This window comes from Candidatus Krumholzibacteriia bacterium, from assembly GCA_030748535.1.
GTDB lineage: Bacteria > Krumholzibacteriota > Krumholzibacteriia > JACNKJ01 > JACNKJ01 > JASMLU01.
In genome coordinates this window covers 1-87,228 of the sequence record JASMLU010000005.1, presented here as the reverse complement: position 1 = coordinate 87,228, position 87,228 = coordinate 1, and the positions used below count along the sequence as shown (strand labels likewise).

The 87,228-nt window shown below is 57.3% G+C and carries 85 protein-coding genes and 1 tRNA gene; 69 read left to right on the top strand and 17 right to left on the bottom strand.

Annotated features, from left to right (window positions below; translation table 11 throughout):
• The 32 genes from tuf to QGH30_06815 form a co-directional block, all read left to right on the top strand.
• On the top strand, nt 1-364 hold a 364-nt coding region (gene tuf, locus QGH30_06970; protein ID MDP7022075.1), incomplete at its 5' end, for an elongation factor Tu.
• A gap of 86 nt (nt 365-450) precedes the next feature.
• Nucleotides 451-762 carry a 30S ribosomal protein S10 gene (gene rpsJ / locus QGH30_06965; protein MDP7022074.1) on the top strand — a complete coding sequence of 104 codons (312 nt, stop codon included), beginning with the start codon at nt 451-453 and terminating at the stop codon, nt 760-762.
• A gap of 27 nt (nt 763-789) precedes the next feature.
• The gene (rplD, locus tag QGH30_06960) at nt 790-1,419 is read left to right on the top strand and encodes a 50S ribosomal protein L4 (GenBank protein ID MDP7022073.1); all 630 of its coding nucleotides are present in this window, start codon (nt 790-792) and stop codon (nt 1,417-1,419) included.
• On the top strand, nt 1,416-1,703 hold the full coding sequence (gene rplW / locus QGH30_06955) for a 50S ribosomal protein L23 (protein MDP7022072.1): 288 nt from the start codon (nt 1,416-1,418) through the stop codon (nt 1,701-1,703). Before rplD ends, rplW begins: the two co-directional genes overlap by 4 nt.
• A gap of 20 nt (nt 1,704-1,723) precedes the next feature.
• Complete coding sequence (rplB, locus tag QGH30_06950) at nt 1,724-2,554, top strand: 50S ribosomal protein L2 (protein ID MDP7022071.1); 831 nt, start codon at nt 1,724-1,726, stop codon at nt 2,552-2,554.
• 15 nt (nt 2,555-2,569) lie between these two features.
• Nucleotides 2,570-2,836, top strand: a complete 267-nt coding sequence (gene rpsS / locus QGH30_06945; protein MDP7022070.1) for a 30S ribosomal protein S19 — start codon at nt 2,570-2,572, stop codon at nt 2,834-2,836.
• 41 nt (nt 2,837-2,877) lie between these two features.
• The gene (gene rplV, locus QGH30_06940) at nt 2,878-3,216 is read left to right on the top strand and encodes a 50S ribosomal protein L22 (protein ID MDP7022069.1); all 339 of its coding nucleotides are present in this window, start codon (nt 2,878-2,880) and stop codon (nt 3,214-3,216) included.
• Nucleotides 3,217-3,231: 15 nt separating this feature from the next.
• Nucleotides 3,232-3,903 carry a 30S ribosomal protein S3 gene (gene rpsC / locus QGH30_06935; GenBank protein ID MDP7022068.1) on the top strand — a complete coding sequence of 224 codons (672 nt, stop codon included), beginning with the start codon at nt 3,232-3,234 and terminating at the stop codon, nt 3,901-3,903.
• 3 nt (nt 3,904-3,906) lie between these two features.
• On the top strand, nt 3,907-4,311 hold the full coding sequence (rplP, locus tag QGH30_06930) for a 50S ribosomal protein L16 (GenBank protein ID MDP7022067.1): 405 nt from the start codon (nt 3,907-3,909) through the stop codon (nt 4,309-4,311).
• A gap of 11 nt (nt 4,312-4,322) precedes the next feature.
• Nucleotides 4,323-4,520, top strand: a complete 198-nt coding sequence (rpmC, locus tag QGH30_06925) for a 50S ribosomal protein L29 (GenBank protein ID MDP7022066.1) — start codon at nt 4,323-4,325, stop codon at nt 4,518-4,520.
• A 31-nt stretch (nt 4,521-4,551) separates the two neighbouring features.
• Nucleotides 4,552-4,806, top strand: a complete 255-nt coding sequence (gene rpsQ, locus QGH30_06920; protein ID MDP7022065.1) for a 30S ribosomal protein S17 — start codon at nt 4,552-4,554, stop codon at nt 4,804-4,806.
• Between the two features lie 17 nt (nt 4,807-4,823).
• Nucleotides 4,824-5,192 carry a 50S ribosomal protein L14 gene (gene rplN / locus QGH30_06915; GenBank protein MDP7022064.1) on the top strand — a complete coding sequence of 123 codons (369 nt, stop codon included), beginning with the start codon at nt 4,824-4,826 and terminating at the stop codon, nt 5,190-5,192.
• Between the two features lie 10 nt (nt 5,193-5,202).
• On the top strand, nt 5,203-5,436 hold the full coding sequence (locus tag QGH30_06910; protein MDP7022063.1) for a 50S ribosomal protein L24: 234 nt from the start codon (nt 5,203-5,205) through the stop codon (nt 5,434-5,436).
• A 10-nt stretch (nt 5,437-5,446) separates the two neighbouring features.
• Nucleotides 5,447-5,989 carry a 50S ribosomal protein L5 gene (gene rplE / locus QGH30_06905; GenBank protein MDP7022062.1) on the top strand — a complete coding sequence of 181 codons (543 nt, stop codon included), beginning with the start codon at nt 5,447-5,449 and terminating at the stop codon, nt 5,987-5,989.
• A gap of 19 nt (nt 5,990-6,008) precedes the next feature.
• The gene (locus tag QGH30_06900; protein MDP7022061.1) at nt 6,009-6,194 is read left to right on the top strand and encodes a type Z 30S ribosomal protein S14; all 186 of its coding nucleotides are present in this window, start codon (nt 6,009-6,011) and stop codon (nt 6,192-6,194) included.
• Nucleotides 6,195-6,236: 42 nt separating this feature from the next.
• Complete coding sequence (rpsH, locus tag QGH30_06895; GenBank protein MDP7022060.1) at nt 6,237-6,635, top strand: 30S ribosomal protein S8; 399 nt, start codon at nt 6,237-6,239, stop codon at nt 6,633-6,635.
• An 8-nt stretch (nt 6,636-6,643) separates the two neighbouring features.
• Nucleotides 6,644-7,189 (top strand): 50S ribosomal protein L6, encoded by a 546-nt coding sequence (gene rplF / locus QGH30_06890; protein ID MDP7022059.1) that lies wholly within the window; start codon nt 6,644-6,646, stop codon nt 7,187-7,189.
• A gap of 9 nt (nt 7,190-7,198) precedes the next feature.
• Nucleotides 7,199-7,570 carry a 50S ribosomal protein L18 gene (gene rplR, locus QGH30_06885; GenBank protein ID MDP7022058.1) on the top strand — a complete coding sequence of 124 codons (372 nt, stop codon included), beginning with the start codon at nt 7,199-7,201 and terminating at the stop codon, nt 7,568-7,570.
• A gap of 17 nt (nt 7,571-7,587) precedes the next feature.
• Nucleotides 7,588-8,223, top strand: a complete 636-nt coding sequence (gene rpsE / locus QGH30_06880; GenBank protein ID MDP7022057.1) for a 30S ribosomal protein S5 — start codon at nt 7,588-7,590, stop codon at nt 8,221-8,223.
• Nucleotides 8,223-8,411, top strand: a complete 189-nt coding sequence (gene rpmD / locus QGH30_06875; protein ID MDP7022056.1) for a 50S ribosomal protein L30 — start codon at nt 8,223-8,225, stop codon at nt 8,409-8,411. Before rpsE ends, rpmD begins: the two co-directional genes overlap by 1 nt.
• Nucleotides 8,412-8,415: 4 nt before the next feature.
• Nucleotides 8,416-8,865, top strand: a complete 450-nt coding sequence (gene rplO / locus QGH30_06870) for a 50S ribosomal protein L15 (GenBank protein MDP7022055.1) — start codon at nt 8,416-8,418, stop codon at nt 8,863-8,865.
• Nucleotides 8,866-8,878: 13 nt separating this feature from the next.
• On the top strand, nt 8,879-10,177 hold the full coding sequence (secY, locus tag QGH30_06865; protein MDP7022054.1) for a preprotein translocase subunit SecY: 1,299 nt from the start codon (nt 8,879-8,881) through the stop codon (nt 10,175-10,177).
• A gap of 1 nt (nt 10,178) precedes the next feature.
• The gene (locus tag QGH30_06860) at nt 10,179-10,856 is read left to right on the top strand and encodes an adenylate kinase (protein ID MDP7022053.1); all 678 of its coding nucleotides are present in this window, start codon (nt 10,179-10,181) and stop codon (nt 10,854-10,856) included.
• A gap of 1 nt (nt 10,857) precedes the next feature.
• Entirely contained in the window at nt 10,858-11,607 is a 750-nt protein-coding gene (map, locus tag QGH30_06855; GenBank protein ID MDP7022052.1) for a type I methionyl aminopeptidase, read from the top strand.
• 17 nt (nt 11,608-11,624) lie between these two features.
• Nucleotides 11,625-11,843, top strand: coding sequence for a translation initiation factor IF-1 (gene infA / locus QGH30_06850; GenBank protein ID MDP7022051.1), 219 nt, complete (start codon nt 11,625-11,627; stop codon nt 11,841-11,843).
• Between the two features lie 34 nt (nt 11,844-11,877).
• A complete protein-coding gene (gene rpmJ, locus QGH30_06845) occupies nt 11,878-11,994 on the top strand; it encodes a 50S ribosomal protein L36 (protein ID MDP7022050.1) in 117 nt (38 codons plus the stop codon).
• Between the two features lie 12 nt (nt 11,995-12,006).
• The gene (rpsM, locus tag QGH30_06840; GenBank protein MDP7022049.1) at nt 12,007-12,378 is read left to right on the top strand and encodes a 30S ribosomal protein S13; all 372 of its coding nucleotides are present in this window, start codon (nt 12,007-12,009) and stop codon (nt 12,376-12,378) included.
• Nucleotides 12,379-12,444: 66 nt separating this feature from the next.
• A complete protein-coding gene (rpsK, locus tag QGH30_06835; protein ID MDP7022048.1) occupies nt 12,445-12,828 on the top strand; it encodes a 30S ribosomal protein S11 in 384 nt (127 codons plus the stop codon).
• Nucleotides 12,829-12,870: 42 nt separating this feature from the next.
• Nucleotides 12,871-13,479, top strand: coding sequence for a 30S ribosomal protein S4 (gene rpsD, locus QGH30_06830; GenBank protein MDP7022047.1), 609 nt, complete (start codon nt 12,871-12,873; stop codon nt 13,477-13,479).
• Between the two features lie 34 nt (nt 13,480-13,513).
• Nucleotides 13,514-14,539 carry a DNA-directed RNA polymerase subunit alpha gene (locus QGH30_06825; GenBank protein MDP7022046.1) on the top strand — a complete coding sequence of 342 codons (1,026 nt, stop codon included), beginning with the start codon at nt 13,514-13,516 and terminating at the stop codon, nt 14,537-14,539.
• Nucleotides 14,540-14,566: 27 nt separating this feature from the next.
• A complete protein-coding gene (gene rplQ / locus QGH30_06820) occupies nt 14,567-15,040 on the top strand; it encodes a 50S ribosomal protein L17 (GenBank protein ID MDP7022045.1) in 474 nt (157 codons plus the stop codon).
• A gap of 118 nt (nt 15,041-15,158) precedes the next feature.
• Nucleotides 15,159-16,403, top strand: a complete 1,245-nt coding sequence (locus QGH30_06815) for an SO_0444 family Cu/Zn efflux transporter (protein ID MDP7022044.1) — start codon at nt 15,159-15,161, stop codon at nt 16,401-16,403.
• Nucleotides 16,404-16,439: 36 nt separating this feature from the next.
• Here QGH30_06815 and QGH30_06810 read toward each other — a convergent pair whose 3' ends face one another.
• Entirely contained in the window at nt 16,440-17,150 is a 711-nt protein-coding gene (locus QGH30_06810) for a hypothetical protein (protein MDP7022043.1), read from the bottom strand.
• A gap of 11 nt (nt 17,151-17,161) precedes the next feature.
• Nucleotides 17,162-19,252: an elongation factor G gene (fusA, locus tag QGH30_06805; protein MDP7022042.1), complete on the bottom strand. Its 2,091-nt coding sequence runs from the start codon at nt 19,250-19,252 to the stop codon at nt 17,162-17,164.
• Between the two features lie 183 nt (nt 19,253-19,435).
• On the opposite strand from fusA, the gene QGH30_06800 reads away from it, so the two are divergent.
• Both QGH30_06800 and QGH30_06795 read left to right on the top strand, forming a co-directional pair.
• Nucleotides 19,436-21,631 carry a FlgD immunoglobulin-like domain containing protein gene (locus QGH30_06800; GenBank protein MDP7022041.1) on the top strand — a complete coding sequence of 732 codons (2,196 nt, stop codon included), beginning with the start codon at nt 19,436-19,438 and terminating at the stop codon, nt 21,629-21,631.
• 103 nt (nt 21,632-21,734) lie between these two features.
• The gene (locus QGH30_06795; protein ID MDP7022040.1) at nt 21,735-22,076 is read left to right on the top strand and encodes a hypothetical protein; all 342 of its coding nucleotides are present in this window, start codon (nt 21,735-21,737) and stop codon (nt 22,074-22,076) included.
• A gap of 173 nt (nt 22,077-22,249) precedes the next feature.
• Here QGH30_06795 and nifJ read toward each other — a convergent pair whose 3' ends face one another.
• Complete coding sequence (nifJ, locus tag QGH30_06790; GenBank protein ID MDP7022039.1) at nt 22,250-25,870, bottom strand: pyruvate:ferredoxin (flavodoxin) oxidoreductase; 3,621 nt, start codon at nt 25,868-25,870, stop codon at nt 22,250-22,252.
• Between the two features lie 186 nt (nt 25,871-26,056).
• Between nifJ and QGH30_06785 the strand changes: the two genes are divergently transcribed.
• Nucleotides 26,057-28,552: a S8 family serine peptidase gene (locus QGH30_06785; GenBank protein MDP7022038.1), complete on the top strand. Its 2,496-nt coding sequence runs from the start codon at nt 26,057-26,059 to the stop codon at nt 28,550-28,552.
• A gap of 47 nt (nt 28,553-28,599) precedes the next feature.
• Here the strand turns inward: QGH30_06785 and QGH30_06780 are convergent, their stop codons facing one another.
• The 4 genes from QGH30_06780 to QGH30_06765 form a co-directional block, all read right to left on the bottom strand.
• On the bottom strand, nt 28,600-30,006 hold the full coding sequence (locus QGH30_06780; GenBank protein ID MDP7022037.1) for a saccharopine dehydrogenase C-terminal domain-containing protein: 1,407 nt from the start codon (nt 30,004-30,006) through the stop codon (nt 28,600-28,602).
• Entirely contained in the window at nt 29,951-31,255 is a 1,305-nt protein-coding gene (locus QGH30_06775) for a bifunctional lysine ketoglutarate reductase /saccharopine dehydrogenase family protein (protein MDP7022036.1), read from the bottom strand. The genes QGH30_06780 and QGH30_06775 overlap by 56 nt, the downstream gene beginning before the upstream one ends.
• A gap of 147 nt (nt 31,256-31,402) precedes the next feature.
• Nucleotides 31,403-32,110: a TetR/AcrR family transcriptional regulator gene (locus QGH30_06770; protein ID MDP7022035.1), complete on the bottom strand. Its 708-nt coding sequence runs from the start codon at nt 32,108-32,110 to the stop codon at nt 31,403-31,405.
• A 90-nt stretch (nt 32,111-32,200) separates the two neighbouring features.
• Nucleotides 32,201-32,827, bottom strand: coding sequence for a hypothetical protein (locus tag QGH30_06765; GenBank protein ID MDP7022034.1), 627 nt, complete (start codon nt 32,825-32,827; stop codon nt 32,201-32,203).
• Nucleotides 32,828-33,011: 184 nt separating this feature from the next.
• Here QGH30_06765 and QGH30_06760 point away from each other — a divergent pair, with 184 nt between their 5' ends.
• On the top strand, nt 33,012-33,392 hold the full coding sequence (locus tag QGH30_06760) for a cytochrome c3 family protein (GenBank protein MDP7022033.1): 381 nt from the start codon (nt 33,012-33,014) through the stop codon (nt 33,390-33,392).
• Entirely contained in the window at nt 33,389-34,081 is a 693-nt protein-coding gene (locus QGH30_06755) for a hypothetical protein (GenBank protein MDP7022032.1), read from the top strand. The genes QGH30_06760 and QGH30_06755 overlap by 4 nt, the downstream gene beginning before the upstream one ends.
• A gap of 101 nt (nt 34,082-34,182) precedes the next feature.
• Here QGH30_06755 and QGH30_06750 read toward each other — a convergent pair whose 3' ends face one another.
• The gene (locus QGH30_06750; GenBank protein ID MDP7022031.1) at nt 34,183-35,961 is read right to left on the bottom strand and encodes a DUF3857 domain-containing protein; all 1,779 of its coding nucleotides are present in this window, start codon (nt 35,959-35,961) and stop codon (nt 34,183-34,185) included.
• Nucleotides 35,958-37,940, bottom strand: coding sequence for a DUF3857 and transglutaminase domain-containing protein (locus QGH30_06745; GenBank protein ID MDP7022030.1), 1,983 nt, complete (start codon nt 37,938-37,940; stop codon nt 35,958-35,960). Before QGH30_06745 ends, QGH30_06750 begins: the two co-directional genes overlap by 4 nt.
• A gap of 323 nt (nt 37,941-38,263) precedes the next feature.
• Here QGH30_06745 and QGH30_06740 point away from each other — a divergent pair, with 323 nt between their 5' ends.
• The 5 genes from QGH30_06740 (at nt 38,264) to QGH30_06720 (ending at nt 41,375) form a co-directional block, all read left to right on the top strand.
• On the top strand, nt 38,264-38,668 hold the full coding sequence (locus tag QGH30_06740) for a serine acetyltransferase (protein ID MDP7022029.1): 405 nt from the start codon (nt 38,264-38,266) through the stop codon (nt 38,666-38,668).
• 4 nt (nt 38,669-38,672) lie between these two features.
• Nucleotides 38,673-39,407 (top strand): alpha/beta fold hydrolase, encoded by a 735-nt coding sequence (locus QGH30_06735; protein ID MDP7022028.1) that lies wholly within the window; start codon nt 38,673-38,675, stop codon nt 39,405-39,407.
• A gap of 31 nt (nt 39,408-39,438) precedes the next feature.
• Nucleotides 39,439-39,723 (top strand): hypothetical protein, encoded by a 285-nt coding sequence (locus QGH30_06730; protein MDP7022027.1) that lies wholly within the window; start codon nt 39,439-39,441, stop codon nt 39,721-39,723.
• Between the two features lie 285 nt (nt 39,724-40,008).
• The gene (locus tag QGH30_06725) at nt 40,009-40,611 is read left to right on the top strand and encodes a DUF899 family protein (protein ID MDP7022026.1); all 603 of its coding nucleotides are present in this window, start codon (nt 40,009-40,011) and stop codon (nt 40,609-40,611) included.
• A 29-nt stretch (nt 40,612-40,640) separates the two neighbouring features.
• Nucleotides 40,641-41,375 carry a radical SAM protein gene (locus tag QGH30_06720; GenBank protein MDP7022025.1) on the top strand — a complete coding sequence of 245 codons (735 nt, stop codon included), beginning with the start codon at nt 40,641-40,643 and terminating at the stop codon, nt 41,373-41,375.
• Here the strand turns inward: QGH30_06720 and serC are convergent.
• The 3 genes from serC to QGH30_06705 are packed head-to-tail and all read right to left on the bottom strand — an operon-like array spanning nt 41,372 to nt 44,590.
• Nucleotides 41,372-42,457, bottom strand: a complete 1,086-nt coding sequence (gene serC, locus QGH30_06715) for a 3-phosphoserine/phosphohydroxythreonine transaminase (protein ID MDP7022024.1) — start codon at nt 42,455-42,457, stop codon at nt 41,372-41,374. The two genes, QGH30_06720 and serC, sit on opposite strands and share 4 nt — an antisense overlap.
• On the bottom strand, nt 42,454-43,338 hold the full coding sequence (locus tag QGH30_06710; protein ID MDP7022023.1) for an NAD(P)-dependent oxidoreductase: 885 nt from the start codon (nt 43,336-43,338) through the stop codon (nt 42,454-42,456). Before QGH30_06710 ends, serC begins: the two co-directional genes overlap by 4 nt.
• A gap of 13 nt (nt 43,339-43,351) precedes the next feature.
• Nucleotides 43,352-44,590, bottom strand: coding sequence for a DUF1015 domain-containing protein (locus tag QGH30_06705; GenBank protein ID MDP7022022.1), 1,239 nt, complete (start codon nt 44,588-44,590; stop codon nt 43,352-43,354).
• Between the two features lie 140 nt (nt 44,591-44,730).
• On the opposite strand from QGH30_06705, the gene QGH30_06700 reads away from it, so the two are divergent.
• From QGH30_06700 to QGH30_06690, 3 genes are read left to right on the top strand one after another with little or no spacing between them, the layout of a single operon-like run.
• Nucleotides 44,731-46,044: an efflux RND transporter periplasmic adaptor subunit gene (locus QGH30_06700; protein MDP7022021.1), complete on the top strand. Its 1,314-nt coding sequence runs from the start codon at nt 44,731-44,733 to the stop codon at nt 46,042-46,044.
• A complete protein-coding gene (locus QGH30_06695; GenBank protein MDP7022020.1) occupies nt 46,041-47,249 on the top strand; it encodes an ABC transporter permease in 1,209 nt (402 codons plus the stop codon). The genes QGH30_06700 and QGH30_06695 overlap by 4 nt, the downstream gene beginning before the upstream one ends.
• Nucleotides 47,242-48,093, top strand: a complete 852-nt coding sequence (locus tag QGH30_06690; GenBank protein ID MDP7022019.1) for a YwiC-like family protein — start codon at nt 47,242-47,244, stop codon at nt 48,091-48,093. Before QGH30_06695 ends, QGH30_06690 begins: the two co-directional genes overlap by 8 nt.
• Nucleotides 48,094-48,139: 46 nt before the next feature.
• Here QGH30_06690 and QGH30_06685 read toward each other — a convergent pair whose 3' ends face one another.
• A complete protein-coding gene (locus tag QGH30_06685; GenBank protein MDP7022018.1) occupies nt 48,140-49,942 on the bottom strand; it encodes a M3 family oligoendopeptidase in 1,803 nt (600 codons plus the stop codon).
• 311 nt (nt 49,943-50,253) lie between these two features.
• Here QGH30_06685 and QGH30_06680 point away from each other — a divergent pair.
• From QGH30_06680 to QGH30_06665, 4 genes are all read left to right on the top strand, one after another.
• A tRNA-Asn gene (locus QGH30_06680) sits at nt 50,254-50,329 on the top strand.
• 261 nt (nt 50,330-50,590) lie between these two features.
• Nucleotides 50,591-50,872, top strand: coding sequence for an RNA-binding protein (locus tag QGH30_06675; protein MDP7022017.1), 282 nt, complete (start codon nt 50,591-50,593; stop codon nt 50,870-50,872).
• A gap of 300 nt (nt 50,873-51,172) precedes the next feature.
• A complete protein-coding gene (locus tag QGH30_06670; GenBank protein MDP7022016.1) occupies nt 51,173-51,649 on the top strand; it encodes a hypothetical protein in 477 nt (158 codons plus the stop codon).
• 169 nt (nt 51,650-51,818) lie between these two features.
• Nucleotides 51,819-55,328, top strand: a complete 3,510-nt coding sequence (locus tag QGH30_06665) for a C25 family cysteine peptidase (GenBank protein MDP7022015.1) — start codon at nt 51,819-51,821, stop codon at nt 55,326-55,328.
• A gap of 13 nt (nt 55,329-55,341) precedes the next feature.
• Here QGH30_06665 and QGH30_06660 read toward each other — a convergent pair whose 3' ends face one another.
• On the bottom strand, nt 55,342-56,064 hold the full coding sequence (locus tag QGH30_06660) for a DNA alkylation repair protein (GenBank protein MDP7022014.1): 723 nt from the start codon (nt 56,062-56,064) through the stop codon (nt 55,342-55,344).
• A 45-nt stretch (nt 56,065-56,109) separates the two neighbouring features.
• Between QGH30_06660 and QGH30_06655 the strand changes: the two genes are divergently transcribed.
• Both QGH30_06655 and QGH30_06650 read left to right on the top strand, forming a co-directional pair.
• Entirely contained in the window at nt 56,110-57,051 is a 942-nt protein-coding gene (locus tag QGH30_06655) for an RsmB/NOP family class I SAM-dependent RNA methyltransferase (protein MDP7022013.1), read from the top strand.
• Nucleotides 57,048-58,304 (top strand): M20 family metallopeptidase, encoded by a 1,257-nt coding sequence (locus QGH30_06650; GenBank protein MDP7022012.1) that lies wholly within the window; start codon nt 57,048-57,050, stop codon nt 58,302-58,304. Before QGH30_06655 ends, QGH30_06650 begins: the two co-directional genes overlap by 4 nt.
• On the opposite strand, the gene QGH30_06645 is transcribed toward QGH30_06650, so the two are convergent.
• The gene (locus QGH30_06645; GenBank protein ID MDP7022011.1) at nt 58,301-59,440 is read right to left on the bottom strand and encodes a right-handed parallel beta-helix repeat-containing protein; all 1,140 of its coding nucleotides are present in this window, start codon (nt 59,438-59,440) and stop codon (nt 58,301-58,303) included. The two genes, QGH30_06650 and QGH30_06645, sit on opposite strands and share 4 nt — an antisense overlap.
• 313 nt (nt 59,441-59,753) lie before the next feature.
• Here QGH30_06645 and QGH30_06640 point away from each other — a divergent pair, with 313 nt between their 5' ends.
• From QGH30_06640 to QGH30_06595, 10 genes are all read left to right on the top strand, one after another.
• Complete coding sequence (locus QGH30_06640) at nt 59,754-60,392, top strand: TVP38/TMEM64 family protein (GenBank protein ID MDP7022010.1); 639 nt, start codon at nt 59,754-59,756, stop codon at nt 60,390-60,392.
• Between the two features lie 57 nt (nt 60,393-60,449).
• Complete coding sequence (locus QGH30_06635; protein ID MDP7022009.1) at nt 60,450-61,517, top strand: Mrp/NBP35 family ATP-binding protein; 1,068 nt, start codon at nt 60,450-60,452, stop codon at nt 61,515-61,517.
• 1 nt (nt 61,518) lies between these two features.
• Nucleotides 61,519-61,827, top strand: coding sequence for a DUF971 domain-containing protein (locus tag QGH30_06630; GenBank protein ID MDP7022008.1), 309 nt, complete (start codon nt 61,519-61,521; stop codon nt 61,825-61,827).
• 213 nt (nt 61,828-62,040) lie between these two features.
• The gene (locus QGH30_06625) at nt 62,041-63,879 is read left to right on the top strand and encodes a FlgD immunoglobulin-like domain containing protein (protein ID MDP7022007.1); all 1,839 of its coding nucleotides are present in this window, start codon (nt 62,041-62,043) and stop codon (nt 63,877-63,879) included.
• Nucleotides 63,880-64,017: 138 nt separating this feature from the next.
• Nucleotides 64,018-64,989: an NAD-dependent epimerase/dehydratase family protein gene (locus tag QGH30_06620; GenBank protein ID MDP7022006.1), complete on the top strand. Its 972-nt coding sequence runs from the start codon at nt 64,018-64,020 to the stop codon at nt 64,987-64,989.
• A gap of 9 nt (nt 64,990-64,998) precedes the next feature.
• Nucleotides 64,999-66,210, top strand: a complete 1,212-nt coding sequence (kbl, locus tag QGH30_06615) for a glycine C-acetyltransferase (protein ID MDP7022005.1) — start codon at nt 64,999-65,001, stop codon at nt 66,208-66,210.
• Nucleotides 66,211-66,409: 199 nt separating this feature from the next.
• Nucleotides 66,410-67,015 carry a hypothetical protein gene (locus tag QGH30_06610; GenBank protein MDP7022004.1) on the top strand — a complete coding sequence of 202 codons (606 nt, stop codon included), beginning with the start codon at nt 66,410-66,412 and terminating at the stop codon, nt 67,013-67,015.
• A 140-nt stretch (nt 67,016-67,155) separates the two neighbouring features.
• Nucleotides 67,156-68,946 (top strand): ABC transporter ATP-binding protein, encoded by a 1,791-nt coding sequence (locus QGH30_06605; GenBank protein MDP7022003.1) that lies wholly within the window; start codon nt 67,156-67,158, stop codon nt 68,944-68,946.
• Nucleotides 68,943-70,658, top strand: a complete 1,716-nt coding sequence (locus tag QGH30_06600) for an ABC transporter ATP-binding protein (protein MDP7022002.1) — start codon at nt 68,943-68,945, stop codon at nt 70,656-70,658. The genes QGH30_06605 and QGH30_06600 overlap by 4 nt, the downstream gene beginning before the upstream one ends.
• 71 nt (nt 70,659-70,729) lie before the next feature.
• Nucleotides 70,730-71,353: a hypothetical protein gene (locus QGH30_06595; protein MDP7022001.1), complete on the top strand. Its 624-nt coding sequence runs from the start codon at nt 70,730-70,732 to the stop codon at nt 71,351-71,353.
• 12 nt (nt 71,354-71,365) lie between these two features.
• Here the strand turns inward: QGH30_06595 and pruA are convergent, their stop codons facing one another.
• On the bottom strand, nt 71,366-73,000 hold the full coding sequence (gene pruA, locus QGH30_06590) for an L-glutamate gamma-semialdehyde dehydrogenase (protein ID MDP7022000.1): 1,635 nt from the start codon (nt 72,998-73,000) through the stop codon (nt 71,366-71,368).
• Between the two features lie 53 nt (nt 73,001-73,053).
• Entirely contained in the window at nt 73,054-74,052 is a 999-nt protein-coding gene (locus QGH30_06585) for a ThiF family adenylyltransferase (protein ID MDP7021999.1), read from the bottom strand.
• A 102-nt stretch (nt 74,053-74,154) separates the two neighbouring features.
• Here QGH30_06585 and QGH30_06580 point away from each other — a divergent pair, with 102 nt between their 5' ends.
• From QGH30_06580 to QGH30_06545, 8 genes are all read left to right on the top strand, one after another.
• A complete protein-coding gene (locus QGH30_06580; GenBank protein ID MDP7021998.1) occupies nt 74,155-75,195 on the top strand; it encodes a putative manganese transporter in 1,041 nt (346 codons plus the stop codon).
• 1 nt (nt 75,196) lies between these two features.
• Entirely contained in the window at nt 75,197-76,948 is a 1,752-nt protein-coding gene (locus tag QGH30_06575; protein ID MDP7021997.1) for a sensor histidine kinase, read from the top strand.
• A complete protein-coding gene (locus QGH30_06570; GenBank protein MDP7021996.1) occupies nt 76,945-78,462 on the top strand; it encodes a GAF domain-containing protein in 1,518 nt (505 codons plus the stop codon). The genes QGH30_06575 and QGH30_06570 overlap by 4 nt, the downstream gene beginning before the upstream one ends.
• Nucleotides 78,463-78,525: 63 nt before the next feature.
• On the top strand, nt 78,526-79,857 hold the full coding sequence (locus QGH30_06565; protein ID MDP7021995.1) for a sigma-54 dependent transcriptional regulator: 1,332 nt from the start codon (nt 78,526-78,528) through the stop codon (nt 79,855-79,857).
• Between the two features lie 143 nt (nt 79,858-80,000).
• Nucleotides 80,001-80,444: a hypothetical protein gene (locus QGH30_06560; GenBank protein ID MDP7021994.1), complete on the top strand. Its 444-nt coding sequence runs from the start codon at nt 80,001-80,003 to the stop codon at nt 80,442-80,444.
• Entirely contained in the window at nt 80,441-81,694 is a 1,254-nt protein-coding gene (locus QGH30_06555; GenBank protein ID MDP7021993.1) for a TolC family protein, read from the top strand. The genes QGH30_06560 and QGH30_06555 overlap by 4 nt, the downstream gene beginning before the upstream one ends.
• A complete protein-coding gene (locus tag QGH30_06550) occupies nt 81,691-83,289 on the top strand; it encodes an efflux RND transporter periplasmic adaptor subunit (protein MDP7021992.1) in 1,599 nt (532 codons plus the stop codon). The genes QGH30_06555 and QGH30_06550 overlap by 4 nt, the downstream gene beginning before the upstream one ends.
• Complete coding sequence (locus QGH30_06545; protein MDP7021991.1) at nt 83,290-86,907, top strand: efflux RND transporter permease subunit; 3,618 nt, start codon at nt 83,290-83,292, stop codon at nt 86,905-86,907.
• Nucleotides 86,908-87,228 lie beyond the last annotated feature (321 nt).

Sequence of the window (87,228 nt, the reverse complement as noted above, 5' to 3'; positions counted from 1 at the left end):
TGTGGGTCTTCTTCTTCGCGGCGTAGAGAAGAAGGATCTGGAGCGCGGGATGGTTCTCGCAGCTCCGGGCAGTGTGACCCCTCACACGAAGTTTACCTGCGAGGTTTATGTACTGACGAAGGAAGAAGGCGGTCGTCACACTCCTTTCTTTAATGGTTACCGTCCCCAGTTCTACTTCCGTACGACGGATGTGACGGGTGTGGCGGATCTTCCCGAGGGCACGGAGATGGTCATGCCCGGGGACAATGTGAAACTGACGGTAGAGTTGATCACTCCGATCGCGATGGAAGAGAACCTTCGTTTCGCGATTCGTGAGGGTGGCCGCACGGTGGGCGCCGGAGTGGTTACCGAGATTTCTGAATAGCAAACGGTCGGGTAAGCGACCGTCGACCGGCGAGCAGGCACCCTGCCGAGGGTGAAGCTGGAGTAGCCGACTGACAGGAGAAAAGAATGTACAAGGGACAGAAGATCAAGATCAGGCTCCAGGCCTACGAGAGTGCGACTCTCGACAGCTCGGCGCGTCAGATCGTGGAAACGGCCAAGCGGACGGGTGCCGAAATCTCGGGACCCATCCCCCTGCCTACGCGCAGGTGCCTTTACACGGTGCTTCGCTCTCCTCATGTGAACAAGAAGAGCCGCGAGCAGTTTGAGATGCGTACTCACAAGAGACTGATCGAAATCACCAAGTCCTCGCCCCAGACCCTTGAAGCTCTATCCAAGCTGGACCTTCCGGCCGGCGTGGACATCGAGATCAAGGCTTAGGGCTTCTTCCCGTGAGAGGGTTTTGATATGGCAAATGCAGCACTGTATGACGAAAGCGGCAAGAGCAAGGGAAGCGTGGATCTCCCGGTCGAGATTTTCGGCCAGGAAGTCAACGAGCACCTGCTCTATGAGTCGGTTCGCAATTACCTGGCGAATCAGCGCTCGGGAACGGCCCACACCAAGGACCGTTCCGAGGTCGAAGGCTCAACCAGAAAGCTCTTTCGCCAGAAGGGAACGGGTCGCGCCCGTGCAGGGTCGGTCAAGAGTCCGATTCGTCGTGGTGGAGGAACCGCCTTCGGTCCCAAGACCCGGGACTTTCGTTACAAGTTGCCTGTGAAGGCTCGTCGCCGGGCTCTCTACTCTGCCCTGAGCGACCGTGCCTCTGAAGAGAGCATTCTGGTCATCGACGGACTGGCCATGGAGGAGCCGAAGACTTCCCGCTTTGTGGAGCTTCTGGCGGCCATGGGTTTGCAGGATCGTAAGGTCCTTCTGGTTCTCGATGAATATGAACCCAATGTTTGCAAGTCCGCCCGGAACATTCGCAACCTCGATTTTATCGTGGGACGCGAGTTGAACGCCTATCAGGTGCTCTGGGCTGACAAGGTTGTCATGACCTCCTCCGCGTTGGAGCAGGTTCAGGAGGTGTTCGGATCGTGAAGGATCTTCACAGGATTGTACGCCGCGTCCTCCAGACCGAGAAGAGCTCCCAGCTGATAGCTGAGAACAAGTATGTCTTTGAGGTGGATTCCCGGGCTGGAAAGCCGGAGGTGAAGAAAGCCGTCGAGACACTCTTCGGAGTTACGGTTGAGGAAGTTCGCACGATGAATGTCCGTGGAAAGGTCAAGCGTATGGGTCGTTTCAGTGGAAAGCGTCCCGACTGGAAGAAAGCCGTGGTCACTCTGGCCGAGGGCAATACCATCGACCTTGTGGGCGAGATCTAGGATCGCGGAGGAGAACGGAAATGGGAATCAAGAAGTTCAGACCGCTGACTCCGAGCCAACGCTACCGGACGGTTTCCGATTTTGCGGAGATCACGACGGACAAGCCGGAAAAGTCGCTGATGGAACCGATCAAGCGCACCGGTGGACGGAATAACAAGGGTCGGATCACAGCCAGGCATCGTGGGGGCGGACACAAGCGCCAGTACCGTCGGATTGACTTTCGTCGTCGCGACAAGGCCGGGATTCCGGCTGAGGTGAAGACCGTCGAGTACGATCCCAATCGCTCGGCTCGAATCGCCCTCCTGCAGTATGCGGACGGAGAGAAGCGCTACATTATTGCGCCCCACGGCATCAAGGTCGGCGACAAGCTGATGAGCGGCCCGGAGGCGGAGATTCGCACGGGGAATGCAATTCCCTTGAAGAGTATTCCCCTGGGAACTCTGGTTCACAACATTGAGCTGAAAATCGGCAGGGGCGGGCAGTTGGCTCGCGGAGCCGGTTCCTACGCTCAGTTGATGGCCAAGGACGGGAATTATGCTCACATGAAACTGCCCAGCGGAGAAGTTCGTCTGGTGCACATTGAGTGTTATGCGACGCTTGGCCAGGTTGGCAATCTCGATCACGAGAATGTGGTTTCCGGTAAGGCCGGACGCAGCCGCTGGCTTGGTCGTCGCCCCAAGGTTCGTGGTGTTGCCATGAACCCGGTGGATCACCCCATGGGTGGTGGAGAAGGTAAGTCATCGGGCGGTCGCCACCCGGTTTCCCCCTGGGGGCAGCCGGCCAAGGGCTTCCGCACTCGCAGAAACCGGTCGACGGGCAAGTTTATCGTTCGTCGCCGTTACGGCAAGTAAACAGGAGGAAGGGCATTGTCTCGTTCCCTCAAAAAGGGTCCCTACATTGATGAGAGGCTTCTTGCGAAGCTCGAGGGCATGAACACTTCCGGCAGCAAGACCGTCGTTAAGACCTGGTCTCGCCGGTGTACGATCTCGCCTGAGTTTGTGGGGCATACAGTTGCGATTCATAACGGGAACAAATTCATCCCCGTTTATGTCACGGAAAACATGGTGGGTCACAAGCTGGGTGAATTTGCCCCGACCCGCACCTTCCGGGGACACCGGAGAAAAATAGACTAGTTCAGGGCGCGGCGCGTTCCGCGGATCCGGAGGTTCGATTCATGGCTGCGAAAGCCTGTGTAAAATACGTTCGCATCTCTCCCTCGAAGGCCCGTCAGGTGATCAACCTGGTGAGGGGCCAGAATGTCATCGAGGCCATTGAGATGCTGAAGCACATGAACAAGAAGGCGGCTCGCCCCGTCAGGAAGTTGCTTCAGGCTGCTGCAGCCAACGCTGTTCATCTTTCCGACGAGGAGAATCCTGTGGATGTGGATTCCCTTGTGGTTTCTGATATTTACGCGAATGAGGGGCCCACGATGAAGCGTCTCCGCGAAAGAGCGCTGGGACGGGCCAATGTGATTCGCAAACGCACAACTCACCTGCACGTGGAAGTCTCTTAGTTAAGGAGGACCGTTTTGGGTCAGAAGACTCACCCGACAGGTTTCAGGCTCGGAATCATCAGGACCTGGAATTCCCGCTGGTTCGGGGGCAAGCAATATGCGGACTGGCTGAACGAGGACATCTCGATTCGCCGTTTCATTGAGCGTCGCCTCGCGCGCGCCGGAATCGCCGGTGTTGATATCGAGCGCCAAAAGGGCAAGGTCATTGTGAATATCAACACGGCCCGCCCCGGCATGGTCATTGGCCGCAAGGGTGCGGAAGTGGATCTTCTCAGGGATCAGCTCAAGCACCTTACCGGCAAAGATGTGAAACTGAACATCAAGGAAGTGAAGAAGCCGGAAATGGATGCCCGCCTGGTCGCCGAGCACATCGCCAATCAGTTGGTCAACCGGATCAACTTCAAGCGAGCCATGAAAAAGTCGCTGACTTCGGCCATCCGTATGGGCGCCAAGGGAATCAAGATCCAGTGTTCCGGTCGCCTCAACGGCGCAGAGATTGCCCGGACCGAGCACTACCATGAGGGAGAGGTTCCTCTTCACACCCTTCGTGCGAACATCGACTACAACACGGCCACTGCTGTGACGACCTTTGGAACCGTTGGCGTGAAGGTCTGGATCAACCACGGAGAGATCTTCCCCAAGGAATTCAGGAAGCTCCAGGGCAAACAGGTACAGGAGGCCCTCTAGATCATGTTGATGCCAAAGAGAGTCAAGCGCCGTAAGGTTCAGAAGGGTAAGCGTCGGGGTTTCGCCTATCGCGGTTCCACGATCTCCTTCGGACGTTTTGCCATGCAGAGCCAGGAGGCCTGCTGGATCACGAGTCGTCAGATTGAGGCGGCGCGTGTTGCGATTACCCGCTACATGAAACGTAGCGGAAAGCTCTGGATCCGGATTTTCCCGGACAAGCCCATTACCATCAAGCCCGCGGAAACCCGCATGGGGAAGGGTAAGGGAAATCCCGAGTATTGGGTTGCTGTCGTCAAGCCCGGCCGAATCCTCTTTGAGGTTGAAGGCGTGGATGAAGAGACGGCCAAGGAAGCCATGCGCCTGGGAGCTGCCAAGCTGCCGGCGAAAGTCAAGTTTCTGAGTCGATAGAAGGAGAGGCCATGAAGGCAAGTGACTTGAGAGACCTCAACCTTCACGAGTTGGAGGACAAGGAAAAGGAACTGACGGAGGAACTCTTCAAACTGAAGATCCGCCATTCTCTGAACCAGCTCGACAACCCGATCGAGATTCGCCACAAGCGTCGTCACCTCGCAAGAGTGAAGACTCTCGTGTCCGAAACACGCTCGAAACAGGCCTAGTGAATTGAGGACAGGAGAAAAGATGGAAGAAATGAGCCGGAATCTCCGGAAGACCCTCCTGGGCACCGTCGTGAGCGACAAGATGGATAAGTCTGTGGTGGTTGCGGTCGAACGCCGCATCCCCCATCCGCGCTACAAGCGCTATTACAAGCAGACGACCCGTGTGATCGCGCACGATGCCGAGAATACCTGCAATGCGGGGGACACCGTTCGCGTGATGTCCACCCGTCCCACAAGCAAGACCAAGCGCTGGCGTGTTTCTGAAATCGTCAAGCGTGCGGATTAGGGAACAGGGGTGTTGAGATGATTCAGCAGGAAAGCATGCTTGTGATCGCGGACAACTCGGGTGCGAAAAAGGCCCAGTGCATCAAGGTCCTTGGTGGCACTCGCAGGAAGTACGCCTCGCTCGGTGACGTTGTTACGGTTGCAGTCAAGCAGGCGCTTCCCAATGGAACCGTGAAGAAGGGCGAGGTCGCCCGGGCGGTTGTTGTGAGGACTCGCAAGGAAGTCCGCAGGAAGGACGGAACCTACATTCGTTTCGACCAGAACGCGGCCGTGATTATCAACCCGCAGAACGAGCCCGTAGGTACGCGTATCTTCGGTCCCGTTGCTCGCGAGCTGCGAGAGAAACGTTTCATGAAGATCGTTTCCCTCGCGCCCGAAGTACTTTGAGAGGTGAATCGTGAAGATCGCCAAGAATGACATTGTTGAAGTGACCAGCGGCGCCAACAAGGGCCGCAAGGGCAGGGTTCTGAAGGTTCACCCCGGGGACAATCGGGTGACGGTGGAGGGCGTGAACCTCCAGAAGCGTCATCAGAAGCCCCGGAGCCAGCAGGATCCCGGCGGAATTATCGAGAAAGAGGGGCCAATTCACGCCTCGAACGTGAAACTGGTCGAAAAGGGCACGAGGCCATAGGAAGGAAATCATGGCAAGGCTCAGAGGATTTTACAAAGAGAATGTTTTCCCGGCGATGAAGGACAAGTTCTCCTATGGGAACCCCATGAAGGTTCCTCGCGTGGTGAAGATTGTCGTGAACATGGGGCTGGGTGAGGGAAGCCGGAACAGTTCGATTCTGGAAGCGGCTACCAAGGACCTGGCGACCATCACCGGTCAGAAGCCGAAGATCACGAAGGCCCGAATCTCCGTTGCGAACTTCAAGCTTCGTGCGGGAATGGATGTGGGCAGCAAGGTGACTCTTCGCGGCAATCAGATGTGGGAATTCATGGACCGTCTGGTCAATGTGGCTCTTCCCCGTGTCCGCGACTTCCGCGGCGTGTCGGAAAAGGGCTTCGATGGCCGCGGTAACTACAACCTCGGCATCAAGGAGCAGATCATCTTTCCGGAAATCGACTATGACAAGATTAGTCGGATTCAGGGAATGGATGTCAGCATCGTAACGACGGCCGAGACTGACGAGGAAGCGATGGAGTTGCTTCGTCTCCTGAACATGCCGTTCAGGCGCAACTAGTCGCAGAAAGAGGTATTGCGTGGCCAAGAAATGTCTGATCGCCAAGCAGAGCCGCAAGCCGAAGTTCAAGGTTCGCGAGTATTCCCGGTGCCGCCGTTGCGGTCGGCCCCGCGGCTATATTCGCAAGTTCGGTATTTGCAGGATTTGCTTCCGTGAATTGGCCCTCCGCGGGGAAATCCCCGGAGTTGTGAAGGCCAGCTGGTAAATGGACCCGATGATTTTTGGATCGACACAAGGGGTAGATTAAATGTCGATGACCGATCCGATTGCAGATCTGCTGACAAGAATCCGGAACGCTTCTCGCGCGCGACACAATCGCGTCGAGATCCCGGCTTCCCGTGTTAAAGGCGAGATCGTGAGAATTCTGAAAGACCAGGGCTATGTTAACGACGTCAAACTCGTGGACGACATGCGCCAGGGGCTCCTCCGTGTGTACCTGAAGTATGACATGGAGAACAATTCCGCGATTGAAGGACTTTCCCGGGTCAGCAAACCAGGATGTAGAGTCTATGTGAAGCGTGACGAGATTCCCAAGGTGATGGGCGGCTATGGAATAACCGTCCTGTCGACCAGCAGGGGAATCCTCACCGGTACAGAGGCTCGCGAACAAGGTGTTGGTGGAGAACTTCTCTGCCAGGTTTGGTAGGGGGAATAATGTCTCGAGTAGGACTATTGCCGATCCCATTGCCCCAGGGCGTGCAGATCGACATCAATGAAGACGGACTGCTTACGGTGAAAGGGCCCAAGGGCGAGCTTTCCCGCGAGATCAATCCCGAAATGGCCCTGACCGTCGGCGAGACCGAGATTACCGTGGCTCGCCCCTCGGACAGCAAGCTGCACAAGAGTCAGCACGGTCTGGCGCGTGCGCTGGTGGCCAATATGGTGGAGGGTGTTTCCACTGGCTTCTCCAAGGAGCTGGAAATCGAGGGCGTGGGCTACCGCGCCGAATTGAAGGGCAAGAACCTTCAGTTGGCACTCGGCTTCTCGCATCCTGTGATCGTGGAGCCTTTTGAGGGAATCACTTTTGAGGTTTCCGCACCCACGCAGATCAAGGTCTCTGGCTACGACAAGGAAAAGGTCGGCCAGATGGCCGCGAACATCCGGGGCTGGCGCCCTCCGGAGCCCTACAAGGGCAAGGGTGTTCGCTACAAGGGAGAACACATCATCCGTAAGGCGGGTAAAGCCGCCGCGAAGGAATAGGGAGCAAGCATGGCGATCAAGCCCAGTAACCGCAAAGCTCAAAGGGCACGGCGTCACAAGAGGATTCGCAAGCATCTGTCGGGAACGGAAGCCCGTCCCCGACTCGCAGTCTATCGTAGCCTGTCCAACATATATGCACAGGTCATTGATGATGATGCACGGACGACTCTTGCCAGCGCAAACAGCCTCAAGCTGGAGTTTTCTCCAGCAGAGGGCGAGGGTCGCAAGGTGGCCCAGGCCCGTGCAGTTGGACGTGTCATTGCAGAGAAAGCGATGGCTAGGGGAGTCACCGAAGTGGCCTTTGACCGTGGAGGCTTTCTTTTCCATGGCCGCGTGAAAGCGCTGGCCGATGCCGCCCGCGAAGCGGGACTCAAGTTCTAGAGCAACAGGGGGAAGATTTGTTCACAGGAGATGGCAGAGGAAACCGGCCCGGCGGCAATCGCCCGGGTGGAAATCGTCCTGGCGGAAATCGCCCTGGAGGCGACCGCAGAGGTGGACGCGGACGCCGTGACCGCCAGCAGGCCGAAGAAGAGCGCTCGAACCTGATCGAGAAGCTGGTCTATATCAATCGTGTCGCCAATGTGAAAAAGGGAGGTAAGAACTTCCAGTTCACCGCCCTGATGGCCGTTGGAGATGGAAACGGGACCGTGGGCACCGGACTGGGCAAGGCCCGGGAAATTGCCGATGCTATTCGCAAGGGCACCGAGGCCGCTCGCCGCAATATGGTGAAGGTCAACCGCTTCCAGGGAAGAACAGTTGCCTACCGCGTGGTGGGACGCCATGGCGCCGGCCGAGTCCTTCTCAAACCCGCCGCTCCCGGTGCCGGAGTGATCGCCGGTGGGCCGGTTCGTGCGGTCCTGGAGGCAGTCGGGATTTCCGACATTCTGACGAAGTCTCTCGGTTCGAACAATCCCCACAACATGGTTCGTGCAACCATGAAGGGCCTCCAGAGTCTCCAGACTTCTGAAGAGGTTGCCAAGCGTCGCGGGATTTCGATCCGCAAGATGTATGGCCTCAAGGAAGGGGACGAGTAATGGCGGGCAGGCTGAAGATTACGCAGGTCCGTTCCCTGATCGGCTACAAGGTGAAGGCAAAGAGGACCGTCGAGGCTCTCGGTCTCAAGCGGATGCATCACACCGTGATCCACGATGACACGCCCCAGATCCGGGGGATGGCCTTCAAGGTTCGTCACATCGTGAAGGTCGAGGAAGTGGAGGAATAGGAAAATGAAGCTCAATGAATTGAAGCCGGCTCCCGGAGCGACTCATTCGACCAAGCGTCTTGGGCGTGGTCGTGCGAGCGGAACGGGCAAGACTTCTGGCCGCGGGCACGGGGGCTACGGGTCTCGCTCCGGTTCCAAGAAGCGCGCCTGGTTCGAGGGTGGGCAGATGCCGATCCAGCGACGAGTGCCGAAGCGCGGGTTCACGAACATTTTCCGCGTGGAATTCCAGATTGTCAATGTCAGCCAGCTGGCAAGGCTTTCCGAGGACATCACGGAAGTGAATCCCGATGTCCTTTTCGCAAATGGAATGGTCAGCAAGCGAAACCAGCCCGTGAAACTTCTTGGGGAGGGTACTGTCGAGCGCTCTTTCCAGATTCATGTGGATAAATGCAGTGCCAAGGCCCGGGAGCTGATTGAATCGGCGGGCGGATCCGTTACGACGGTCGAGGGTTAGAGGAGGAGATCGCTTGATCAAGAACCTTCAGAGCATGTTCAAGATTCCCGACCTCCGTACGAGGATCGGGTTTACCGCCATGATGTTGGTGGTCTATCGCCTCGGTGGTCACGTGACCATTCCGGGCGTGAACCGTCTTGCGATCCTGGAGTTCTTCCAGGGCCAGGGTGGAGGAATCCTGCAGCTCTATGATCTCTTTGCCGGTGGAAACCTCTCCAAGGCCACGATCTTTGCGCTGGGGATCATGCCCTACATCTCTGCGTCGATCATCATGCAGCTCTTGCAGGCGGTGGTTCCCTACTTCGAGAAACTGGCCAAGGAAGGCGATGAGGGAAGAAAGAAGATCAACCAGATCACTCGCTATGGGACGGTCTTGCTAGCGTCCATGCAGTCGATTGGTGTGGCTTTCTTCCTTCAGTCCATGGGCCCCCAGGTTGTCAGCAGCCCGGGAATCCCCTTTATCCTGGTGACGATCCTGACCCTGACAACGGGCACCATCTTTGTCATGTGGCTGGGAGAGCAGATTACCGAACAGGGAATCGGAAACGGGATCAGTCTGATCATTACGATCGGGATTATCGCCCGTTATCCGGCGGACCTGCTCAACACGATCAAGGCTCTTCAGACCAAGCAGATGAGCTACATGGGTGGCATCGTCCTTGTGATTGTAATGGTGGGGATTATTGCCTCGATCATTCTGATCACCCAGGGCCAGCGCCGGATTCCGGTGCAGTACCCCAAGCGGGTGGTGGGAAGAAAAGTCTACGGTGGGCAGAACACCCACATTCCTCTTCGCGTGAACACGGCCGGCGTGATTCCTATCATCTTCGCCCAGGCCTTTGTCATGTTCCCCGCAACGATTTCCAGCATGGTTCCGGGGAATGTGTTCATGGACACGATTACTCGAGCCCTCTCGCCGGGGACACCAATCTATGTCATCATCTACTCGTTGATCATTATCTTCTTCGCCTACTTCTACACGGCCATTGTTCTCAACCCGGTTGACATGGCGGAAAACATGAAGAAGTTCGGCGGCTTTATCCCCGGGATTCGTCCCGGAAAGAACACGGCGGCCTTTATCGACCGCTCCCTGAGTCGCATTACCCTTCCCGGCGCGATCTTTTTGGCCTTCATCGCCGTCCTGCCGGACATCATGATCAGCAAGTTCAAGGTGCCTTTCTACTTTGGTGGCACGGGACTGCTGATTGTCGTGGGTGTGATGCTTGACACTCTCCAGCAGGTGGAAAGCCACCTCTTCATGCGCCACTACGATGGATTCATGAAGAAGGGCAAGCTGAGGAGCAGGAGATAGAATGAATCTGGTTTTTCTTGGAGCGCCGGGTTCAGGAAAAGGAACACAGGCTCAACTCGTCAGGGATCGCCTCGAGTTGGCCCATATTTCGACCGGGGACATCCTCCGTTCGGAAATTGATGAAGGCTCCGAGTTGGGGCTTGCTGCCAGGAAAGTAATGGAGGCGGGAAAGCTTCTGAGCGATGAGATCATCCTGCAGATGATGCGCCAGAGGCTGATGAAGGAAGACTGTCAGGGCGGATGGATCCTGGATGGTTTTCCGAGAACTCTCGCCCAGGCGGAGGGACTTGACGGGATTCTTGAGGAGGCCGGACTGGCCATGGATCTCGGAATCCTGATACAGGTTCGTCCCGAAGAAGTGATTCAGAGATTGTCGGAAAGAAGAACCTGCAGGGACTGCGGGAAGATCTTTTGCGGCGGAGATCTGGTCTCTGAGGGTGAGGAAGTGTCGGAGGAAGGAAGTTGTCCGGTTTGTGAAGGCACCTTCTACCTGCGGGATGATGACCGCCCTGAGACGGTTCGGCAGCGCCTGGAGGTTTTTGAAGCCGAGACGGCGCCCGTTATCGATTACTTCCGGGACAGGGACAAGGTGGTGGAAATCGATGGTTCCCAGCCTGCGGACCTGGTGAGCGATGCCATCCTGTCGATTCTTCGGGATCGTTTCGCAGCGCAGTCTTGATGTGATAATACGCAAGACGCCAGAGCAGATCGAAAAGATGAACGTTGCGGGAACAGTCCTGCGGCGCTCCCTGAATGCCGCAGGCGAGGCCATGGCGGCTGGTGTCCGGACCAGGGAGTTGGATGAACTGATTCGCGGAGTGATTGAAGCCGCGGGCGCGCGCCCGGCCTTCAAGGGTTACATGGGTTTTCCCGCGAACAGTTGCATCTCCGTCAATGAGGCGGTGGTGCATGGGATCCCCGACGATCGCAAGCTCCGGGACGGGGATCTGGTAAGTATCGATGTCGGGGTTGAACTGGACGGATTCATGGCCGATTCAGCCCGGACCTTTCTCCTGGGGGACGTAAGCCCGGAGAATCGCCGTTTGGTCGAAGTGACCCGCCGAAGTCTGGAGAAAGGCCTTGAACAGTGCCATCCGGGTCGGCGAGTGGGAGACATCTCTCACGCAGTTCAGATCACCGTGGAAGCTCATGGCTTTTCCGTGGTTAGAGAACTGGTGGGGCACGGGATCGGGGAGAACCTTCATGAGGACCCCCAGATTCCGAACTTCGGGCCTCCGGGTCGCGGCCCGGTTCTGGAAGCCGGGATGGTCTTTGCCATTGAACCGATGGTCAATGCCGGGACCGACCGGGTTCGCACCCTGAAGGACGAGTGGACGGTGGTAACTGCTGACGGGAAGTTCTCTGCTCATGAGGAGCACACAGTTGCCATCACAGAGAAGGGCCCGAAAATACTGACGCTTCTGGATTAGTCCAGGGCGGGAGGACAATGGTAAAACAGGGAGCAATTTCGGTAGAGGGAACCGTGCTGGAAGCCTTGAGCAATGCGATGTTTCGTGTAGAGCTTGAGAACAACCATACGGTCCTTGCCCACGTGGCTGGCAAGATGCGGATGCACCTGATTCGTATTCTTCCCGGTGACAAGGTCACGGTCGAGCTTTCGCCCTATGACCTGACTCGTGGGAGAATTGTCTACCGTTACAAGTAGAGCACCGGATCTCCGGTGAACAACGGGGTAAATGATGAAAGTACGTGCCTCAGTGAAACCGATTTGTGACAGCTGCAAGGTGATTCGCCGCAAGGGGATTGTGCGTATCATCTGCAAGAAAAATCCGCGGCACAAGCAACGCCAAGGTTGATGGAGGAATAAGTTGGCTCGAATTCAAGGTGTAGACCTGCCCGCTCAGAAACGGATCGTGGTTGCCCTGACCTACATTTTCGGGGTTGGACGCTCGACCAGTGAGTCGATTCTGTCGGCGACGGGAATCGACGAGAGCATCCGGGTGAAGGATCTGACCGAGGAACAGAATGCCCTGCTCCGCGATGAGATCAACAAGCCCGAATACAAGACGGAGGGAACTCTTCGGACCGAGAACTCCATGAGCATCAAGCGACTGATGGACATCGGTTGCTATCGTGGCCTTCGGCACCGCAAGGGACTTCCGGCGCGCGGGCAGCGCACCAAAACAAATGCACGCACGCGCAAGGGCCCCAAGGCTCGCCCGGGCGGCAAAAAGAAGTAGTTTCGTTTTCCTGAGGGGAAGCAGGGTTTAGGGCAATTGCCCGTTTGAAATTCTGAGGAGGAAGAAATGGCTGGACCTAACAGGTCTTCCAAAAAACTGAAGATTGATCCGGTGGGCGTGGTTCACATCAAGTCCAGTTTCAACAACACCATCATTACGGTGACAAACCGCAAGGGAGAAGTGCAGGCCTGGGCCAGTTCTGGAACCGCAGGTTTCAAGGGAAGTCGCAAGAGTACTCCCTTTGCCGCACAGCTCGCTGCCGAGAAAGTGGTTCGCGAAGCGATGAACGCAGGGCTTCGCAGTTGCGAGATTCATCTGAAGGGCCCCGGGCCAGGCAGGGAAGCCGCGATTCGCTCGGTTCACGCGACCGGGATTGAGGTCACCGGAATCCGGGACAAGACCAGTATGCCGCACAACGGTTGCCGCCCCACGAAGCGGCGCAGGAACTAATTTAGCCGCCAAGAGGCAAGGAATCCAAGAGGAGGACGATCGATGGCCCGTTACCACGGTCCGAGATGGAAATTGAGCCGACGCTTCGGAGAGAGCATCTTCGATGATTACAAGGCTCTGGAACGCAGACCCTATCCGCCGGGACAGCACGGGCGGGGTCGCCGCAGGAAGGTCTCCGAGTACGGTATCCAGCTTACGGAGAAACAGAAGCTCCGCTACCTCTACGGTGTGCTGGAAAAGCCCTTCCGTAACTATTTTGCGAAGGCTGCGAGCATGAAGGGCGTGACCGGCACGAACCTGCTTCAGTTGCTCGAAGCTCGCCTGGACAACATGGTCTACCGCATGGGATTCGCTCCGACGCGACGCATGGCCCGGCAGTTGGTCGGTCATCGTCATTTTCTGGTCAACGGCAAGCTCGTCGATATTCCGAGCTATCGTTGTAAGCCCGGAGATGTGGTCTCTCTGCGCGAGAAGAGCCGCAAGAATGCTCATATTCTTGAGGCAATCAAGAATTCGACGGGACGCGGAAGGGTTTCTTTCGTGAGTCTGGATGAGGGCGCCTTTGAAGGCACCTTTGTCAATGTGCCGGAGCGCACGGACATTCCGACCAATGTCCAGGAGCAACTGGTCGTCGAACTCTACTCCAAGTAGGATTTTAAACGAGTCTTTACGAAGGGAATTCAGAATGAAGTGGAAGAACGTTCTGATGCCGAAGAACATCGAGATCCAGAAGGAAGAGGAATCTCCGAATTTCACCCGGTTCACCATTGAACCGCTGGAGCGTGGATTCGGACAGACTCTCGGGATCTCACTACGCAGAACCCTGCTCAGCAGCCTGCAGGGCGCGGCAGTGGTTGCAGTCAAGTTCGAAAATGCTCTTCACGAGTTCACGAACATCCCCGGTGTTCTTGAAGACGTGACGGACATTGTGGTGAACCTGAAGCAACTGGTGGTTCGTCTCAATACGGACACCTGGCACAAGCTTTACCTGGACATCAACAAGGCCGGCCCTGTGACGGCGGCTGACATTACTCAGGATCCAACGGTGGACATCGTCAACCCGGATCTTGTTCTCTGCCACCTGAATAAAGGCGCGAGCCTGAAGGCGGAGATTCTGATCGGAGACGGGCGGGGCTTCGTTCTTGCGGAAAACCACGATCTCACGGACTCCTCCTTGGGAGTGGTTCCCGTCGACTCGATCTTCTGCCCCGTTCGCAAGGTGAACTTCAAGGTGGAAGACACCCGCGTTGGCCAGCGAACCGACTATGATCGCCTGATCATGGAAATCACGACCAATGGTGCGCTGCGCCCGGAAGAGGCCCTTGGCTTCTCTTCGAAGATTATCAAGGATCACCTTTATCTCTTTATCAACTTCGATGAAGAGCCTCTTGACGAGGTTGAGGAAGAGGTGGATGAGGAGTTGGAGCGTATCAAGGAGACTCTGGCCCGTGGCGTCGACGAACTGGAACTCAGTGTCAGGAGTGGAAACTGCCTGAAGGCTGCGAACATTCGCACGATTGAGGAACTGGTTGTCAAGACGGAGCAGGAGATGCTCCAGTATCGCAATTTCGGCCGCAAGAGCCTGAGAGAAATCACGGAAATCCTCGAAGGCATGGGCCTTCACTGGGGAATGGATCTGGACGTTCTTCTCGGCGGCGGTGAAACCGGCAGCCTGAAGGATCAGCTGGAGAAGGACCTGACCCTGACCTAGAGTTCAAGAGACTGGAAGAGAGAAGTCATGCGACATCGTCATAGAGGAAATCGCCTGAACCGTCCCGCCGATTCCCGTCGGGCACTGCTCAGGAACATGGTAACGAGCCTCTTCAGCGAAGAGAGAATCACCACTACGGCCACAAAGGCCCGGGAAGCACGCCGGTATGCCGAGAAGATGATCACTTTCGCCAAGCGGGGGGATCTGAACTCAAGGCGGCAGGCTGCACGCTTTGTGAACGACCCGAAGGTGCTGCAAAAGCTCTTTGCTGAAATCGGTCCACGTTATGCGGATCGTCCCGGGGGTTACACCCGTATCATGAAGCTGGGAAAACGCCGTGGCGATGATGCCATGACGGCGATCCTGGAACTGGTGGAGCCGGACTTCAAACCCCGGCCCAAGCGCGAGAAGACTCTCCTGAAGGCTCGTGACACCGAGCCGGTGGCGGAGGAAGCTCTGGCACCTGCCGAGGAAACTCCCCCGGAGACTGAAGAAGACTAGTCTGTTTCTTTCCGCTCCCCTTTGGGGGAGCTTTTTTTTGTCTGGCACTCGCCCTTGAGCCCTCCTTTTCTCTGGCAATCCCGTCTTCTGAAATCTACCTTGCACCATGGAGGTTTTCATGGAGATTCTGCTGGATGTGCTTCGCGAGTTCTGGTTTCTGCTGGAAGAGATGTCGATCTACCTTCTCTTCGGATTTCTTGTCGCCGGCTTCCTTTCGGTGTGGATTTCCTCAGAGCAGATTGAAAGACACCTTGGAAAACCCGGGATGGGACCAATCTGGAAGGCCTCCCTCTTCGGGATTCCTCTGCCCCTGTGTTCCTGCGGAGTGATTCCGGTAGGAGCCTCCCTTCGCCAGCATGGAGCAAGCAAGGGTGCCACCGCATCTTTTCTGCTCTCCACGCCCCAGACCGGGGTGGACAGTATTCTGGCAACCTGGAGTCTTCTCGGGCCGGTCTTTGCGGTCTTTCGCCCACTGGCTGCCCTGGTGACCGGGGTGGTCGGGGGAGGCCTGATTGCTGCGAGGGACCGGGGTGAGAGTGTCGAAACGACGGAGGTGGAGGCTTGCAGTGACGGCTGCGGTTCCACGCCTGTAGAGGGAAGCACCCTCAGTCGTGCCCTTCGTTACGGCTTTCTCACTCTTCCCCGCGACATCGCCCGTGCCCTGATTCTCGGCCTGCTGATTGCGGCCGTGATTTCCGCGCTTCTCCCCGAGGACTTCTTTGGAGCTTCCCTGGGCTCAGGACCTTTGGCACTGATCGTCATGATGCTCGTGGGAATCCCGATCTATGTCTGTGCTACCGGGTCGATTCCACTGGCTCTGGCCATGATGCATCTGGGAATGTCACCGGGCGCAGCTCTGGTATTCCTGATCACGGGCCCCGCAACCAATTCTGCGGCGATCACCACCATCTGGAAGATTCTGGGTCGAAGTTCTGCGCTGATTTATTTGGCGACCGTTGCGACTCTGGCACTTCTCAGCGGTTTTACCCTCGACTTCCTTTTTTCCCGTGACTGGATTCTGGGTAACTGGAAGCCGGAAATGGCGCATCACTCGATGCTCCCTCACTGGGCGTCTCTCCTTGGCGCCTTGTTGCTTGTCGCTCTGCTGCTGGTCGCCCTGCTTCCGCGACGCAGGACCTCTGAAAGTGATTTAACTCGTGATGATTTCCAGATCCTGAAGGTGAAAGGGATGAACTGCGGGCACTGTGTGGAGTCCGTCACTCGGGCTCTGCAGGAGTGCGTGGGAGTGGAGAGCGCAGAGGTGAGCCTTGAGGAAGGTCTTGCCAGGATCCGGGGACCGGTGAAGGACTTTGCTCCCCTGATTTCTGCCGTGGAGGCTCTCGGCTTTCAGGCGAGTCGTTAGAAAACCGGGGCCGAAGCCCCGGCCTTCAGAAGCTTCTTATCCCCACTTCAAGAGCAGGGTGGAAGGGTCGAGTTCGAGGTGCAGGTCTGCAAGTTCCTCGTTCTCATGATCCTTTACAATGCGAAGAGCCACATGATCCGAACGGGGCTCGAGACGGATGATCACGGAGAGGAACTCGTCAAAACGGGCGACTTCCATGGGGACATCCCGTTCGTCCCGCTTCTGGCCCTCACGATGTCTCAGGGCGGAAACCCACAGTTCCACCTTCTTCTCCACCGCAAGGTTCTTCAGGGTAAGCAGATCATCTTTTGAGGCAGACTCAAAGTCAGGCCAGCCGTCAATGATCAGGGCTTCGGGCACAAAATCCGCATGGCGCTCCAGAAACTCCAGAGACTCGCGAATCCGTCCGATCGTAAACTCATGATCCCGATAGCTGAGGAGGTGGCGATGACGCTCCATGGTCAGGCGCGAGTCTGCGGCATCTTCCAGTTTCTTCGAACGGCAGAGTTCGGCGAAGATCTCATCATAGAAGTCGATGAGGTGTGCAAAGCCGTCACCAATCGTGACATGGAGAACCTTGCGCTCCCCAAGGGCTGCATCCAGCGCGATACCAATCAGCATGGCGGTCTTACCGACTCCCTTGCGGCTGGTCACCACTCCGATGTTTCCCTTGCCCAGCCCTCCGTGGATCGAGCGTTCAAAGACCCTCAGGGGACTTCTCTTGTTCAATTCACTGCGTAATACCATCGCAGAACCCCCTATTTCCCTTCCTTGCGCTTCTCAAGATACTCCTTGTGGAGATCTTCAGCCACCTGAGCCGGGGCCGGCGAATAGCGCTTGAATTCCATGGTGAAACTGGCCTTGCCCTGCGTCACTGAGCGAAGAACCGTAGCATAACCGAACATCTCGGCAAGAGGAACCTCTGCATCCATACGAATGAAGCCCTCGTCTTCCGTGGTTCCGAGAACAATCGCTCGCCGTTGCATGAGAGTACCCATCGCATCGCCCTGGAACTCCCGGGGCGTCTCGACAGAAACGAGCATCAGCGGCTCCAGAACCCGGGGCTTTCCCTTCTGGTAATACTCGCGGAAGGCATTGCGGGCGGCCGTCATGAAGGCCATGTCCGAAGAATCCACCGCATGCGAGTTTCCGTCCTGCAGAATGACCCGGATTCCCGTGACGGGAGCACCAATGGTCATTCCCTTTTCCAAAGCGCTCTTGAAGCCCTTTTCCACGGCCGAGATGTACTCGGTGGGAATGTTGCCTCCGGTTACATCATTGACGAACTCGAAGTCAGTGTCTTCGCTGGGCTCAATCCGGCCCACCACCTTACCGTACTGGCCGGAGCCACCGGTCTGCTTCTTGTGCGTATAGTCGAAGTCGATCGAGCGGCTGATAGTTTCCCGGTAGGCAACCTGCGGCGGGCTGACTTCTACCGTGGCCTTGTATTCGCGCTTCATGCGTTCGATATAGACTTCCAGGTGAAGCTCGCCCATGCCTTGAATGATCGTGTCACCGGTCTCTTCGTTTGTGCCCACGCGGAAGGTGGGGTCTTCCTTGGTGAAGCGCTGAAGGGCCTTGGACATATTGTCCTGGGACTTCTTGTCTTCGGGTTTTACCGAGAGACTGATTACCGGCTCGGGAACAAACATCGAAGCCATACTGGCTTCGAGACCCGGAGCGCAGAAGCTGTCGCCGGAGGCACAGTCCACGCCGAAGAGAGCGATAATGTCTCCCGCTTCGGCCTTATCGATGTCTTCCATCTTGTCTGCGTGCATACGGACGAGGCGGCCGATCTTGACCTTCTGTCCGCTTCGGCTGTTGATTACCGTGTCACCCTTGATCAGGGAACCCTGATAGATGCGGATGTAGGTCAACTGACCGTATTGCCCGTCTTCCAGTTTGAAAGCCAGGGACAGCAGGGGATCGCCCGGATCGTTGCTGACCCGGAAGCTGTCTCCCTCTTTCCCTTTTTCAAGGTGAATCGCCTCGTTCACGACTTCCGTGGGGTTGGGAAGGTAGCGCAGGACAGCGTTCATCAGCTTTTGAACTCCCTTGTTCTTGTAGGCCGAGCCGAGAAGAACAGGAGTGAGTTCCTGATCGAGAGTCCCCTTACGGATTGCCTCGTGAATCATCTCTTCACTGGGACTGCCTTCGAGCATCGCTTCCATCATCTCTTCACTGAACATGGAAGCTGCATCAAGCAGCATCTCTCTGCGGGTTTCCGCTTCGGGAAGCAGGTTCGCAGGGATTTCTTCCTCGCGAAGAACTTCCCCGTTTTCGCCATCGAAGTAGACGGCCTTCATGGTGACCAGATCCACGATGCCATCGTGATCTGCTTCCAGTCCAATGGGAATCTGGATCATAACGGCATTGTGACCGAGCTTTTCAGAGAGCTGCTCGGTGACACGGAAGGGATTGGCGCCCGAGCGATCGCATTTGTTGACGAAGGCGATGCGGGGAACCTTGTAACGCTTCATCTGCCGATCCACGGTGATCGACTGGCTTTGCACGCCGGCCACGGAGCAGAGAATCAGGACGGCTCCGTCAAGAACCCTCAGACTGCGTTCCACCTCAATGGTGAAGTCCACATGTCCGGGCGTGTCGATGATGTTGATGTGGTGCCCTTCCCAATCGACATGGGTGGCGGCGCTGGCAATCGTGATGCCTCGCTCCCGCTCCAGTTCCATGGAGTCCATGGTGGCGCCCACGCCGTCCTTGCCCCGGACCTCGTGGATCGCATGGATCCTGTTGGAATAAAACAAGATACGCTCGGTTAACGTGGTCTTTCCCGAGTCGATATGTGCACTGATCCCGATGTTGCGGACCATTCCCAGGTCGAAACTCATCCCTGTCTCCTGAATGTCGTGGATTGCCGCCGGAGGGGCGGATTGGAACTGAAGGCGCAAGATACTATCAAATGATCACTTGGCAAGGGTCTATCTCTGTTTTTCGCCCACATTTGGTATCGGCATTTCTGGAATACCGAAGGGAGATCGGATATACTCGAAACCTCAAAAAGGGAGAAAGCAATGAAACGGATTTCGATACATCTCGCCTGTTCCTTTCTGGTTCTTGTCTCTCTGACCGTCAGCGCTCACGCTCCCATTCACAGTCCCTGGCCCTGGGACGATGGGGAGCGCTACGACAACACCTGGTTCAAGGACTTTATGATGGATGCTCCCTGGAGGGTCATCGACGAGGACACGCCCATTCCCCTGACCGTGATTCTCAAGGATTGCGACATGGACGACATCCGGGAGCTTCACTGGATTGAATGCATCGATACTTCCACGGGCGCGAGGATCTGGTTCCACGACTTCAATGATGAGAGAATCGGCAACAACGCTTCCGAAGACAACTACTGGACCTGGATCACCACGGTTACGGAAAACCATGACTGGCTCCCCAACGGTACTCTCCTGACACCAGCCAATCTCGGCTATGGCACAGGAGACCGCATTCCCCTGCGCGTGGAGATCTATTACAAGGACGACTGGTTCAACTACTCGGAGACTCGCCATCTTCGCATTGAAGTAGGCAGTGGACCTTTCCCCTGGCCCGCCAACTGGTTCGGTGGAGATGTTCACTACCACACGATGTACACGAACAACATCGCCGAATACGGAGCCCCGATTCCCGCAGTGAAGCGGGCCGCAAAGGCGGCCGGAGTGCACTGGCTCTGTGTGACCGACCATTCCTGTGATCTGGATGAAACTGGTGACGGCAGTTTTTCCTACGGAACGGATGAGTGGGAGTACACCATCCAGGATGAGAACGGGATCCACGAACACTATCGGGATGTCAGTTCGCTGGGAGGAAGCTGGGAGTCTATCCAGTTTGATATTGACCAGGAAATGGATCCCGGGTTTCGGCTCTACCGAGGAGTGGAAATCAATCTTGCCTCCGTCGACGAGTCCTCTTGGGACAAGACCATGCATACCCTGTTCTACAATCCCTCCTACATTCATTCACCCAACAGTGGGGCCTTCGGCGAAAGGCCCGTCTATCCCAACCTGCCCGACGGACTTGCAGCTCTTGACCCGGGGGGCTTCGCCTATGCAGCTCACCCGAAGAGCTCTCTCTCTGCCGAGTGGGGGGGCACGGACTGGGGCGTAAATGGAACCGAATGGGGGCTTGTCAACCTTGGAACGGCTCTCGGCTATGAGGGCTTCCGGGGAATTCAGGCCTTCAATACCCGGAACCTCTACGAGTCCTACGACCAGTACAATCCCTGGGGAGATTTCAATGCGGGCAATGCTGCCGACAATCCCTACCCCAATGAACTGAATCAGGGTCTGGATCTTTGGGACACCCTTCTGCAGAGCCATCTCTCCCAGGATCCGCCAAGGAAGGTCTTTTTTGCGGGCGGCAGCGATGCCCACGGAGATTTCAACTACTCCACCCACATTGGAATCGACAACTACGCCACGGACTCTGCCATTGGAAAAGTGCAGACCGTTGCCTATTGCCCCGGCAGCTGGGGCCCCGGCAATCTTCCCCCGGTGGAGGAAATCATGGAGGCCTACCGGGCCGGGCGCACGGTATCCACGGATGGCCCCTTTCTCGAAATCGGACTGGATCGGGATGACGATGGAGACTGGTACGAAGAGGGCGACCTCATGATCGGTGACTCGGGAAGCGTGAACAATGGTCTTCCCCTTCCCCTGAAAATCCGCTGGAGCAGCCTCCCCGAGTTTGGAGAGGTGGATCGGGTGACTGTTTATGCAGGCGACAGCGGCGGTCTGCAGGAGATCCTTCAGCTATATCCCTCAGCGGGAGAAGCCTATGCGGGATCCTCTTCTCTGGATCTCAACGGCTTCAGTTTCGAGGGATGGCACTATCTGCGTGCTGAACTCCTGACGGAAGATGGAGAAGCCGGGCATCGTGCCTATACAAACCCGATCTGGATGTTCTTCGACAGCGCAACAGACGTGGCCAATTCACTTCCCGGCTTCCGCCTGGAGCAGAACTGGCCGAATCCCTTCAACCCATCCACCGAAATCGTCTTCCATCTGTCGAAGGAGAGCATTGCGAGTCTGGAGATTCTGGATGCCAGCGGCCTTCTTGTCCGGTCTCTGGTCCAGGAGTTACTGCCCCAGGGCGAGTATCGCTATCGCTGGGACGGGCGCGATTTCCGCGGAAGAGCCGTCAGTTCGGGAATCTATTTCTCCCGGCTTCGATTGGGAGATCGGGAACTGAGCAGAAAAATGTTGCTCCTGAAGTGACAAACCGGTTTCACTGGCCACTTTCTCAATTGATGTTGGTGGCACGGTCTACGATGTTGCCAGGATTCCCGACTATGACTTTGCCGTTGCGGTCAACGGAGATTTGAGTATCGAGTGGGTGGGAGTCAGCAATCCCTGTGTGATTCCAGGTTCTCTGGTCACGCCCAGTGTGGACACCTGCGTGGAAGTGCAGGAGTATATCGCCTACACGGGAGCCGTCGATGGGGTTTACTCCTATGGCGTGTACTATCCGGACAATCCCACCTCTCCACTGCGAGGAGACTTCTGTAGACCCCGGTACTCCATCGGCCATTACCCCGACACTCTCCGCTTGGCCCAATCCCTTCAACCCCAGAGTCTCTCTGGAAGTTGGGGCGGAGGTTTCAGGGGAATTCCGACTTGCTGTTTTCGATCTGTCAGGAAGGGAAGTGGCTTGCCTGCATGAAGGCACCTGGGACGGAAGCACTCTGCATTGGAACGGTAGAGACCGATGGGGGAGGGAACTTCCCAGTGGAATCTACTTCGCCGACTCAAAACGAGCCGGGCGAGCGTAAGCCGCAAGATGGTTCTTCTGAGATGAAATGCAGGGGCTTGTCGGAGGACAGAGCCCCTGCAAGCTTAGACAGTAGTTTCTCTGGCGGTTCTGGAATCCTGTTTCTTGTCTTCCTCGCAGGACTCCTTCTCCGTGCTGAAGTCCATCTCCGCAAGTCTCTTGTACTGCCGATACCGGGCTTCCGCCTCTTTCTGGCCGTCTGCAAGCAGAGCATCACTGAGTTTTGGGTCGCTCTTTGAGAGCATGCTGAAGCGGGTTTCCATCATGGCAAAGTCCTTCAAGGGAATCGAAGGTTCTTTTGAGTCCAGACTCATGGGACTCTTGCCCTCCCGGATCAGGTCCGGGTTATAGCGATAGAGGGGCCAGTGCCCGGAACTGACAGCGGCCTTCTGGTTGTCCGTCATCTTGCCCATGTCGATGCCGTGTGCAATGCAGGGGCTGTAGGCCAGGATCAGGCTGGGGCCCTCGAACTGTTCCGCCTCAATCAATGTTCTTACGGTGTGAGTGTCATTGGATCCCATGGCCACCTGTGCCACGTAGACATTGCCATAGCGCATGGCCATCATGCCGAGGTCCTTCTTGCGGGAGGGACGACCGCTGGCCGCAAACTTGGCGACAGCACCACGGGGCGTGGCCTTGCTCATCTGGCCGCCCGTGTTGGAGTAGACCTCGGTGTCCAGCACCAGGATGTTGACATTACTTCCGGAAGCCAGAACATGGTCCAATCCTCCGTAACCGATGTCATAGGCCCATCCGTCTCCTCCCATGATCCAGACGCTCTTGCGCACCAGGTTCTCGGAAAGATCGAGAAGCCTGCGTGCCGAGCGACCCTCCATGTTCCGGAGCTTGTTGCAGAGATTCTCCACACGCTTTCTTTGCGCATGGATCTCGGTCTCCTCATTCTGGTCTGACTCCAGGATCTCGCGAGCGAGATCGGTTCCAATCTCACCCTGAAGCTCCATCAGCAGCTCGCGGGCCATGGTGTCCTGCTTGTCGATAGCAAGGCGGAAGCCCATGCCGAACTCGGCATTGTCCTCAAAGAGGCTGTTGCTCCAGGCAGGGCCTCGCCCCTCGGCATTGACAGCCCAGGGAGTGGTCGGAAGATTTCCCCCGTAGATTGAGGAACAGCCGGTAGCATTCGCTACGACCATCCTGTCTCCAAAGAGCTGGGTGGCCAGCTTGACATAGGGCGTTTCTCCGCAACCGGGGCAGGCACCGCTGAACTCAAAGAGAGGTTCCAGGAACTGGCTTCCCTTGACCTGTGCGTGCTTGACCTTATCGCGACCGATTTCCGGAATATTCAGGAAGAAGTCCCAGTTCTCTGCCTCCTGCTCGCGCAGGGGAAGTTGTGGCTCCATGTTGATGGCCTTGAGTCCTTCAACCTTCTTGTTCGGAGCAGGGCAGACATGGACACAGACCTGGCAGCCTGTGCAGTCTTCGGCAGCAACCTGAAGGCTGTACTTCAAGCCTGCAAACTCCTTGCCCCGGGCATCACAGGATTTGAAGTGTTCCGGCGCACCCTCCAGAATCGAAGCTTCATAGATCTTGGGACGAATGGCTGCATGAGGGCAAATGATCGCGCACTTGTTGCACTGGATGCAGGTCTCCATGTCCCAAACAGGGACCTCAAAAGCAGTGTTTCGTTTCTCCCAGCGGGCCGTGTCCGTGGGAAAGGTGCCATCGACAGGCATGGCGGAGACAGGCAGCTCGTTGCCGCGCCCCGCAATGATCTCGGCCGTGACTTTCTGCACGAAGTCCGGGGCTCCTTCCGGGACCGGCGGACGAATGGTGGAGGAAGATGTCACCGAGTCGGGGATGGCAAGTTCGTGAAGGCCTTCCAGGCTCCGATCGACCGCCTCGTAGTTCTTCTTTACTACTTCTGCTCCCTGCTTGCCGTAGGTCTTTTCGATGGAGTTCTTGATGGCTTCTATGGCTTCTTCTCTCGGCAATACTCCGCTGATGGCAAAGAAGCAGGTCTGCATGATCGTGTTTATGCGACGCCCCATCCCGGCATCCCGTGCCGCCTGATAGGCATCGATCACGAAGAGCTTCAGCTTTTTCTCGATGATGTCGCGCTGGGCTTTCTCCGGCAGAGTCTCCCAAACCTCTTCGGCTGCGACCTGGGAGTTGAGCAGGAAGATCCCACCTTCCTTGCAGATCTCGGTCATGTCGAACTGGTCGATGAAGACGCTCTGGTGGCAGGCAGCAAAGTCCGCCTTGCTCACCAGATAAGTGCTTCGGATCGGTTTCTTGCCGAAACGCAGGTGGCTGGTAGTCGTGGATCCGGACTTCTTGGAGTCATAGACAAAGTAGCCCTGGGCCCAGTTGTCCGTACCTTCCCCGATGATCTTGATGGAGTTCTTGTTGGCTCCCACCGTTCCATCGCTTCCGAGGCCAAAGAAAACTGCCTGGAATGTGTCCCCGCCCTCCAGAGTCCAGTTCGGGTCGTAGTCGATGGACTTCCCGCTGACATCGTCCTTGATCCCAAGAACAAAGTGGTTCTTCGCTGCGTCTTTCGACATTTCCTCGAAGAGACCTATGACCATGGCGGGAGTGAACTCCTTGCTGCTCAGCCCGTATCGCCCGCCGATAATGCGGGGCATTTCGGGGAAAGGAAGCCGGCCTTCGACGGCGGCTTCTGCAAGGGATGTGACGACATCGGAGTAGAGCGGTTCGCCCAGACTTCCCGGCTCCTTGCAGCGATCAAGGACGGCCAGGGTGCGTGCACTGCCGGGGATTGCGGCGAGCAGATGCTCGGTAGAAAAGGGGCGATAGAGCCGCACCTTGACGAGGCCGACTTTCTCGCCGGCAGAAACGAGTTGATCAACCGTCTCTTGAGCGGCTTCTGCACCCGAGCCCATCATGACGATGACTCTTTCGGCCTCCGGGTCACCGTAGTAGTCGAAGAGCCGGTACTGCCGCCCGGTCAGTTTGGCAAAGTCCTGCATACACTCTTCCATGATGGCGGGGACAGCATCATGGAAAGGATTGGCGCGCTCGCGAGCCTGGAAAAAGACATCGGGGTTTTGCGCGGAGCCCCGCAGGACAGGGTTGTCGGGACTCAGGGCGCGGGCCCGGTGTTCGGCAATCAGTTCATCGTCGAGCATGGCGAGGATGTCTTCGTCCTCCAGCATTTCCACTTTGAGGACTTCGTGGGAGGTTCGGAAGCCATCAAAGAAGTGCAGGACGGGGAGCCGACTTTTCAGGGAGGCAGCGTAGGAGATGAGGGCGTGATCCATGGTTTCCTGGACATTGCCGCTGGCCAGCTGGGTCCACCCGGTCTGCCGGACACTCATGACATCGCTGTGGTCGCCGAAAATGGACAGGGCGTGGGTGGCGATGGTTCGGGCAGAAACATGGAAGACGGTCGATGTCAACTCACCGGCAATCTTGTACATGTTCGGAATCATGAGCAATAGGCCCTGCGAAGCGGTGAAGGTGCAGGTCAGGGCACCCGTCTGGATGGCTCCGTGAACGGCCCCGGAAGCTCCCCCCTCACTTTGCATTTCCACAACATCCGGGACAGTTCCCCAGACATTTTTCTGCCCTTTTGACGACCATTCGTCGGAGAGTTCTCCCATGGAAGATGAAGGGGTGATCGGGTAAATTGCGATCACTTCATTGATTCGATGGGCAATGGAAGCGGCAGCTTCGTTACCGTCGATGGTCACCATTTTGCGGCTCATCACGTTCCTCCCTGTCTTTCTGCCTCTAATGTAAAGCGATTGAGCCCCTTTGCCATAGGCATTTTCACTCTTTTGAAACCCAATATGCGGACCTGAGGCTTCTTCCTTGAAACCGCACCCCCGACTGCCTTAAAATAGACGCTCGTGTCGTTTCGCCCCATTGAATCAGGTTTTGGGAGGATGTCCATGCGCTGGTTTCTTCTGACGGTCTGCCTCAGTTTGCTTTTGACTCCCCTTTGGGTCTCTTCCTCTGAAGTGCATCTGAGGGCGGGTACAATGTCCCCCGAGAGCGGATCCCTTCCCATTCTTGTCGAGAGCGACACTTCCCTGTGGGTTCTCTGTTTTCTGGAGACTCCCGGCCGCCAGCATCGACAGGAGTTGGAGAGCCGGGGTGCGGAAGTCCTGGGCTACCTTCCCGAGAATGCCTATCTCCTTCGTTGTGAGTCTCCGGAGAACCTTGACGACATTCCCGGCCTGGCTTTCCGGGCCGCCTACCTCTCCCAGTGGAAGATGCCTCCCGGCCTGCAAGTGTCGGGAGGTATGCTGGAGCTTTCACTGGATCTCTTGCCCGATGTCTCCGTCTCCGATTTTGCGAATCGCGCCTCTGCCCTCGGCGCAGAAGTGCTTCGGCTCATCCAGACGGAATCCCTTTCCCGCGTGCAGCTTCGAAGTCCCGGTTTTCTGCTGGAGGATCTTTGCAGACTGGAAGGGCTGCGCTGGATGGAGCCCCTTGCACAAAGGGAAGAGCGCCTGAATGATGTCTGCTGGGTGGTGCAGGCGGCGACCAAGGACTCCCTGCCCGTGTGGGACGCAGGAGTCATGGGGGAGAACCAGGTTCTCGGGCACATCGACTCGGGTCTGCAGTACGACAACTGTTTCTTTGCCGATCCGGACGGCAATCCCATTGGCCCGGATCACCGGAAGATCGTCTACCTCGGCGATTCCAATACGATCTCCAGCCACGGGACCCACACGGCGGGGATCCTGGCCGGTGATCTCGAAGCCATGGACTGGGGTTGGGAGCCACAGACACGCGGCATGGCTCCGAAGGCTCGCTTTGCCCACTCGGCCTATAGTGCCTGGGGTTTTGATCTTTTTGAAACTCTGGAAGCCCACCACAGTCACGGAGCCCGCATCCACAGTAACTCCTGGGGTGATGACAGTAGCACCGACTACACTCAGGACTGCCGGGACATTGATGCCTTCAGCTGGCAGTACGAGAGTGACCTCGTGGTCTTTGCAGAAACCAACCAGAGCGATCTTCGCACGCCGGAAAACGCGAAAAACGTACTGGCTGTTGCCGGAAGCCACAATGGGCTGGGAATGATCTATCACGGACGCGGGGGGACCGGTCCCACGACGGACGGTCGCCGCAAGCCGGAGATCTATGCCCCCGGAGTCAGCATCCAGTCTGCCTATCCCTCCTCCAGTGGCCCGGAAAACCCCAGCGGCTACTGCCGAACGATCTACACTTCCGGAACCTCGATGGCCTGTCCGGCCGTGGCTGGCAGCGGTGCCCTGATCCGCCAGTATTTCGAAGAGGGATGGTATCCTTCCGGCAGCCCCCAGGCCTCCGATTCCCTGAATCCCTCCGGCTCTCTCGTAAAGGCCATGCTTCTCAACTCCACGCGGGACATGACCGGAATCGACGGCTACCCCGGAGATCTGGAAGGCTGGGGCCGCCTGCAACTGGACTGGGGGATCTTTTTTGGAGAAGACCCCCGTCGTCTCTATGCGGAAGATGTCCTTCACGCAGAAGGTCTGGAAACGGGAGAAGAGAGCACTTACAGCTTTGAGGTTTTTGATTCCGAAGAGCCTCTGTCCGCTACCCTGGTCTTCCATGACTATCCCGGTGAGCTCAGTGCTGCTTACCCCGTGGTGAACAATCTCGATCTGGAAGTGGAGAGCCCCTCGGGTCTGGTCTATCCGGGGAACTCTTTCAAGGCGGGGTACTCCTCTTCCGATGGCGAGGCGGATTCCCTGAACACGGTTGAACGCGTGCTTCTGCCGGATCCGGAACTCGGCCTCTGGACCCTTCGTGTAATTGGCAGGGAAGTACCCATGGGTCCGCAAGGTTATGCCTTGGCCGTCAGTGGTCCTCTGAGCGACAACACTCCCGTTGCACTGGGCAGCTTCCAGGCGGAGGTTCTGGAGTCTTCAGTTCGCCTTCGCTGGCAGCTTCTTCCCGGGGCCGCCTCTCCGGAGTTCCGGGTGGAGGTCGAGGGCGCTGGCCTGCAGCGGACTCTGGAAGTGGGCCATTCAGACAATGGACTCTATGTGCTTATGGATGATCATGCCATTCTCGCCCGGGGTGGCGTGTTCCGGTATGAGCTTTTCAGCCGCGAGGGGGAGAGCGATTGGCAATTCCAGCGGGGGGAGAGCCTGTATCTGGAACCGGCGGATTTGGCCAGCCGGCTTCTCGGAGCCTGGCCCAACCCCTTCAATCCCCGTACCCTGATTCAGCTGGAAATGAAGGCCGCCGGGCAGGCCAGGCTTGCGGTCTACGACCTGTCCGGCCGCCTGCTTCGGCTACTGCTGGATGAATCGGTGGAGGCGGGTCGCCTGGATGTCACATGGGACGGGCGGGATGAAGCCGGGCAGGATCTTTCCAGCGGGGTCTACTTTCTCCGCTTTGAAAGCCGCGGAGTTTCCGAGGGGCGCAAGCTGGTTCTGATTCAATAGAAAAAACCCTCCCTCTTTCGAGGGAGGGTGATTGAGCAATAAGCCGGCTAGATGCTTTCGCGGGTTTCCTTGAAGGCGATTCCCAGTTCAGCAAGCTCTGCGAGAACCGGCTGGTAGATGCCCGGAAGAACCGGCACATGCACGCCTTTCTCCGTGATCTCGCCCTGGAGAATCATCCGGGTCGCAATGGCCGCCGGCAGGCTGACGGTGCGGGCCATGGAGGAATCCCCGCCCTCCTGTCCGAAGTCCACGAGCGTTGCGACGATTCTCTCCTTCGCAGCATCGGGATACTCGGCTTCGAAGGTGTGCTGAAGGATGATCATGTCGAGTTCCCCCTCGGCGTAGGGCAGCTTCACCAGAAGGCGATCGGCCAGAACGTCGAGCTTCGTGGTCTTTGATCCCGGAATGATCTCTTCACTGAGCAATCCCAGCCACTCCATGCGGGAGATGAGATCTGCGTCGGTGCCGACATCGAGGAACTTCGCAAGGTCTTCTTTCAGGTCGCCCTCGGACTTGATCAGTTCGGCGAAGAGCTTGCGGTAGGTCTTGCCCTCGACCTCAACCTCGTCCAACTCGAACCAGCCACAGTCAGAGAGAGCTTTCCAGGTCGCACAGTGCCCCAGATTGCGGATGGTTCCACGGAAGAGCACCTTCGTGTCATTGAGTCCGTAGATCTCCTGATAGCCCATGGAGTCGCGGTTCGGGTAGACCTCATAGGCACCGAGTCCGTCCACATCAATGTGACGCACATCGCCGAAGAGGTCCTTGCCCTCGGTAGCAACGACACTTCCGTCCATGAGATAGCGGGCGGAGTTTCGGGCCGCCAGAACCACGCCACGTGGGCTCCATGAGAACTTGTAGCCCCAGGGAGTGGTGGTGGCCTCCGGAGAGGGCAGTCCACCGCAGTTGGACATGAAGCTCGTGACCTTGCCGCCCTTGCCTTCCACATCGTGAATGACCTCCATGGCCGACATGTGGTCGATGCCGGGATCAAGGCCGATCTCATTGAGGATGATGATGCCCGCATCACGCGCCTGCGTGTCGAGGGCTTTCATCTCGGGGCTGACATAGGAAGTCGTGACCATCTGCTTCTTCAGCGAGATGGCGAGTTTTGCAACGGTCAGGTGATGAATCCAGGGGACGAGGCTGATTACCAGATCGCAGTCGGCAATGAGACTGCCGAGAGCTTCCTCGTCCTCAATGTTGAAGGAGATAGCCTTGCCGCGGGGATGGTCTCCGACCATGGCTTCGGCCTTGCTTACCGTGCGGGTAGCCACGGTCACTTCGAACTCGGGGACATTCAGCAGGTACTGGACGAGAGGGTTGGTAACCAGACCCGCTCCAAGGACCAGAATCTTCTTGCTTTCCGACATGTTCACTCCTTTGCTCGCCCTAGGGCTACTTCTGTTCCAGAAACTCCGAAAGATACTGATAGTCCGGTGTGAGTTGGCCACGATGCGTGATGATGGCCCGCTTCAGATCCGGTGACAGTTCCAGTTTGTCCAGAGGCTGGCGGAAGTCGGCCAGCGAAAGCTCCGGAAGATAGTTCTTCAGCGTTCTGCTGAAATGCTCCGAGGAGTCCTTCGGGATTTCGCTCGGAAGAATGTCGACGGCCATGACCGCGATGCCGGTCTTCTGCACACCGTCATCCCATTGATCCTGAAGGGCATCGTAGGTGAAGCAGGGGACATCCGGCTCGGTGGCCTTGGAGGTGAACTCGATCGAGCCCTCGATGTCACAGCTGATGTCGCCGATCACGCGAAGAGGTGCCCCCGATTTCTGAAGGCGAAGTGCATCTTCACGGCTGGCCAGGCGGGGGTAGTCCGGGGTCCAGAAGATGCAGTTTACCAGCGCGGTGAGCCTGGGCAGGTAGCGGGAGAAAACGCCCCGGTACTTCTCGGGGTGCTGGTAGTAGTCCTGGAGTTCGAAGTCATGGTCTCCTGCGGGCTCCACCATGTCTTCTTCGCGAAAGACCACCTTGTAGACACAGTCTCTTCGGGCTTTTCCCTCAAAGAGAGATTCCAGTTGACCGGGGGAGATTTCTTTATGGGGCAGGGTGTCGAATACATCCTGGGCTCCCAGGCTGACATTGCCATAACCCGCAAAGCCCATGACCAGGGGGCAGAGTTCTTCGGGGAGTCCTTCCCGGATCCTGTCCCCGAGGTCGGAGATCCGCTTCATGGCATCGTCCAGCCCGTCGTACTGATAGGCTTGGCGGACTTCCGCAAAGGGAGTGTTCCTTCTCTCCAGTTCGAATCGCTGTCCGAGAGCGTGGAGAGTTTCGATCATGCCGGCCTGGCCTGCCTGCCGCCCGAAAAAGACCAGTCGGCGGCCTTGTTCGTCCTCGATTTTTTCGTAGTCGATGAGCGTGATCTTCTTGTCGAGCAGGGCCTGCAGGAGGGGCATGTTGTAGCTCTGCCCCTTCACGACATGTGCGAAGAAGAGGTAGGCGCGGTCGGGCAAGAGCAATTCGGCGGGAACTTCCTTGACCGCAAGAATGACATCGGCTTCGGAAAGGTCTTCGGTGAGAAGGGCACCGGCAGCAACGAATTCCTCGTCCGCATAGGTCCGGATGGAGGAGGGCTGGACAAGAAAAGACATGCGGTGACGCTGGATCAGGCGTTCCATGTCAGGAGGGACCAGGGGAACCCGACGCTCCCAGATGTTCTTGTCCTCGATCCTGATGCCGATGCGGTGCTTCATGGTTCTCCCGATTCTGAATGAGGGGATGGACATAGTACACAGGCATGCCCTTGCTTTCCAGATCTTGTAGAGAGGAAAAAGGAGGGCGGAGCCGGGTTTATCCGGTCTCCGCCCAAATCCCTTCCCGATCCCCGCGACGCGGTTTTCTCACTCACCCTCCGGCGAGCGGGGATCCCCGATCTCTCCCGGTTCAGGCGGTGTGGAGCCTGTTCCGGGGTCTGCAAGAAAGCAGCGCTGGATGAGATGGTCGAGGAAGGGGGCCATCTTCCCGTGAGGAAGAGGGCCTTGATCGTCCGGGCCGGATTCCGTGCCCCGGGAGTCTGTGAGTCTCTCCTGAAGGGGGAGAGAGAGCTGGCTGAGGATAATTCCCCCAAGCAACAGCAGGTGAAGCTGAAAGGGGTCGGTCTTCGGCATTTCCTTCCCCGGTGAACTGCCGCGAAGAGACTCCTCGAGAAGAGACAGACTCTGCTTTGTGCTGCCGAGTGCCTCCTCGCCCAGGTGCTGACCCCCGGCCAGCAGTTCCCGCAAGAAGAGGGAAGAGAACTCCGGCTTCCCTGCGAGAATCTCTGCGAGAGAGCTTCCCCAGCCTCGAAGCCGCTCCTCCGGACTTGGACGGGAACTGAGATTCTTGGCCATTTCCTCCGCCACGGTCCGGAAACTGTCCTTGAGAACCGCCCGATACAGCCCTTCCTTGCCGCGGAAGTGGTAGCTGATCAGGGCGCGGTTTACCTGGGCCTTCTCGGCCAGATGGTCAATGCGTGCCCCCTCGAGACCCTTCTCGGCAAAGAGCTGCTTTCCGGCATCGAGAAGTCTCTTCCGGGTCGCTTCGCTACTGGTCTTGAGGATCGGGCTCATGTTCTCTCTTGAATGTATGTTTTATTTGAATGTTTAGATAATACAGATGTTCAATGAAAAGGTCAAGGGAAAAGCGGGAAAAAAAGGAGATCAGGGTCGGGGAGTTTTATCTTTCCGGAGTTGAAGAATCGCATCTCTCAGGGGGAAATCCAGAGAATCCCGGGCCATTACCCGGCATTCGAGCTGAAGAAGTTCCTCATAGGAGGGACCGGCCATCAGGTCGGGACTGTTCCCCAGTCGGGCCAGAAGGCTGGCACCCTTCTTTGGTTCCGCAATCCTTGCTGCCTGGGAACACTGGTGGAGACCCGCCCGCGCCCAATGTCTGCTGCGATCATCAAGAAGAGAATCCTGACTTCCGAAGAGCCAGGGGCGGAGAGAGGTAGCTGCCTGTCGCAAGAGCTCCCGGTGCATGTCCCAGGCCTGCTGGTCCCGGCTCAGGAGAAAGTGACGGGAGAGGGCACAGAGGGCAATCCCCCGATGGAGGACTTTCTCCCGGTCCTGGACTCTTCCTTTCAGGGCATAGCTGTGATGGCGAAAGAGAAAAGGAGTGGCCGCTTCGATCTCCCCTTCCCGGAGAAGAGCTTCTACAATCAGGAGCGCAGGAAGAGGATCCTCTTTGCTTCGGGGGCCCACCTTTTCCCGGGCGTACTCCGCAAGAGGAGTCGCCATGGCGGGAAGCGAGGCGAGAAGAACAAGAATGCAAAGGAGAGTTCTCATGCCTCTATGCTAGGGCTTTTTCCCGGGAATCTCAAGCCGAAGCTGTTTCAGGAGAACCAGTTTCCCCCTCCGGATTTCCCCGTTCGTGCTGAGTCTTGCGAGATAAACCCCGCTGGGCAAGTCCCGTCCCTTTTCATCCCGTCCATCCCATTCGCAGGGCGGTAGCTGTCACACCTCCGGCTGGGTGGCCGATGAAGATGCCGCCGATGATGGCGACCTCAGCGACAATCAGGATGGCCTGCCAGGAATGCACGGCACCTTCCGTCGCGGTGGAGTGGACTGTGAAGAATGTCATGGTATGGGAGCCCAGCACGCCTTTGTGCCGGGTAGCTACACCATGACGGTGGACGACAGCAATGATCTCTGCGGACGTTGCCACACCGATGCAGACGGAGTGGGTGGCGAGTACAGTGCAAAGACCCTGGAAGAACTCTCTGCCTTTGCTGCAGGGATTCATACCGAGGTCTTGCCCTGGTTTCGGTCTGAATCAGAATCGTTGTCGCGGGGGAAACCCCGCGGGTTTTTATGCGTAAAGGTCTGGATACGACCCATAGGAGACCGATGAAGAATCTCATTCCTGTTTCCCTTTTGCTGATCCTGTCCCTGTCCGCCCTTGCCGAAGCTTCGGATCCAGTCCTGCAGCGAGCCTTTGAACGCGCCGACCGGGAAGAGATCTTTCTGCCCTACTCCTGTTCCATGGAGAGCCATGTCTTGATTCACAAGGGAAGGAACAAGAAGCAGAGAGAGGAAATCAATCGAGCGAATTGGGAGGTTTGGAGTCCAGACTCCATCAAGGTGAGTGGAGAGGAAAGGGAGATTCTATTCCAGAAGGAAGAGGAAGAGGAAAAAAGGGTGGAGATGGGAAAGGGGGGTGGGGAGTCCCGGAGTTTCGATGTTCTCGATGAGGGCAGACGCTCCCTTTACCGGTTCGAGGCCAAGGGGCTGGAACTGTTCAATGAAAGGGAACTACACCGCTATGACTTTGAGCCTCTGAAAAAGGCGAAAGATCTCTGGGAGGGAAGCCTCTGGATCGATTCGGAGACAGGTCTTCTTGCCTCTGTGGATGCCGGTCTTTCAAAGAAGAGTTTTGGGCTGAAGGCCTTTTCCATGAACATGGACTTCATCGACTGGGAGGGCATGAGTCTGGCCCGTCAACTCACTATGGAGATCCATGTCAAGGTGCCACTGCTTGCGAATATGCGGATCCGCACGGAGAGCAAGTTTCGGGACTTCCAGAGGATTCCGGTGCCATAAAAAAGGGGAGCCTTTCGGCTCCCCTTCCCCTTATTGACTCAATACCAGAGTTTTACACTTCGACCGTTTCCTTTTTAAATTCCGGAATGCTGACATGGGCTTTAGTCAGAGGTCAGGGCAAGAGTTCGCCATCGGGAATCAAGAAGACGGAGCATCAATCTCCGCCATTCCGGATATTCCTCCTGAGAGATGGGGCCCTCTTGCAACAGAGCTTGGCAGTGTAGCTGGATCCGGTCTTCCACCCGACTGCAGCGGAGGCGGAGGAGGTCGCCTCTCAATGTTGTAAGCTCTTCGTTTTCAGGGCATTGAATCGACCAAGCCTCCGGAATCAGAAGCTCCCAGAGCAGATTCAATTCAAGAGACTGGCTCATCCGAAGGGGCGCGTCGCGGTGACTACGGTGCAGACTTGTGTCCCGGGGGAGAAGGTCTTCAAGTTTCAAAGGGGGAGCGAGAAGCTCCAGAAAACGAAGTCCGTGTTCGTCCTCTTCGGGAAGCTTCGAATCACTGGACACTTCGCAATGAAAGCGCTGGCGACTGCTTTCCAGAATCCTGATCCCGGGATCTTCGCCACCAATCCATTGATTCACCCGAGTCTCCGGCTTGAAATCGGAATTGTCTATCCCCTCCAGATGAACCCGGGCCTGCAGGGTGTCTTCGCTCCAGAAGAACTCTCCCAGTATCTTGCGAGGCAAGGCCGGGAGGAGGGTCCAGCCATCTTCATCAAGAAGCAGGGGACTGGCGAGCGAGGAAGCCGGAACGATGCGGGCCGTGGCTGCGTCCAGCCATACAGGGCCTTCGGGCAGGCGGACTTCCAGCAAAGGACGCAAAGAGGCGGTAATCATGGGTGCATTCTGAAAGGAAAGGGCGGGAAGCCCGAAGACAAGCCGGGAGTCCATCTTCTGTTTTGGCAAGAGCGCCATCAGGAGTGCCGTTCGCTCCCAATCCGTGGCGGTGGAGGTCTGAAGAATCTCCGCCACGCTTCGGGGGGAGCGATTGAGGGCAGCATGCAGAACCCGCCTCGTGCGGTCTTGGGCAAACTTGCAGGCGGCTTCCAGCTTTGCGCGATCGCCGAAGGACTCGTCCTCGAAGAGCTGCCCAAGAATCTCTCCCTTCTCATTTGCGGAAGCACGCAGGGCGTCCTGAAGGTGGTGAAAGAGTGACTCTTCGCTGGAGACAGCCAGCCAGGGCATGCAATCCTCCTCCCGAAGCATCGAGTCATGGGGCCTTGTCGGCAGGTTCAGGGCGCGAAAGCTCGTGACACCCTTGTTGCTCACGGGTTCCGGCAGTTGCCAGAGTGCGGCGGGCGGATTGATGGTGTGAACGCGGAGGCCCCGTACTTTCAATTCCCATTCGCGAAGAGGGAACTCGCCGGAGGGAAAGAAACTCCGGCTGAAGGGAATCCAGCTTTCCCTGTGGTCAATGATCTGATAGTCCAGCCAGACCGTCGCTCCCCGCAGGAGCCCGGTTCTCGTGACCACCATTTCCCGCAGATCGAGAAATGCGGCGTTGAGGTCCATGCCGTCGGGAGTAACCGGATTGAAGGCATTGTCCGGGGCGGGAAGCACGCTGCCGTCCGGCAAAAAGCTCCGACAATCCAGCACTTCCAGATCCTGTCGGGAACGATCCCAGGCAATTCTAGGATCTCCCAGATGCTCGATCGCATACTCGCTGTACAGACGAATCAGTTCCTGCTTGCGGTAGACGAGTCGGCCATCCCGGTAGTCCAGGCTGTGCCCTTCAAAGAGAACCAGTGCGTCGAGAGTTCCCGCCTCCTTCAGCGTTGGCGAATCGGCAATGCGCTGCAGGATCGCGCTCTCATCGAGGGGACTTGCCATCAGGGGAAGTACGGAAATCAGGAGTCCTGCGAGGATCGTTTTCATTTCGCACCTCCCTTGCGGGCGTAGATTTCTTTGCTGGTCTTCTCTTTCCAGGCCTTTGCCAGATCGCGAAGAGCGGGGTAGTCCTCTGAGGATACCATTCTCTGCGTCAGGCTCAGTTCTGCCTGCAACTCCAGTTTCCTCTTGTCGACATTCCAGTCGATGTTCGCATTGGCAGCCGCCGACTGGAGGCTGGTATCCGGAGGGGCTTCCACTTCCAGCCCGCGGGGAAGGCGGATTTCCTCCTCGATTTGCAGTTTTTGGGGAGCCCACATGAAGAGATCGTGAGTGCGTTCCTCGCTCTCGGGAACCGAGGCCATTCGGGTCATGACCCAGAACTTGGACGCAAGTTCGAGAGAAGGTGAAGCGAAGAGCCAGGCATCTTCGCTCAAGCTTGCATAGGATGGTAAGCGGTATTCGATGTCGAGTCTCGTGTCCTGAGAGAAGTCCCGGTGATCGCTGAATTCATAGCTCAGCAACTCAGCCGAAGATGAAATGCGCCCGAGCCAGTCTTCCAGATAGCCTCTCAGTTCTGCCCGGGGCCGGTCTGCCACGGCAGAACGAAGCCTTCCGTCGGAGATGCCGCTTCCTGTAACAGTAAACCGGCCTTCAATGGAGCCGTCTTCGGAGAACTGCGCATGGTTTTCGACATGCATGAGATTGTCCTCGGCCTCGAAGGAGGGGATGCTCATGAGGGTTTCTCCCTCTTCCGTTCCGATGACATAGTGTTGCTCGCCTTCCCAGCGGCTCCAGAGGGGACGGTTCCAGGGCGCCCAGGTGGGGTCAAGCATCAGAAAGCCGCCGTCTTTTTCTTTCAGGGCGACAACGCAGTGGTTGAACTGATCGGCGGGAACTGCCTCCACGCGGCTGCCGGCCATGGTCATGGCCGGATAGGTTTCAAAGCCTGCGCTGCGGAGCATGGTTACCAGCATGCCGGCAATGTCCTTGCAGACTCCGCATCGGTCCCGGAAGGTCATTTCACTCGGGTGAATCGTGTAACCCTCCCCCTTTCCCATGCTCAGACCACTGTAGCGGATGTTCTGGGCAACCCAGTGCAGAAGAGCGGCGATCTTGTCTTCCTTCTTGCGAAGAGGCTCTGTGATTTCACGAACCATTGCATCGATCTCCGGATTGCTCTCGAAAACCCATTCATTGGTTTCGAAAAACCAGCGGCTCTTTTCCTCCCAGTCTGCGACCGTGGCCATGACGACCTTGGGGGCGATGTCCGTGAGGTCGGGCATGCGGGCTTCGGTAGCCAGCGCCGGCACATCCCTTTTCCAGAAGTGGTAGAGGAAGGCGTCCTCGTCAAACTCCAGACTGGAGTAGACCTCTCCATTGTAGACCGTGTACTGAAGAGGCTGTTCTCGTGAGAGCCGGACGATGTAGTCGATCTCAAGGGCCGGCAAGGTCTCCTGGAAGGTGACGACATCGTAGAAGTGTCCGCGCATCGGAGGGATGAAACGCTCCTCATCGGAGTCGGTACCGTTTGCACCCTCTCCCCCGAGATAGGCGATCAGAAAACCTTTCGTGTAACTGATGAACTCGACAGCATCGCCAACTTTCAGGGCGGGCAGTCCCTGCACCAGCATGCGCGCACCCCAGTAGATGCCGCCGGCAGGAGCCGTGATATCGCTGGCCTGTGAGGTGTCGATATCCACGAAACTGGAATCGGCACGATGGACCCGCAGGCCCAGAATCTCGACATGGTTGCTGGCAGGATCGAAATCGAAACGCAGGGCACGAAGGGCCTTTGCCCCGGAATCCTTCAACACCTTTACCATTCGATGCTGGTAGCGGTGGCTGAGACCGGTGGACTCCACATCGACCTTCGTGCGATCGAAGATCACAACGCGCTCGCTTTGATATGAGTTTTTATCCAGAGCCAGAAGCTCAAGAGCTTCCTCTGCACTGACGAGTTCGGGAACATCCAGCGCGGCCCAGGCGGGGAGTGAAAGGAGCAGGCAGATCAGGATGGCTTTCATGTTTCCTCCGGAATGAGACCGCCGGAGCATACCTGTTCGGCACTCCAGATGGAAGGGGGAGATCGTCCAAAGAAATGCCATGCTTGAACAGGATCCCCGGTCCTGTATAGTCAGGCCCTGAAGAGGTGATTCTTCAGCCGCTTCGTTTTCGAATGGAAGGGAACATGACTTTCAAAGAGTATCGGTACCTGCTTAAGTCGGACCTGTATCGTCTTAGCGATGATACCAGCACAGGCTCTCTCTTGCGCTATGCATGGAAGGGAGAAGCCTTCCGGTACAATTTCTGGATGCGTAGCTGAGCCTACATGAATGGGCGCAGGTTTTTGAAGTACACCCTGTATCCCATTGCGAAATTCGCCCTTGGCCGCACGAAGTACCGGATGGGAATCTCGATTCCTCCCAGCACGAAGATCGGGAGCGGGTTCTATATCGGACATTTCGGGGGAATTGTTGTCAGCCCGCACAGCGTTATCGGGAAGAATTGCAACATTTCCCATGGAGTTACTCTGGGAAAAGGAAACTGCGGAAAGAACCAGGGTTTCCCGGTTCTGGGAGACAATGTCTACATCGGACCCGGGGCAAAAATCGTGGGCGGAGTGAAAATCGGGAGCCATGTTGCCATTGGTGCGAATTGCGTGGTGACTCGTGATGTGCCGGGGAAGGTGATCTCTCAGGCTGGCTCCGAAGGCTATGTCAATCGAACGGATTATGAAGACAAGATCCGCTGAGGGCATGATCCACCTCATCCGGGGACTGATTCTGATTTTGCTCATCAGTCTGCCCTCCGGTTCTGCACCGCTTCCCGGAGCCGAAGAGACCGTGATTCTGGTACATGGCCTTGGGAGAACCCCGGCTTCGATGCTCCTGCTTGCGGCCCGTCTTGAGAAGTCGGGATTCCGGGTTCACCGTTACGGCTACCCTTCGAGAACAGAAACGATGGAAGTGCTGGTCGACTCTCTTCAGGCGGATCTGGGGAAGCGCTACGGGATCAGATCGAGTCAACTTCACTTTGTCACCCACTCCATGGGCGGCATTCTTGTCCAAAGCTATCTTGCCCGACAAACCGGCCCCCATCAGGGACGCGTCGTGATGCTGAGTCCACCTAGCCGGGGAAGCGAAATTGTCGATGTGTTTTCCGGCTCGCATCTTTTGCGGAAACTTCTGGGTCCCTCGGGATCAAGGCTGGGAACCGGTCCCGGCAGCATCCCCGACTCCCTTCCCCCGATCCGCTTCCGTCTTGGGATCATTACCGGCAAGAGGAGCCTCAATCCCCTGGGGTCATGGCTCATTCCGGGGCCAGATGACGGAAAGGTGAGCGTGGACCGGGCAGAACTGCCGGGAGCGTCCGACTTCCTGGTTCTTCCGGCAAGCCACACCTTTATCATGAACCGGAAGGATGTGGCCGATGAGGTGGTGAACTTTCTGCGACACGGGCGCTTTCGGGATCCGGTTTCGCAGGTCAAATAGACAGAGGTCAAACTGAACCCGGGAGCTAATCATGAAAGCCACCCTTCTCTCTCTTCTTTTGATTCTCTCTTCCGCAAACGCAGATCCCTGGCTCCTTCTCAGTTTCCCTGGGGATCTGCAGTGGTGCGCCCTTCTTTCGGTGCCGGAGGGAGGGAGCGGGCCCAGTTTCGCAATGATCTGTGATGGAGAAATCTGGCTCGCCAGTGATCCCCCCGTCTACGCAGGGGAATTCACTCCTGCCGTTTCTGCAGATCAAACTTCCTTTTCTCATTTGAAAATTCGCTACAGCGGGAACATAGAGCAGCCGTCTCCCTGAAGCCTTTGCAGTGGACAAGCAAGCTGCACTATGCGATTCTCCAGAGTGAACTCAATCTTGCAGAGAGAGGGAAGCCATGGAAATACTCATAATACTGGGGCAGTTCTTCTAATACTGGGGCAGTTCTTCGTAGGGCTTGGAGTTCTTTTTCTGGGCTTTGCCGCCCTCTGGTTTGTCAACGAAACAGCAAACAGGAAGTAGCGCGCCGTATCGGGGTCATTCATTCCACGGAAGGGCTTCCTTCTGAATTCAGAATCCCTGCTCCCAATAGCAGGAGGGCGTTTTATGTCTCTGGAGAAGATCAGGGAAATTGAGCAGGAGATCGTCGGCCTTACGGAGAGGTTGAACGCCCTGCAAAAGGAGCACCGGGGAGGGGAAGTCCCCAACTATCAATTTTCCACTTCCTACGGAGAAATCAAGCTGCTGGATCTCTTTGGAGAGAAAAAGCATCTACTCGTGATTCACAACATGGGCCAGGGCTGTCGCTATTGCACTGTCTGGGCCGATGGATTCAACGGTTTCCTCCCGCATCTCGAGCAGGCCATGTCCGTGGTTCTTGTCTCACGCGATGACCCGGAAACCCAAAGACGCTTTGCCAATGAACGCAAGTGGCGTTTCCGAATGGCCTCTCACGGCGGAGGAGACTACATCCGGGAACAGACGACCATGGAAGGCTCGGACAATATGCCGGGAGCCGTGCTCTACGAGCGCGAGGGAGATCTCATCTACCGGAAGAACGATGGTGTCTTCGGCCCCGGCGACCAGTACTGCTCCCTTTGGAATCTTCTGGCCCTTGCCGGACAGGGCACCGAAGAGTTTACGCCACAGTTCTCCTACTGGAAGCGTCCCGAGAAGATGGATGACGGCGGCGCCAATCTCCCGGATTAGGCAGAACAGGAGAGAAGGATAGCTCAACGATGCTCACCGGCCTGCACATTCTTTTGAGCTATCGTTGCAATCTGAATTGCTCTCACTGTTTTCTCTACTGTAGTCCGCTGGCCAGGGGAACCTTCCCACAATCGGAGCTTCGGGACATTCTGGAACAGGCAAATGAGATTGACACCCTTGAATGGATCTTCTTCGAGGGAGGGGAACCTCTCCTCTATCCGGACTTGCTGAAAGAGGGCATTCGACTCGCAGTCGACCGGGGCTATCAGGTGGGCGTGGTCAGCAATGCCTGTTCAGTGGGTTCAAAAGAGGAGGCGCTCGCCATGCTTCGTCCTCTTGCGGAACTGGGAATCGCGGAACTGAGCCTTAGTGAAGATGCCTTTCATTTCGGGAAATCCTCCGATACTCCCGCAAGCTATGCCCTCAGTGCAGCCCGGGAACTGGACAGCTGTCCCCACGAAGACCTGATCAAGCCGGAGAGGGTTCATGTAGATGCCTACGGAAATGTGCAGGTTTGTCAGGGCTTGAGCCTGGGGAACTGGAAAGCCAATCGACTGGAGAAGATCCTGAGGCAGAACCTGCGGAAACACCCGCTCTGCGGGCCACTCTCACGAGGAGGCCCCGCGGCTCTCGCAGAAGAACTCGCCCTGGCTCACGAAAGCGACTTTGTCGACGAGTGCCACTTCTGCTTCCTTCTCCGACGCTCCCTCGTTCAGCGGTTTCCCGAAGAAGTGGCACCTCGGCAGGTCTACGGTCTGGACTAGCCTTTCTTCCTGGCAAACTCTCCCATGAAGTCGGCCAGAGCCCGTGCTCCCTCAAGAGGCATGGCATTGTAGATCGACGCACGGCAACCGCCCACGCTGCGGTGTCCCTTCAATCCGCTCATGCCTTCAGCGAGCGCTTCTGCGACGAATTCCTTTTCCAGATCCTCGCTCGGAAGGCGCCAGACCAGGTTCATGTTGGAGCGAGCAGCCTCGGGAACCGGGCAGGAATAGAAACCGGAGTCTTTTTCCATCGCACCATACACGAGAGCCGCTCTTTCATCGGCGCGCGCTTTTGCGGCAGGCAGGCCTCCCTGCTCCTTCAGCCATTGGAGTGTCAGGCCGAGCATGTAGATGGCAAAGACCGGGGGAGTGTTGAAAAGCGAGTTCTTGTCCGCATGGATGCGGTAATCAAGATAGGCAATCAGGCCATCAGGGACCCGCTCGAGCAGATCCTCCCGGACAATGGAAATCGTAGCACCCGCGGGCCCGACGTTCTTCTGGGCGCCCGCATAGATCAGGCCGAAGCGGCTGACATCCATGGGGCGGCTCATGAAGTCGGAACTCGCATCGCAGAAGAGCGGCACATTCCCGGTCTCCGGGAAGTCCTGCCACTGAATTCCTCCGATGGTCTCATTGCTGGTGATGTGCAGGTAGGCGGCATCGGGATCCACTTTCAGGCTGGCGGGATCCGGCAGGTCCAGGTAGTTCGCATCCTTGCCATCCCAGAGGACGCGCACCTTTCCCACCTTCTGCGTGTCCTGCAGAGCCTTCTTTGCCCAGGCTCCGGTCTGCGTGAAGTCGCAACTCATGCCTTCGGACAGAAAGTTCATCGGGATCATGCCGAACTGGAGAGTAGCCCCTCCACCAAGAACGACAATGCGATAGTTGTCGGGGACATCCAGCAGTTCCCGAACCAGACCCAGAGCCTCCTGATGTACCTGATCGTAGGTCTTCGAACGATGACTCATCTCGATCAGGCTCATGCCTTCGCCCCGGAAATCGACAAATTCCTCCTGCGCCTTTTCCAGAACCGCTAGCGGGAGTGTGCAGGGTCCTGCGCTGAAATTGAAAATACGGCTCATGACTGGCCTCCCTTGAATTCGCTGACAATCGAGAGAACTTCCTCGCCGATGCGAAGCAGGTTTTCCTTGCTACTTGCACCGAGGTGGGGGGTCATGGTGACATTCGGAGCGTGAAGAAGCGGGTAGTCTTCGGCGGGAGGATCGCTGGGCCAGACATCGGTGGCGTAGGCCCGCACCTTTCCGCTTTCCAGAGCCGACTTCATGGCCTCGGCATCCACGCAGGCAGCACGCCCTGTGTTGACAATCGTCACACCGTCCTTCATGGCAGCGATGAGGTCTCCGGAAATCATCCCGCGGGTTTCATCGGTGAGAGGCAGATGAAGGGAAATGTAGTCCGCCTCTTTTGCCATTGCTTCCATGCTGTCCTTCATCTCGGCAGCATCCGACTCGGAGACATACTTGTCGTAGGCAATCACCTTCATGCCGAAGGCGGATGCGCGGAGGGCGACCTCACGGGCAATGTTCCCGATCCCCGCAAGCCCGATCGTCTTTCCGTGAAGCTCGCTTCTCTTGAGTTCCTTCTTGATCCACTGTCCTTCCTTCATGCTCTGATGCCCTTCGATCAGGCGGTTCGGAACGGAGAGAAGGAGGGCGAAGGCGAGCTCGGCAACAGCAATGCCCGAAGCCTTCGGGGTGTTGTGAACCGTGATCCCCTTTTCGGCGGCATAAGCGGAGTCGATGTTGTCGATTCCCACGCCACCTCGGATGACCAGTTTCATGTTCGGAGCAGAGTCGATGTACTCGCGAGTGACCTTTGTTTTCCCGCGAACCAGAACGACCTCGGCCTCGGGCAGGCGGTCCTTGTCATCGGTGACTTCTCCGAGGGGAGCGAGTTTGTCGGCCAGGGAAGCGTCAAAGGCATCAGAAATCAGGATCAGCATAATGATCCTCCTTTCAGTCTTTCAGGCTACGAACCACGACTCCGCTGCGAAGTTTGGGTTCAAACCAGGTACTCTTGGGAGGCATGACTTCGCCGCTGTCGGCGATCGTCATCAACTGCTCCACGCTTACGGGGTGGCAGACGAAGGCGATCTTCATGTCTTCGCTACATCGTCTTTCCAGTTCCGCTATGCCCCGAATGCCACCGACAAAGTCGATTCGGGAGTCGCTGCGGGGATCTCCAATACCGAGAATGGGTGCCAGCAGGTTCTCCTGCAGGATGGCCACATCCAGACTTCTGACCGGATCCTCAGCGGGGAAGCTCCCTTCGAGGGCTTCCAGGTGATACCACTGTCCATCCAGAAACATGCGAAAGCAGAGCGCAGAACCCGGCTCCCCGGCTTCACAGGGGGACAGACGGAACTTCTCCCCGATTTTGCCAAGCAGATCGTCGGGGGAAAGCCCGTTCAGGTCGCGGATTACCCGGTGATAACCGAGGATCTGAAGCTCATCATCCGGGAAGATGACGGCGAGGAAGTGATTGTAGGCTTCCTCACCCGTATGCTCGGGATTGCGATCCCGGAACAGGTCGCGTACGCGATGGGCTGAAGCGCTTCGATGGTGTCCGTCGGCAACATACAGTGCGGGAACCTGCTCGAAGGCAGCGCGGATGCCGAGGATCGTGCCCGGGTCGGATACTTTCCAGAGGCGGTGGCCCACTCCGTCATCGGCAGAGAAATCAAAGCAAGGTTCTGCGGAGCAGATATCGTCAATGATCGCACGAATGCCGGTCTGTGCCCGATAGGTGAAGAGAACTGGTCCCGCATTGGCCTCCAGCACTTCCATGTGTCGTGCGCGATCATCCTCTTTCTCACGCCGGGTGTGCTCGTGCTTCCTGATCGTACCGTTCGCGTATTCCTCCGCACTGGCTCCGGCCACGAGACCGCGCTGACGGTGACCGCCCATCTGAAGCTCGTAAACATAGAAACACTCTCGCTCATCCCGGGCGAGAACGCCGTTTTCGATCATGGACAGGAGGTTCTCGCGACTTTTCTCGTAGACTTCCTCGCCGTAGAGGCTGGCACCTTCGGGCAGATCAATTTCTGCCTTCACCACATGAAGGAAGCTGTGGGGATTCTCCGCAGCCATCTTTCGCGCCTCTTTGGAATTGAGAACATCGTAGGGCGGGCTGGCCACTTGCTCGACCAAGTCTCTGCGGGGGCGGAATCCCCGGAAGGGGCGGATCTCACTCATTGAATACTCCTGTAGAAGAGGCCGCAAACACCATTCCTGAGTGTCCAGATAAACAGGATTCTCCTCTTGGCGCAAGACCCCCTGGTCACTTGTATCCTCAGAGGGAACGTACTAAGATTCCTCCCACGACAGGAGATTCCATGATTCGCTATTTTTTCGTATTTACCCTGCTGGCACTGGCGGCCTGTACCCCCAAGGAGGCGACCAGGGATGATCAGCCCTTCCAGGTCATTCCTCTCAGCCGGCAGGACATCGTCGTCACGGTTAGTGCCTCCGGCGCTCTTGAACCCCTCCGCAGCCTGGAGATCAAGAGCAAGGCTTCCGGGGAGATTCTCGCAATGCCCGTGGAACTCGGGGACGATGTAAAAGAGAACAGCCTTCTGGTTCGCGTCGACCCCAGGACGGTGAAGAATCAGGTGGAACAGGCAGAGGCAAGTCTAGAGGTGGCCCGCTTGCGTCTTTCCATTGCCGAAAGACAGAAGGATCGAAGCAAGACCCTTCTGGAAGAAGGTCATGTGAGCGAACAGTCCCACGAAAGCAGTCTTCTTGAGTTTGCCAGCGCAAGAAGTGCCGAGGTGAGCGCGCGAACCAGCCTTGATCAGGCTCGCGAGCGTCTGGAAGACACGGAAATTCGTGCCCCGATGACGGGAACGGTGATCGCGCGCATGGTGGAGGCCGGGCAGATTATCTCGAGTGCTACCAGCCAGGTGACCGGCGGTACGACCCTGCTCACGATGGCAAAACTCGACACTCTTCAGGTTCGTGCCATGGTGGATGAAACCGACATCGGCAAGATCCGCTCCGGCATGTTGGCCGAGGTCACGGTCGATGCCCATCCCCGGGAGCTCTTCTCCGGCACGGTGATCAAGGTGGAACCCCGTGCGGTTACTACCCAGAATGTAACGACCTTTCCCGTTCTGGTGCGGGTACTCAACGACCGCGATCTTCTTTTGCCCGGAATGAATGTCGAGGTGGAAATCCGAACGGGCTCTCGCGAGAATGTGCTGGCATTGCCTCTTGAGGCCATTCGAAGTCGCCGCGACTATCTCGTTGCCGCCGGTGCCATGGGCCTCGATGCCGAGGAGGCCGCAAGTCTTCTTGAAGCGGCGCAGGCAAAATCGCCGACGCGAGGAAAACCCAGCATTGCGTTTCTTGCACGTGATGGCGCGCCGAGCCCGGTGCCGGTGGGCCTCGGACTTGCCAACTGGGACTTCGCGGAGATTCTCTGGGGGCTGGAAGAAGGGGATTCCGTGGCCGTCACCCTGTCGAGTGGCCTGCTCATGCAGCAGGATCGCTGGAAGAATCGTATGAAGAGCTGGTCGAGTATGGGCAGTTTCAAAAAGGGTGAAGACTCAAAGGGCAAAAAGCCGGAAGCCCGGAATGGAAGTTCCGCCCGTGGCAAGCGCCCTGATTCCTCGAAACGGCCGAAGGGAAAACCCGGAGGCGGACATTGATCCTGCGCGAACTCTTCCGGATGGGCATGCAGGCAATTCTGGCCAACAAGGTGAGGGGTTTCCTCACCGCCCTGGGGATTATCATCGGCGTAGCCGCCGTGATCGCCATGCTCTCTCTTGGCGAAGGCGCACAGAAGGCCATCCAGGACCGCATTCAGGCAATGGGCACCGATGTCTACACGGTCAGCCCCGGATGGCGACGCCACAGTGGGGTGTCAAGAAGCTCCAACCGCCTGGTCATTGACGATGCAGAAGCCATTGCCGCTCAATGCAGCACGGTGCTTGCGGTGTCTGCGGGCATGAGCATGAACAGCCAGGTGGAGTTTTCCGGGAGAAACACATCCACCAATGTGCTGGCCACCACACCGGAAGCTGTGCAGGTGGATCGCTACGCAGTTTCCCACGGGCGCTTTATTGATGCCCGCGATCAGGCCAGTCGATCCCGGGTAGCTGTCGTGGGAACCGTGGTGCTGGAGAACCTTGAAACGGCACCCGAGAACCTGCTGGGGCGAGACATCATTCTTCGCGACCTCCGCTTTGAAGTCGTGGGCGTTCTGGAATCCAAGGGACAACAGGGCTGGAGAAACCCCGACGACCAGGTCATCATTCCACTCTCCACCGGGCAGTATCGGGTCTTCGGAACAGACAAACTGAGAACCATCTCCTGTCAGGTAGTGCCCGGCACCAGCGAAATAGCGGCCATGATGGACATCGAAAAGGTCTTGCGCAGACAGCATCACCTTCGTCCCGATCAGGACAATGACTTCATGATTCGAAACTGGTCGGAGATGCTCAGTACCTTTGAGGAAACCCAGAAGGCTTTCAACTTTCTTCTGGCCGGCATTGCGGCGATCAGCCTCCTTGTCGGGGGAATCGGAATCATGAACATCATGCTGGTTTCGGTCACCGAGCGAACTCGCGAGATTGGAATCCGCAAGGCCCTGGGGGCAACGCGCGCCAATGTGATGGCGCAATTCCTGGTGGAGAGCATGGCGCTATGTCTTGCGGGAGGTCTGGCCGGTGTCCTCCTCGGAGTGGGTGGCTCCTTTGCGCTTAGTCGACTTGCCGGCTGGAACACTCTCGTCAATTTGCAGGCCGTGGCGCTGGCTTTTCTTTTCAGCGCGGCCGTGGGCCTGTTCTTCGGACTCTATCCAGCGGCCCGGGCCTCGCGCCTTGACCCCATCGAAGCCCTGAGACATGAATAGGCCACCCCTCCCGAAAGAACACGGTGCCTGGGCCATGCTGGGCTATCCGCTTCTTGCCACCCTGATCCTTCGCTCCCGTGACCGCTGGCTGAACCCTGGAGGAAGCACCCTTGACATTCTTCTTCTCGTTCTGGCGGCGACTTTTGCCTATTCGTCCTTTCATGCGCTGAGGGCTGCGATGAGACAGGCGCGAGCAGGCTCACCGGCCCCGGGACTTGCACCTCGCACCTGGCTTCCCCGGAAGTTTTTTCAGCACGGGAATCTGCCCTGGGGTCTTCTCTTTGGACTCTTGTCCCTGATCCTTGCCTGGCCACTGATGCTTCGCCCGGAACTTCGCCCTCTCTGCTGGCTGGCCAGTGCGGGAGCGGCAGCTGTTCTATTGAATCTGGTCTTCGTGCGAGCTCGCAGTGAAAAGGGAGTGTTTTCCGAACTCTTCGCCACGCTGACGCTCAGTCTTTCCTTTCCCGCATTTCTGGTGCTTGCCTTTGGGGGCTGGCGTAGCGGGTTCCGGGAGCTCTGGCTTCTTAGCTGGCTCTTCAATTCAAGCAGCGTCTTTTATGTGAAGATGTGCCGGGAAGCGATTCTACCTAATGCAAGCGCAGAGAATCTGATCCGGAGCCGGAAACAGCTGGCCCTGTTCATGATGGCGAGCATTGCCCTTCTCGGCAGTCTCTGGTTCCGGGGCCAGATTTCCGGCCCGCCCCTGCTTTCCCTTCTGCCTCTCTGGCTGATGCTTCGCTCGGGGATGAAGAGACCTTCCCTGCACCCAAGCGTTCGCCATCTTGGCTTTTCCCTTTTGGCCCAGTCGATTCTCTTCGGGCTGATTCTTGGAGCGGGATTCTAGGCATGAAAAAACCCCCGGATGATTCCGGGGGCTGAGTCAGAAGACTCTAGAGAAGCTTCAGCTCTCGAGCCGTGGACTCGAACTGGTCTACATAGCCTTCGAGAACTTCGAGACCACCCTTCCAGAATCCGGGATCGCTCCAGTCGACGCCCAGTTCTCCGAGCAACTCTTCCGGGCTCTTGCTCCCGCCCGCCGCCAACATCTTTTCATAGGCTCCGAGAAACTTCGGGCCCACTTCCTGATAGCGACGGTAAAGGGCCAGCACAACCAGATAGCTTGCGCAGTAGGCGTAGACATAGCCGGGCACATTCACGAAGTGCGTGATGTACATCCAGGAGGCTTCGCTGCCCTTGTGCGGGGTCATGCTTTTGCCGAAGAACTGTGTCTGCGCATCGAGGAAGAGTTCGCTGACCTTGCCTGTTGCCAACTCTCCCTTTTCACGGCGATAGTTGTGCACGAGATCCTCAAAGCGGTTGAACTGTAATTGCCGGAAAGTCGTGGCAAAGCCATCCTCGATCACCTGACGAAGGAGAGACAGCCTTTCCCGAGCTGACTTTGTCTGTCCGAGAAGCTTCTGGTAGAGGATCGTTTCCATGAAGACCGAGGCCACCTCTGCCATGACCAGACTCTGCACGTCACTAAGAGGCCCGCGCTTGCGGCTCAGTTCCATGTGGACGGCATGGCCGAACTCATGGGCGAGCGTGGCCACATCGCGCATCTTGCCCGTCCAGTTCAGGAGGACATAGGGCAGGCCGCCCATGTTCGGCATGCAGAAGGCTCCGCCTCGCTTGCCCTTGTAGGGGGGCACATCCACATGAATCTGATCGAACATCTGGTCTGCGATCTTGCCGAAGCTCTTGCGGGTTTCCTGAAACACCTCTTGCACCATCTCGACGGCGTCCTCGTACTTGATCCGTCCGGCCTTTTCCGTAGGCAGGGGAGCGAAGGTGTCGTAGCTCATGATGCTCGGTACGCCGAGAAGCTTCTTTTTGAGGCGGTAGTAGCGCTGCAGGATGTCCTTGCGATCCAGCATGGAACTGACCAGGGCATCGACTACCTCATCCGGGATCTCATTGGACTTGTTCCTGCCCTGTACCCAGTGTTCGTAGTTGCGAGCCTCATCGCTGATCATCTCGCCTGCGAGAATCATGTTGAAGGCAAAGGTCAGGGGCTTGGCCTGTGTCTTGAGGGCCTTGATGCGTGCAGTGCTGGCATCTCGCCTCTTGCTGCGATCCGGATCCGAGAAGAGTGCGGTCAGTTCGCTCTCGGTGATTGCCTTGCTGCGGAAGCGGTACTCGATGTCTGACAGGACGGTGCCGTAGTAACGGCTCCAGGCACTTTGCCCAATCTGCTCGTACTTGCTGGAGAGGATTTCTTCCTTTTCACTCAGCGTGTGCTTGCGGAAGCTCATCGAGTGTTCCAGGAAGTGACGGTAGCGTGCGACTTGAGGATCTGATGCGATCTTCTTCGCCCTGGCGGCCGGCACGCGGGTCCATTCAACCTGCAGGAATGCCAGTTGGGAACTGGCGCGGGTGAAACGTTCCTGCACCATCTGCATGAAGGCACCCCATTCAGGGTCGTTGCTCTTCGTTGCGAACTCCAGATGGGCATAAATCATCAGACCCCAAACCGACATCTGAATCTTTTCGTATTTCTTGAGGAGTCCGACCATTCCGGCAAGGTCGAGTTTCCCGACCTTGCCCCGGTATTCGCCGGCAAACCGCTCGGCCGCACGCTCATAGGTGCGGAAATCCTTCTCGATTTTCGGGTCATCCTTGCCAGAATAGAGCTCGGAAAGATCCCAGTTGATTTTCCGGAAGTCTGCCTTTTTCTTCTTTGCGACTGCCATGAGCTTCCTTTCGCTGAAGGTTGTGCCTCTGAGAATGTATCTCCTGGAGGTCCTCCCCTGAAACTGGGTATAGACCCCTATTTCTTGAAAAGCCAGAGATCCTGCAAGTGCTGATGGTAGCGGCACTTGGGGTTCAAACATATGGACGGCTGCAAGAGGGAATCCTGTATCGAGAGCTTCTCCATACACTCCAGAGGGCAGGAAGAAGGCCAGATACATTCTCAGAGGCACAAGCTAAGCATTTCAAGGGGGAAGGCAAGGGTCGGGGATTGACAGTAAGAAGGGCCTGTTCTATCTTTTCCGCCTGATATTCCTCGGTAGCTCAGTTGGCAGAGCAAGCGGCTGTTAACCGCTGGGTCGTAGGTTCAAGTCCTACCCGGGGAGCCATAGAGCCTGCGCAATAGCGCGGGCTTTTTCATTTTCTGTAAATGAGGCAGAGTGTGTTACTCGCCTTCAATTAAGACTGTCAGAAGTGATTATACCCCAAGGCATTGACATTCCTGCTGGAATTGACTAAGTCTAGAGGGTTAGGGAAGTGTGCCTCAGTGCATCTTTCCGTTTAGGATGAGTGCGAAGCGAGCCGGACATGCCGGGTGCTTTCAGCACTCGCGATGAATCGGCGAATCCGATTCTTGGAGAAGAGAGTCCGTGAAGAAACTCTACGTTGGTAACCTGCCTTTCACCGCGACCGAAGATGAGGTCCGCGATCTGTTTTCCCAGCATGGCGCGGTTCACTCCGTTGCCCTGATCAATGACCGTGACACGGGTCGTCCCCGTGGATTCGGCTTCGTCGAGATGGACGATGAAGCGGCCACGGCAGCCATGGGCAAGCTCGATGGCTATGACATGAATGGACGTGCCCTTCGCGTTAACGAAGCGCAGGAGCGTGCCCCGCGCCGTGGTGGCGGCGGTGGCGGTGGTCGCTGGTAGTTCGTACCGACCATTTGAAATCGAAACCCCGCTCTTCGGAGCGGGGTTTTTTTTGTGGGGTAGTCAGCTCTCCTCCCTTGCCGACTGACGGCGGCTTCAGATACTCGCCTTTGATCTCATTCGTCCCCTTCGGCTCCAGAATCCCGGGAAACCGGCTGATTTGCCAGGATTTACGGGTTTTTGCCCATATCCCCTGACAGACAAGGGAATCGAGTCTCTCTATAATTAGCACTCATGAGTCCCGAATTGTGGGATTCTACACCAAAAGCGATTTGCTTAGCATAAGCGAGGAGATTTACTATGCGCTTTGTACTTGCCTTCTTAGTTTTTGCCAGCTTTGCGGCGGCCCAGACCTTCGACTTCCCCCTCGCCTCAGATACCTGGAGCAGTGGAAGTAACTGGTGGTGGTCCGAAGGAAACACTGTCTATGGAGATCGTGATGTCACGGGACCGGTTACCCAGGCTGAGGTCGTTCTTTATCTCTCAGGTAACGGTTTGACTGAGGGGAATACTGCAGATCTCGACTTTCGACTTGATGGGGTGACTGTGGGGACTCTGCATATTACGGCAGAAGATGGCCTGGGACCCATTACCGGATCTTTCAGTTTTGATGAGATCGATTCCCCCTCCGAGCTTCGCTACACGATGGCTAGTGACATCTGTGGTGGCTGTGGGGCTATAAATCTCAAAGATGCTCTCGAGGTTTCCACGGTGACCCTTTCGACGGGCACAGCAACCGATGAATCGAACTGGAGTTTCCTGAAGTCGTCTTACTAGGGATACTATCAACAGAGAACCTCCGGGACCATCCCGGAGGTTTTTTTGTGCCCCTACCGAATTCTTGATTTCAAGGTCATAAACAGGCTATACTGGGCATGTCCGGGATTGTCTGGACTCCTCCGAATGCCAGGCAAAGGCTCCCGGATCCACCAAAACGGGAGATACCATGTCCAAATTTGCCATCGTCTGCCTGGCAATACTTAGCATTTCCTTGCTTACCCTGCCTGCCTTCGCCGAATGGATGGATTTCGGGGGAGAGGCCCTGCAGGTTCAACTCCTGGAATCCGATGCGAGCCGGAGTGTTTTCGAAATCCGGATCGGGGGCCTGGAGTATGAGCCGGTTTCCATTCAGGGAGAAACCTGGAACCGGCTTACCCTGGAAGGGGAAGGCCGAATTGAAGTAGCCGGCCTGCCTTCACTGCCGACAGTTCGCCGGGCTCTGCTCATCCCGGATGACCGGGCCATGCAGCTTCGGGTTCTGGAATCCGAGTTCATTGAGATCGCGGATTTCCCGGTTCTGCCTTCCAAGGGGCACCTGCCCCGATCGGTGGATCCTGCGAGCGTTCCCTACGAATTTGATTCCTTCTATTCCGGAAACGGAGTTTGGCCCGTGGCAGGTGTTCGGGCAGAGGATCCTCATATTCTCCGCGACTTTCGCGGCATGGTCGTGGAAGCCAATCCCTTCCGGGTGTTTCCTGCGGAACGCAAGCTGAAGGTGGCTACCCGTCTGCTCATCGAGCTTCGCGATGCGGGACCGGGCAGGATCAATGTCCTCGAAAGGGATGCTTCACTCGAAGTCATGGATTCCCAGTTTCAAAAGCTCTATGCAAGCCACTTCCTGAACTTTTCCCCCGATCGTTACCCTGCGGTTCTCGAAGAGGGTGGTCTGCTGATCATTTCCTACGATGCTTTCCTTCCGAACATGCAGGTCTTCCTCGAATGGAAGCTGCAAAAGGGCTTCGATGCCCGAATGGTGGGGCTTTCCGAGACGGGGTCCAGTTACTCGCAGATCGACTCCTATATCGCGGCGGCCTACAACGACTGGCATCCCGCCTATGTACTTCTTGTAGGAGACAATGAACAGCTTCCCCGCCACTCCAGCGGTTCGGATCCCTGCTACTCCCTCATTGCAGGAGGGGACAGCTATCCCGATCTCTTCGTGGGAAGATTCTCTGCAGAAAACGCCAGCCATGTGAACACCCAGGTGGAGCGGAGCATCACCTATGAACGAGACACTCCCGCAGGGGCTGTCTGGCCGCAGTATGGCATGGGCGTGGCTTCAAACCAGGGCCCCGGCGATGACGATGAGTACGACAATGAACACGAGGATGTAATTCGACAGAAACTGCTCAACTACGGCTACTTCGGCGTAGACCAGATCTACGACCCCAGCGGCACAGCCACCATGGTGACCAATGGACTGAACGAGGGTCGCGGCATTGTCAACTACACGGGCCACGGTTCGGTGACATCCTGGGGAAGCACGGGCTTCTCCAACAGCAATGTCAACGCTCTTGTCAACGACAACATGCTGCCCTTCATTAGTAGCGTTGCCTGCAACAATGGAACTTTCAGCGGAGGCACCTGCTTTGGGGAAGCCTGGTTGCGTGCCACGCACAACGGCGCGCCCACCGGGGCGATTGCCGCCTACATGTCCTATATCAGCCAGTCCTGGAGTCCTCCCATGTGCGCGCAGGACGAGTCGATCGACCTATTGGTCAACGATGAGATGCGGACCATTGGCGGACTCTGGTTCAACGGGTCCTGCCAGATGATCGACGAATACGGTTCTTCCGGGGAGAACGAGTTTGAAAACTGGATGATCTTCGGCGATCCATCGCTGGCCGTAAGAAGCAAGGCCGCCAGCACGATGACTCTCAGCCACAGTGGAGTGCTGCTCATCGGGATGAACGAGTATTCCCTGAGTACGGGAGAAGCCGGCGCTCTCTGCGCCCTTTACGCCAACGGGTTTCTCTACGGTTCCGCTCTGGCTGACGGAAGCGGCAACGCTCTCATTTCCATTGCCGATCCGCCCCAGGATCCGATGACACTCACTCTCACCGTCACGGCCTACAACCGGGTGACGGCGATTGAGGATGTGACCGTTCTTCCTCCCGACGGGGCCTATCTTGTCTTTTCCTCGGTCGAGGTTCTCGATGCCGCAGGAGACAATGATGGAGAACTGGATGAGGGAGAAACGGCCGGCCTTCGCCTGAGTATTGAAAATGTGGGCGTGGATTCTGCAAGCGGAGTAGAGGGAACTCTCTCCTCTACGGATCCCTATGTCACTCTTTTGGGGGATACGAGTACCTGGCCGCTCATTCCCTCCGGTGCGAGCAGTCCCTGTGTGGATCCCTTTGAGGTCCTGGTTTCCGGAGAAGTACCCAATGGCCACATGATCGCTTTCCAGCTTCAGGTCAGTTCCAATGAAGGCGACTGGGACATGCTATTCCATCTCTCCGCCCAGGCTCCCCTTCTTTCGACCGGCACTCTGACCGTTCTCGATGGAGTGGGCGGGGATGCCTCCGGCGGAGCAGACGCCGGGGAGACTTTCTATCTGCAGGTGGAACTGGGCAATTCGGGCTTGTCCGATGCCACGGGCCTCAGTGCCACCCTGCTCTGTTCGGATCCTGACGCCACAGTGCTCGATGCTCTCGGGGAATGTCTCCTGGTTCCCAGCGGTGGTTCTTCCCCGATTGGTGACTTCCAGTTGAGTGTGAGTTCCGGGTTCCCCGAGCCTGCGGATCTCGCCCTTCAACTGGAAATCCAGGGCGACGGAGGGTTCGCCTGCACCCTCGATTTTGGGCTTCCTGTCGGTGGCTGGTTTGATGACTTCGAAGAAGACAAGGGCTGGACCGTGGGATCGCCCGGGGACGACGCGCCAAGCGGGATCTGGACCCGGGTCGATCCCATCGGCACGAGCTATGGAGGCCACGATATTCAGCCTGAAGACGATCACTCGGCCGATGGCAGTCTTTGCTTCGTCACCGGACAGGGAAGCGTGGGGGGAAGCGCCGGAGAAAATGATGTCGATGGAGGCAAGACCACGCTCCTCAGCCCGGTCTTTGATCTGGAAGGAGCCAGCTCTGCCACCTTCAGTTACTGGCGTTGGTACACGAACGCCTGGGGCAACAATCCGTCCGAGGACTGGTGGACTGTGGAAGTAAGTTCCGATGGAAACTCCTGGCTGGCTCTCGAGCACACCCAGGACGATGCGAACAGCTGGAACTACTTCGAGTTCGAACTGGCCGATCTGGTCCCGATGACTGCTACCGTGCAGGTTCGTTTCATCGCAGACGACCAGTCTCCGGGTTCGCTGATCGAAGCGGCCGTGGATGATGTCTTCCTGAAGGTCTTCCGTTTCGATGCAACCAGCAGCGAAGAGGCTGCCAGTCCCAAGGCGCTTGCCCTGGGGTACAACTGGCCGAACCCCTTCAATCCGAATACCCGGATTTCCTTCGAGCTTCCCGCTTCGGCGGAAGTGGAACTTTCCGTCTTCGATGTTCGGGGTCGCAGGGTTGCCACGCTGATTCGCGGTGACCTGGAAGAGGGAATCCATGAAGTCGACTGGCTTGGCTGTGATGATGCGGGTCGCGAAGTGCCCAGCGGAATCTACTTCAGTCGACTGCAATCGGAGGGGCAGACTCGAAGCAGGAAGATGGTCTTGATGAAATAGTCTGTTCTATGGATCAGGCTTTGGACCCGCGCCTCTTTGGGGGTGCGGGTTTTTTCATGAGACCGTCGCGGATCAGCTTCCTGGCTCCCTCCCGATAGCTGAGTCCGGAGAGCAGCTCGCGGTTCTCAAGGAGGAAGCCCTTGACCCTCTCTGGCCTGGCATAGGAATACTCGCGAAGTGCCCAGCCGATGGCCTTTCGAATGAAGAACTCCTTTTCGCCCGCCGAGCGAAGGCAGTAGTCGAAGAGTTGGTCCTCATCCGTGTCGCTTCTGTATCGCGCCTGAAAGAGGATCGCCGTTCGTCGAATCCAGAAATCCTCATCCTCGATCCAGCGGTCCATACTTTTCCAGAGCTTCCGGTTTTCCCGAAGTGCGACGCCCACCAGACTGATGGCAATGCTGTCCACGAAATCCCACCAGGCGCCTTCGCGAATCAGTTTCTCATAAAGAGGAAGGGAGGCGGGCTGGATGAAATCACTCTTGCGAATGGCAAAGTTGATGGCGAGGTACTTTTCCTCCCGGTGGGGGAGTGACCAGAGAGAGAGAACCACTTTCTCGTAGTCCTGAAGCGAGTTGGGATGATAGTCGGCAAAAGCTTGCGCGATTTCGTCCCGCCCCTTCTTCTGCACGCCGTAAAAGGGCATCCGGGTCTTCATGTAGGCAGCCATGGGACCGGCCTTCTCAGGGTCGGCTCGCTTTTCCAGTTCCCCTTGGACGAATTGCACAAGATCTTTCATGGAAGAAGGCTAGTCGAAGCGGGCAATTCCTGCTAGGGGTTCCTCATGCCCTTGCCCGAGCTATTTATCGAAAGACTGAGTGAGATCTTCTCTGGGGAAGATCTCGCCCGGGTTCTTGACAGCTATCAGTCAGCGCGACAAACGGTCTTTCGCGCGAACCCCCGAAAGTGTCAGGGCGATGCGCTGGTCCGGGAACTGCAGTCCGCGGGGCTGCATCCTGAAGCCCTCGACTGGCCCCCTGCTGCCTATCGAGTTCCTGCAGAAGAGCGCCGCGCGCTGACCGAGACGGCCGCCTTTGCAGAAGGAAAGCTCTGGGTGCAAAATCCGTCGAGCATGATCCCTCCGCTGGTTCTCGCTGCCCGGGAGGGGGAGGAAGTTCTCGACCTGGCTGCCGCTCCCGGGAGCAAGACCCTGCAACTGGCTCAAAGCGGGGCAAGGGTGACCGCGGTGGAGAAGGTTCGAGGCCGCTTCTTTCGCCTGAAACACAACCTGAAGAACCAGGGCGAGCTGGAAGTGGAAACACGGCTGGATGACGGGATCCGCTTTGCGAAAAGGCATCCGGAGCATTTCGACCGGATCCTTCTGGACGCGCCCTGCTCAAGCGAGGGCAGATTTCACGAGAGTGAACCGGAGAGCACTCGCTACTGGAGTAACCGGAAGATTCGGGAGATGGTCTCTCTTCAGAAAAGGCTGATTCGGTCGGCCTTTCACGCGCTGAAGCCGGGAGGAGTTCTGGTTTACTCCACCTGCACCTATGCGCCGGAGGAGAACGAACTGGTTCTCCAGTACTTGCTGAAGTGGGAAAAGAACGCAGAGATCGAGAGCCTGGAGCTCCCGCTGGACTCCCGGCGACCGGGACTGCTACACTGGCGCGAACGCGAACTGGATCCACGGATCTCAAAAGCCTGCCGCATTGTCCCCGACGATTTATGGGAAGGCTTTTTTCTTGCAAGGATCCGAAAAACCAAGGACTCGGGAGAATCATGACACGTCGATTATTGCTACTTCTCTGTCTGCCTCTTCTTGCCTCGGCCACTCCCGATTTCGAAGGGATCATGGAAGAGTTCCGACCTTCTGCGGTTCTCGAGCGAAGGAAGCTTCACCGCAATCCGGAGCTTTCCCTGAGGGAGTTTGCCACGCAGGAGTTTCTGAAAGTTCGCCTGGAGAAGATCCCGGGAGTGGAATTGATCGAAGGGGATTGGGGTACTGGTCTCGTGGCAATCCTCCACGGTGGAAAGCCCGGTCCGCTGGTGGCCTGGCGCACGGACATGGATGCCCTTCCGGTCACCGAGAACACCGGTCTCGCCTTCGCCAGCACCCGAGTGGATACGCTGTCTGGTGGACGAAGCGCCGGAGTGATGCACGCCTGTGGGCACGACTTGCACATGACAATCGCTCTTGGAATGATGCGCGCACTTTCGATAGTGCGCGACGAGATGCCCGGCTCGGTGATGCTGATCTGCCAGCCTGCGGAGGAAATCGGAGCGGGTGCGTTGCAGCTTCTGGAGGCAGGTCTCTTTGAAGAAGGACGCTTGCCCAAGTGTGCCCTGGCTCTTCATGTTCATCCGACCATTCCTCTTGGAAGTGTGGGTTCCTGCCCGGGGCCTTCGTCTGCGAATGTGGATGGATTTCAGCTCACCGTAAAAGGGCGGGGAGGCCACGGAGCCTACCCTCACAAGGCCATTGACCCGGTGAGCCTGGCAGCGAAAATGGTTCTGTCCTTCGAGTCAATCGTTGCAAGAGAAGTCAGCGTGAATCATCCCTGTGTGATTTCAGTGGGGCGTATTGAAGGTGGCAGGAAGAGCAATGTGATCCCCGACGAAGTTGTCCTGGAGGCGACGGTAAGAAGCCGGGATGAGGAAACCAGAAAGGCGCTCAGCGAGATGATCGAGCGCAGGGTGATGGCACTTGCCGAGGCGGCGGGTGCACCGGAACCGGAACTGCTCTACTACTTCGGAACGGCGGCCGGCTACAACAATCCGGAACTGGTGGATCAGTGTCGCGAGGTCTTTCGGAAGGTTCTGGGCCCGGAGAGGGAGACTCTCTACGAGCCGGCCATGGGGGGCGAGGATTTTTCCTATTATGGAAAACGGGTTCCCGGTTTCCAGTTCCGGCTTGGCATTGGCAGGGATGACCGGGAGATGACCCTGCACCGCGCCGATCTGGATCCCCCGGAAGAGGCCATCGGTACGGGCATTCAGTTGGCATGTGAACTGATTTGGGATCAACTGCATCGCTAAAAAAGCGACTTCAGCACACTCCAGTTCATTGGCTCTACTGCGGGATCCGGGCAACCCTCTCCGCGCGCGCCGATCAGCACACCGCTCCAGTTGTTCGGCGGCAGGCAGGGCGAATTGCCTTGCACGGTCCAGTCACCGGAGTCGCAGAACCAGGGATCCAGATTGAGATTCCCTCCGAAGTCGACCATGGTTCCGTCGATACGGGTGCCGAGTGGATTCCAGTCGCAGGTGTCGAAGTAGATCACGCTGAAAACCCCCACGCGAACATCATTCATTCCAAAGTCGCTCTGGTTCCCCCAGATCAGACACCGTTCCAGATGCAGTTGTGACTCGATGCCATCAAACCCGCCGACATCATTGGGAGCCGAGTTCCCTGCGATAGTACATCCGACCAGCGTGGGGCTGGACTGACAGGCCGCAAGACCTCCCACCCGATCTCCGCAGTGGTTGTCGGCGATGAGGCAATCCGTGAAATCGGGAGAGGACCAGTCCATGCGCACTCCGCCGCCGGAACCGTTGACTCCGGATTGCAGGTAATAGGCTTCGTTTCCGATAATGTCGCAGGAACTGAGACTCGGGTAGGACTGGAAGATGTAGACGCCGCCCCCGTATTCGGCCGTGTTGTTTCGAATGATACAGTTCGAGATGGTGGGCGCAGAAAACTCCCGACATGCAATGCCGCCGCCAGAGCCATCGCCTGCGTGATTGTCTTCGATGATGCAGTTCTGGATCGTGGGTCTTGCTCCATAGGCAAGGTAGATTCCCGCACCGTAGCCATAGCCATTGCGGATCGTGATGCCGCGAATCAGACAGCCGGCTCCCTCATTGGTGTGAAGCCAGAAACCCCGGTGCGGCTCGGCGGGGCTGCCACCGCAGTCAATGATGCAGTTCTCCGGATTGCCGCTGGCCGACTCGATGCTGAGTAGTTTCCCGCCGAAATCCAGATCGCAGTTCATCGGTCCCGTAAAAGTGCCATCGCCAAGCAGGATGAGATCTCCGTGCCAGGTGTTCTGGATGGCCGTCTTGATGTCCGGGAAGAAGCCGCTTCCGTCAGGAAGCACCATGTAGGTAGTGGCCAGAACCGGAATGGCCAGGAAGAAGATCAGGATGAGTGCAACTTGAAATGCAGTACGCATGGACGCCTTTCTGCACGACGAAGACCTGAAAACAAGTATAGCACGCAGTAGATTCGCATTCCAGTTGCGGAGCAGTTCCCCGGTTTCTGTCGAATGGGCGAAGCGAAACGATGAAGACTCTTCGGGTGCAGGATGGAAGGAGGAGGCTCGATCGGAAACTCTGTGCCGTTTTCTTTTTATTACTGTCTAATGGGGAAGTTATGCATTCCGGCTTTCCCGCACTGTGATCTCTTGCTAGATTCCTCTTATGGATTCAAGAACCGCAGTTCAATGGAGAAGGCGCTGGCGCAGAATTCGGCTCCTTCTCTTTCCCTTGTTGATCATTACTCTCACCCTGCTCGCCCGGCATCTGGGTCTTGGGGGAGACCTGCTGGAATTTAAACTCTGGATCCTCGACCGCGGGCTACAGGGCATGCTGGTCTATGTTCTCGCCTTTGCCCTAGCCGGTGCCGCGGCTCTGCCGGGAGTTCCCTTCCCCCTGTTGGCCGGTGCTGTTTACGGACCAGTTCTCGGTTTTATTCTCGCAACGATCGGCTCTGCCCTTGCGGCTTCGATTTCCTTCCTTCTGGCAAGAACCCTGGCTCGAGATGCCGTAAGCAGGAGGCTGTCGGGGCGCGAGATTTTCCGCAGTCTGGAACGAGCCACAGAACGCAATGGTCCCCTGGTAGTGATCCTGACCCGGCTCTTTCCTGTCATTCCTTTCGCCCTTTTGAACTTCGGTTTCGGACTGACCCGACTGCGCTTTCGCACCTACCTTCTCTGGACCGTCCTCAGCATGATGCCCGGCACGGTCTTCTATGTGGTGGGCGCCGATGCGCTGACGCGAGGCCTGCAGGATGGTTTCCATTGGCGGGATTGGTGGCTTCCTGTGCTGGTAATGCTGATTCTTCTGGCTCTTCTACCCTGGGCGCGCCGTCACCTGCGCGTGTTCCGAAAGCACTCCGACTCCTGAAAGACCTTGCCGGAATTGCGATGAGTCCTTTTCTTGCAAGCCACCGAAAGGAATACCATGCCCTCCAAAGACCAGATTCTGGAAGCACTCTCCTCCGTGATGGACCCCGACTTGGGTCGCGACATCGTTTCCCTGGGATTCATCAAGAACCTGAACATGGACGGTGGAAAGGTGAGCTTCGATCTGGAGCTGACCACACCGGCCTGCCCGGTGAAAGACCAGATGAAAGAGCAGTCGGAAAACGCGGTAAGGGCGGTCGAGGGCGTGGAAAGCGTGGAGCTAACCCTGACGGCCCAGGTTCGACAGGCTCAGGGCCTGCCCGAAATGAAGCCCTTGCCCGGAGTGAAGCATCTTGTCCCCGTAGCCAGTGGCAAGGGTGGTGTGGGCAAGAGCACTGTCAGCGCTAACCTGGCGGTAGCCCTTGCAAAGAGCGGCGCAAAGGTCGGGCTGATGGATCTGGATATCTACGGGCCCAGCATCCCCACGATCATGGGAATTACAAGCCCGCCACAGATTGATGGAGAGAGGATTCATCCTCCCGAGCGGCACGGCGTGAAAGTCATGTCCATGGGCTTCTTCCTCGACGATGACCAGGCCGTCATCTGGCGTGGCCCCATGCTGGTGAAAATGATCGACGAGTTTCTCGGCAATGTCGAGTGGGGGGAACTGGACTACATGATCATCGACCTTCCACCCGGCACGGGCGACATCCAACTCAGTCTTTGCCAGAAACTTCCCCTGACCGGTGCCGTGATCGTTTCCACGCCCCAGGATGTGGCTCTCAAGGTGGCAAAGAAGGCAATCAGTCTCTTTGGCACCCTGAAAACCCCTGTGCTCGGAATGGTGGAGAACATGAGCTACCATCATTGCTCTCACTGTGGCGAGAGAGAGGAAATCTTCGGCAATTCAGGTGCAAGAGATGCAGCCGAGAAGCTGAACTTTCCTTTCCTCGGGGAACTTCCTTTGGCTACCGCCATCCGTGAGCAGTCGGATTCCGGTGTGCCGATTCTGATCAGTGAACCGGAGAGTCCCCATTCGAAGTCTTTTGAAGCGATCGCTTCCCAGGTTGCAGCTCAGGCCAGCATTCGTGCGATGGATGAGCAGTCCCTGAAGATCAGTTTCTGATATGAACGAAGAAAAGATCACGCCCACAGAGATCACTCGCTCCGGCGAACACGATGTTTCCATCACCTGGAAAGACGGAGTCACCGTGGTCTACGGGGCGCGACAACTGCGCCTGGCCTGCGCCTGCGCTTCCTGCGTGGAGGAGATGACCGGGGCAGCCCTTCTTGCCCCGGAATCAGTTCCGGAGAATGTCCATCCCCTTCAGATCACTGCAGTCGGGCGATATGCCATCCAGATCGCGTTCAGTGACGGGCATAATACCGGCATTTACAGCTTTGACCGACTGAGAGAACTCGCCGACAGACAGTGATTTCATGGCTTTCCGGGGTTCTGCGTGCTATAATTCACGGAACCCCATTTACAGGAGGAAAGCATGAAACCCCTGCGCTTCTTGCTGGGTCTTGCCCTGCTCTTTGTCTTCATCCCCGCCCATGCAGCCCCGGTTCCCCGCGCAGCACTCGCGGAACTGGGTGCTGCCACCTGGTGAACCTACTGCCCTCAAGCGTACCAGGGACTGGAAGTCATGAAGTCCCGGTACGACCGTGTCGAGTTCGATGCGGTTCGACTGATGCAGACCAGCGGCGGTCTTGGAAGTCCGGACGCTGATGACCGTTGCAACTACTATGGCATGGGCGGCATCCCCGACTGTGTCTTTGGCGGCGTGGATCATGTCGTGGGCGGTGGCACAACGACAGCCACGGGCGCTACCTACGACCCTCTGGTTCTGGGAATCCTGGATGACTCCAGTCCCATTGCGCTGAAGATCACGAACTTCAATTTCTCCGGCTCTCCTTCGGTCAGCATCCAGGTGGATGTTGTTGATGACATTGCCGACATCTCGAACACCTTTGTGCGTCTCTATGTTGTCGAGAACAATCTGGTGTATGGAAGCACTACCTACACGGATGTGCTTCGGGACATGCTTCAGGACACGGCCCTGACCGTTTCCCAGGATGGCGAAAGCCAAACTTTCACACAGGATTTTGCCGTGAATCCCGACTGGAAGCTCGACGACCTTCGCATTGTGGCCTTTGTGCAACGCGACTCTGACGGCTACATCTACCAGTCCACGACGAGTTACCCCCAGCCCGATTACTCGTTCCGGTTCTACACCCTCGGCGATCGTGTGGTGGTGGGCCAGAGTGGTTCCTGGAGCAGCGGGGACTTTGCCGTTTTCAATACGGGGACCCTGCAGGACGATTACCATATCGAGTTTGACACTTCGTCTCTTCCTGTCGGCTGGTCCGGCTGGTTTACGGACGGGGAAAACCAGTTCGCAAGCCTCGACATCACCCTTCCTCCGGGAGCTTCCGCCAGTTTCCATGTGGTACTGGATGTAGTGGACCTGGGCTTCGGCTCGGCCACCATGTCGATCACATCGGCAACAGGAGGAACGACTCGCGACTTCTCCTACACTTACCTTACGGAGGGTCTGGATGTCCTTGTCGTCGACGACGACGGTTCCGAGAGCTATGAGGACTACTTCACGGCGGCTCTGGAAACCACGGTGCGCAGCTACGGTGTCTGGGATCGCAATTCCACTCCGGTGAGTGCGGAAATCCTGTCGCACTTCGATGCAGTCATCTGGAATGTGGGCTGGGCCTTCCCGACCTTCACTCCGGAAGATCGGGAAGCTCTTACGGGTTACCTGGAATCGGGAGGTGCGCTCTTTGCTTCCGGGCAGGACATCGGCTGGGAACTCCATGACCAGGGTGGTGCTGCCTATACCTGGTATCGGGAGACTCTGCACGCTACCTATGTCGCCGATGACACGAACGACTACACCTTGCAAGGTGTAGCCGGGGACGAGATCAGCGACGGCATAGACTTGACCATCATTGGCGGTGACGGTGCGAACAACCAGCAGTACCCCAGCGACATTGATCCCTATGGCAATGGTTCGTCCGCGATCTTCACCTACAACAGCTATCGCAATGCAGCCGTCAAGGCAGACGATGGCTACCGTGTTGTGTACTTTGCCTTCGGTTACGAAGCGATCAACAACGCAACCGACCGTGCTCAGGTGATGCAGAGGATCATCAACTGGCTGATCCCCGACATGACCTCGACTCCGGATGTTCCGCTTGCTGTGAAGCTCCACCAGAATCACCCCAACCCCTTCAATCCGAAGACGGAGATTCGCTTCTCGCTCTCCGATCCTGTGGCGGCCAGCCTTGTGGTCTATGATGTCGAAGGCCGTGAGATTCGGGTGCTTCGAAACGGACAACAGGAAGCCGGTCAGCAGATCGTAAGCTGGGACGGGCGCGATGAATCCGGCCAGAGAGTCAGTTCCGGCCTCTATTTTTACCGACTGCAGACAGCAGATCGAAACGAAACTCGGAAAATGCTCCTTCTCAAGTAGGAACATGACTTTCCTTCTCCGCCTCCCCCTTTCGGGGAGGCTTTTTCATGCCCTACAGATTCTTGATTCCGCAGTCTGATTTGAGTACTTTCGAGGGGTCATCGAAACCCTTTCGGAGAGGTGAGCATGTCCGGGGAAATGAAGAAGATCCTTGTCACCGGGGCAGTGGGACAGATCGGCAGCGAGCTGATCATGGCCCTGAGAGAGAAGTATGGCGCGGAAAACGTACTGGCCACCGGGCGCAAGACTGCGCCAAGCAAGGAGCTCCTGGAGTCCGGTCCTTTCGAGTACATCGATGTGGTGGATAAGGAATCGGTCGAAGGGGTCATGGACAAGTACGGAATCGACACCATCTACCACATGGCGGCGATCCTGTCAGCTGTTGGCGAGGAGAAGCCCTGGCTCTGCTGGTCTGTGAACATGGATGGCCTGAAGAATATTCTGGACATCGGGGTGGAGCGGGAACTGACGCGCGTCTTTGTTCCCAGTTCCATCGCGGCCTTCGGCCCGGAAACGCCGCTTCTTGACACTCCGAATGACACCATTCTCAAGCCCAAGACCATGTATGGAGTGACGAAGGTGGCCGGCGAACTGCTCGCAGACTACTACTTCAAACGTTTTGGACTGGACTGTCGCGGTGTTCGCTATCCCGGCATCATCAGCCACGAGACACTTCCTGGCGGGGGCACCACGGACTATGCCGTGGCTATCTATTACGACGCGGTTCTCAAGGGAAGCTATGAGTGTTTCGTGCGCGAGGACACGGTGCTTCCTATGATGTACATGCCCGATGCCATCAAGGCGACGATCGACCTGATGGAAGCGCCTTTGGAGAATCTGGAACATCACAATGACTTCAATGTGGCTGCGATGAGTTTTTCCGTCGGGGAACTGGCGGAGAGTATTCGCAAGCACATTCCCGAGTTCAGTTGTACATATGAACCGGATTTCCGCCAGGCCATTGCCGACAGTTGGCCCGACTCGATTGATGACAGTGTTGCACGCAAGGAATGGGGCTGGAAACCCGGCTACGATCTGGATGCAATGACCGAGGACATGCTGACCGCTCTTCGCAGAAAGCACGAACAAGGACTGTTGGCGAACGCCTAGGAGGATGCGATGTTCGACAAGGTACGTGAGGAACTGAAAAACACCCTGGCCGAGATCGAGGAAGCGGGGCTTTACAAGCGCGAACGCATCATCGTCAGCGATCAGAAGGCGGAAATCCAACTGGACTCCGGTGCAGAAGTGCTGAACTTCTGCGCGAACAACTATCTGGGACTGGCAAATGATGATCGCATCATCCAGGCCGCCAAGGATGGCATGGACTCCCACGGCTTTGGTCTTTCGTCGGTGCGTTTTATTTGCGGAACCCAGGATATCCACAAGCAGCTGGAGGGGAAGATTGCCGAGTTCTTCGGTAGCGAGGATACCATTCTCTACAGTTCCTGCTTCGATGCCAATGCCGGGCTCTTTGAAGTCCTGCTGGACAAGGAAGATGCCATCATCAGCGACTCCCTGAACCACGCTTCGATTATCGATGGAGTTCGCCTCTGCAAGGCCGTGCGCTACCGCTACGCCAACAACGACATGGAAGACCTGCGCAAGCAGCTCGAACAGGCCAAAGCTGATGGTGCAAAACGCATCATGATCGCCACCGATGGCGTGTTCTCCATGGACGGCATTGTCGCGCAGGTGGACAAGGTCTGTGACCTTGCCGATGAGTTCGGTGCCATGGTCATGGTGGACGATTCCCATGCTACCGGCTTCTTTGGCGCCACAGGACGCGGGAGTGTCGAGCACTGTGAAGCTCTGGGCAGGGTCGATGTGATTACGTCCACACTGGGCAAGGCGATGGGAGGAGCTTCCGGTGGCTTCACCACCGGTCGCCAGGAAATCATCGACCTCTTGCGCCAACGCAGTCGTCCCTACCTTTTCAGCAACACGCTTGCTCCTGCCATGGTGGCCGCTGCGATGAAGACCGTGGAAATCCTCATGGAAAGCACGGAACTCAGGGACCGCACCGAGGAGAACACCAAGTACTTCCGCGAAAAGATGACGGCCGCTGGCTTTGACATCATTCCCGGCGTGCATCCCATCGTTCCCATCATGCTGGGTGATGCAAAACTCAGTCAGGACTTTGCGAACAGGATGCTTGAAGAGGGCATCTATGTGATCGGTTTCTTCTTCCCCGTGGTTCCCCGCGAACAGGCGAGGATCCGGGTGCAGATCTCCGCTGCTCACGATCGCGAGCAACTGAACAAGGCCATTGCCGCCTTCACCAAGGTGGGCCTTGAGCTGGGAGTTCTCAAACAGGGTGCCAGCGCCTAGGCAATTCGATCCCCCGGCTCCCGAAACGGAGCTGGGGTTTTTGTACCTGCCTTGGCGTAACAACTTGCGCGCCTCGCGAGAATTGACACGCTTTCCATTCTGTGATATTATCTAATAGTCCGATGGGGCCATTTTGTGCGCACAGGTCTTTCCGGGCAAACAGGATCAGACATCACGTTATGCAAACAGGAGTGTCCTTATGAAGAAAGTGCTCTTCGCCTCTCTGATGCTCGTGGCTGTCACCGCTTGGGGAGCCGTATTCACCTACGGTTTCGAAGATGGCGGGCTGCCTTTGGGCTACTATGGTAATGGCGAACCTCCAATCATCGCGGAAGTGGTTGGCGCCCCGGATCCCGTTCACTCGGGAGACTACAGCCTTCGCTGCATCGACAATGCTTCCAGTTCCACTCCGCAGGCCTACCTGATCTGGGTCCAGGGCCTGCAGGACGGGGACTCTGTCTTTGCGTCATTCTTCCGTTATGATACGACTCCGGGTGCGGCACCTTCCTGCCGCATTTGGGCGAACTGGAACGACAATCCCGATGACATTACCGGCTATAACGGATCTGCCAGCGGGCAGTCCGACTATGGTCCGGGAGAAGGCTGGGATGAGGCGAACAAAACATGGTCCGTCTCTGGTCACACCGGAATTGTGATTCACGTTCGCACCTACTCCAGTGCTGGCGACACGGTCTGGGTCGATGACATCACTGTCGACGCTCCCGATCACGCCACGGTCATTCTTCCTGAAGGCGATACCGCCACGGAGAATGCGACCTGGAGTTCATTGAAGGCGATCTTCTAGTTAGATACTGTCAAGCATCGAAGCCCCCGCTCTTGGGCGGGGGCTTTTTATTGTGCGGCTTCGTGGGCTCTCAGCACCAATTCTTGACTTCCCGGGCCACCTTGTGTAGCCCTGAGTTCTTCCGAACAGGGGCTTGAGCAATGTGGTGGCACGACAGTCACGGACTCGATGACAAGGAACTGCAGGGCAGGCTGCCCACCTGGGATATGCTTCGCAGAGTGGCTCCCTATGTCCGTGAACACCGCCTGGCCTTTGGAGTCTCCTTCCTGCTTTCCCTGGTCGCGGTTGCCATGACTCTTGGCCAGCCCCTGCTCTTCAAGCATATCATTGACGTGGATGTTCCTTCCGGCGATCTGTCTTCGCTGTTCCGCACGGCGCTGGCCTATCTCGGCCTGATGATCGGTTCCGGTCTTGCCACAATGTCTGCGACCGTCCTGCTCGGGCATGCTGGCGTAGAGGCTGTCAACGGGATCAAGCGCGATCTCTTTCGCCGCTTTCTGGATCTGGGTCTTCTCTGGCTGACGAAACTGCCGACGGGGACTCTTGTCAGTCGCATCGAATCAGATTCCCAGCGGCTTGTTGCCCTGACCAGCACGATGATGATGCGCATCCTGAGTGCGCTCGGAGTTCTGCTCGGCGCGATGACCGTTTTGGCAAGTGTGGACCTGAGGCTCTTTCTGGTGGCTGTCATGGTGGTTCCGGTCATGGTGGGGGGAACCCTGTTTCTCTTTCGTTGGATGCGCCCCCGCTTTCGGAAGGAGCGCTCTCTCTACGCAAAACTGACGGGTGTGATTGCCGAGATGGTTCCCTCTGCCCGTTTCCTTCAGGCAGCCGGTCAAGTGGGCTGGGCAGAAGAGAAGATCCGTCGGGAGAACCTGGGCTACAACCGCTTCATCATTCGTTTGGGCTACATCGAGTACGGGTTTTTTCATGGACTCGGTTTTCTGGAAGTGGTGATGACGGTCATCGCCCTTTGGATGGGAAGCCGCTGGATCGGCGAAGGCACGATCACCGTGGGTGCACTGGTTCTCTTTGCCCAGTACATCGCGCAAATCTACTGGCCCATCATTGCCCTCAGTGAGCAGTTGGCGGAGATACAGCGCGCCGGCGGTGCCGCGGATCGCATTTTTGCGGCACTGGAACGCAGCCCCGATGTCCCGTCTCCCCGGGATCCTGTTCCTGTGCCCCGTGACGCGGGAGAGATTCGATTTGAAAAGGTGGACTTTTCCTACGAGGAAGATACACCGGTTCTTCGTGACATCAGCTTCCAGTTGAAGGCCGGCGAAACTCTGGCACTGGTGGGTCCAACGGGCGGTGGAAAGAGCAGTGTCGTGAATCTGGCCTGTCGATTCATGGATCCGGATCGGGGCCGTGTGCTGTTGGATGGACAGGATCTCCGGCACTTTGACCCGATTGAACTGCGACGGCTTTTCGGCATGGTCTTTCAGGATCTGTTTCTCTTTCCCGTCAGTGTGACTGAAAACCTGCGCGCCTTTCGGGAGGATATTCCCCGCGAGCGCGTGGTAGAGGCTGCACAGACGGCAGGCCTTGATGATCTGATCTCCGGACTGGAGAAGGGATACGACACGGTCATGGTCGGGCGGGGTGAGGAACTCAGCTACGGGCAGCGCCAGTTGATGGCCTTCGCAAGAGCCTTGGCAGTGGATCCTAAGATACTGGTTCTTGATGAGGCCACCAGCAGTGTGGATCCAGGGACGGAACGAAAGATCCAGAAGACCCTGGAAACACTGACCGAGGGAAGAACGACCCTGGTGGTTGCCCACAGGCTTTCAACAATTCGAAGGGCGAACCGGATACTGGTCATTGAGGATGGACGGATTTGCGAGTCCGGACGGCATGAAGAGCTGATGGAAGCGGGAGGGCATTATGCCGACCTTGTGCGGCTCCAGACCGGGGAGGATCCGCAATGATACGCTTTGTCCTCAGCTGGCTCTTGCCCTACTGGAAACAGGTCCGCGGCCTCATGGCGGGTCTCTTCGCTTTGACCACTCTGGGAATCCTGACGCGCACGCTCTACCCGGTGATATTCAAGTTCATCATCGATGCCCTGACCGAGGACTTCAACATTGAGGTAGCGCGGAACTGGGTGCTGGCCTTGCTGGGCCTCGGCCTTCTTCGGGAGCTTACCCAGGCCGTTCTTCCTTCGACCCGGGCCTGGTTGAACTTCACGAACTCCCTGAATGTTCGCATGAAGCATGCGGCGACAATTCTGCGAAAACCTCAGGGATTCTACATGAAGTATCCCGCGGGTGATCTGGTGACCCGGCTGACCGACGACATTGACCAGTTCGAGAAGATCGGTTGGTACAGCGGCTCCGGGATCTTTCGACCCATTGAGGCGATCCTGACTCTGGTCTTTTCCCTGTCCATCATGTTTGCTCTGGACTGGCGACTGAGCCTTGCTTCGGCTCTGCCGCTTCCGATCATCGTCCGGCTTCTCGCCAAGACCGAGGGCATGCAACAGAAGCGTTACGCTGAGAGACAGAAGGCCACCAGTGAGACGGTCGAACAACTGGAGAGCAGTTTCTCCGGATCGCGCATCATCCTCGGTTTTGGAATGGAGCAGGCGCAGTCAACACTGCTCGATCGGGTTTTGCTGCGAAGAAAGCAGGCGGAAAAGCGGGTCATCAGCTTGCAGGCCATTCTGGAGGGGATTTTCTCACTGATGAATCAGGCGGGCCTGATCGTGGTTCTTTTCCTCGGTGGCTACTTCGTGGTGAAGGATCCGGAGTTCACTCTGGGAGATTTCTATGCTTTTGTGGCCTACCTCTCCGGGCTGACCATGCCGCTTTGGACGATCTCCTGGTTCTTTGTTTCTACCAATGTGACGAAGACTTCCATTGAGAGACTGCTGGAGGTGGAGAAGGAGAAAGAAAGCCCTCGCGGAGAACGATCTCTTCGCGATCGTCATCCGGTGCTTCACCTTTCGGATCTTCGTTTCCGCCACCAGAAAGACACGAAGCTTCTGGAGGGAATCTCGCTGGACCTCCGCCCCGGGGAAACCGTGGCTCTTGTGGGTTCGGTTGGATGTGGTAAGACCACGCTTCTGGAGTGCGCGATGGGGATTCAGGAGGCGGATTCAGGGACGGTGAAGCTCGCAGATCTTCCCCTGCGTGAACTGAATGACGATAGCCGGGCCCGTCATCTTGCCTATGCTCCCCAGGAGCCCCGTCTCTTTACGGGAACGGTTCGGGAGAATGTTCGCTTTGGCAGGGAGTTCCTGACAGAGGATTCCCTGGAGCGCGCCATGGCAACGGCTTCCATAGAAGGAGAGCTTTCGCCCGAGAGGAAACTGCAGCAGGGGGGCAGCGACCTGTCTGGCGGACAGAGGGGGAGGGTCAGCCTTGCCCGAGCTCTGGCAGGCGATCCAAAGGTGCTGGTTCTCGATGATGTGACAAGTGCGCTGGATGCAGCCACAGAGCGCCGTTTCTGGGACCGGATGCGTCCCCTGATCCCTGATGCAGCGGTTCTTGTTTCCACGCATCGTGATGCAACGGCCAAGCGGGCAGACCGGGTGTTATGGATAGAAGATGGAGTGATTCTGCATGAAGGCCGGCACGAGGATCTGCTACGGGATCATCGGGGCTATCAGGAACTCTTTGCGATGGATGCAGAGGCGTAATAGCAGAGCAACATTCGATTGATCAGGAAGGGAGATTAGGCATGAACATTCTACGACATAGGACACTTTTCGTGAGCCTGTTTGCATTCCTGCTGATCTGTGGAAGCGGGGCACAGGCTCTTACGGAGGTGCCTCGAGTGCAGCCCCCGGCCGGGGGCTGGGTAATCGGCATGGACTTCGGAGCCGCCACCCTCTCCTTCGACCTCTTGCCGATGGAGGCAGACCTCATGGTTGGCGGGAAGCTCGGCTACCGACTTAGCAAGAGGCTCACGCTCTATGCCGCTGCCTATGAGTCGGACTTCAAAGTCCGGGGGTTTCCCGAGTTCGACAAGGTGACCTTCGGGCATGTCGATTTCGGCGCTCGCATCCGCCTGCCCTATGGAGGAAGGCGCTGGAAGCTCTACGGTGACCTGAGTTTCTCATTCTGGAGCATGACGGATATTCTTCTCGATGGAGAGCAAAGCACCACAGACATTGTAGCCGTTCCTCACAGTGATCTTGGGGGAGGAATCGAGATCAGCCTGAGCAAGTCCTGGGTTCTGGATCTTCGCTTCAAATCAGGTTTCAGCACCTTCAAGGATGCGCCCCTGGGGAATGTTCTTCAGGCAGGAAACGGGAACCACAGCCATGCTTACCGGGACATCAATGCAGAGTCATCACGATTCAGTCTTGGAATCGTCTGGTCACCCGAGTGATGCCCTGAATCCCTAGTCCTCTTCAAGGAAGGGATAGCGGTAGTCCTTTGGTGGCAGGAAGTTTTCCTTCACCGTTCTCGGACTCACCCAGCGAAGAAGGTTCAGTGCGCTTCCCGCCTTGTCATTGGTTCCACTGGCTCGCGAACCTCCGAAGGGCTGCTGGCCGACCACGGCTCCTGTGGGCTTGTCATTGATGTAGAAGTTCCCGGCCGAATGAAGCAGCGCTTCCCGTGCTTCCAGAACCGCTTGACGATTCTTCGCAAACACTGCGCCGGTCAATGCATAAGGACTGGTCGTGTCGACCAGTTCCAGAGCCTGCTTCCACTGTCCCGTCGGATAGACATAGACCGTGAGGACGGGGCCGAAGATCTCTTCTTCCATCAACTTGAAATGGGGATCCGTGGTCTCGACCAGAGTGGGCTCGATGAAGAAGCCCCTGGAATCGTCACAGCCGCCGCCGGCCAGGATTTTCGCCTTTCTCGATCGTCGGGCGTAGTCGATATAGCTACTGATATCCCGGAAGGCCGACCGGTCAATCACCGCATTGATGAAGTTCCCGAAGTCGGCGGGATCGCCCATCTGCAGTTCTCCCATTTCGCGAAGCAGTTTCTTCTTCACGCGAGGCCAGAGGTTCTTCGGAATGTAGGCCCGGCTAGCAGCAGAACATTTTTGACCCTGGTACTCAAAGGCTCCCCGAAGGAGTCCGGTAGCCAGTTCATCGGGATCCGCGCTTGAGTGGGCGATGACAAAGTCCTTGCCTCCGGTCTCTCCGACAATGCGAGGATAGGTCTTGTACTTGGCAATGTTCTCGCCGACGGTCTTCCACATTCCCTGAAACACGGCCGTCGAGCCGGTGAAGTGAATGCCCGCAAGATCCGGGTGGTCCATGACCATGGGGCCGACCAGACTTCCGGGCCCGGGGATGAAGTTGATGACACCGTCGGGAAGTCCGGCCTCCCGGAAGAGTTCCATCAGGAACCAGCCGCTGTAAACGGCACTGGATGCGGGTTTCCAGAGAGCCACGTTGCCCATAAGTGCGGGAGCACTGGGCAGGTTGCCGGCAATGCTGGTGAAATTGAAGGGCGTAACGGCAAAGACAAATCCCTCGAGCGGGCGTTGCTCCAACTGGTTCCAGATTCCCTGGGGGCTGATGGGGGGTTGCTCCGTGTAGATCGTTTCCATGTACTTCGTGTTGAAGTTCCAGAAGTCGATCAACTCACAGGCCGCATCGATTTCCGCCTGGAAGGCGTTCTTGCTCTGCGAGAGCATGGTGGCCGCATTGAGAGTCTGCCGATGGCTGCTGGCAAGCAGGTCTGCCGCGCGACGGAAGATAGCGGCTCGATCCTGCCAGGGCATCTGGCTCCAGGTCTTACAGGCTTCTCCTGCAGCGGCCACGGCAGCGGCCACTTCCTTCTTTCCGGCCAGGTGATAGCGAGCCAGAACATGGCCATGATTGTGGGGCATGACACAGTTTGCGGTCTTGCCGGTACGGATTTCCTTGCCGCCGATCACAAGAGGAATGTCGAGAGTATTCGAAGCAAGTTCAGCAAGCTTGTCCTTCAGCTCAGCTCTTTCCGGGCTTCCGGGAGCGTAGGCCAGGATCGTTTCATTGACTGCTTCGGGGAGTTTGAAGATACCGTGCGCCATCACTGCCTCCTGTGATTGAACCACCGGCAAGTATGTAAGTCGGCGGGCGGATTTCAAGCGTTTAGAATCCTGCGGTACAACTGCTTTGCGCGCCCTCGTTCGCCACAGTTTTCCACGATGGCTTGCCCGTCAGGAAAGAGGAAGATGTGAGACTCCTCGACGGGAACTTCGAGGGCCCAGGGGCCTTTGCTGGCCTTGGGGAAGCGCTGGAGAATGCTGTTGAAATCCGGGGGGCTTGAACCGGGGGCGGGGCTGATCTGGCAACTCCTGCTACAACGCGCCGAGGCATAAAGGGTGTCCGGGTCGGAGACATCCAATGCGGGTTCTCCCGCACAGGCCGGGCAGTCTCCCCGCAACTTGTCCGTGGCGAGCTTTCCCAGTTTCCCCTTCCAGACATCAAGGGTCCACATTTCAAGGCGAAGCTTCTCCTTTTGCCCGGACAGGATCTTCAACGCTTCTGTTCCACTGAGAGCCGCTGCCGCACTGACGGCAGGGTAGAGAACCCCTTCGGTATCACAGCTTCCGCCCTCCTGGGGCTGTTCCGGGAAGAGGCATCGGAGGCAGGCGCTTTCCCCCGGAAGAACGGGCATGGAAACGGCCAGTGAGCCGATAGCTGCCGTGTAGATCCAGGGAATATTGCATCTCAACGAAATCACGTTGAGCAGAAACCTGGCAGCGAAGTTGTCACTGCCATCGAGCAGGAGGTCACATCCGTCGGCGATGTCCTCCAGAACCCCGGCTCTTGCATCGAGAATATGTGCTTCCACCGTCAGATCGTGGCGGATCTCCTTCAGTCGTGTTCGGGCAGCGGGTGCTTTTGGCAAGCCGATATCCGCTTCGGTGTAGAGCGATTGCCTTCCAAGATTGGATTTTTCCACAAGGTCCCGATCCACGAGGATCAGGGTTCCGACTCCCGCCCGCACCAGGGATTCTGCGAGAGCGCTTCCCGTTGCGCCGACACCGAGAAGGAGCACGCGGGCTCTTGTGATCTTCTCTACGCCTGTTGTGCCGATAGCAGGGAACAGAGACAGTCGATTATCTGGATCGTACATGCCAGCAGTGAAGCAGAGAGAGCGGTGTCATGCAAGGGCATGAAAGAAAAACGTCTGGTACTCATGGATCTCATGTGGGATCGTTTCGTTTGGAGGCATTGAATGGAAATCCTCGAACACGCTCTGGGCCAGACCCTCATGATCAGCGCCTTTGTCCTGGCAATGATGATGCTGGTCGAGTACCTGAATGTTCGAAGTGGTGGCTGGCTTCGCGAGCGACTGCAAAAGTCCGGATGGCAGCAGTATCTACTTGCGGCCTTTCTGGGAGCCACGCCCGGTTGTCTGGGTGCTTATACGGCTGTAGCACTCTTTGCTCACAGGAGCATGAGCCTGGGAGCCCTGATCGCGGCCATGATTGCCACCAGTGGCGATGAGGCCTTTGTGCTCTTTGCCCGCATTCCGCGTGAGGCCTTGCTTTTGACGGGCTTTCTCTTCGTTCTGGGAATTGTCACCGGGGTTCTCAGCGACCGTCTCTTGGGCGGAGTCGCCCGGCGCTGGCTCTCTCCTTGCACCGAGTTGGAGATTCACGAGCATGAGGATTCCTGCGACTGCCACCCTTGGGCGGACTTTCTGTCGAACCTGCGCCGCCCGAGTTTTCCCCGCGCATTGCTTCTGCTGGGAACCGCCCTTGTCGTTCTTGGACTTCTGACCGGTTTCCTCGGTCATGGCCACGAAGGCCACTGGAGCTGGGAGCGGATCAGTTTTCTCGTAATTGCGCTTCCCATGTTCTGGATTCTGCTTTGCGTCCCCGACCATTTTCTGGAAGAGCATCTCTGGAAACATGTGATTCGCGGCCACTTCCCGGCTCTCTTTCTCTGGACTCTGGGAACTCTTCTGGCGCTGGAGTTTTTCTTTGCAGAGCCGAATCTGGCGCTATGGGCCAGTGCAAGACCCGGGCTTCTGGCGGGCTTGGCAGCACTGCTTGGCCTTGTGCCCGAGTCGGGTCCACACCTGATCTTTGTCAATGGATATGCCGAGGGTCTCTTCCCCTTTTCGGCTTTGCTCGTTTCCTCCATCGTCCAGGACGGACATGGAATGCTTCCTCTTCTGGCTGAAAGTCGGCGTGCCTTCTTTCTGGTCAAGGGGGTAAACCTGTTCGCCGGCCTTCTGGCCGGTGCGGCGCTTCTTCTGTTTGGCGGCTAGGATGCCTTCGAAACCCAGCCCACTCGGTCTTCAGGGTCCCTTCGGGCGCAGGCTCTTTCTGACCCTGTCTCTCCTGAGCCTTGCCATTGTCAGCATTGTTGGCTGGACATCCTATTCGCGTGCGCGAGTGGCATTGCGAGATGCGGCCATGACCCATGTGGAGTCTCTTGCCGCAGAGCGCGCGATTCGTCTGGATGCCTGGTTCGAAGAGAGGCTGGCCGACATCGATCAACTGGTGGTTCTGGTCGAAGAGGTGGGCGGGCATGGCGGTGCGGATGCGTTGCAGTCTCTTTTGCATCTCCACCTGGGTCGCCAGGGTGCCTACCGCCGTGCCCTGATTCTGGATGAGCAGAACCGGATCATTGTCCATGCCGGGGACAGGGAACATGTGGAGTGCCATGCGGGAGAGCTTCCGGAAGTGAAGCATTCTCTTGCCACCGGTGAAACCGTGATGGGAAAGGTGGGCGGGGATCATGAGGATCCCATGGTCCATCTGGCCGCACCCCTGAATCTCGGCAAGGGCGCGCGCGGGGTTCTTCTCACCGTCATGCATCCGGCCGAAACTCTCTGGCCCATTCTTGCCGACACCACCGGGTTGGGCCGAACGGGAGAGACTTATCTCGTTGGCGCTGACACCCTGATGCTATCTCCCTCCCGCAACATGAACCATCCTCCGGCTCTCACTCACAAGATGCCCACGGAGGGCGTGAAAGTCTGCCTGTCCGGGAAGTCCGGCTCCCTTCTCTATAAGGGACACATCGGGGGAGAGGTTCTGGGAGGATTCTGCTGGATGCCCCGGCAGGGTTGGGCACTGATGGCTGAGATTCAGGCATCGGAGGCTTTCGAGCCCCTGAAGATCCTGGCTCGGCAAACCCTGGTTTTGGCGGCCCTGGCTCTGCTGGTCGCTCTCTTTCTGAGCGCGACACTCTCGAGTCGCCTGGCTCGCCCCGTGGAGCGTCTCTCGCTTGCCAGTGAGCGTGTAGCCTCCGGCGACCTCTCTCCGCCGGATCTTCCCGGAGGCGACGATGAGCTTGGGATGCTCTGCACCCGTTTCAATGAAATGGTAGCCGATCTGGAGCGGCACAGTCGCGAGCTTCTTCAGGCCGAGCGCCTTGCGGCCGTCGGGCGTCTTGCCGCAGGAGTCGTTCACGAAATGCGCAATCCGCTTTCAGCCCTGAAGATGAATCTCTCGGCCCTGCAAAGAAGCGAGGCACTTTCTGACATGGAGCGTGAGCAATTGGCGATCGCCATCGAGCAGGGCGGCCGACTGGAGCGCATGCTTGAGGAACTTCTCGACTACAGCCGCCCCGTTCAACTGAAACTGTCGGAGTTTCCGGTGGGAAGGCTCCTGGAAAGAGCCAGAGAGTTGTCACTTGCAGAAGCCGAAAGCCGCGGTGTGAAACTGGAATTGCAGCTTGAGGAGGAGTATTCCCTTCAGGCCGATGAGGAGATTCTGCTGCGCGCACTATTGAATCTTGTGGAAAACGCCCTGCAGTTTTCACGCGAGGGGCAGAGCGTGAGGCTGATCGCAGGGCGTGGAACTCTGGAAGTGGTCGATGAAGGCAGCGGGATGAGCGATTCGGTTCTGGAGCGGGTCTTCGATCCCTTCTTTACGACGCGGGAAGGCGGAACGGGCCTTGGAATGTGCAATGTGAAGAAATTCGTGGAGGCGCATGGAGGCAAGATCCGGATCGAAAGCAGGGAAGGCAGGGGAACTCGCGTGAGCCTTCAGTTTGCACAGGAGAAATCGTGAGCCGTCAAGAACAGTACAAGGCGCTGTTCCAGTCCCTCGACCGAATGCTTGAGGGCGAAGGGGATGAGGTTGCCCTGATGGCGACGATTGCCTCTGAACTGAAGTCCCGATTCGACTTCATGGACTGGGTGGGCTTCTATCGTGTGCAATCCAGCGAACTGAAACTGGGCCCTTTTCAGGGTGCGAGTGCCTGTCTTGGTTTTTCCATCGAAGAAGGCATCTGCGGGGAATGCGCTCGCAAGAAGCAAACACTGAATGTTCCGGATGTTCGAAAGGTGGAGCATCACATTGCCTGCAGCGAGAGTACTCGCTCGGAGTTCCTCGTGCCGATTCTCGATTCTTCTGGAGAAGTAATTGCCGTTCTGGATATCGACTCGAATCAGGAGTCAGCCTTCAGCGATATCGACGAAACGGAACTTCCGAAACTGCAGCGGTATTTTGCTGCGCCTGTCGAGTCCCGCGGGAAAGTTGCTAGCGGGCTTTGGAGCAGTCTTGCGATTGTCTTGTCCGTCGGCACCCTTCTTCGCATTCCGCTTCATTTCCCCGGGGTCAGTGAGGAGTGGTTTTTCCCGATCTTCGCGCCCTTCGCATTGTTTTTGGGTCTTGCTGCATTCTCCCTGATTCGAAGAAGCGCACCCCTGTCCTTTATCCTTCGCCTGGGCGCCGGGTTTCTGATTCCCCTGCTTGCAATTCTGACGCTGTCCCGCTGGTCGGGGGGAACTTCCGCTCTTTCCTGGACCCTCATGAACCTGCATTCCGGTTTTTTCTATTGGACTCTTTTTGCCCTTGCCTGGATGGGGCCCGACTGGAGGAGGAAGGAAGCGCGAAGTTCCTTCATTCGCTTTCAGGGCGAAATGCTCATGTACCTGGCTCTACTGATGGCCGGTTCGATGACCTTCATGGGTCTGAGTTTTTCCCTCTTTCATGTGCTGGGGATCAATCTTGATCCATGGGTGGAAAACTGGATCCAGTTCTACGGACTGCCCGCGCTGCCTCTGGCCGCCTTCTATTTTGTGGAGAGGATGAGTGGACGCAAGAAGGAAATCGCTCCCTTTCTTGCCCGTCTCTTTTCCCCTCTCTTTCTTCTGTCCACTCTTGCCTTCCTTCTTACGATTCTCTTCTCGGACAGGGATCCTTTCCATCACCGTCAGTCCCTTATTGCCTTGAATTCTGTTCTGCTTTTCGTGACGGGAATCTCGGTATATTCCCTGTCAGAAAAGTCACTTCCCCGCTTTTTTGCGCTGACGATCCGGGTGCTATTGATGGTGTCTGTTTCCCTGGCCCTGGTGGCGCTGGCTGCGGTGATCTTTCGCCTTGCGAGCTGGGGAGTGAGCCCGAACCGGATTGCGGTCCTTGGTGCCAACCTGCTGTTTCTCCTGCACCTTTCCGGCATGCTGCTGTATTCCCTGCGAGGGGGCTTTGAGGCATCCTGGGCCTGGACGGCACGCCTGCTTCCTCTTTATGCAGTCTGGTCACTGCTGGTCGCCCTTCTCTTTCCCCTGATATTCTCATGAGCTGGCGCGAACTCCTTTCCCCCTGTGAGTGGTTTTGCTAGCATTTGAGTAGGAGGAGAACCAATGCCCGATATTCTCATTGTCGATGATGACCGCGCCATTCGCCGCAGTCTGGAGCTTCACCTGAAGGGTCGGGGAATGGATGTGCGCGCTGCGGTTGATTTGGCGGATGCGGAAGCACAGTGGGAAGAAGCGACACCGGATCTCGTCATCCTTGATCTCATGCTTCCCGATGGCGAAGGCCTGGACCTTCTGGAGAGAAGGGCCGGTGATTCCGCACGGGTTGTCATGATCACCGGTCATCATGACATGGAGAAGGCCGTACGGGCCATGCAACTCGGAGCCTTCGACTATGTTCACAAGCCGGTTTCGGTTGATGAAATCGACACGGTTCTCGATCGCGCCCTGAAACAGATTCGCGAGGAACAGGGTGCGGAACTCGCAGGCCTCGTGGAAAGCGAAGGAGGAAGAAGCGGGGAGATCGTTGGGAGAAGCCGGGCCATCCTGGAGCTTCACAAGGACATCGGGAGGGCCAGTCGGGGCGGAGCCAATCTGCTTTTACTCGGAGAGAGTGGTACGGGAAAGGAACTGGTAGCTCGCGCTCTTCATCGCAACCTGTCTCCCGACCATCCCTTTGTCCCTGTTAATTGCAGCGCTCTTGTGCCGACCCTGCTTGAAAGTGAACTCTTTGGTCACGAGCGCGGGGCCTTTACGGGAGCCAGCCAGCGGCGTCTCGGACGTATGGAGTTGGCCGGCGAAGGAGTGCTCTTTCTGGATGAGATTGGCGATCTCTCTGGCGATCTGCAGGTGAAGTTGCTTCGGGTTTTGCAGGAAAAGGAGTTTGAAAGAGTGGGGGGAGCGAAGCCCCTGCCTTTCCGAGCCACGCTGCTTGCGGCTACACACCGGGATCTGGAGAAGATGGTGGAAGAGGGAGAGTTTCGGGAGGATCTCTATTTCCGGCTTCGTGTCATGGAGATCCGGATTCCTTCCCTTCGCGAACGCCGCGAGGACATTCCGCTTCTGGTGGATCACTTTCTTGCACGCTACAATCGGGAACTTCATCGCAATGTGCAGAAGCTGTCCGCAGAGACTCTCGAGCAACTTCTGCAGTGGGATTGGCCGGGCAATGTAAGAGAGCTGGAGAACCGGGTGCTTGCGGGCATCATGGCCAGTAGTGGTGAAGTTCTCGAGATGGAGATTCCCGACAAGAGTCTCAAGCCCCTGCGCGGGGACTGGGAGCGCAGCTTGCGGGATCTTGAGGCCGAGCACATCGCCCGTGTCTTGGTGAAAACCGGCTGGAACCTGGGTCGCAGTTGTGAGATTCTCGGAATCAGTCGCCCTACCCTCCGCAAGAAAATCGAGGACCATGGACTGAAAGAATCTTTCAATGGCTAGAAAGATTCTTTCAACCCCTCTTTCTTCCCTGACTTGCTGGTTCGGCTTAAATTATTGTAATACATAAGGATACGATTAATCTCTCTTCGGCACGCCCCTTGCCATTCGGAAACGTTTGAACACCCCTTTCGAAAGGAATTCTCATGAACCGTCGATTCGCTCTTCTTGCGAGCCTCCTGCTTGTGATGGCTCTCTATTTCGCCTTTGGCCCCCTTCCCTCGGTTCTCGATGCCCAGGCTGCTTCCAAGAAGTCTGAAGTGCCCGCCTGTTGTGCAGACAAGAGTGCCGGGGATTGCGCCAAGCACGCCGAAGGGTGCGAGTTCTCCTGCAAGAAGCATGGAGAGAAAGCCTGGAACTGTCCGAAGCATGCAACTGCCAAGGGTGAGAACGCCGAGTTCTCCTGCCCGAAGCACGGGGCCGCCAAGGGCGATGCCGAGGCCGGCAAGCCTTCCTGTTGGAAGCACGGTGAAAAGGCCGAGGGATGGAAGCCTTCCTGCAACAAGCACGCTTCCGGTGACACGGGAGCCCGGAAAGCCTGCTGCCCCAAGAAGGCTGCCAAAGAAGCCGAGGCAAAGACCCAGGAATGATCAAGGTCACTTCACTCTCGTCGCTGCTCCTCGTGCTGGCCCTTCCGCTTTGGGCCGCACCGGGGGATGGAAGCGTCTCGCTGCAGGTATACCTGAACGAGGCATCCGGGAGAAACCCGGGCCTGGAAGCGTCCCGACTTCGTTGGGAGGCCAGTCGGGAGCAGTCGGCGATTGTGGGGGCTTTGCCTGACCCTGTGATTCGTTTTGGTATTTTCGCAAGCAGTGTGGAAACCCGTCTGGGACCCCAGCGACAGAAGCTGGGACTGTCTCAGAAAATCCCCGGATTTGGAAAACGTAGCCTGATGCGAGAGGCCTCCGAAGCTCTGGCCCTTGCCATGCAGGAGCAGTATCGCTCCGACCTGCTGGATCTTCAGTTCCGGGTTCGCAGGCATTATCTGGAGCAGGCCTTCCTTGCCAGCGCTACTGCGATTGCAAGAGACAACCTCACCCTTCTCAAAGAGCTTCATGCCGTCAGTGAGAACCGCTACCGCACGGGGAAGCTCTCTCGTGGCGACCTTCTTCTTCTGGAACTGGACATTGCCCGTGAGACCACAAGGGTGGAGGATCTTCAGGACAGCCGGCAGGCGGAAGTCGATCACCTCTACGCCTTGCTTGGAGACTCCGACCTTCTCGACCGGGTTCCAGATACCCTGATTGAGGATCATCCCCTTCCTTCTTATTCGGAAGAAATCGGGAACCACAATCCCCGGCTTCGCAAGTTGGCAATGGAAGCCCGCTACGCCGGGGTGAAAAGTGAACTGGCCCACCGTTCCGGTCTTCCCGACTTCCAGCTTTCCCTGGACTACATCCGGCTCGATGCCCTTGAGGGAAGTTCAGATCCTGAAAACGGTCGCGATCCCATGGCCATTGGCCTTGCGATGAACCTGCCGATCGCCCGGGGTAAAATCCGTGCGGAAAAGGCGGCCGCAAGAAAGCAGGAGGCCTCTTCTGAAAAGAGGCTTCGGGACGAAGAGGCCCGCACTCTGGCTCTCATTGAAGATACAAGAGCTGCCTGGAGAGAGGCCAACCGATCCTGGAAACTCCATCAGGAATCCCTGGTACCCGTGGCCGAAGAAGTGCTTCAGCTGGAAGAACAGGCCTTTCGCACCGGCAGCGTTTCGTTTCGAGACTACCTGCAGGACCGTGCCCGCCTCCTGAACCTACGGCTCGAACTGGAGAGAAGCCGCAAGGCTCGCGCTCTTCAGGGGGCAATTCTAATGAAACTCTATGGAATGGAGAAGGAAGGATGAAGAAGATCCTGATCGCATCGGCATTTCTTCTGATGGCCATGAGCCCTGCCCTGTCGGCAGAGGAATGGACCTGCTCCATGCACCCCCAGATTCGCCAGCCCGAACCGGGACTCTGCCCACTGTGTGCCATGGACCTGATTCCGGTCAGTGGCAGTTCTTCGGAACTCGGCCCGCGTCAGTTGAAGTTGTCAGAAAGAGCGGAGGCACTGGCGGAGATCCAGACGAGTCGTGTTCGCAGGGATCAGGCTGAACGGGAGCTCCAGCTTTATGGCAAGGTGGCAGTGGATGAAACCCGCCGCTCCCGAATTGCCGCTTGGACATCCGGGCGCATTGAGAAACTTCATATCGACTTCCTTGGCGCTGAGGTCCACAAGGGAGAGCCTCTGGCTGATATCTACAGCCCGGAACTGATCTCCGCACAGGAGGAGTTGTTCCAGTCTCTTCGAAGCGGCAATGCTGATGCCGCTCGCGAGAAACTTCGCCTGCTCGGACTCGACAAAAGAGAGATCGCTTCTATTGAAGAAGCAGGTCGTCCCCGCGACGCGGTGACCATTCGTGCAAATCTTGATGGTGTGGTTCTCGAGATGCCTTCCATGGAGGGTGCCTATGTCCAGACCGGAAGTCCTCTCTTTACGGTGGCCGACCTTTCGCGCGTCTGGGTGCAACTGGAAGCCTATGAAAAGGACCTCCCCTGGATTCGTGCCGGACAGGAAGTGAGCTTCCAGACGGAGTCCTGGCCGGGAGAAGTGTTCCATGGAACGGTGGCCTTCCTCGATCCAATGCTGAACGAAACAAGCCGCACGCTTCGTCTGCGGGTGGAAGCGGACAATCCTGGAGGCAAGCTCAAGCCCGGACTCTTTGTGCGCGCCCGCCTGCTGGCTCCCTTTGGAGATTCCCATAGCCTGCTGATTCCCGCATCGGCACCGCTTCTCACGGGTCGCCGTGCCGTCGTCTATGTGTCCAAGGGGCAGGGGCTTTATGAGGGCCGCGAAGTGGAACTGGGTCCCCGTGCGGGGGATCACTATGTCGTGCTCTCCGGCCTATCCGAAGGCGAGAAGGTGGTCACGCGAGGCAATTTCAAGATCGATTCTTCCCTGCAAATTCTTGCCAAGCCCTCCATGATGAGCATGGATGAAAAGCAAACCCCGGCCGCCTTTCTTCAGAGCCTCGATCCGCTCTATGAGTCCTATTTCAAGGTTGCAGAATCTTTGTCACTGGATCGGGTTCCCGATCTTTCAGAATTGAAACAGAGCCTGTCGGAAATCACGACGGACTTCCTCGGCGATCATCAGAAGAAAGAATGGGATAGCCTTTCCTCCCGACTTGAGAGTGCACTTGAGGAAATGGGCAAGACGAAAGATCTCGGCGACTCACGCAGCCGTTTCGAGCCTCTGTCCTATGCGATGATCGACCTGGCGGTAACTCTGGGTGGCAGTGGCAATGTTCCGGTCTACGAGTTCCACTGCCCCATGGCCTTCGACTGGAAGGGCAGTGACTGGTTGCAGGGTCGCGATGGTGTCGAGAACCCCTACTTCGGATCACAGATGTATCGTTGTGGCAGCAGGACCACGGTTCATGTTGAAGGAGCAAAGTAGATGGAAGGTCGCGGTCTCTACGGATCGATTCTCTCCCTTGCCCTGAAGAACCGCTTTCTGGTTTTTCTGGCTGTGCTTCTGCTCACCCTTTGGGGATTGTCCGTTTCGCCCTTTGGAAGTGGAAGTTCTCTTCTGCCCGGCAATCCGGTTCCGGTCGATGCCATTCCCGATCTTAGCGAAAACCAGCAGATCGTTTTCAGCGAGTGGCCGGGACGCAGCCCCCGCGACGTGGAAGACCAGATTTCCTATCCGCTGACAGTCTCCCTGATGGGAATGCCCGGAGTCCGCACGGTCCGCAGCTACTCGATGACCGGTTTTTCGACACTCTATGTCATCTTCGAAGAGGGCGTGGATTTCTACTGGGCGAGGAGCCGGGTTCTCGAGAAGCTGGCTAGCCTTCCCGCTGGCAGTTTACCCGAAGGAGTGTCGCCGACTCTGGGTCCGGATGCTACGGCTCTGGGCCAGATATTCTGGTACACGCTGGAGGGCCGTGATGCGGAGGGCCAGCCTGTCGGCGGCTGGGATCCCGATGAGCTGAGAAGCGTGCAGGACTATCAGGTTCGCTATGCGCTTCTTTCGGCCGATGGCGTAGCGGAAGTCGCCAGCGTGGGTGGCTATGTCCGGGAGTACCAGGTGGATGTGGACCCGGAAGCCCTGCGCGCCTGGGATGTGAGTCTCGAGGAGGTGGCCCGTGCGATTCGCCAGTCCAATCGGGACGTGGGTGCGCGAACTCTGGAGGTCAATTCTGTTGAGTACCTGGTTCGGGGACTGGGGCGAATCGACAGCCTGAACGATTTGGAACACACGGTCGTAAAGGCCCGCGAGGGAAGCCCGGTCTTGTTGAGAGATCTGGCCAGCCTCACCCTTGGTCCGGCTGGCCGCCGGGGAGTTCTGGATCGGGATGGCGTCGAGGCTGTCGGGGGTGTCGTGGTGGTTCGCTTCGGAGAGAATCCCCTCGAAGCGATTCAAAACGTGAAAGAACGGATTGCGGAAATTTCCGCCGGGCTTCCCGAAAAAAATCTCGACGATGGCCGGGTGAGCAAACTTCACATCGTGCCTTTTTACGACCGCACGCAGTTGATCGAGGAAACTCTGGGAACTTTGGAAAGTGCGCTGGAAGAAGAAGTCCTTGTGACTCTTCTCGTGGTTCTGGTGCTTCTTGCTCATTTGGGAAGCAGTCTTCTGGTGGCGGCGCTTCTGCCGCTGGCCGTTCTTATGAGTTTCATCGGCATGAAGCTCTTTGCTGTGGATGCGAACATCGTGGCGCTCTCCGGCATTGCCATCGCCATCGGAACGATGGTCGACATGGGCATTGTGGTCAGCGAAAACATCCTTCGCCGGGTGCGGGAAGCCGGGGAAAGTTCTCTGGAACTGATTCTCGATGCCAGTCGTGAAGTGGGATCCGCTGTTCTGACGGCCGTTTCGACCACCGTCATCAGTTTCCTGCCGGTTTTTGCGCTGCAGGATGCAGAAGGCAAGCTCTTTCGCCCTCTGGCTTTCACGAAGACCTTTGCCCTGCTGGCCGCCGCCATTCTTGCTCTTCTGTTTCTTCCTCCCTTCCTTTCCTTTCTCCACGGACGCGTCCGGTCCTCGAATACGACTTCTGCGATTTCCCGATATGCGAGATATCTTCTCCTGATTCTTGCGGCCGGCTTTCTTGCCGGAACCTGGCTTCCTCTGGGCGTGGAACGTGGCCTCCTCCTGAACCTCCTCTTTGTAGTGCTTCTGGTGGGCGGCATTCTCTCTCTGTTTACCGTCATTCGGAAGCGTTACAAGAGAACCCTGCGCTGGTGTCTGGATCACAAGGTGCTATTCCTTACCCTGCCCCTACTGATTCTTGCACTCGGACTGTTTTCCTGGAGAAGCCTGGGGCGGGAGTTCATGCCGCCGCTCGATGAAGGTTCCTTTCTCTATATGCCGACCACCATGCCCCACGCTTCCCTGGGGGAAACGCTGGACATTCTGCAAAAACAGGATCTCTCCATGTCCATGATCCCTGAGCTGGAGACGGTGGTGGGGAAGATCGGCCGCGCGGAAACGGCCCTCGACCCTGCGCCCCTGTCCATGGTGGAAACGGTGATCCAGTATCACCCCGAGTTCCTTCAGGATGAAAAGGGGCGGCGCCTTCGTTTTGCCCATGATCGAAAAGAGCGCGATCTCTTTCGAAATGTGGAGGGGGGCTCTCTTCTGGCGCCTGACGGGGAACCCTACACAGTGCAGGGGCGATTCAAACGAGATGAAGAGGGCCGACTGGTACCGGATCGTCGCGGGCGCCCCTTTCGCCTGTGGAGACCGGAACTGGATCCCGCTCTCAATTCGGGACGCAAGGCCTGGACGGGGATTCAGGAACCCGATGACATCTGGTCGGAGGTTCTTGTCGCTACAGAGATCCCCGGATCCACTTCTGCCCCGAAGCTTCAGCCCATCCAGACCCGCCTCGTGATGCTGCAAAGCGGAATGCGGGCGCCGCTGGGGATCAAGATCCAGGGACCGGATCTGGAAAGCATGGAGTCTTTTGCCCTTTCCGCCGAAGAGGTGCTGAGAACATCGTCCGCAGTCAATGCGGCCACGGTGAATGCGGATCGGGTGGTCGGCAAGCCCTACCTGGAGATTCATCTCCTTCGCGAAGACATGGCTCGCTATGGCTTGAGCGTTGCTCGCGTTCAGGACACGATCGAGATCGCTCTCGGCGGGCGTCCCCTGACACGCACGCTGGAAGGGCGGGAGAGCTATCCGGTTCGACTGCGCTACGCAAGGGAAAGACGGGACAGCTTCGAAGCGATTGGCGACCTGCTCGTTGACACTCCCTCCGGGGCGAGAATCCCTCTTGCACAGATTTCGGATATCCAGTACCGGCGCGGGCCGCAGGTGATCAAGAGTGAGGACGGCTTTCTGGTTTCCTATCTTCTCTTTTCCGGGCGAAAAGGTCTGAGCGAAGTGGAAGTGGTAGAAGAATGTCGCGACCTTCTGGAGTCGAAAATTGCTGACGGCAGTCTCCCGCTTCCTGCAGGCGTTCATTACCGTTTTGCCGGAACCTATGAAAACCAGTTGCGCGCTTCGGCCCGACTCAGGCTTCTGGTTCCCCTGTCCCTCGTGCTGATCTTTGCCCTGCTCTACCTGCAGTTCCGTTCGGTGGCAGTGGCACTGATGGTCTTCTCGGGAGTCGCCGTGGCCTGGTCCGGAGGCTTCCTGATGCTGGGCTTTTACGGACTCGAGTTCCTGCCGGACTTTCTCCGGGACATGCTGCACCTGCGAACAGTGAACCTGAGTGTCGCCGTCTGGGTCGGCTTTTTGGCTCTCTTCGGCATTGCCACGGACGATGGCGTTCTCATGGCCACCTATCTTCGCCAAGGCTTTCAATCAAGACAGGCCGAAAACCGGGAAGAGGTTCGCAAGCGGGTGATTGAGGGAGCCAGCCTTCGGGTTCGCCCAGCCCTGATGACCACGGCCACGACCCTGATTGCCCTGCTTCCCATCCTCAGTTCGACAGGTCGTGGCTCGGACATCATGATTCCCATGGCCATTCCCGTCTTCGGGGGAATGGTCGTGGCTCTGGCAACTCTCTTTATGGTTCCGGTTCTCTACAGCCTGCGGGAAGAGAAACGGCTGTCCCGCTAGGGCTTGCGCCGCCCTGTTTTTCCCTTGATGTTATGTGCTATAATTGTCATGCAGGGACTCCTCCGTGGCGAGACGGGCTCGTCATGGTTCCCCTCGGGCACATCCCATGGATCGCGGTTTCTTTTCCGCTTCCTTTGCTGTACCCGCACATTCCCTGCACCTAGAGGACATCATGCGGACGGCTCTGCTTCTCATCCTGCTTCCAGTCCTGGCTCTCGGGATCGCCCTTTCTCCGGAGGGGTCGAGGGTCGAGCTTGTCGACCAGAATGATCACTCCCTGCTTTTTCGCGTGGACCTTGGAGAATTGCAGGCCGAGGAAGT

Coding starts and splice junctions, on each gene's coding strand:
- rpsJ (MDP7022074.1), top strand. CDS start 451: ATGTACAAGGGACAGAAGATCAAGATCAGGCTCCAGGCCTACGAGAGT.
- rplD (MDP7022073.1), top strand. CDS start 790: ATGGCAAATGCAGCACTGTATGACGAAAGCGGCAAGAGCAAGGGAAGC.
- rplB (MDP7022071.1), top strand. CDS start 1,724: ATGGGAATCAAGAAGTTCAGACCGCTGACTCCGAGCCAACGCTACCGG.
- rplV (MDP7022069.1), top strand. CDS start 2,878: ATGGCTGCGAAAGCCTGTGTAAAATACGTTCGCATCTCTCCCTCGAAG.
- rplP (MDP7022067.1), top strand. CDS start 3,907: ATGTTGATGCCAAAGAGAGTCAAGCGCCGTAAGGTTCAGAAGGGTAAG.
- rpmC (MDP7022066.1), top strand. CDS start 4,323: ATGAAGGCAAGTGACTTGAGAGACCTCAACCTTCACGAGTTGGAGGAC.
- rpsQ (MDP7022065.1), top strand. CDS start 4,552: ATGAGCCGGAATCTCCGGAAGACCCTCCTGGGCACCGTCGTGAGCGAC.
- rplN (MDP7022064.1), top strand. CDS start 4,824: ATGATTCAGCAGGAAAGCATGCTTGTGATCGCGGACAACTCGGGTGCG.
- rplE (MDP7022062.1), top strand. CDS start 5,447: ATGGCAAGGCTCAGAGGATTTTACAAAGAGAATGTTTTCCCGGCGATG.
- rpsH (MDP7022060.1), top strand. CDS start 6,237: ATGTCGATGACCGATCCGATTGCAGATCTGCTGACAAGAATCCGGAAC.
- rplF (MDP7022059.1), top strand. CDS start 6,644: ATGTCTCGAGTAGGACTATTGCCGATCCCATTGCCCCAGGGCGTGCAG.
- rplR (MDP7022058.1), top strand. CDS start 7,199: ATGGCGATCAAGCCCAGTAACCGCAAAGCTCAAAGGGCACGGCGTCAC.
- rpmD (MDP7022056.1), top strand. CDS start 8,223: ATGGCGGGCAGGCTGAAGATTACGCAGGTCCGTTCCCTGATCGGCTAC.
- rplO (MDP7022055.1), top strand. CDS start 8,416: ATGAAGCTCAATGAATTGAAGCCGGCTCCCGGAGCGACTCATTCGACC.
- QGH30_06860 (MDP7022053.1), top strand. CDS start 10,179: ATGAATCTGGTTTTTCTTGGAGCGCCGGGTTCAGGAAAAGGAACACAG.
- infA (MDP7022051.1), top strand. CDS start 11,625: ATGGTAAAACAGGGAGCAATTTCGGTAGAGGGAACCGTGCTGGAAGCC.
- rpmJ (MDP7022050.1), top strand. CDS start 11,878: ATGAAAGTACGTGCCTCAGTGAAACCGATTTGTGACAGCTGCAAGGTG.
- rpsK (MDP7022048.1), top strand. CDS start 12,445: ATGGCTGGACCTAACAGGTCTTCCAAAAAACTGAAGATTGATCCGGTG.
- rpsD (MDP7022047.1), top strand. CDS start 12,871: ATGGCCCGTTACCACGGTCCGAGATGGAAATTGAGCCGACGCTTCGGA.
- QGH30_06825 (MDP7022046.1), top strand. CDS start 13,514: ATGAAGTGGAAGAACGTTCTGATGCCGAAGAACATCGAGATCCAGAAG.
- rplQ (MDP7022045.1), top strand. CDS start 14,567: ATGCGACATCGTCATAGAGGAAATCGCCTGAACCGTCCCGCCGATTCC.
- QGH30_06815 (MDP7022044.1), top strand. CDS start 15,159: ATGGAGATTCTGCTGGATGTGCTTCGCGAGTTCTGGTTTCTGCTGGAA.
- QGH30_06810 (MDP7022043.1), bottom strand. CDS start 17,150: ATGGTATTACGCAGTGAATTGAACAAGAGAAGTCCCCTGAGGGTCTTT.
- fusA (MDP7022042.1), bottom strand. CDS start 19,252: ATGAGTTTCGACCTGGGAATGGTCCGCAACATCGGGATCAGTGCACAT.
- QGH30_06800 (MDP7022041.1), top strand. CDS start 19,436: ATGAAACGGATTTCGATACATCTCGCCTGTTCCTTTCTGGTTCTTGTC.
- nifJ (MDP7022039.1), bottom strand. CDS start 25,870: ATGAGCCGCAAAATGGTGACCATCGACGGTAACGAAGCTGCCGCTTCC.
- QGH30_06785 (MDP7022038.1), top strand. CDS start 26,057: ATGCGCTGGTTTCTTCTGACGGTCTGCCTCAGTTTGCTTTTGACTCCC.
- QGH30_06775 (MDP7022036.1), bottom strand. CDS start 31,255: ATGAAGCACCGCATCGGCATCAGGATCGAGGACAAGAACATCTGGGAG.
- QGH30_06770 (MDP7022035.1), bottom strand. CDS start 32,110: ATGAGCCCGATCCTCAAGACCAGTAGCGAAGCGACCCGGAAGAGACTT.
- QGH30_06765 (MDP7022034.1), bottom strand. CDS start 32,827: ATGAGAACTCTCCTTTGCATTCTTGTTCTTCTCGCCTCGCTTCCCGCC.
- QGH30_06755 (MDP7022032.1), top strand. CDS start 33,389: ATGAAGAATCTCATTCCTGTTTCCCTTTTGCTGATCCTGTCCCTGTCC.
- QGH30_06750 (MDP7022031.1), bottom strand. CDS start 35,961: ATGAAAACGATCCTCGCAGGACTCCTGATTTCCGTACTTCCCCTGATG.
- QGH30_06745 (MDP7022030.1), bottom strand. CDS start 37,940: ATGAAAGCCATCCTGATCTGCCTGCTCCTTTCACTCCCCGCCTGGGCC.
- QGH30_06735 (MDP7022028.1), top strand. CDS start 38,673: ATGATCCACCTCATCCGGGGACTGATTCTGATTTTGCTCATCAGTCTG.
- QGH30_06730 (MDP7022027.1), top strand. CDS start 39,439: ATGAAAGCCACCCTTCTCTCTCTTCTTTTGATTCTCTCTTCCGCAAAC.
- QGH30_06725 (MDP7022026.1), top strand. CDS start 40,009: ATGTCTCTGGAGAAGATCAGGGAAATTGAGCAGGAGATCGTCGGCCTT.
- QGH30_06720 (MDP7022025.1), top strand. CDS start 40,641: ATGCTCACCGGCCTGCACATTCTTTTGAGCTATCGTTGCAATCTGAAT.
- serC (MDP7022024.1), bottom strand. CDS start 42,457: ATGAGCCGTATTTTCAATTTCAGCGCAGGACCCTGCACACTCCCGCTA.
- QGH30_06710 (MDP7022023.1), bottom strand. CDS start 43,338: ATGCTGATCCTGATTTCTGATGCCTTTGACGCTTCCCTGGCCGACAAA.
- QGH30_06705 (MDP7022022.1), bottom strand. CDS start 44,590: ATGAGTGAGATCCGCCCCTTCCGGGGATTCCGCCCCCGCAGAGACTTG.
- QGH30_06700 (MDP7022021.1), top strand. CDS start 44,731: ATGATTCGCTATTTTTTCGTATTTACCCTGCTGGCACTGGCGGCCTGT.
- QGH30_06690 (MDP7022019.1), top strand. CDS start 47,242: ATGAATAGGCCACCCCTCCCGAAAGAACACGGTGCCTGGGCCATGCTG.
- QGH30_06685 (MDP7022018.1), bottom strand. CDS start 49,942: ATGGCAGTCGCAAAGAAGAAAAAGGCAGACTTCCGGAAAATCAACTGG.
- QGH30_06670 (MDP7022016.1), top strand. CDS start 51,173: ATGCGCTTTGTACTTGCCTTCTTAGTTTTTGCCAGCTTTGCGGCGGCC.
- QGH30_06665 (MDP7022015.1), top strand. CDS start 51,819: ATGTCCAAATTTGCCATCGTCTGCCTGGCAATACTTAGCATTTCCTTG.
- QGH30_06660 (MDP7022014.1), bottom strand. CDS start 56,064: ATGAAAGATCTTGTGCAATTCGTCCAAGGGGAACTGGAAAAGCGAGCC.
- QGH30_06655 (MDP7022013.1), top strand. CDS start 56,110: ATGCCCTTGCCCGAGCTATTTATCGAAAGACTGAGTGAGATCTTCTCT.
- QGH30_06650 (MDP7022012.1), top strand. CDS start 57,048: ATGACACGTCGATTATTGCTACTTCTCTGTCTGCCTCTTCTTGCCTCG.
- QGH30_06645 (MDP7022011.1), bottom strand. CDS start 59,440: ATGCGTACTGCATTTCAAGTTGCACTCATCCTGATCTTCTTCCTGGCC.
- QGH30_06635 (MDP7022009.1), top strand. CDS start 60,450: ATGCCCTCCAAAGACCAGATTCTGGAAGCACTCTCCTCCGTGATGGAC.
- QGH30_06630 (MDP7022008.1), top strand. CDS start 61,519: ATGAACGAAGAAAAGATCACGCCCACAGAGATCACTCGCTCCGGCGAA.
- QGH30_06625 (MDP7022007.1), top strand. CDS start 62,041: ATGAAGTCCCGGTACGACCGTGTCGAGTTCGATGCGGTTCGACTGATG.
- QGH30_06620 (MDP7022006.1), top strand. CDS start 64,018: ATGAAGAAGATCCTTGTCACCGGGGCAGTGGGACAGATCGGCAGCGAG.
- kbl (MDP7022005.1), top strand. CDS start 64,999: ATGTTCGACAAGGTACGTGAGGAACTGAAAAACACCCTGGCCGAGATC.
- QGH30_06610 (MDP7022004.1), top strand. CDS start 66,410: ATGAAGAAAGTGCTCTTCGCCTCTCTGATGCTCGTGGCTGTCACCGCT.
- QGH30_06605 (MDP7022003.1), top strand. CDS start 67,156: ATGTGGTGGCACGACAGTCACGGACTCGATGACAAGGAACTGCAGGGC.
- QGH30_06600 (MDP7022002.1), top strand. CDS start 68,943: ATGATACGCTTTGTCCTCAGCTGGCTCTTGCCCTACTGGAAACAGGTC.
- pruA (MDP7022000.1), bottom strand. CDS start 73,000: ATGGCGCACGGTATCTTCAAACTCCCCGAAGCAGTCAATGAAACGATC.
- QGH30_06585 (MDP7021999.1), bottom strand. CDS start 74,052: ATGTACGATCCAGATAATCGACTGTCTCTGTTCCCTGCTATCGGCACA.
- QGH30_06580 (MDP7021998.1), top strand. CDS start 74,155: ATGGAAATCCTCGAACACGCTCTGGGCCAGACCCTCATGATCAGCGCC.
- QGH30_06575 (MDP7021997.1), top strand. CDS start 75,197: ATGCCTTCGAAACCCAGCCCACTCGGTCTTCAGGGTCCCTTCGGGCGC.
- QGH30_06565 (MDP7021995.1), top strand. CDS start 78,526: ATGCCCGATATTCTCATTGTCGATGATGACCGCGCCATTCGCCGCAGT.
- QGH30_06560 (MDP7021994.1), top strand. CDS start 80,001: ATGAACCGTCGATTCGCTCTTCTTGCGAGCCTCCTGCTTGTGATGGCT.
- QGH30_06555 (MDP7021993.1), top strand. CDS start 80,441: ATGATCAAGGTCACTTCACTCTCGTCGCTGCTCCTCGTGCTGGCCCTT.
- QGH30_06550 (MDP7021992.1), top strand. CDS start 81,691: ATGAAGAAGATCCTGATCGCATCGGCATTTCTTCTGATGGCCATGAGC.
- QGH30_06545 (MDP7021991.1), top strand. CDS start 83,290: ATGGAAGGTCGCGGTCTCTACGGATCGATTCTCTCCCTTGCCCTGAAG.